The organism is Reinekea blandensis MED297 (assembly GCF_000153185.1).
GTDB lineage: Bacteria > Pseudomonadota > Gammaproteobacteria > Pseudomonadales > Natronospirillaceae > Reinekea > Reinekea blandensis.
Window position 1 is genome coordinate 37,714 of record NZ_CH724152.1, and the last position, 115,343, is coordinate 153,056.

A 115,343-nucleotide genomic window follows, 5' to 3' on the forward strand; every position below is an offset into this window, starting at 1 on the left:
ATGTTGGGTTAAGTCCCGTAACGAGCGCAACCCCTATCCTTAGTTGCCAGCGAGTAATGTCGGGGACTCTAAGGAGACTGCCGGTGACAAACCGGAGGAAGGCGGGGATGACGTCAAGTCATCATGGCCCTTACGAGTAGGGCTACACACGTGCTACAATGGCGTATACAGAGGGTTGCGAAGCCGCGAGGTGGAGCTAATCTCACAAAGTACGTCGTAGTCCGGATTGGAGTCTGCAACTCGACTCCATGAAGTCGGAATCGCTAGTAATCGTGAATCAGAATGTCACGGTGAATACGTTCCCGGGCCTTGTACACACCGCCCGTCACACCATGGGAGTTGATTGCACCAGAAGTGGGTAGCTTAAAATTGGGCGCTCACCACGGTGTGGTTAATGACTGGGGTGAAGTCGTAACAAGGTAACCCTAGGGGAACCTGGGGTTGGATCACCTCCTTAAGCAAGACTTGCAAGTGCTCACAACGAATTACTTGATTTGAATAAGATCGCTTTTATGGGGCTATAGCTCAGCTGGGAGAGCGCCTGCTTTGCACGCAGGAGGTCTGCGGTTCGATCCCGCATAGCTCCACCATGCTTTGGTGACTACCAAGAAATAGGACTATAGCTCAGCTGGTTAGAGCGCACCCCTGATAAGGGTGAGGTCGGCAGTTCAAGTCTGCCTAGTCCTACCAATCACGATCTTACGATTTTGCACAGCGAAGTGTTGCATTTGCATGAAATGTTTCGCTCTGCGAAAGCGCAGTTGTTCTTTAACAATCTAATGAAGTTCTCTCATTCTCTTAAGTGTAGCTTAAGAAGAATGAACTGTAGGTAACAAAGGCAGGTTTTAGCCGACCTTGCTGGAGTTACATACTGACTCAAGCGTATCTAATATTATCGTACGATCCTTGTTCATAGACGCCTTCGGGTTATATGGTCAAGTGATTAAGCGTACACGGTGGATGCCTTGGCAATCAGAGGCGATGAAGGACGTGGTAATCTGCGAAAAGTCTCGGGGAGCTGATAAACAAGCGTTAATCCGAGAATATCCGAATGGGGAAACCCACCTGTCATAAGGCAGGTATCCTGAGCTGAATACATAGGCTCATGGAGGCGAACCCGGGGAACTGAAACATCTAAGTACCCGGAGGAAAAGAAATCAACCGAGATTCCCTAAGTAGTGGCGAGCGAACGGGGAACAGCCCTTAAGTGTTGTGGACGTTAGTGGAAGGCTCTGGAAAGTGCCGCCATAGTGGGTGATAGCCCCGTACACGAAAACCAAACAGCATGAAATCGAGTAGGTCGGGACACGAGAAATCTTGACTGAATATGGGGGGACCATCCTCCAAGGCTAAATACTCCTGATTGACCGATAGTGAACCAGTACCGTGAGGGAAAGGCGAAAAGAACCCCTGTGAGGGGAGTGAAATAGAACCTGAAACCGTGTACGTACAAGCAGTGGGAGCCTCCTTGTGGGGTGACTGCGTACCTTTTGTATAATGGGTCAGCGACTTACATTTTGTGGCGAGGTTAACCGTATAGGGGAGCCGTAGGGAAACCGAGTCTTAACTGGGCGTCCAGTCGCAAGGTGTAGACCCGAAACCGAGTGATCTAGCCATGGGCAGGTTGAAGATTGAGTAACATCAATTGGAGGACCGAACCGACTAACGTTGAAAAGTTAGCGGATGACCTGTGGCTGGGGGTGAAAGGCCAATCAAACTCGGAGATAGCTGGTTCTCCTCGAAAGCTATTTAGGTAGCGCCTCGGACGAATACCACTGGGGGTAGAGCACTGTTAAGGCTAGGGGGTCATCCCGACTTACCAACCCTTTGCAAACTCCGAATACCAGTGAGTACTATCCGGGAGACACACGGCGGGTGCTAACGTCCGTCGTGGAAAGGGAAACAACCCAGACCGTCAGCTAAGGTCCCAAAATCTATGTTAAGTGGGAAACGATGTGGGAAGGCTCAGACAGCTAGGAGGTTGGCTTAGAAGCAGCCATCCTTTAAAGAAAGCGTAATAGCTCACTAGTCGAGTCGGCCTGCGCGGAAGATATAACGGGGCTCAAACATAGTACCGAAGCTACGGACTTGCCTTTGGCAAGTGGTAGAGGAGCGTTCTGTAAGCCGTTGAAGGTGTGTTGAGAAGCATGCTGGAGGTATCAGAAGTGCGAATGCTGACATGAGTAACGATAATGCGGGTGAAAAACCCGCACGCCGAAAGATCAAGGGTTCCTGTCCAACGTTAATCGGGGCAGGGTGAGTCGGCCCCTAAGGCGAGGCTGAGAAGCGTAGTCGATGGGAAACCGGTTAATATTCCGGTACTTCAATACAGTGCGAAGGGGGGACGGAGAAGGCTAGGTTAGCCACGCGTTGGTTGTCGTGGTTCAAGCTTGTAGGCTGAAGAATTAGGTAAATCCGGTTCTTCGTAAGGCTGAGAGGTGATGACGGTGGTTCTACGGAGCCCGAAGTAATTGATGCCCTGCTTCCAGGAAAAGCCTCTAAGCTCCAGCTGTATTGGAACCGTACTCTAAACCGACACAGGTGATCAGGTAGAGAATACCAAGGCGCTTGAGAGAACTCGGGTGAAGGAACTAGGCAAAATGGTGCCGTAACTTCGGGAGAAGGCACGCCGGCCTTGGTGATGGGACTTGCTCCTTAAGCTGAGGCTGGTCGAAGATACCAGGCCCCTGCGACTGTTTACTTAAAACACAGCACTCTGCTAACACGAAAGTGGACGTATAGGGTGTGACACCTGCCCGGTGCCGGAAGGTTAATTGATGGGGTTAGCGTAAGCGAAGCTCTTGATCGAAGCCCCGGTAAACGGCGGCCGTAACTATAACGGTCCTAAGGTAGCGAAATTCCTTGTCGGGTAAGTTCCGACCTGCACGAATGGTGTAACGATGGGGGCGCTGTCTCCACCCGAGACTCAGTGAAATTGAAATCGCTGTTAAGATGCAGTGTATCCGCGGCTAGACGGAAAGACCCCGTGAACCTTTACTATAGCTTCACACTGGACTTTGAATGTATTTGTGTAGGATAGGTGGGAGGCTTTGAAGCAGTGACGCCAGTTGCTGTGGAGCCAACCTTGAAATACCACCCTGATACCTTTGAGGTTCTAACGCGGGCCCCTATACGGGGTTGCGGACCGTGTGTGGTGGGTAGTTTGACTGGGGCGGTCTCCTCCCAAAGAGTAACGGAGGAGCACGAAGGTTGGCTAATCCTGGTCGGAAATCAGGAGGTTAGTGTAATGGCACAAGCCAGCTTGACTGCGAGACAGACAAGTCGAGCAGGTACGAAAGTAGGTCATAGTGATCCGGTGGTTCTGTATGGAAGGGCCATCGCTCAACGGATAAAAGGTACTCCGGGGATAACAGGCTGATACCGCCCAAGAGTTCACATCGACGGCGGTGTTTGGCACCTCGATGTCGGCTCATCACATCCTGGGGCTGAAGCCGGTCCCAAGGGTATGGCTGTTCGCCATTTAAAGTGGTACGCGAGCTGGGTTTAGAACGTCGTGAGACAGTTCGGTCCCTATCTGCCGTGGACGTTGGAAAATTGAGAAGAGCTGCTCCTAGTACGAGAGGACCGGAGTGGACGAACCTCTGGTGTTCGGGTTGTCATGCCAATGGCATTGCCCGGTAGCTACGTTCGGACGGGATAACCGCTGAAAGCATCTAAGCGGGAAGCCCCCTTCAAGATAAGTTTTCCCTGAGACTTCGAGTCTCCTAAAGGGCCCAGTAAGACTAACTGGTTGATAGGCAGGGTGTGTAAGCGTTGTGAGGCGTTGAGCTAACCTGTACTAATTGCCCGTGAGGCTTGGCCATATAACGCCCAAGGTGTTTATGTGCGCAAGGTTGTGCGAAGAAAGATATTGGATACGAGGCTGAGAAAGCCAAGAGTTGGTACCCGGAAGGGCTGCAGTGAAGAAGCGAAAGCAAAGAGAACTTTATTAGTAAACGAATTGGGGCATGAGCTAACACGTACCAGCTGATGCAATCCCAGCCAGTTTGCTTGACGACCATAGAGCGTTGGACCCACCTGATTCCATACCGAACTCAGCCGTGAAACGACGCATCGCCGATGGTAGTGTGGGGCTTCCCCATGTGAGAGTAGGTCATCGTCAGGCTCCCAAACCGAACCCCAGCAAGGCGACTTGCTGGGGTTTTTTATGGCCTGCGGGAAAGGTGAGCGGTCTGTAAGAGCCTGCCGGCAGGCGATCGCTTAGCAATCGCGCCTGAATAGGATCGCGAGCAGGCTCGCTCCTACAGATAGTCTTCATTGAAAAACGAACCTATTAATATCGCCTGATATCCCATTCGGGTTATGGTAAAAAGACACCGACGATAGACACAGGTAATTCCCCTCGTTTTGAAAAATACCATCCAGATAATTCATCAGCTTGCCAGCCAAAACTTTGTATCCGGGGAGGCGATGGCAAGTCATTTTCATGTCACCCGTGCGACCATTTCTACCTGGGTTCGTGAGTTACAGGGTTACGGCCTGGACATTCATAAAGTGCGTGGTAAGGGTTATCGCTTAGCCGAACCGATTGACTTATTGGATAAGAATCGAATTTTATCCGCAATGAATGCATCTACCCGGGCGGGTTTTGGCGTTGTGGATATTTCTCTGGAAACCGGATCCACCAATGAAACAGCGTTAACGGCTCACTATACAGATCAACGGTGGCATCTCTATTCAACGGAGTTTCAGAGTACTGGTCGCGGTCGTCGAGGGCGTCAATGGGTTAGCCCTCTGGCTTCCAGTTTGATGTTCACCTTGAGTAGCAAACGACAGTGGAGTCTTGATTTACTGTACCTGGCTTCTGTCCTGGTTGGCTTAAGCGTAGCTCAGTACCTTAACTATAAGTTGAATAAGAAGGTGCAACTAAAGTGGCCAAATGACCTCTATGTGGATGGGCAGAAACTGGGTGGTATTCTTTGCGAACTCAGGGGAAGCCCTCAGGACGAAGCCTTGCTGGTCATTGGTGTCGGTTTGAACGTTTATCGTGCGCCTCAGGGAACAGACCGAGAAGCTACCTGTTTGTTTGCCCAGGATGAGCCCTGCCTTGATCGCAGTTCGTTGCTTGCCGGGTTGTGTGAACGTATTACTCAGGATTTGTCCCATGCCACAGAGGTGGGAGTGTCGACTCAGCTTGAACGATGGGATGAACTCGACTTTTTAAAAAACAAAACGATTAACGTGCATCAGGGTGAGCAGATTATCAGCGGCATCGCGATGGGAATCGATGAAAAAGGTCAATTGAAATTGCGGGATACGAACGGGCAGGTTCGCACGTTTAACGGTGGAGAGGTGTCTGTGCGATGGTGAATGATGCCTTGTTAATTGACATCGGGAACACGAGGATCAAAGTTCGTTCTGGCCGTTCAGAGTTCGTCTTTAATGACTTCACTGTGTTTTTACAGTGGGTTTCGACCCAAGATCCTAAGCGAATTTTTTGTGCCGATGTCAGCGGTCAACTCGAAAGTCGAGGAACGGATGAATCAGTTTTGCAGGACGTACTACTCGCCAAGGTAGAACAAGGCTTTCAAGGTCTGTTACTGGCCTATAAAGACGTCGCCCGCCTGGGCGTAGATCGTTGGCTTGCCATGCTTGCATCGCTGCAATGGCAGGAGGGGCAGGGCGTTGTTGTGGTAGATGCAGGTACGGCACTAAAAATTGATGTAATCGATTCTGACAACCACCATCTGGGTGGTAGTATTGGTCCTGGTTTGGAGATGAGTAACCAATCACTGGGGAGTAAGGCTGCTCAGTTGAAGCGAGTTGAACTCCAGACAGATGGGGCTTTGGGGCGTGATACTGAATCCTGTATCAGTTACGGAGTCGTGATGAGTGCGGTCGCGTTAATCGAACAGACCGTGTTAAGGTTTTGCCCAAACGGTACTTTATTGGTTAGTGGTGGTGATCGGCATTACATTGCCCAGCACTTAAAGACCCCACATCGGGTAATCGACAATTTGGTTTTGGATGGACTGGCAGTCTATGCCAAACACTCTATTCCAGAAGGAATATAAATGAAGTGGATTCTCATGTCCCTACTGGCTGTAAACCTTGCTGTTGGCGGGTATCTTTACTGGGAAGGAACGCAGCCTGCACCGGTGGCGTCGTCAGGCGTTGGTGCACAGTTTAACAATCTGAACTTAACGTCATCCCAGCTGAGTCGACTCCAGGCTTCTGAAGCGAGTGCGCCATCTGTGCAACAGCGACCCTCGCAGCAGTGTATACGGATAAGCGGTTTAACCGAAACTGATGGACTCGGCGTTGTAGAGTCCCGTTTGCGCGCGCTGGAAGTGGTTCCATCTCGGACTCAGGTTGAAGTTGTACTGCGGACTGATTACCAGGTAATTGTCGGGCCTTTTGCCAGTAATGACGCAGCCCGCAACGAGCTACAGGCAATTGCAGCAAAAGGTCTTGATAGCTACGTAATCACATCTGGCCGGTATGAAAATGCACTGTCCTTAGGTGTGTTCAGTAATCAGCAAGGCGCGGAGCGAAAAGTCAGTGAGCTAGAAGGTTTGAGTATTAGCAGTGACATTGTCACTCGCGAGCATTCAGGTGAAGCTACTCAGCTGATAATCAGTCGAGAAGACGCAGGTTTGATCACCGATCAGACACTAGAGTCGGTGCTCGGTGCCTATCCTCGTGCGGAATTCTCACGCTACCGCTGCAATTAGGGTTGCATTTGTTTTTTTCACCCACTATTATGCGCCGCTCCTCGCATCGCGGGGGAGGCTGCAGAAATTTGAAGTTCGCTAAGTACTTGTAATTGCTTAAAAAAATTCATTTTTCTGGTTGACACAAGGTAAGCCTTAGGGCAAACTTTGCGCCCGTTTGGAGGGGTTCCCGAGTGGCCAAAGGGAGCAGACTGTAAATCTGCCGCGAAAGCTTCGATGGTTCGAATCCGTCCCCCTCCACCACTCCCTTTTTTGGGTTTTGCGCGGGTATAGTTCAATGGTAGAACCTCAGCCTTCCAAGCTGATGATGCGGGTTCGATTCCCGCTACCCGCTCCAGAAGTCTTGCTCGCGTAGCTCAGTGGTAGAGCACTCCATTGGTAATGGAGAGGTCACGAGTTCAAATCTCGTCGTGAGCACCATTTGAAATTTTTAAAGGCAGGCACTACAGTGGCTGCCTTTTTAGTATGTACTGACATTAACCTCTGGTAAGGCGATTCGTATGGCTAAGGCTACATTTGAGCGTAACAAGCCCCACGTAAACGTGGGCACAATCGGTCACGTTGACCATGGTAAAACGACACTGACAGCGGCCCTGACACGTGTATGTCACGAAGTATGGGGCAGCGGTGCTGCAATCGCGTTTGACGGTATCGACAACGCACCAGAAGAGCGTGAGCGTGGTATCACCATCGCAACGTCTCACGTTGAGTACGATTCACCAGTACGCCACTACGCGCACGTTGACTGTCCTGGACACGCCGACTACGTGAAGAACATGATCACCGGTGCCGCTCAGATGGACGGCGCGATCCTGGTATGTTCAGCTGCGGACGGCCCAATGCCACAGACGCGTGAGCACATCCTGCTGTCTCGTCAGGTAGGTGTCCCTTACATCGTTGTGTTCCTGAACAAAGCGGACATGGTTGACGATGAAGAGCTGCTGGAACTGGTTGAAATGGAAGTTCGTGACCTGCTGTCTCAGTACGAGTTCCCAGGAGACGACACGCCAATCATCATCGGTTCTGCACTGATGGCGCTGGAAGGTAAAGACGACAACGAAATGGGTACAACCGCGGTTAAGAAGCTGGTTGAGACTCTGGACGAGTACATTCCTGAGCCAGAGCGTGCGATCGACGGCGCGTTCATTCTGCCAATCGAAGACGTCTTCTCAATCTCCGGTCGTGGTACCGTTGTAACCGGTCGTGTTGAGCGCGGCGTGGTTAACACAGGTGACGAAGTTGAGATTGTTGGTATCAAAGACACCACCAAGACCACCGTTACTGGTGTTGAAATGTTCCGTAAGCTGCTCGACGAAGGTCGTGCGGGTGAGAACATTGGTGCGCTGCTGCGTGGTACCAAGCGTGACGAAGTTGAGCGTGGACAGGTTCTGGCGAAGCCAGGTTCCATCACGCCACACACCCGCTTCGAAGCGGAAGTATACGTTCTGTCTAAAGACGAAGGTGGCCGTCACACGCCATTCTTCAAAGGCTACCGTCCACAGTTCTACTTCCGTACAACGGACGTAACCGGTGCGTGTGAGCTGCCAGAAGGCGTAGAAATGGTCATGCCAGGCGACAACATCAAGATGGACGTGACACTGATTGCGCCAATCGCGATGGACGAAGGTCTGCGCTTTGCGATCCGTGAAGGCGGTCGTACAGTGGGTGCGGGCGTTGTAGCGAAGATCATCGAGTAATCGGATCTGAGCACACGCTGAAGAAAGGGCCGCGTAAGCGGCCTTTTTTATGGCCGCAGGTTTTGGGTCATCGTTGATAAGGCGCGACTTTGCTTTGTTGTCGCGTCGCAAATGACCGAGTGATGAGTGATTTGGCTGTTCAGTGAGAAGATAAGTTAAAGTATTTTATGAAAGGGCTGGAAAAACTCGCGCAAATTCAATAACATGCGCGCACTTCACATCTCTTACCAAAGCCTTTTCGAAGAAATATCGAAAAAGCTCTACTAAGTGCTTGAAAAGCACGGGGTGGTGGCTTAGAATCCGCCGCCCAATAAGTTATAGGCCAGTAGTTCAATTGGTAGAGCGTCGGTCTCCAAAACCGAAAGTTGGGGGTTCGAGTCCCTCCTGGCCTGCCATTTTCTAACAATCGACAGCATAGGTGACTTGCTGAATGAATGCTCAGGCGAAATCCTCAAACACCGCGTTTGACTACGTGAAATGGTTTGTCGTGATTGCCCTGGTTGCTGCGGCAATCGGCGGAAATTACTACTTTGCTGCAGAATCTCTGATTTTCCGAGTGATCGGTGTGTTGGTGGTCCTTCTGCTTGCTCTGGCCGTCGCAATAACGACTGAGAAAGGCAAGGCCGTTAATCGATTGCGCAAAGAAGCCTGGGTAGAAGTTCGCAAGGTTGTTTGGCCGACCCGTCAGGAAACTGTGCAGACGACGCTGGTTGTTATCGGGTTCGTTTTGGTGGTAGCTTTAATCCTTTGGGCTGTGGACTCGCTACTGGGGTGGTTGGTCTCATTGGTGATTGGATAAGGTTGTCGAATGTCTAAGCGTTGGTATGTCGTTCATGCCTATTCAGGTTATGAAAAACGGGTTGCAGGTTCCCTCAAAGAGCAGGTAGAGCTTCAATCCATGCAGGATCAGTTCGGCGAGATACTGGTGCCGACCGAGTCCGTGGTTGAGATGCGCGATGGTAAAAAGCGCAAGAGTGAGCGTAAATTTTATCCAGGTTACGTTCTGGTCGAAATGGAAATGAATGATGAGACCTGGCACCTGGTGAAAGATACGCCTCGGGTAATGGGTTTTATTGGCGGTACTGCAGAAAAGCCGGCCCCGTTAACGACGCGAGAAGCGGAAGCCATCTTGCAGCGGGTTAAAGACGGTGCGGATAAGCCAACTCAGAAGACGATCTACGAGCCAGGCGAAGTGGTTCGGGTCATTGATGGGCCGTTTGCTGACTTTAACGGTACCGTTGAAAAAGTGAATTACGAAAAGAGCCGGCTGCAAGTCTCGGTCTCTATCTTCGGGCGGGCAACGCCTGTTGAACTTGAATTTGTTCAGGTTGAAAAAACCTGATGATCGCAGCGCACCCTTGGGTGCGCTTTGGTTGTTTATGGGGAGCCGAAAGGCGTTAGAACCCACAATGAGGAAGCTATAATGGCTAAGAAAGTAGAAGCTTATATTAAGCTGCAGGTTAAGGCCGGTCAGGCCAACCCGAGTCCACCGGTCGGTCCAGCACTGGGTCAACATGGTGTGAATATCATGGAATTCTGTAAAGCGTTCAATGCTGAAACTCAGAGCCTCGAAGCCGGTCTGCCGGTTCCTGTGGTTATTACTGTGTATTCCGATCGAAGCTTTACTTTCATTACCAAAACTCCTCCAGCTGCCATTCTGTTGAAGAAAGCAGCCGGTATTCAGAGCGGTTCTGGTCGACCAAATACCGAAAAAGTCGGTACGGTCACCCGCGCTCAGCTTGAAGAGATTGCGACTGCTAAAGAGCCCGATCTGACTTCGGCAGATATGGATGCGGCTGTTCGTACTATCGCTGGTACTGCCCGTAGTATGGGTCTGAATGTAGAGGGTGTTGAGTAATGGCTAAGTTAACTAAGCGAGCTAAGCTGGCGAAAGAGAAAATCGATCCAACCAAGGCGTATGGTATCGATGAAGCTGTTGCTGTTCTGAAAGAGCTGTCTACGGTTAAGTTCCCTGAGTCTGTCGACCTTTCTGTCAATCTGGGTATTGATGCCCGGAAATCCGATCAGAACGTTCGTGGCTCTACCGTGCTGCCGCATGGTACTGGTAAAGATGTGCGTGTTGCTGTTTTTACGCAGGGCGATAATGCTGAAGCGGCCAAGGCTGCAGGTGCAGAAGCGGTAGGTATGGATGATCTGGCCGAGCAGATGAAAGGCGGTGATCTCGATTTTGGTGTTGTTATCGCTTCACCAGATGCCATGCGTGTTGTTGGTCAACTGGGTCAGTTGCTGGGTCCTCGTGGTCTGATGCCGAACCCGAAAGTTGGTACTGTGACTGCAGACGTAGCAACTGCCGTTAAGAATGCTAAAGCGGGTCAGGCGCGTTTCCGTACTGACAAGAATGGCATTATCCACGCTTGCATCGGTAAAATCGCGTTCGAACCAGCCGCGATTAAAGCGAATGCAGAAGCTTTGATTGCTGATCTTAAGAAGCTGAAGCCAGCTTCTGCCAAAGGCGTTTACCTGAAGAAAGTCAGCCTGTCGACCACAATGGGTCCAGGTGTGGTTGTCGATCAAGGTACTTTGGATATTTAAAGAACTTTGGGGTGTGCGCCTCGCTTGCGAGGTGACGCACTGTCAAAGACCGTAGGTGAGGTCACACTCTTAATTTCCTACGCAGACGGTAACCCAAGCCCATATTTATGAGCTGACTCTGTTGCCGTTAAAACAGGTCAACCCCCAGGGGTTGAAAAAGAGGTAGGTCTCTTCCGAGAGGCTATAAACAGGAGATTTTTCAGTGGCACTGAATCTCGAAGGCAAAAAAGCGATTGTTGCTGAGGTGGCCACCAAGGCTGCAGACGCTCAGTCATGCGTCATCGCCGACTCCCGTGGAGTCGATGTAAATGACATGACTGCGCTGCGCAAGCTGGCCCGCGACAACAACGTATGGCTGAAGGTTGTACGTAACACGCTTGCTCGCCGAGCAGTTGCAGGGACTTCTTATGAAGCTCTGGCGGACTCTTTTGTAGGTCCGACGCTGATCGCATTCTCTATGGATCACCCGGGTGCGGGTGCGCGAATTCTGCAGGATTTCGCAAAAGAGAACGATAAGCTGGAACTGAAAACGGCAATGTTCGAAGGTGAAGTTACACCTGTTGCAACATTGGCAAGCCTGCCGACTTACGACGAAGCAATTGCGAAACTGATGGCGACTATGAAAGAAGCCGCAGCTGGCAAGCTGGTTCGTACTTTGGCTGCATTGCGTGACCAGAAAGAACAGGAAGCTGCGTAAGTTTATCCCTTAAGTGGGAGCTGCGTAGTTTATTAACGGTTTAATGAGGCTAAGCCTCAACAGATTAGGAATTAAGTCATGTCTCTGACTAAAGACGATATCATCAATGCTGTTGCTGAGATGTCTGTAAAAGACGTTGTTGAACTGATTGAAGCAATGGAAGAAAAATTCGGCGTAACTGCAGCGGCTGCTGTTGTTGCCGGTGGCGCTGCTGGCGGCGAAGCTGCTGCTGAACAAACTGAGTTCGACGTTGTTCTGACTTCTGCTGGTGAGAAGAAAGTTAACGTCATTAAGGTTGTTCGTGAAATCACAGGCCAAGGCCTGAAAGAAGCGAAAGGCCTGGTTGACGGTGCCCCAGCGACTTTGAAAGAAGGTGTTGAAAAAGCAGAAGCTGAAGAAATCAAAGCGAAGCTGGAAGAAGCCGGCGCTAGCGTTGAGTTGAAGTAATCTGCGAGATTTGAATAGCCATCTCGCTATTCAGAGCTTACGGCTGGTAGCCTGAACGGTTACCGGCCTTTTCCTGTCTTACAGGATTAAGTTTTTCTGGGGGTGAGTTTTCACGCCCACAGGAACATCGCCGAAAGGCGACGGGGCTCTTAACAAGAGCGCACAGGAAGTGAAAGTCGGTGTTGCTAGACCTGTCTGCTGGCAACTGTTTTCCGATCAGCCGCGCGTGCGGTTTAACCACTCAGACACACCGTTGGTGAACAAGCTGGGGATTGCTGATGGCATACTCTTACACCGAGAAAAAGCGAATTCGTAAGGATTTCGGCAAACTTGAGCCGGTTATGGACGTTCCATACCTGCTCGCAATTCAATTGGACTCTTACCGGAGTTTTCTGCAAGCAGACGCTGACGCAGCCGATCGTCAGGATAGTGGTCTGCATGCTGCATTCAAGTCCGTGTTCCCAATTGTCAGTTATTCTGGCAATGCCGCATTAGAGTACGTGAGTTATAACTTAGGTAAGCCCGCTTTTGACGTGAAAGAGTGTCAGTTGCGTGGTGTTACTTATGCTGCACCGCTCCGCGTGAAGGTTCGCCTTATCATTTACGATAAGGATTCACCGAGTAAGGCCATCAAAGACATCAAAGAGCAAGAAGTCTATATGGGCGAAATCCCATTAATGACCGATAACGGTACCTTTATCGTCAATGGTACCGAGCGAGTCGTGGTGTCTCAGCTGCATCGTTCACCAGGTGTGTTTTACGATCACGATAAAGGTAAAACGCACAGCTCAGGTAAGTTACTGCATTCTGCCCGTGTGATCCCTTACCGTGGTTCCTGGTTGGATTTCGAATTCGATCCGAAAGATCAGGTTTTTGTCCGGATTGACCGACGCCGTAAGCTGCCAGCGACCATTTTACTGCGTGCGCTTGAGTATACGAATCAAGAAATTCTGGATATGTTCTTTGAACGTGTTTCGTTCAAGGTTAACGGTGCCGAAATCGAAATGGACCTTGTTGCCGACCGTCTTAAAGGCGAAACCGCAGCATTTGAGATCCGCGATGGTGAAGGTAACGTCCTGCTCGAAGAAGGGCGTCGTATTACCGCCCGTCATATTAAGCAGTTTGAAAGTGCCGGCCTGACCAGTGTCGTTGTTCCAGACACTTATGTACTGGGCAAGTCTTTGGCTACCGATCTCGTCAACGCATCAACCGGTGAAATTCTGGCGCAATGCAACGACGAAATCACCGTCGATCTGTTGGAACAGATTAAAGAAAACGGCATTGCCGCTTTTGAAACCCTGTATACCAATGACCTCGACTGCGGTCCGTTCGTTTCCGACACGCTTCGGAATGATCCGACAAGCACACCGTTGGAGGCGCTGGTCGAAATCTATCGCATGATGCGACCTGGTGAACCGCCAACAAAAGAAGCAGCCGAAACGCTTTTCCAGAACCTGTTCTTTACGTCGGATCGATACGATCTGTCCTCCGTTGGTCGAATGAAGTTCAACCGCCGTCTGGGTCGTGACTCTGACGAAGGCGAAGGTATTTTGTCCCGTGAAGACATCGTCGACGTTCTGCGTACCCTGATCGACATTCGTAATGGTAAGGGCGAAGTGGACGATATCGACCACTTGGGTAACCGTCGTGTTCGTTCCGTGGGTGAAATGGCTGAAAACCAGTTCCGCGTCGGCCTCGTCCGAGTTGAACGTGCGGTTCGTGAACGTCTGTCCATGGCTGAAAGTGAAGGCCTGATGCCACAGGATCTGGTGAACGCCAAGCCTGTTGCTGCCGCTATCAAAGAGTTCTTTGGTTCTTCTCAGCTGTCTCAGTTTATGGACCAGAATAACCCGCTGTCCGGTATTACCAATAAGCGTCGTGTATCTGCGTTAGGCCCAGGTGGTCTGACGCGTGAACGTGCGGGCTTTGAGGTCCGCGACGTACACCCAACGCACTACGGTCGGGTTTGTCCAATTGAGACGCCGGAAGGTCCAAACATTGGTTTGATCAATACCCTGTCGACCTATGCGCGTACCAATAGCTACGGCTTCCTCGAAACACCTTATCGTCGCGTTGAAAACGGTAAGGTGACGGATGACATCGTTTATCTGTCGGCCATTGATGAAGCGAAGCACACCATCGCACAGGCTAACGTGCCGGTCAGCGATGATGGCATGATCGAAGACGAGTTCGTTCAGGTACGTCACCAGAATGAGTTCACACTCGCGCCTATCGACAAAGTGGACATGATGGATGTATCGCCTCGTCAGGTGGTCTCTGTTGCAGCATCGTTGATTCCATTCCTGGAGCACGATGACGCCAACCGAGCCTTGATGGGATCGAACATGCAGCGTCAGGCCGTGCCTACTCTGAAATCAGATAAGCCACTGGTTGGTACGGGTATCGAACGAAATGTCGCCGTCGACTCAGGTGTCTGTGTGGTTGCGGATCGTGGCGGCGTTGTTGAGTACGTCGATGCGTCGCGAATTGTTGTTAAGGTTGCACACGATGAAATCGGCGATGACGATGCCGGTGTTGATATCTACAACCTGACCAAATATACCCGTTCTAACCAGAACACCTGTATTAACCAGCGCACGATCGTGCGTCAGGGTGACATGATCGCCCGCGGTGATGTACTGGCTGACGGTCCATCGGTCGACCTGGGCGAACTGGCACTGGGTCAGAACATGCGTATCGCGTTCATGCCTTGGAACGGATATAACTTCGAGGACTCCATCCTGGTGTCTGAGAAAGTCGTTCAGGAAGATCGATTCACGTCGATTCACATTCAGGAACTGACCTGTATCGCACGTGATACAAAACTCGGCCCTGAGGAGATCACCGCGGACATTCCGAACGTTGGTGAATCTGCACTGAGCAAACTGGATGAGTCCGGTATTGTTTATATTGGTGCTGAAGTTGGCGCGGGCGATATTCTGGTCGGTAAGGTGACACCGAAATCAGAAACGCAACTGACGCCTGAAGAGAAACTGCTGCGTGCCATCTTCGGTGAGAAAGCATCTGATGTTAAAGACACGTCTCTGCGCGTTAAAGGCGGCATGCGTGGTACGGTCATCGATGTTCAGACTTTCACCCGTGATGGTGTTGAACGCGATCAGCGATCCAAAGATATTGAACGTCAGGCGCTGGAAGAGTTCCGTAAGGATCTTAACGCCGAGTATCGCATTGTTGAAGACACGGTATTCGAACGTCTGCATAACGCGTTGGTCGGCCAGAAAGTTGCTGGCGGTCCGGACCTGAAGAAAGGTGATGAGCTGACCGCTGATTACCTGAATGGTTTACCACGTTCAGATTGGTTCAAACTGCGTCTGCAAGACGAAACCCTGGCCGCGCAGCTTGAAGCTGCGGAAGCTCAGTTGAAAGAGCGTAAACAAGATCAGGATGAGCGTTTCGACGACAAGAAGCGCAAGCTTCAGTCTGGTGATGATCTGCAACCGGGTGTTCTTAAGGTCGTTAAGGTTTACCTCGCGGTTAAGCGTCGTATTCAACCGGGTGACAAGATGGCCGGCCGACACGGTAACAAGGGTGTTATCTCCGTCATCATGCCAGTTGAAGACATGCCTTATGACGAGAAGGGTAATCCGGTTGACGTGGTGCTGAACCCGTTGGGTGTACCATCGCGTATGAACGTCGGTCAGATTCTCGAGACTCACCTGGGCGCGGCTGCAAAAGGCCTCGGCGATCGCATCAATGAAATGGTAGAAGAGCAGCGCAGCGCTGCCGAACTGCGCGATTTTATGGACCAGGTGTATAACCAGTCCGGCGATAGCAAGCGCAGCGAAGCGTTGGCTGAGTTCTCCGATGCAGAAATTCAGGAACTCGCCAGCAACCTGAAGAAAGGTGTTCCGATTGCGACGCCGGTCTTTGATGGTGCGAAAGAAACAGAAGTTAAAGAACTGCTTCGTTTGGCGGGCATGGACGATTCCGGTCAGATCCAATTGTGGGATGGCCGAACCGGTGATGCCTTCGAAAACAAAACGACAGTCGGTTACATGTACATGCTGAAGTTGAACCACTTGGTGGACGACAAGATGCATGCCCGTTCAACCGGCTCTTACAGTCTGGTAACGCAACAACCGTTGGGTGGTAAAGCTCAGTTCGGTGGTCAGCGATTCGGGGAGATGGAAGTGTGGGCGCTGGAAGCGTACGGCGCCGCTTACACTCTGCAGGAAATGTTGACAGTGAAATCGGACGACGTGAACGGCCGTACGAAGATGTATAAGAACATCGTCGATGGCGACCACCGTATGGAACCTGGCATGCCGGAGTCTTTCAACGTATTGGTGAAAGAAATCCGCTCACTGGGTATCGATATCGAGCTGGAAAACGAAGAGTGATTGAACGGTGGGCAGCCTGAGGGCTGCCCGGGTTGCCAACTCCCTTTGGAGCTGAAACATGAAAGATTTATTAAATCTGCTTAAATCTCAAGGCCAGGCTGAAGAATTCGACTCGATTCGAATTGGTCTTGCGTCACCGGACATGATTCGTTCATGGTCGTTCGGTGAAGTGAAGAAGCCAGAAACCATTAACTACCGTACGTTTAAACCCGAGCGTGACGGTCTGTTCTGTGCGCGGATTTTTGGTCCGATCAAGGACTATGAGTGCCTGTGCGGTAAGTACAAGCGCCTGAAACACCGTGGTGTGATTTGTGAGAAGTGTGGCGTTGAAGTGACACAAGCCAAAGTTCGTCGTGAGCGTATGGGCCACATTGAACTGGCGGCACCGGTTGCACACATCTGGTTCCTGAAATCACTGCCATCCCGTATTGGTCTGATGCTCGATATGACTCTGCGTGATATCGAACGCATCCTCTACTACGAGAGCTTCGTTGTCATCGATCCGGGTTTGACCAGTCTGGAAAAAGGCCAGTTGCTGACCGACGAAGAATACTACGAAGCGATTGAAGAATTCGGCGATGATTTCGATGCCCGTATGGGTGCAGAAGCGGTTCAGAAGCTGCTCGAGTTTATCGACCTGGAAGGCGAGATCTCTCAACTGCGTGAAGAGATTCCGGCGACCAATTCTGAAACCAAAATTAAGAAGCTGTCTAAGCGTCTGAAGTTGCTGGAAGCGTTCCACAAGTCAGGTAACAATCCTGAATGGATGGTCATGACCGTTCTGCCGGTTCTGCCGCCGGATCTGCGTCCTCTGGTGCCTCTGGATGGTGGTCGCTTTGCAACATCAGACCTGAACGATCTGTACCGTCGTGTTATTAACCGTAACAACCGACTGAAGCGTCTGTTGGAACTGGCTGCACCGGATATCATCGTTCGCAACGAAAAGCGTATGCTGCAAGAGTCTGTCGACGCTCTGCTGGATAACGGCCGTCGTGGTCGTGCCATTACCGGTTCGAACCGTCGTCCTCTGAAGTCTTTGGCTGACATGATCAAAGGTAAGCAGGGTCGTTTCCGTCAGAACCTACTGGGTAAGCGTGTTGACTATTCCGGTCGTTCGGTGATCGTGGTTGGTCCTACTTTGCGTCTGCACCAGTGTGGTCTGCCGAAGAAAATGGCTCTGGAACTGTTCAAGCCGTTTATTTTCAGCAAGCTCGAGCACCGTGGTCTGGCAACAACGATCAAAGCGGCTAAGAAAATGGTCGAGCGCGAAGAGCCCGTCGTCTGGGACATCCTGGATGAAGTGATTCGTGAACACCCTGTATTGTTGAACCGTGCACCAACACTGCACCGTTTGGGTATTCAGGCGTTTGAACCAGTGCTGATTGAAGGTAAAGCGATTAACCTGCACCCATTGGTGTGTGCGGCCTATAACGCTGACTTCGACGGTGACCAGATGGCTGTGCACATTCCGCTGACGCTGGAAGCTCAGCTGGAAGCACGTGCCCTGATGATGTCGACCAATAACATTCTGTCGCCAGCCTCAGGTGAGCCGATCATTGTACCTTCTCAGGACGTTGTACTCGGTCTGTATTACATGACGCGTGCCCGTATTAACGCTAAAGGCGAAGGCATGGTGTTTGCGAACACCGAAGAAGTGCTTCGCGCCTATGGTGCCGGTCAGGCTGCTTTGCAGGCTATGATCAAGGTCCGTATCACTGAAGTTGCCTTCAGTGAAGACGGCGTACGTACAGAAACCACATCGCTGAAAGAGACAACTGTGGGTCGAACCATTTTGTACTCTATCGCACCGGAAGGTATGCCATTTGAAATGGTCAACCAGCCGATGAAGAAGAAAGCGATCTCAGGTCTGCTGAACGAGTGTTACCGTTCAGTTGGTCTGAAAGAGACGGTGATCTTCGCCGACCAGGTGATGTACATGGGCTTCAGCTACGCCACCAAGTCCGGTTCTTCGATCGGTGTGAATGACTTTGTTATTCCACAGGCGAAGTACGACATTCTGGGCGCTGCGGAAGCGGAAGTTCAGGAAGTTGAAGAGCAGTTTGCTCAGGGTTTGATTACCCAGGGCGAGAAGTACAACAAGGTTGTCGACCTTTGGTCACGTGCCAACGACCAGATTGCGAAGTCAATGATGGAAGGGATCTCTAAAGAGATCACCACGGATAAAGACGGCAACGAAGTCGAGCAGGACTCCTTTAACGCCGTCTTTATGATGGCCGACTCCGGCGCTCGTGGTAGTGCCACTCAGATTCGTCAGTTGGCGGGTATGCGTGGTCTGATGGCGAAGCCGGACGGTTCCATTATTGAAAACCCGATTAAAGCAAACTTCCGTGAAGGCCTGTCGGTTGGTGAATACTTCATTTCAACCCACGGTGCGCGTAAAGGTCTGGCCGATACAGCATTGAAGACTGCATCTTCTGGTTATCTGACTCGTCGTTTGGTTGACGTAGCACAGGACGTTGTTGTTACAGAAGAAGATTGTGGTACCGAAGCAGGCATCATGCTTGAGCCAATCATCGATGGCGGCGACGTCGTTGTTGGTCTGGGTCAGCAGGTGCTGGGTCGGGTACCGGCGGAAGATGTGATTCACCCGGCGACAGACGATGTTGTTGTCCCTGCCGGTGTGATGATCGACGAAAAACTGGCTGAGCTTGTCGATGACAGTGGTGTGGACTCCGTTAAGGTCCGTTCATCCATCACTTGTGAAACACGCTTCGGTGTCTGTGCTCAGTGTTACGGTCGTGACCTGGCTCGTGGTCACCGCATCAACATTGGTGAAGCGGTTGGTATTATCGCAGCACAGTCTATTGGTGAACCGGGTACACAGTTGACGATGCGTACGTTCCACATTGGTGGTGCAGCATCGAGCTCTTCTGCGATCGATAATGTACAGGTGAAGCAAGGTGGTACGGTTCATCTGCATAACGTCAAGACGGTCACCCGTGAAGACGGTTCCCTGGTCGTGGTCAGCCGCTCTGGTTTGTTGGCCATGGCCGATGATCATGGGCGTGAGCGTGAGCGCTATAAGCTGCCTTACGGTTCCGTGATCAGCGTCAAAGACGGTGCTAAGGTTGAAGCCGGTGAAGTTGTTGTCCGTTGGGACCCACACACGCACCCAATCGTTGCCGAGAACGACGGTAAAGTTCAGTTCATCGGTATGGATGAAGGTATCACCATCAACCGTAAGATCGATGAATTGACTGGTGTGAGCACCACCGAGGTCATTCCTCAAGCTCAGCGTAACTCAGCGGGTAAAGAAATTCGCCCGATGATTAAACTGCTGGATGCGGATGGCAATGACGTGATGATTGGTAATACCAATCAGCCGGTGCAGTACTTCCTGACTGATGGCTCGTTGTTGAGTTTGTCAGATGGTGCGGAAGTCAAAGTGGGTGACATTCTGGCACGTATTCCTCAGGAATCGAGCGGTAACAAGGACATCACCGGTGGTCTGCCACGCGTTGCTGACCTGTTCGAAGCGCGTAAGCCAAAAGAGTCCGCCATTCTTGCAGAAATCAGCGGTACCTTCGGCTTTGGTAAAGAGACCAAGGGTAAGAAGCGTATCGTGATCACGCCGACTGACGGGTCTGAGCCTTATGAAGAGCTGATTCCGAAATGGCGTCAGATGAACGTCTTCGAAGGTGAAAACGTCGAGAAGGGTGAAGTACTTTCGGATGGTCCGATGAACCCGCATGACATTCTTCGCGTTCTGGGTGTTGAAGCCCTGGCCAAGTACGTTGTGAAAGAGATTCAGGAAGTCTACCGACTGCAGGGCGTTGTCATTAACGACAAACACATCGAAGTGATTTGCCGTCAGATGCTGCGTAAAGCGCTGATCACTGACAGTGGTGATACGGACTTCATTAAGGGCGATCAGGTGGAATACATGCATCTGGTTGAAGGCAATGAAGCCGCGGAAGCCGAGAATAAGCAAACGGCTAAGTTCGAGCGTGTTCTGTTGGGTATCACCAAGGCATCGCTGGCGACTGAGTCGTTCATTTCGGCGGCATCGTTCCAGGAAACCACCCGTGTACTGACCGAAGGGGCGGTAACCGGGAAGCGGGATTACCTGCGTGGCCTGAAAGAAAACGTCGTTGTGGGTCGTCTGATTCCGGCGGGTACCGGTCTGGCATACCATGCAGAGCGCAAGCGTAAGCGACTTGAGCGTACCGGTGAAAAACCGTCTATCAGTGCTCAGGAAGTGGAAGCGGCTCTGAGTCAGGCGTTAAACAAGTAGACAGTATCAGGGCTGAATCGGTGTTCAGAAGTCTTTACAGCCCTGCTATTGACTAAGAAATGTGCGATAACGTAAAATCGCGCACCTTTCAGTGCCCGGGGGCGACAGCCTTCGGGTGCTGTTAGTTCAAGAGAAGTGAAAACGAGAGAAAGAGGCTTAAATGGCTACAATTAACCAGCTGGTCCGTAAACCGCGTAAGCGTGTAACGGAAGCAAGCGCTGTACGTGCTCTGGAAGCATGTCCACAGCGTCGCGGTGTATGTACTCGTGTTTACACGACTACACCAAAGAAACCGAACTCTGCATTGCGTAAAGTTTGCCGTGTTCGTCTGACCAACGGTTACGAAGTATCTTCGTACATCGGTGGTGAGGGTCACAACCTGCAAGAACACTCCGTTGTTCTGATCCGAGGCGGTCGTGTTAAAGACTTGCCAGGTGTTCGTTACCACACAGTTCGTGGTGCGCTGGATACTTCCGGTGTTAACGAGCGTAAGAACGGCCGTTCTAAGTACGGTACAAAACGACCTAAGAAGTAATCGTTGATCTATTTTACAGTCTCAGAATAAGCAGTAAGGCTGAGTCGGATACAAAGAACCGAAAGGTCGCGTGTATCACTGATCTCAGATCTGCCTGAAGACCTACTAAAAGGGGCTTATCAATGCCAAGAAGACGCGTCGCTGCAAAGCGTGAAATCCTGCCTGATCCGAAATTCGGAAGTCAGACACTAGCGAAGTTCATGAACCACGTAATGGTTGATGGCAAAAAATCTGTCGCTGAAAAAATTGTTTACGGTGCCCTCGACATCGTGAAAGAAAAGGGTCACGAAGATCCTGTTGAACTGTTCGAGAAATCTCTTGAAAGCATCGCACCGCTGGTGGAAGTAAAATCCCGCCGAGTTGGTGGTGCAACCTATCAGGTTCCTGTCGAAGTACGTCCTGCACGTCGTGAAGCTCTGGCTATGCGCTGGTTGGTTGAGTATTCGCGTAAGCGTGGTGAAAAAAGCATGCGTCAGCGTTTGGCTGGTGAATTGCTGGATTCAGCAGAAGGCAAAGGTGCAGCGGTTAAGAAACGCGAAGACGTGCACAAAATGGCAGAAGCCAACAAAGCATTCTCTCACTATCGCTTCTAATTTTTTTGATACGGAGATTGAGTCGTGGCTCGTAAAACTCCACTGGCGCGGTACCGGAACATTGGTATCGTCGCTCACGTAGATGCAGGCAAAACGACGACAACTGAGCGTATTCTGTTCTACACCGGTCTTTCTCATAAGATCGGTGAAGTTCACGATGGCGCAGCGACCATGGACTGGATGGAGCAGGAACAGGAGCGGGGGATTACCATTACCTCCGCTGCGACCACTTGCTTCTGGCAGGGCATGAGTCAGCAGTTTGATCAGCACCGCATTAACATCATTGATACACCCGGACACGTAGACTTCACCATTGAAGTTGAACGGTCTCTGCGCGTGTTAGATGGCGCGGTGGTTGTGCTGTGTGCCTCATCCGGTGTTCAGCCGCAAACGGAAACCGTTTGGCGTCAAGCCGATCGTTATCAGGTTCCTCGCATGGTCTTCGTTAACAAGATGGACCGTGCCGGTGCCGACTTCCTGCGCGTCGTCGAGCAGATGAAACAACGGTTGGGTGCAAACCCGGTTCCGTTGCAGCTGCCAATCGGGGCTGAAGACGAATTCAAAGGCGTTATCGACCTGATTAAGATGAAGTCTATTCTGTGGTCGGAAGACGACATGGGTATGACTTTTACCTATGGCGATATTCCAGCCGATCTTCAGGATCTGGCCGAAGAATACCGCACGTATCTTGTCGAAACCGCTGCGGAAGCCAACGACGAGCTAATGGAAAAGTACATGGAGTCCGAGGAGCTCTCTGAAGAAGAGATCAAGTCCGGTCTTCGTGAACGCACATTGTCCGGTGAGATCGTTCTGACTCACTGCGGCTCTGCCTTTAAAAACAAAGGCGTACAGGCCGTACTGGACAGCGTCATCGAGTACATGCCGTCCCCGACGGAAGTTCACGCCATTGAGGGTGAGCTGGAAGACGGGACTCATCAGGCTGTCGAAGTTGATGACGATGCACCATTTGCTGGCCTGGCCTTTAAGATTGCGACAGACCCATTCGTGGGTACGTTGACATTCGTACGTGTTTACGGCGGTATCTTGAAGTCGGGTGACTCCGTATATAACTCAGTTTCAGGTAAAAAAGAGCGTGTCGGCCGAATGGTTCAGATGCACTCAAACAACCGTGAAGAAATTAAAGAGTTACTGGCGGGTGACATTGGTGCCCTTATCGGCATTAAAAATGTCACCACGGGTGATACGTTTTGTGATCCAAACCATGTGATCACGCTGGAGCGTATGGATTTCCCAGAACCGGTAATCTCTGTGGCTGTCGAACCAAGATCGAAAGCGGACCAGGAAAAGATGGGTATTGCACTGAGCAAGTTGGCTCAGGAAGATCCATCTTTTAAAGTTCATACGGATGAAGAGACGGGTCAGACAATTATCGGTGGCCAGGGTGAATTGCACCTGGACATCATTGTCGACCGTATGAAGCGAGAGTTCAAAGTTGAATGTAACGTCGGTGCGCCTCAGGTTGCATACCGTGAACGCATTCGTGCTGTTGCCAACGTGGACTCGAAGTTTGCCCGTCAGTCTGGTGGTCGTGGCCAGTATGGTCACGTGATTGTCAAATTTGAGCCTGCGGAGGATGAGAACGCCGAAGGTCTGGAATTTGTCAACGAAATCGTGGGTGGTGCTATTCCTAAGGAATACATTCCAGCTGTTCAGAAAGGTATTGAAGAACAGATGCAGAATGGTGTTCTGGCGGGGTACCCATTGTTGGGTCTCAAAGCGACCCTTTACGATGGTTCTTTCCACGATGTCGACTCGAACGAAATGGCGTTTAAAGTTGCCGCGTCCATGGCTGTTAAAAAATTGGCAGATCAGGGTAAGCCTGCTTTGCTGGAGCCAGTCATGAATGTTGAAGTCGTGACCCCTGAAGATTACATGGGTGACGTTATGGGTGACTTGAATCGCCGTCGCGGAACCGTCGCTGGTATGGATGACAGCCCGTCCGGCAAGGTAATTAATGCGGAAGTACCGCTCTCCGAGATGTTTGGTTATGCAACCGATTTGCGTTCCATGTCTCAGGGCCGTGCTTCGTATACGATGGAATTCAGTGCTTATAAAGAAGCACCGATGAACATTGTTGAATCGATTATTCAGAAGTCTTAATTAGTTAGCGCTAACACTAGAGGAAAGACCAAATGGGAAAGGCTACATTTGAGCGTAACAAGCCCCACGTAAACGTGGGCACAATCGGTCACGTTGACCATGGTAAAACGACACTGACAGCGGCCCTGACACGTGTATGTCACGAAGTATGGGGCAGCGGTGCTGCAATCGCGTTTGACGGTATCGACAACGCACCAGAAGAGCGTGAGCGTGGTATCACCATCGCAACGTCTCACGTTGAGTACGATTCACCAGTACGCCACTACGCGCACGTTGACTGTCCTGGACACGCCGACTACGTGAAGAACATGATCACCGGTGCCGCTCAGATGGACGGCGCGATCCTGGTATGTTCAGCTGCGGACGGCCCAATGCCACAGACGCGTGAGCACATCCTGCTGTCTCGTCAGGTAGGTGTCCCTTACATCGTTGTGTTCCTGACAAAGCGGACATGGTTGACGATGAGAGCTGCTGGACTGGTTGAAATGGAGTCGTGACTGCTGTCTCAGTACGAGTCCCAGGAGACGACACGCCAATCATCATCGGTTCTGCACTGATGGCGCTGGAAGGTAAAGACGACAACGAAATGGGTACAACCGCGGTTAAGAAGCTGGTTGAGACTCTGGACGAGTACATTCCTGAGCCAGAGCGTGCGATCGACGGCGCGTTCATTCTGCCAATCGAAGACGTCTTCTCAATCTCCGGTCGTGGTACCGTTGTAACCGGTCGTGTTGAGCGCGGTGTGGTTAACACAGGTGACGAAGTTGAGATTGTTGGTATCAAAGACACCACCAAGACCACCGTTACTGGTGTTGAAATGTTCCGTAAGCTGCTCGACGAAGGTCGTGCGGGTGAGAACATTGGTGCGCTGCTGCGTGGTACCAAGCGTGACGAAGTTGAGCGTGGACAGGTTCTGGCGAAGCCAGGTTCCATCACGCCACACACCCGCTTCGAAGCGGAAGTATACGTTCTGTCTAAAGACGAAGGTGGCCGTCACACGCCATTCTTCAAAGGCTACCGTCCACAGTTCTACTTCCGTACAACGGACGTAACCGGTGCGTGTGAGCTGCCAGAAGGCGTAGAAATGGTCATGCCAGGCGACAACATCAAGATGGACGTGACACTGATTGCGCCAATCGCGATGGACGAAGGTCTGCGCTTTGCGATCCGTGAAGGCGGTCGTACAGTGGGTGCGGGCGTTGTAGCGAAGATCATCGAGTAATCGGATCTGAGCACACGCTGAAGAAAGGGCCGCGTAAGCGGCCTTTTTTATGGCCGCAGGTTTTGGGTCATCGTTGAAATAAGGCACGGGATTTCCCGAGCCTTTTTTATTGGACTTAGATATAATGTTGACCATGTGGTTAGGATTTCTGCTTTTTAGAGTACGGACATCGCTACCGCACCAACACACGCTAAACTGAGCCCTGACCGGCTCTGGAATGTTTATAGCGGACAGTCGCGCCTTCACATTGATGGCGTTGGCTTGAAGCTGAAAGGAAAACTATGAAACTGCTGTTAGGTGATTTGCTCGATTTTACTGATGATCCCTCTAAAACCGGACTGGATGCTGTTCGTTATCTGCCAGATGGTGCTTTGTTGATTGATGATCAGGGGCGGATTGCTGACAGAGGTGCCGCCAGTGATCTGCAAAGTAAGGTCAGTTCTTCGGTTCCCGTGTACGACTATCGCGGGAAATTGATTATTCCCGGCATGATCGATACTCATGTGCATTATCCGCAGACCCCTATGATTGCTGCTTACGGAGAGCAACTGCTGACCTGGTTGACTGAACACGCTTTTCCGACGGAAGAGGCTTTTGCAGATTACGACCACGCGGCCGGTGTCGCTGAAACGTTTCTGAATGAGCTGGTCAGAAACGGTACGACAACTGCCCTGGTGTTTGGCACTGTGCATCCGCAATCGGTTGATGCTTTTTTTGATAAAGCCCAGGAACGCAACCTGCGCATGATTTGCGGTAAGGTGATGATGGATCGTAACTGTCCGGATGCACTGAAAGACACAGCAGAGACGAGCTATGCCGAATCAAAGGCACTGATCGACAAGTGGCACGGTAAAGACCGGCTTCAATACGCTGTTACACCGCGTTTTGCCCCGACATCCACTCCTGAGCAGCTGGATGCCTGTAAACGGCTGTTAGAGGAGTATCCGACGGTTTATATGCATACGCATACCTCGGAGAATAAAAAAGAATGTGAGTGGGTTGGCGAGCTGTTTCCTGAATCATCAGATTACATCGATGTCTATCAGCAGGCTGGATTGTTAAGACGACGCAGTGTTCTTGCACACGGTATCCATTTATGTGATCGCGAGCTTCACGCGTTGGCCGACCACAAGTGCGCTCTGGCCCATTGTCCAACCTCGAACCTGTTTATCGGCTCCGGGCTGTTCCCTCTCAAACGGATCCGGGAACATAATATTCATGTCGGTATGGGCACCGATGTTGGAGCCGGAACGTCATTCTCCATGCTGCAAACCTACAATGAAGCATACAAGGTACAACAGCTGCAAGGCGAAAAACTGTCCGCCTATGAAGGGCTGTACCTGGCTACGTTAGGCGGAGCTCGGGCGCTCGATTTGGAAGGCACCATCGGGCAGCTGGAGACTGGATGTGAGGCGGATCTGGTCGTGCTTGACCCGGAAGCGACGGATTTAATGCGCTTCCGTATGCAGCATCTGCGATCTGAAGATGTTCACGAAAAGCTGTTTGCGTTAATGATGCTCGGTGATGACCGTGCTATCCGAGCGACCTGGATTATGGGCGAAAACCAACACAATCGTTGAATCACATCGCAAAAGTCTGTCAGGTCATTGTCAAGTCATTCAGTCAGTTTGAAGACTTCCGTCGGATATTTTTGCTATCTGTCGAAAGTGAACCTACCAATAATGTCTCCTGTTGTTTAAATGTACCTCTGGAGACATCCCATGAAGAAACTGATTTTTACGGCGGCTGTCGCAGTCGCTTCGACCGCTGTACTTGCCGATGACTACAGCATTGATCTTGCACACTCATCCGTACACTTTACTGCCGGCCACCTGGGCTTTTCCAAAACCATTGGTCGGTTCAATGAGTTCGAAGGCCAGTTCAGCGATACGGCCGGTAGTGAAAGCGTTTCAATTACCATTCAGGCAGATTCAATCGACTCAAATCACACAGACCGCGATAAGCATCTGCGCTCCCCTGACTTTTTCGATGTAAAACAGTACCCAACCATTACTTTCACCAGCACCGAGTTTACCGGCGACACTCTGACCGGCGAACTGACCATGCATGGTCAAACGAATACGGTCACTCTGGACGTAAACGTGATTGGTGAAGGCGAAGACCCATGGGGTGGTTACCGTAAAGGCTACGAGGCAACCGGTACTCTGGTGCGCAGTGAATGGGGAATCGATTATTTCCTGCCAGGCGTTCCTGACGAAGTTGAGTTGGAAATCCAAATCGAAGGCATTCGCCAATAAGGCGGTAACAGACAATGACATTCACCATTGTTCTACAAGCGTTTATCGTTCCGTTGATCGCAGTCTTTTTGGCTGCGCTCGTCAGGCATTATTGGCCGCTGCTTATCGCTGCAGCATTCTGGGGCATTAGTCTGTGGGTTAAAGGTCCGACACTCGAAGCGATGGACAGTGTCGCCATGGCCTTTACCTTGTCATCAGTGCTGGCGTTGACTCAGTCTGTTGTTTCGCGTGAGCGACAGCGTTTGTTTGCCATTGGGCAACTGGTGTTGCTGGTCTTGCTGAGTGTATGGCAGGTGAAAAACTTTGCTGCGAGTTTGCCGGTCATCAGTTGGGTCATTCAATTTGCGTTTCTGCTGATTGTCTGGGCGCTGAGTACTTTCCGCCGGTGGGATGAAAGCCCGAAAGCAGGGTGGCAGCGCTATGAGCTGGGTGCATTGTTCTGGATTCTCCCTGCTGGGTACGTGGCGATATTGAGCCCCATTGCCGGATCGCTGTTGGTGGGTCAGATTTCTGGCCTGATTGCGGTCTTCGGATTACTGGTTTGGGGCCTTCAGGGGCGACAGCAGGTGAGTAGTGCTCAACTGGGATTGTTGGTCGCAACGCCAACATTGTTCATTGCACAAATGGCGTGGCACTACGTTGAAATCCCATGGACTTCCCTGAGCTTAGGCCTTTTAGGTTGGTTGCCATTGTTATGGCCTGGTTTACAGCGGGCGCCCTGGTGGCTGAAGCTGGTTCTCGCCGCAGTGTTGTTTGGTGCTGCTTTAGCGATTGGTTTGACGCTGGAATGGCCTGAGCAATCGTTGTATTGATCCCCTTCGAGATCCTCTCGAATTTTAAACCCGGCATCAGCCGGGTTTTTTTATGGTCAGGTGTTTCGATCTTCACTGGTCACCGCTTACCTTGCTGTTTATGATCGCAGAAAATATCTGACCAAAGAGCTACCATGACCCCGAAAAAGACCATGCTTTCCTGGAGCACAGGTAAGGACTCAGCCTGGGCGACCTGGCAACTTCAGCAACGCGATGACATTGAACTGGTCGGTGCGCTTTGCACCATAAATCAAACCCATCAACGAACCGCTATGCATGCGGTTCGTGTTGAGCTGTTAAAAGCGCAGGCTAACGCGTTGGATTTACCATTGACCATCATCGAGTTGCCTTACCCTTGCAGTAACGAGCAGTATCAGCAAATCATGGCGAAAGCCACATCCGAAATGAGAGCCTTGGGTGTCGAGCAGATGAGCTTTGGTGATCTGTTTCTTGAAGACATTCGACAATACCGAATCGACAACATGAAAGACAGCGGTATCGAGCCGATCTTTCCCTTGTGGAAAAAACCGACCGCAGCTTTAGCTCGAGAAATGATTGCCGGAGGACTAAAATCCGTTGTCACCTGTGTCGATCCGAAACAACTGGATGCCAGCTTTGCGGGTCGTGAGTTTAATGAATCGTTTCTAGCCGATTTGCCTGAAGGTGTCGATCCTTGTGGCGAGAATGGTGAGTTTCATTCCTTTGTTTACGATGGACCGATGTTTCGCCATCGGATTCCGATTGAAGTCGGAGAGGTCGTTGAGCGGGACGGGTTTGTATTTGCGGATGTTGTTAAATGCTAAAGAAAGCAGATGCCGTATGCGCTCGTTGATGTGTCGTCGAACTGATGACTGTTGGTGGATTTTGGGCTAATTGCGATCGTCGATCATTTGGTTGGATAGATGCGGATTCGAATCGCAAACAGCCGGCACCAACCGGCTGTTGCTGCTCAATGGTTTGATCGGGGAATCAAGTTGAGCTTCTTTGCATTCTGACGTTTATAACGCGTTGCTGTAGGTCGCTGCCAGTTGGTCTGCAGTTTCGTCGGTTGTCGTGACGAATGCCCATTCCTGCATAACATGGTAGTCATCGTCGGCCCAGTCAGGGTTACGCTTTAACGTGACCTCGAAGGTAGTTGGCAATACAGTGACCTTGCCCTCTTCAATCGTAAACTCAATGTTAACCGGGTTGGTCGCGCCCAGCTTGCCTTTGTCAATGTCCATCGCTTCGACAGAGTTAATGGTGTGGGTTCCTGGTTGCAGGCCTTTAACCAACAGTTTGTCTTGGTTTGCGCGAAGGTAAAAAACTTCCCCTTCACTGGTCACGACTCGATATTTTTCAATGTAGTCGGCGTGAATGTCTTTTTCACCAATCACCGGGACGACCAGTGCGCCGGTTGCGTCTTCTGCTTGTGCCTGTAAGGCGATACCACCCGCCATTAATGTTGTCATCAAAACCAAAGATACTTTTTTCATGATTAATCTCCATCAGGTTTCAGTTCTTTAATGTTATTGCCTCCTGATTTTTTAGGGTTCTCTATGAAAAGAAAATAGCTAAAAACAACAAGAAGCCGATGAACAGTTTAAGGATCTGAATGAGTTTGTATGTCCGGGGAATGACGGGGTTTTGTCGACGCAAAGTAAACGAATCAGAAGTTCTATAAATCGGGAATCAGTCGATTTTTTCGCAATAGGTCATAGGTAACTGAATAGAGTAATTAATCAAAATATTTGTACGAAATGATAAAAAACTTTGCGGTAGATTGTATGGCTGTTTTTTTTGATCCAAACCTCAGATGGTTTGATAGCACTTGAAAACGTACGATAAACATTTAACAGGAATTGCGAATGATGCTGTCAATAGGAATCAGGTCATTTCTTTAAGCTGCGTGGTTATATGATGAATTAGATGGTCGCGTACTGTTTGGTTACGCAAGGTCAGTTTTTTATCGCGTGGCCACATCAACCAAAAAAATGTCGGTTCGATACGCCATTGCGGCATGACGGATACCAGCTTGCCATTGTCCAGTTCCGGCTTGGCTATCAATGTTTGTAACCGTGATACTCCCAGCCCTTCGATCGTTGCAATGCGTTGTGCATTCGAGTTGCCCGAGCGCCAACTGGCATTCGGCGTGATGACTTGTCGTTCTCCGGTTGACAGATGTTCAAGCTCCCAGATCTTTGGCGTTCCGCAAATGGTGGGTAAGCGAACCAGATCGTCGGGGTGTTGAGGAAACCCATAGCGATTGATAAAGGCCGGGCTGGCGCAGAGGCTATGGTGGACTTCGCCTAAGTAAGCCGATTCGGTATTTTCTGCTGGTGCATGTCCAATCCGCAGGACCAGATCCACCGGGTCTCGATTCATATCCACCAGCATGCTGCTGTAGTCGACGGTCACGGACAATTCCGGGTGGTTCGACATCAGGTCGGTCAAGGCATGTGTCAGTATCTGTTCACCGAATATGCCACCGACGGAGTTGATCCGAATCGGACCGGTCAGTTGATGACTCATCATTTTCAGATCGGCTTCAGCGCTGCTGAGCTGGTTCATGCCCGTGCGGCATCGCTGCAGGAACTGTTCGCCTTGCGGGGTCAGGGTCAGGCTGCGGGTGGTGCGATGCATTAATCTCACGCCCAGTCGCTCTTCCAGGCGCAGGATCAATTGGCTAACCCGTGATCGGGAAACATCCAGGTGCGCCGCAGCCTGAGTGAAACTGCCTTGCTGCGCCACTTCAATAAAGGCTTCAATCTCGGTAAATCGACTCATTTGGTTACTATAGCTAACGAAATTCGTTAGTTTATCGGCAATTATCTTATGCAGGCAACCAATTATACTGTGCGCCAGACACAAATAATCATAGGCAGGAGAAGACAATGTCTGTTCAGAATCGAATGTTAGGGAGTACAGGTCTGCAGGTTTCAGAAATCGGCATGGGGGCTTGGCAACTAGGGGGTGACTGGGGGCCAATCACTCAGGCCGAGGCTGATGCTATCTTGCGGGCTGCGGATCACGCAGGAGTCAGCTTCTGGGATACGGCCGATGTCTATGGCGGCGGGCAGAGTGAATCGTTCATTGGGGCGTTTAATCGGGCGAACCCGAACGCTAACCGCGTTATTGTCACCAAAGCCGGTCGCGGTGCTGGCCTGTTTCCCGATGGTTATTCTGAAGCGGCGCTGCGCGACAGTATCGAAGCGTCTCGGGATCGATTGCAGGTCGATACTCTGGATCTTCTCCAGCTGCATTGCATTCCGTTTGATGTCATTCAGCGGGGCGAAGTGTTTGAATGGCTGCAGAAATTCAAGCAAGACGGGTTGATTGCTCACTTCGGCGCCAGTGTCGAAACCGTTGAAGAAGCGCAATACTGTATGAACCACACGGGCGTCGAAAGCCTGCAGATAATCCTCAACACGTTGCGCCAGGACATGGCCACAGAGGTGCTGCCTCAGGCGAAAGCGCAAAAGGTTGGCATCATCGTCCGCCTCGGGCTGGCCAGCGGTCTGTTGTCCGGGAAAATGAGTAAGACGCGCCAGTTTGCTGAGCAGGACCATCGCAGTTACAACCAGGATGGTGCGGCGTTTCACGTTGGGGAGACTTTTTCCGGGTTACCGTTTGAACTGGGAGTCGATCTTGCCGAGCAGATGAAAGCAGAACTGCCGCAAGGCTTGTCATTGGCGGAGGCGTCGCTTCGTTGGTTGCTCGACTTTGACGCAGTATCGACCATCATTACCGGCGCCAGTAAGCCAGAGCAAATAGAGCGCAATGCGGCCGTGAGTGCCTTGCCGCCGCTGTCGGAAGCGTTGCATGCACGCTTGGGTGAGTTTTACCGTAATCACGTTCGTCGGCATATTCGCGGGGTGATCTGAAAAGAGTGCACGGCTTGTTTCCCCACAGTGAAACATGAACATCAGAGTTGAGAGGTTCAGCAAATGAATAAACGACGATTAGGGCAAACCGGGCTTGAAGTCAGCGAAGTGGCTTTTGGTGCCTGGCAATTGGGTAACTACGATCAGTGGGGCGGCATGACCGATGCCGATGCCTTGAATCTGGTCGCGGCCGCTCGAGATCGCGGGTGCAATCTGTTCGATACCGCCCCTAACTATGCAAAAACCAACAGTGAGCGCTTACTCGGCCAGGCGTTAAAAGGTCAACGCGATCAGGTGGTTATTGTCAGTAAGTTTGGTCATCGACCGAAGGACGGCGCGCTTGATTTTTCAGCCGAGTGGTTCTGGGAGAGCCTGCATCAGTCGCTGGAACGTTTGCAGACCGATCATCTGGACGTGATGCTGGCGCATTCACCGCCATTGGAAGTGCTCAACGGCAATCATGAAATCTGGCCAGCCATGCGCGAAGCGCAGAAGCAGGGCAAAATCCGGTTTTACGGAGCGAGCACCGATTATTCACACGAAGTGAACGAAGTCCTGGATACGACAGATGCCCAGGTTCTGGAACTGCTGTTTAATGTGCTGCATCAGGATGTGCGTCGCAGTTTCGATAAGGTGCGTGAAAAAGATGTAGGCGTCATCACCAAAGTGCCGCTCGACAGCGGTTGGCTCAGTGGTAAATACACTGCAAGCAGTACCTTTGATGGGGTTCGCGCGCGCTGGTCGGCGGACGACATTGCCGCGCGGGCAAAGGCGGTAGAAACGGTAAAAACCATTGTGGGTGACAGCGCACCGTTGGCGCAACAGGCGTTGGCCTATCTGCTCAGTTACAACGAAGTCACGGCGGTGATACCGGGCATTCGCTCAATGGCGCAACTGGACAGCAACTTTGCCGCAGTCGGCACCCGGCTGTCCGATGACGTCAAGGCACAGCTGGAAGCCTTCTGGAACGAATTAACCGACAATGGGCAATCGTTATTGCCCTGGTAACAATTAAACAATCATAAGGAGTAATCATGGAATATCGCCGTTTAGGTAAAGCCGGTTTGAAAGTGTCGGCGCTGTCGCTCGGATCCTGGGTGACCTTTGGTAAGCAGGTGGATATGCGTGACGCCAAGACCTTGTTGAAAACCGCTTACGATGCCGGTGTGAACTTTTTCGATAACGCCGAAGGCTACGAGGCGGGTGAGTCCGAAAAAATCATGGGTGAAGCCATTGCGGCACTGGGACTGCCACGGGATACCTTTGCCGTGTCGTCGAAGGTGTTCTGGGGTGGTGACAAACAGATGCAATTGGGTGTGAATGCCAAGCACGTTCGTGACGCTTGCGATGCCGCACTGACGCGTTTGAAAGTCGATTATCTGGACTTATTCTTCTGCCATCGCCCGGACATCGATACGCCCATCGAAGAAACGGTTCGCGCCATGCACAACCTTATTCAACAGGGTAAGGTCATGTACTGGGGGACCAGTGAATGGTCTGCACAACAGATTACCGAAGCGCATATGGTGGCGCGTGCCTACGGCTTAACGCCACCCACTATGGAGCAGCCTCAATATAACTTGCTGCACCGTGACAAGGTCGAAAGTGAGTTTGCTCCGCTGTATGAAAACTTCGGCTTGGGCACCACGATCTGGTCGCCATTGGCCAGCGGTATGTTGACCGGTAAATACAACGACGGCATTCCGGACGACAGCCGATTAAACCTGCCTGGCTATGAGTGGCTGAAAGATCTGTGGACCAGCGATGACGGCAAAGCCAAGCTTGAAAAAATTCGTCAATTGACGGCGTTGGCGGATGAAATCGGCATCAGTGTGGCGCACTTGTCACTGGCCTGGTGTCTGAAGAACCCGAATGTGTCGACCGTCATCCTCGGCGCATCACGGTTGAGTCAGTTGGAGGACAACCTGGCATCATTGGATGCGGTTGAAAAGCTGACGCCAGACGTCATGGAAAAGATCGAAGCCATTGTCGCTAACAAGCCGGCCGCGCCTGAGCGATTCGGGCAGTAAAAAAGGACGCCCAACCCCGACCCGCGAGTCCTCGCGGGTCCCTTCCTGAATGTCCATACATCATCACTGTGAGTCGTGGCCCGGCACGATTATCGTTCCGGTGCCGCCTTGATCCGATCCCGCAACAGTCGAGCTTTGACCCCCCAGCGCAGAAACGGTTGTGGTGGTAACCAGTTGGGTTCCGGTCGTTGTTCAATGGCCCGCAGATGTTCGCTGTCGCCCCCGAGGGATTTTAACGCCAACTGTTCGCCGAACAGCGTCGCCAGACCGATGCCGCCCCCGTTGTAACATCCCGCTGCGAACTGACGATCCGAGAGTTGTCGAAAGACATTAGCGCTGTTACCGCTGATGCAGGTTACGCCCGACCAGGTCGATTGTATGAGCCCGTTCAATGGCAGTGTTGGAAACCGCCGTTGCAAGCCCGTTTCGTGTGTCGTCACTCGGCGATCCAGATCGGCGCGGCTCATGTTGACGGCATTATGCGCTTCTGCGGTGTTGCGAATCATGATTCGACGATCAGAGGTTAAGCGCACGGTCGCGCCCATAGCCTGAGCGGACAGGACGCCCCATTCTTCCGGTTTGCCGAGACCTGCAAATTCTGTATCCGTCAATGGCCTTGTCAGACTGGCCGTCAGGCTTAACGGGAAGGTGTTCAATCGAGCAAGGCCAAGCGCGGTTAAAAAACCGTTGGTGCAAAACAACACTTTAGCGGCGCGAATGTAACCCTGAGGGGTTTGGACGTTGATGCCCTGTGTCGTTTCCTGCCACGACACGACCGGTGTGTTTTCATGCAGCGCAACCGATGCTGGTAAATGATCGACCATGGCGCGCGCGAGCTTACCCGGATGCAGCATAATGCCGCCTCGGGTATGTACGGCCATGCGGTAAAAACCGGTCCCTAATCGCGATGACAGCGCGTCTGAACTGACGATTGAGTGTTCGATGTCGCATTGAGTGAGCGTGTCACTGAACTGAGTCAGTTTGGCTTCGTTGGCGGCCAAGCTGGTGGCATGAAATTTCCCGCACGGGTTCCAGTCACAGTTGACATTGTGTTGATCGACAAACGCCTTCACGGCGTCAACGCCAGCCAGATTGAGTCGGTATTTTTCCAGATAACGGCTGAGGCCATCATCGGACAGGTGACCGTCATTCAGCGTGGAATCAACCAGGTAGCCGGAGTTGCGACTGCTGGCGCCTTCGCCGGCGCGCTGTGCATCAAGGACAATGATGGATTGTTCCGGAGCATGCTCGGCAAGCGTTCGTGCGGCTGACAGGCCTGTATAGCCGGCGCCGATGATCAGCGTGTCGCAGCTGTGCTCACCGGTCAGTGTTGGTCGGGAATCGCGTTCAGGAAGATCCAAAACCCATCCGCATTGGGGGTCGTTAACCGGGTGCAGCATGGCTTTACTCTCAATGGTTTTTACCGGATTCTGGAGTAAAGTCGAACGGCTGTCTATGCATTAACGACGAGGGTAGAGTGGCGGTGCTGTTGGGGTTCGGGCACCCCTAAGGGTACCCGAACCGGGTGATGGATTATGGTTGAGGTTTTAGCGATTTTGGTCGCAGACGACTGAGCAGCCATTGTTTAAATTGGCGGATTTTATTCGCAGCGCTTTCGATGTACGTCAGCAAAGCAGGAATCACCAGCAACACCAACAACGTTCCGTACGAAATCCCAAAGGCCAGCGAAGCCGCCATGCTTTGCACGAGCTGCGCCTGAATGGAGTCCGACATCAGAATCGGGATCAAGCCGCCAACGGTGGTAATGGATGTTAGCAACACGGCACGCAGACGCTGGCAGCTGGCGTCAATGATCGCTGGCTTGACCTCCCAGCCTTCATTGCGCAGCTCCTGATAGCGATTAATCAGAATGATTGAATCGTTAATGATGATCCCTGACAGTCCGAACAGTCCGAAGATTGATAAAAAGGTCAGGTTCATGCCGAGTGCCCAGTGACCAAAAACAGCTCCAGTCAGAGCAAAGGGGATGGCTGACATGACCGCAAAAGGCCAAGCGTAGTTCGAGAAAACCCAAACCAGAATAAAGTAAATCAGAAGCAGTCCTGCTATGGCTGCGATGCCCAGGTTTCGGAACATTTCTTGAATATCTTGGGCGGTGCCCTGGATCTCGCCGGTTAAACCGAACTGTTGCAGCACCGGTTCAACATCGGCCTGGTAGATTTCACGTGACAGGGCATTGCTGTCGGCCTCTTCATCCAGAATCACCGCGTTAATTCTTACCCCTACTTGTCCGTTGTGATGGAAAACCGTCCCAAAAGCCTGTTGAGTGTGGAACTCCGCGATGTTGCCGAAGCGAACCCAACTGCCATCGGGTATCCGAATCGGCAAGTCCCGGATTTGAGCCGTGTTGCTGATGGCATCATTCGGCAAGCGGACATTGACCTCAAGTGACGCGTCGTACTCGGTAAAGCTCTGTGCTTGCGCCCCCATTAACGCCTGTCGCAGTTGCGCCGAAACCTGAGTATCGGTGAGCCCCACCTGTTCTGCTGCGGGTGTCAGCGTAAAGACAATTTCATCGCCGCCTTCGGGCAGGTCGTCGGTGATGTCGGACAAATAGGCGTATTGTTCCAGTCGAGTCTTTAGCGCATTGGCACCGGCGGTAAGGTCATCCAGGTTCCGACCGGCCAGGAAGAAACTTAGTGTGGGACCGCTAGAGGCAGATGCTGAATCCTGATTGGTGGAGATCCGATCCACATCCGGGCCGCCTGGGATTCGCTCGCCCCAGGCTTTCAGAAAGTCAGCGTTCGATAAGGGCCGATCGTCACGATCGACCAGCTTGGCCTGAACCTGAGCGAAGCCTTCGTCGGCACTGTAGATTTCATAGACCTGAGTGACGATGCCGTTGTCTGTTTCAAAACTGTCATCGGTTTCGGCCAATGTGCGTTTGAGAGCCTCTGTGTAGTATTCCACGACCGATTCATCGGTGCCGTCGCGGAATGATACCGAGGCTGTGACCATGTTGTCTTCGACTTCCAGTTCCGGAGAGAACGGCACCGTTCGGGACAACACCATCGCGCCGGCCAGAACGGCCATGACAATGGCCAGTAGCACCGTCACAAAACGGTTGTGAATGGCTGCTGTCACAAACGGTCGATACAGGTTGTCCCGGAAACGATTGAAGCCACTGTCCATAGCCTGGCGAAAACGACTGCGTTGGTGGCCGCGTTTGCTGAGACCATGATTCAGGTGGCCCGGCAAAATCAGGAAGCATTCAATCAATGAGGCGATGATGACCGAAATGATCACCACCGGCACCGGTCGGAGCATTTCTCCAAACGGACCCGGCAGCAAGAGTAACGGTAAAAATGCGGCAATTGTTGTCAGCGAACTGGCGATGATTGGCGCGAACATGCGTTTGGCCCCGAGCAGAGCGGCTTCGTGCGCGGGCTTACCTTTTTCCATCTGTGTCACGGTCTCTTCGCCGACCACAATGGCGTCATCGACGATGATGCCGAGGGCCATCAGAAACGCGAACACAGACAGAAAGTTAATCGTCCCTCCGGTGCCGTAGAGCAACATGAACGTGCCGGCAATCGAAATCGGAATGCCGATAGCGCTCCACCAGGCGACGTGTCGGTTGAGGAAAAAGAACAGGATGCAGATGACCAGCAGCAGACCGACCAGTCCATTGCTGATGAGCATGTCCAGGCTGCCTTCAACCACTTCAGACATATCCCACCAGACCACAATGTCGACTCCGCGAGGCAGTTCCGGGCGGACGTCATCCAACCATTGATAAACAATGTCGCTGGTCTCGAGGCTGTCAATTTGTGGTGAAGGAAAAATCAACAGTCGTACAACTTCCTTGCCTTCGAGGACGTAATGCCGCGCCCCTTCCCGGGTTTCTCGGCTAACCGAAGCCACTTCGCCCAGAGGGGTGTTTCCATTCAGCGTCAGTTGGCTGATGTGCTGCGCGCGTTCGTTTTTCTTATCCGTGGTGACGGAAACCTGAGCCGCATCGGTGGACAGCAAACCGCCGGGGCTGTTCTGGTTGGTGCCGGCAATGCGACCGGCAATCTGATCGATCCCGGTCTGCTGTTGAACGAGCGAGAGTAAGTCGGCTTCGACCCGGATTTCTTCATCGGGAAAGCCACGAACGTCCACTTCGGCAATACCGCGTCCGAGCAGGTCGTTTTTAAACTGCTGAACCAGCGGCCGCAGCTCAGTGACCGGTCCTTCGGTGCTGACCAACAGTGAGAACATCGCTTCACGGTCTTCCTCAAGCTCTGCTTCGGGCTGTTCGGCACCGTCAGGTAAATCCCGATAGGTGTTGAGGAAGCTGGTCAGTTCGGACATGGCATCGTCCATATCGGCATCCAGCGCATAGCGCAGGATGATCTGACTGTGTCCTTCGGACGACCAGGACCAGACTTCTTCGATGTCATCCAGGTTGCTCAAAGCACTTTCCAGCGGTGACGTCAGGCTTTTTTCGACGGTGGCAGCGTTTGCCTCCGTCCAGGTGGTATTGATGCTAATCACCGGAATGGTCACGTCTGGCATCAACTGCGTCTGAATTCGGTTCAACGCAACCAGGCCGGCCAGTACCACGATCACCATGATCAGGTTGGCGGCGACGCGGTGCCCGGTAAAGTACGCCAGGACGCCTCGATCATTCAGAGTCTTCATTCGTGACCTCACTGTCTTCGGTTGTGTCTTCCATGTCATCCTCAGGCACCGGTTCCGGGTCGACACCGGCCTCGTAGATCTTCATGCCGGTGGTTGGGTTGTTCAGTCGGGTCAGCAGAACACGAACCTGATCGGACAGCTCGGCTTGAGGTTCTACGACCAGCAGGTCTTTCTCGCCCTGAGTCAGGCCTCCCAGCACATTGACCTCTACAGCGGCCAGTCGCTGCTCTTCGTCGACCTGATAAATCCACTTGTCCTGGAACACGGCGGTTGCCGGCACGGCCAGCGTTTCTGCTTTTGGGGCGGTGTTTAAGGTCAGCCTAACCACATCGCCGGGCAGCCAGTTGCCGGGCTGCTCCAGGCGGAACCAGGCATTAAACCCGGACTGACCCGCTTCGAGCTGTGCTTCGGCGTGATCAAAGGTCACCGGACTGACGCGGTTGCCGGCCTCAATGGTGCCGTTGAGTTCGGTTTGCTGACCCAGCAAGGACGTAGGTAACTGGACCGAGACGGTCAGCGCATCTTGGGAGTAGAGTCGATAAAGCGTCTGTCCCGGGCTCACGCGTTGTCCGGCTTTGACATGAACCTTCGCCAGAATGCCATCAAACGGCGCGGCCAGTGTGGCCTGTTCGAGTTGGCGGCGAGCGGAAGACAGCGCCAGTTCCAGTTTGCGTTGCTGCACATCGAGTTGACGGTTGTTGACGTCATGGTTGGCAATGGCCGCTTCGCGTTGCAGAACCGCAAAGCGTTGGGCCTGTACCTGCTGTTCCAGTTCATCGATGGTCTGTTGAGTCCCGAGGGTACGTTGTTTATCAAGCTTGGTCGTCAGCAGGTTCAGATTGGCTTTTTCGACCACCAGTGCTTCGCGATCGAGCGCCTGTTGTGACTGTTGCAACTGTCGTCGGGTGTCCAGCTCTTCAAGATCCGCCAAGGTGGAGTTCAGTTGCAGACGCGCATCAAAGTCGTCCAGAGTCAGGATGGTCTGACCGGTTGACACAGGCTGCCCCTCTGTTGCTTCAATCGTGGTGACGTCGGTGTTCAGCAAGGCCACTTCGGTAATATCCCGAAGTGGTTCGACCCGGCCGATTAACGTCATTTGAGGGCGATGTGCGTCGGGTATCAGGGTATCGGTGCGGACATCCCAGACCGGTTCTTCCATGTCGGGAATCTGAGGGGCCTCATCGCTGCGGAACATCAAAGCCAGTGCACCGGCGGCGAGTGCCAGAATCACAATCGTGACCAGCAGGGTTTTCAGAATTCTCATGCGAAATCCTTTCGTTAAGGTGATCGGTAGCTGCGCAGTGTCGGATGCGCTTGCCGGCACTGTAAGTGCCGACAGTCACAAGTTGACGTCCGTTGGGTCTCAGTCATCACTGAGGACCGAACTGGCGCCGGAACCGCTCTGACTGACCCGCGGGCGGCCACGGTAGCGAACGTCACTGGCGCCGGCGGCGGACACGTCCAGAGTGTCGCTGGCGGTGACACGAATCGACGACGCACCGGCGGCATCAATTACGACGTGTTCGGCGGCGAGATCAAAGGCGTTGAGTTCCGCTGCGCCTGCAAAATCAAGCACCAGATCCCGGGTGCGACCGGCGAGCCGGCCTTCAAAGGCGCCAGCGCCGTCCAGTGAGAAGCGATGGGTATCAATCGTCATATCCAGCTCGACCGCACCGCTGGCGTCAATGTGCAACGAGTCGGTTTGGTAAACGTCGGAGGTCACCTCCATGGCACCGCTGACGTCCAGTGTATTCAGCCCGTTGGTCAGGATGACATAGCGCAGCGTGTCGTCCGGCCTGAACTGATATCCCTTTTCCGGACCAATGGTCAGGTGAGTACCCTGCTGGCGAATGGTCAGGTGTTGTTGGATGTTGTCCTGGGCGAACACAATCAGCTCATTGCGGTCGGCGTTCTGCAGGCGGACTTCGCCATTGCCGTAAACCTCCACCGAGGTGATCGGGTCGAGTGAATGTTGGGTGCGGTAAGAGTCGCCGCTGCCGTGAATGGTGTAGGGCACACAACCGACCAGCAGCAAAGTCGATAAGGTCGTTTTCAGTACGGAATGATTCATGGGGCTTCCCTGGCATGTGTTGATGCGAGTCGATTGCATTGACTGTGCCAGCTTGGCTCTGGCGTATTTGGTGGTTCTTAAGGGATGCTGGGTCTGTTTTGTTGGCTTTAGTGAGTAAATCCGCCAGATTTTTTGGCGTAATGTGCAAACAGGTTTGTTTAGGTGGCGTGGGCCTGCATGACCGGGCGTTATGAGAGCGCACAACCCGGACCCTTTCTGGCGATTATAACCGACACCATTCACCCGATTGGGTGAAGCGCGAAGACCTGCTGGGACAATAGACTGCTCATTCCATCCATCAGGAAGAGTATTTAGCGGTGAGAATCAAAAATCTGCCCTTTGTCATAGCAACGGCTGCCATCGTGCTGACAGGTTGTAACTCGGAGTCGGATGTAAACGACGACAGCGCCCCCATCTCCCCAACAGGGCCTTTAGAACTGACTGACGACACCTGGAGTGCCGGTCAGGATCGAATATTGGGGCTTAACTTCAGTGGGACGGCGACCACGCCTGTGCTGTCGATGATGAAAGGCGCCCCGGTCAGCGGGCAAGACGGCGACTTATTTACCCTTCGGACAGTGACGTATCCGGATACCACCTTTAGCGATCTTCGGGTCATCGATAACGCCAATGATCGTCAGGATTATCAGGATTTTGACATCATTACCGCCAACGCGAAGGACTATGTCATTGCCTGTCAGGATGGGAATAACACCGTCGGTTATGCCCAGCCGGTGAAGCTTCAAATCTGGCAGGCTGATGCACCGAGCGACATCAAAACGATCAAGCTTGAAGATGCTAACGGTGCTTTTACCCTGCGGGATTGTAATGCGCTCGACGCTCAGTTCACTCAGGGCACTTCAGAAGCGATGGCCGCTCAGGTTTTTGTCGTTGGTTACAGTGAACCGACTGGTGGCGGCTTTGGCGGCGATCGCCTGGTGCGGGTTGACCTGACGGTGGATACCACCAAAACCATCGCTGCTGGGGCTGTCACGGCCAGCACCGGTACCGATGACACCGCGGCAAACGGCCTCTATTTTGTCGATGACAATTTTGACCGGTTGGATGCCGTTGCTGTTCACCGAACGGCGATATACCTCACACAGTTTGATGACAGTACCGGGGCTAACCAGCTGTATTTTCTGAATCCGGCGGCCGCAAACCCAACGGCAACACTGGTGTCTGAGTCAACAACCGATGTTTTCGCTAACGCCGAACAAGCGCAGTGGGTAGAGGATATGGTGGTTGTGCCGGGGATCAGTGATCACGATAAGATCTATCTGGTGTCTTCCAGCTCAGCGCCGGGTGTGGCGATCGCCGGCTATCGCCCCTATGTCAATAACGTGCCCGCGCAGCCTCTGGCGCTCTCGACCGATACCTTGGCCGAGCGTTGCAGTGACGTCATTGCCGCGGTGGCAAACGCCGGCAGCGGACAGCTGATGTGGTGTTACGACTCGACCGATGCCGGTAAAATTATTCAGTTACAGGTACCGTTTGAGTAATTCAGCCACCTGGCTTTGGACAGTGATATCGTATGCATTAAGCGCCCCGTAGGTTTCGGCTTCCGGGGCGCTTTCTGTATGTAATGAGAAAATGACCTCCGGCTATCTTGAAGTCTGACCGAAAAGGACGCAAAAAGGGCGTTGAGCTGAAAGTTTATTCACGAAGGGTGATGTCTCATGAAACGTACGATGCTGTTCCTGGCGACCAATATAGCGATTGTCCTGGTTCTGGGTGTCTTTTTAAACATATTACTGCCGATCTTCGGGGTCAGCCTCGGTGATACCTCCGGGCTGCTGATTCTGGCGATGGTTTTCGGGTTTGGCGGCAGCTTTATTTCGCTCGCCATGTCCAAATGGATGGCGAAGCGGGCCACCGGCGCTAAGGTGATTGAACAGCCGTCCACTGCCATGGAGCAATGGCTGATGGAAACCGTCTCTCGGCTCTCCAAGAAAGCCGGAATCCCCATGCCTGAAGTGGCGATCTTCCCGAGTCAGTCGATTAACGCCTTTGCCACCGGAGCCAGCAAAAACAGTTCGCTGGTGGCGGTATCCTCCGGCATGTTGCAACAGATGTCGCAGGAAGAACAGGAAGCCGTTCTGGCGCATGAGATTGCTCACGTTGCCAACGGTGACATGGTGACAATGGCCTTGATCCAAGGGGTGTTGAACACCTTTGTGATCTTCCTGGCGCGCATCATTGCCAACGTGATCTCTAACGCGGTTTCACGCGGTGAAGAAGGGCAGGGTCTGGGCTTTTTCGCTTACATGGCCGTCGTGTTTGTGTTGGAAATGATTCTTGGTGTTCTGGCCAGCATCATTGCGATGTGGTTCTCGCGTCAGCGAGAGTACCGGGCGGATGCCGGCTCTGCGGAACTGGTCGGTGCGCCGAAAATGATCGCCGCACTGGAACGCTTGAAGCGATCGGCCGAGCCTGAGCTGGAAGGCCAGCTGGTGGCCTTCGGCATCAATGGTAAGCGCTCTGAGCTGTTTGCCTCTCACCCCAGTCTGGACAGCCGCATCGACGCTCTGCGTCATCGGTAATCGTCTGAACCGGTCCTCTGACCCGCCGAATCTTGAGCCGGGTCAGGGGGACCTGATATTTTCTCCTCAGTACTCCACCTTTTTTCATTTGCATCTCACAACTTTCGTTACGATCCGTTAGCATCGTGGCTATAGTGAACTTATCCGCGCAGAAACCTGCTGGTAATCTCACGTGATGACCAACGGGAATACTCAGTGCAAGCGCTGGTCTGCTTTTGACCGCGTCCGCTAAAAAAACTTAATGTGCAGGAATCTCCGTTCATACGACCGGCCAAGGTTTTGGTCAACATAACAACAATCTAAGGAGACAGGTCATTCAATGAATATCGCAGAGCAGTTAAACCGCGTTCTGGAAGCACGACCTTTTGAGCATCTCGGCGTCTTCGAACAGGCCAAGGGCTGGTTGGTTCGGGTTTTTATTCCGCAGGCCGACCAGGTTCAGCTGTTGAATCTGGCCGATGGGACTGAACTGACAACGCTGGCCAAGGTTGATGATTCGGGGTTGTTTGAAGGTGTGCTGTCGCAATCGTCGAGGCCGGTCTACCGGTTGAAGGTCGATGCCGGCGATCAGACATTCGAACTGACCGATGCCTATCAGTTCCCAGAGCGGGCGCTGCAGGACTTCTCCTGCGATTCAGATACCCTGTACCGTAACATGGGCGCCCAGCTGTGCAGTGTGGACACCGCGGCCGGCTCGGTCAGTGGCGTTCGCTTTGCGGTTTATGCGCCCAATGCCCGCTCGGTCAGTGTGATCGGCGCCTTCAACAATTGGGACGGTCGCCGTCATCCGATGCAAAGCAGCAGTGACGGCATCTGGCGATTGTTTATCCCGGATTTACAGCCTGGCGATGCCTACAAGTTTGAACTGAAAGACCCTCGTGAGCACCCTCTGCCTCACAAGTCCGACCCCTACAATTTTTACTGCACGCAATACCCGGATTTTAACTCGATTGTCTTCGATCACACCGCTTACCAATGGCAGGACGATGACTGGCAGAACCGACCTCAGCGAGCCCCGGCCAGCGCGCCAATGGCGGTCTATGAAATCCATGCAGGTTCCTGGCGGCATAAAGACGGCCGGGTGATGACCTATCGGGAACTGGCTGATGAACTGGTTCCCTACCTGGTGGACATGAACTTTACCCACGTTGAGTTCGTGCCGGTCAGCGAGCACCCGTTTGACGGCAGTTGGGGTTATCAACCGCTGGGCTTGTTTGCGCCGACCAGTCGTTTCGGGTCGCCTGACGAGTTTAAGTATCTGGTGGATCAGTGCCACCAGAATGGCATTGCGGTCATCGTCGATTGGGTACCGGCCCACTTCCCATCGGATGCTCATGGCTTGGCTTTGTTTGATGGCACGGCGCTCTACGAATATGAAGACCCGCGACGTGGCTGGCACCCGGACTGGAACTCCTACATCTACGATTTCGGTCGCTTTACCGTGCGGGATTTTCTGATTTCTTCCGCCGTTATCTGGCTCGATTATTTTCACGTAGACGGTATCCGGGTGGATGCGGTCGCTTCGATGCTGTATCTCGACTATTCCCGCGAAGAAGGCGAGTGGGTGCCGAATGTGGATGGTGGCAATCACAACTACGAAGCCATCGAGTTCATCAAGCGCTTTAACGAAACCGTTTATGGCAAGTTCCCCAAAGCCATCACCATTGCTGAAGAGTCCACGGCTTATGATGGGGTCACCCGTCCGGTGTTTGCCGGTGGCCTGGGGTTCGGCTTCAAATGGAACATGGGCTGGATGCACGATTCGCTGGAATACATGCAGCGTGACTCCATCTACCGACCCTATCATCACAATGAACTGACTTTTTCGATGGTCTATTCATTTAACGAAAATTTCGTTTTGCCGCTGTCACACGACGAAGTGGTCCATGGCAAAGGCTCCATTCTGGCCCGCATGCCCGGTGATGAATGGCAGCAAACGGCCAACCTGCGGGCGTACTATGGTTTCATGTACGGACATCCGGGTAAGAAACTGAACTTCATGGGCAATGAGTTTGCTCAGGGCATTGAATGGAACCATCAGGCGCAGCTTGACTGGTACCTGCTGCAGTTTGAGCGCCATCGGGGGCTGCAGAATCTGTTCCGGGATTTGAACCGGCTGCACCGGGATGAACCGGCGTTGCATGAGCGCGATTGTGAGCCGTCCGGGTTTCGCTGGATCAATCACGAAGATTCACAGAACTGTGTGTTCAGTTTTGTCCGCACTGCCGATAACGGTGATCAGCTTATCGTGATCACCAATATGACACCGAACCCGCAGGTGGGTTACCGCATCGGGGCACCAACGGCAGGGCGATATGACGTGCTGCTGAACACGGATTCGCATTTTTATGGCGGCAGTAACTATGATGTTGGCGACACTTTTTATACTATCAGTGAATCAGCCAATGGATTGCCGTTTGCTTTGGACATCCGGGTGCCACCCTTAGCCACCCTGTTTCTGAAACAATCACCGGTAACAATCGGCTAGTATCCTTTATTGTTGCATTCTTGACGCAATCAAGCGCCGTTCAGACATGAACTGAACGGCGCTTTCGCGTCTGACACCCTGATCATCGACTATGGTATCTTTACGGTTTCAGTCGTCGGTCAGTCAGTGTTTCGTTCTGTCTTAAGACTGCGCAACCATTGATGTGCCCAGAGGTCGTTATGATGACTCAAGTGAATCCCGTTCCCGGTGTGGATACGGGCAAGCCTTTTCCCCTCGGTCTGAATGTTCAGGATTCAGGGGTCAATTTTGCGGTCTACAGTCCGCATGCCCATCAGATAGACGTCTGTTTCTTTGATGAGCAGGACAACGAAACCGAGCGTTTCGCGCTGCCGGCGCGCACCGGTGATATATGGCACGGTTTCCGGGAGCAGGTTAGTCCAGGGCAGCGTTATGGGTTTCGCGTGCACGGTCCTTTCGAACCGCAGAACGGGTTTTGGTTTAACCCCAACAAAGTGATTCTCGACCCCTATACCCAAGAACTGTCAGGGCCCATTGAGCCGAACCTGAATGTCTTTGCCCACGACCTGAAAGTGCAGGGCGACATTATCATGGACACCCGGGATAACGCTGCGTTTATTCCGAAGGGGCGGGTTCCACAGCAGCGCTATTTTGAATGGACCGCCGACCGGCCACACATTTCCTGGCGGGAAACCATCATTTATGAAGTCCACCCAAAAGGGTTTACGCAGACGTTGCAAGACGTGCCGGAAGAACTGCGTGGCACTTATCTGGGTTTGGCGCATCCGGCCGCGATCAAACATCTGACCCGTCTCGGTGTCACCACCGTCGAACTGATGCCCTGCTTTGCTTTCATGCCAGAGCATCGCATTACTGAACTCGGGTTAACCAATTATTGGGGCTATAACCCTGCGTTATTTCTGGCGCCGGAGCCACGATATGCTCATAAAGATGCCGTACAGGAGTTTAAAATCCTGGTGAATGCCTTGCATGAGGCGGGCATCGAGATTGTCTTGGATGTGGTTTATAACCACACCGCTGAAAGCGGGATGCTGGGGCCGGTGCTGTCCAACAAAGGGCTGCACGCACGCGAGTTTTATCGTTACCACAACGGTGACTACACCCATCACATCGATAACTCCGGTTGCGGTAATTCGGTCAACAGTGACCACCCCTACACCCTGAAACTCATTCTGGATTCCATGCGCCATTGGATGACCGAGTTTCGGGTGGACGGTTTCCGGTTCGATCTCGCGGCCAGTTTGGGTCGTGAAAAATGGGATTTTTCACCGGACGCGGCATTCTTTAAATCGATCATGCAGGACCCGATTCTGTCCACCGGAAAGATGATTGCCGAACCCTGGGATATTGGCCGCCACGGTTACCAGTTGGGTAATTTTCCGGAAAACTGGTATGAGTGTAATGACAAGTTCCGCGATACGGTGCGACGTTTCTGGCGGGGCGATGAGGGGGTGACCGGTGATTTTGCCACCCGGCTGATGGGCTCGAACGATGTCTTTCACAAGGGTACCACCCGCTTCTCTTCCAGTGTGAACTATGTGGCTTATCACGACGGTTTCACCCTGCACGATCTGGTCTCCTATAACCACCGTCATAACGAAGCCAACAAAGAGCACAATCTGGATGGTCATGGTAATAACCTCAGTTACAACTATGGGGTTGAAGGCGAGACCGACGATCCGGTCATCAATAAACGCCGCCAACAGCAGAAGCGAAACTTTATCGCCACCTTGATGGTGTCACAGGGCGCGGTGCACTTTTTGGGAGGCGATGAGTTTGGCCGGACCCAGAAAGGCAACAACAATGCGTACTGTCAGGATAACGACATCAGCTGGGTGCATTGGCAAGGTCGGGATACGCAGTTGGAAACCTTTACTCAGCAGATGATTGCGCTGCGCAAAAGCAGCAGTCTGTTCAATGATCTGATTCTGCAGAACCAACAGGGGTTTCAGTCACCTTTCAGTTCCGATGAAGTGCATTGGTATCGACCGGATGGCAAACCCATGGAAATCCGGGACTGGCATAATCCGCAAACGCGAGCGTTCGGGATGTTGTTGTCGACCAATGTGGAAGACCCCATCAAAAACCTGCATCAATGTGATGAGTATTATCTTGTGTTGTTCAATGCCTCGACTCATGATCTTGACTGTACCCTGCCGTGCAATCCGATCAGTGGCTGGCATGTACTGTGTGACACCGCTCGTAACGATGGTCTTCTGCCGGAAGAGCCACAAATGGTGAAAGGTGAAGTCTCATTACTCGCGCAATCGGTTGTCGTCCTGGGACGGGCTCATCGGAACTGATGTGCCGTCTGTTCACAGGCTCTTGGAGTGATGTATGGAAATCAAACACGGCAACATTGACATCCGCGTTGAAGATCGGATCGTCATTGCCAAATACATCGGGTTGTTCAACCTCGAAGGTGTTCAGGCCGAACTTGAAAAGCTGAAGACCACCATTACCGAGTTACCTGAGGGGCCCTTTGTAATGCTGGTGGACGATCTGGACCTGGAAGGAGGGACGCCGGACGCTTATGAAGCGGTGGATCAGTTCAATATCTGGCTGCAGGACTTCCCGATGATCGCCAAAGCCACGGTCGTCGAATCGACCGTGAAACTGAAGATTCTGGAAGCCCGAATCCCTTCCCGGCAACGGCAAAACAGCCGCGCGTTCATGTCAATGGACGACGCCCGATCCTGGTTATTGGCGCAGCTGGCTGACGCCGAATCCTGACCGCAGCCTGGCCGAGCGTGCTCGGTTTGACCATTTCATCGTTAACGGTTGTTGTTAATACTAAAAGGCTGTATGTTTATACAGTATTTAGTCAACACTCAATGCCGAGGTAATGATGAACATGAACTATGAGGTGATAGCAACCATGGCTGCCGACCTGTCCAAGCAGATGCTGAAACTCAATAATCAGCTGGATAAGATCATCGACAAGCAGAATGAGCTGCGTGACCCAGATGAACAACAAGCCGCTGCCATAGCCCTGATTGAAGCGCAACAGTGGGAAGACGCGGCCAAACTCTGTGCTGAACAGGCAAAAGAGGCGGCAAAGCGCAGCAAGCTGGACGACGATGAGCGCAGCCTCCGGGAGCAGTTGGAGACGTTACGCGTTCAATTGGCTGAGGCGGCCGAAGGCAACACCGCATCAACCAGCGGATTGAAAGCGGTTGAATCGGCGTCGGATGATGCTTCGGATGAGGCAACCGACGCGGCCTGATTTGTCAGGAACGTCAAAAGAGCGAGTCAGTATCCGGTAGGATGTGAGTTTGAACACAGGGAATTCTGTGCAACCGGTTAGGATGCCGGCAACTCACTCATAAGGATGACGCAGATGACTCAACCAGTCCCGGTGCCGGCCTCCCGGTCGGCCGTGAATGAACAGCCATTTAGCATTACGGCTTTGTTTGCCAGCGCATTTACGCTGGTGTTTTTTGCGATGTCCGCAATCGTGTTGTGTTCGTCGGTCTATCGGGCCATCGTGTTTTTTATTCAAACGCAGGACTTTACGCAGTTTACCATTCAGATTGTGAACGGCGGGATCATCGCCATGGCGCTGTTTGAACTGGCGACCGTCATTGCAGCTGAATATGGTCGCGAACGATCTCACGATGTCATCACGATGATGAAACGGACATTACCACGGTTTATCGGCACCGTTGCCATTGCACTGGCACTCGAAGGTTTGATGATGGTGATCAAATACAGCCAACTTGATTTGGCCGGGAACCTTTATTATCCGGTGGCGATCATCGTCAGTGCCGCCATTCTGTTAATTGCGTTGGGCGTTTTTATTCGCTTTGCGGAAAGTTCGGACTCGACCGTTGCCGAATCCTGATCAGCGTTGAATCGGTCATAAGCATTCGGTCGTCGTCGAAGCTGAGGTATACTGATCGCTTCGGGCGTTCTTTCCACGCTTCGACGATGTTTTTCGACAAAGGCCGCTTTCCTGCATGATTCGCCCCCTCACCGTTCTCAGTTCCTGGCCCCGCTTAATTGTGCAGGTGGTTTGCCAGGCCGGTTTGGATGAACAGGCGTTCTTAAGTCAGACCGGGTTGGACCCGACACTGTTGACGGACCCCAATGCGCAGGTGTCGACACTCGAAGTAATTCGTCTGTGGCAGGCCGCTATCGATTTGCTGGGTGACGATTTGCCATTGCGGCTCGCACGGGCCGTGAACGCCGGAACCTTTCATGCACTCGGCTTCGCCATGGCGACCAGTGCAACCGGGTACGATGCGTTGGCTCGACTCGCTCAGTACTATCCCATGATCACTTCATCTATCCAGCTTAAGTTAATTGAGCAGGGTGATTTTGTTCGGATTCGATTGGAGTCTTCGGAACTGACCCAGACGCTGCGTAATCAGTTTGCCGTGGAAGCTCTGGCGCTGAGTGTGGCGCAACTGCGGGAAGCGGGTGCTCTGGCACTACTCAGTCTTTGTCGCAGTTTTTTCGGGGTCAGCTTTACCGCTGAACAAATTGTCTTGAACCGCCAATTGGGCGCGCTGTACCCGGCTTATCAGGAACACGTGCAATGTGAGTTGATCGATGGCGCTGATCGGGTTGAAGTGAGTTTCAGAAAAGAACAACTCGATCGGCCTTTGCCCTCAGCCAACCCGCACTTATCAGAGCTGCACGATCGGATCATCGAAAGTTATCTGGCCATGCTGAAAGACGACGTGAGCACCCGGGTTGTGTCGGCCATTATTCGTCAGTTACCTCGCGGTAACACCACTCAGGACACCGTGGCCAAAGCATTGAACCTGTCTTCGCGGACATTGCAGCGTAAACTGGCTGACCGAGGGCTCAGTTTCCGTGAGTTACTGGTCAGCACTCGTAAGGAACTCGCGCTGCAATACCTGCGACAGAACCACATTCCGGTATTGGAAGTCGGTTATCAGTTGGGCTTCTCAGAACCGGCGAACTTCTCCCGGGCGTTTAAGCAATGGACTGGAGAGCCTCCGGGTCAATATCGGGAACGATGGCAGCAAGCACACCCCAGCACGGAAGATTCTTCCAAGCAAGGCGACTGAACCGGCTCACCGGTCGTCGGTTACTGAATCGGAACCGATGGCGCCTCGGCTTCTGCCGTTTGGCTGAGTAGAATCCGGCAGGCCAATCCCAGACTTAACCACAACCCTGCCAGTCCCCAACCGGCTTGATAGTTTGGTGCCTGATCCATAAACGCAACGTCCAGCATGGCATTGATGCCCCAGGTGGTCGGGATCCAATGTGCCAGTGCTTGTGCCCAGTCGGCCATGGCAAAGGTCGGCCAGCTCGCACCGGCCAGTAGCAGAAATGGCACCGACAGCGGCAGGCACCAAAGAATGGCGGTTTCCTGTTCTTTAAACCCAATACTGATGACCATGGCAAAACCGATGACGGCCAGGATAAATGGCACCGCCACCGATAAAATAGTCAATCCGTTTCCGCTGGGGTATACGCCCTGCCATGGCAGAATGAGCCGATAGAAAAACAGAATCAGCGCAAGTCCATTGACCAGGTAAATCGCGACGTGTGCCAGCCAGGTTGAGAAGGGCGCGCCCATCGGTCGCTGCATTTCGAATCGATAGCCCCAGTGCATACCCAGTGCAATCAGAATGACCTGCTGTACGATCACCAGAAAAACTGCCGGCACCAGATACTGAAGATAGCTGGCGTTGTCGTTGAACAGCGTGTTGATCTGCAGGTGAATGGGTTGGGCCAGTGCCTGTGCATGAATGGCGTTGCCTTCAACCGCCTGAAAAGCATTCTGGGCGGACTCCAGATTGATTTCCTGTAACGTCTGCGCGATGGCTTTCATGGCTGTACTGTAAACCAGAAAATTGTCGGCACGGCCACCGTAGGGCACGACAACCGGTTGCTGATGCGCCAGCTTACGATCCGTTTCCGATGGAATATGCAGAAAAGCCTGGACTTCCGATCCATGTAACCAGATGCCTTCTTCAGGTTCGCCCGCCCGCACCTGAGTCACGTTGAGTTTCGGATGGGCATCCAGACGGGAAACCCAATCCCGGCTGGTGGCCGATTGTTGAGCATCCCAGACAATGATCGGAATGTGATTCACCACCGCATGTTGATACGGCAGCGGATAGAACACCGCGTAAAGCACCGGGGCGCCGATTAAGATTAACAGCGCACCGGGATGTCGATTCAGCCAGCGCAACTCACGCAAAAAGGTTTTCATATCTGCACCCCTAGTGTTGATGCCAGAGTTCGGGCCGTAACAGGTGGCCGCGCAGTCGCAGCATGCCGGCACTGCCAAAACAGAGCGCAAACACCGCGATGACAGCGAGGTCCGGCAGGACGTCAACGAGCCCTTGCTGCCAATGCAGTATGCGGTTCTGCACCTGCACAAAGATGCCGATGGGCAGTAAGGCCAGCCAGGTTTGCGAAATCCAGTTCATGTTGAATGTCGGAAAGGTAATGCCAATGAACGCAAACGCCGGGGTGGTATAAAAGGCCGCCACACTTAAAGCCCGGCGGTAGTTAGCCAGGACGGCAATGGTCAGCAGGCCGGCTGTTTGATAACAGAACTGGGTCAGCCAGCCGGCAATCAACAGACTGAACAGTGACGCGTGACCGCCGGCTTGGTTATCAGCAAAGATGAACACGGTAATGCCGGCCAGCCACAGACCCATGACCAGACCCGGCACCAACAGTTTCGTCGTCAGCGCTAAAGCCAGGCTGTGGTTATTGGCCGCCAGCCACGCTTTTGGCGTGCCGTCTTTAAACTCCGTACCAATCGCCATGACGGTGACGACCATGACCACCACATGCCAAAGATGCGGCAACAACGTTGCCAACAGAAAGGTACGATAATTCAGCCGGCTGTTTCCCAGCACACTGCGCGCGCCTTGTACCGGCTGAATGTTGGCCAGAGCCTGTTCTTTCATCTGGCCGCCGGCCATCAGTGCAGCGGTACTGTCGCGCACACTGCTTTCAATGATCTGTCGCAGCACATGGCTGGTCAGCGTATTACCCAGCATAAAATTCTGCTGATTGACAAACACATCCACGGTGACCGGTTGGCCGGCGATCAGGCTTCGCTGATAGCCCTCAGGTATGACCAGATAACCAAAGCTGTCTTTGTCTTTTGCCCGCTGCAACGCGTCGTGCACACTCGGCAACTGTTTCTGTACAGCCACGGAGGCGCTGGCATCGAGTCGGAACCTGAGATCGCGCGAAGCCTGACTTTGATCCTGATCCACCAGATCCAGTGTAACATCGTTGACGGCATGTGTGGCGATGACACCGCTGACCAGGATGAAGCTCAGTAATGGCAACAGAAACAACGTGGCCCAGTAACTCGGTTGCGTCAGTACGCGTTGCCATTCCCGTTGCAGGCCGGTGAAAAAGGCGTTCATACGGCTTCGTCGTCCAGGGTGATGATGGCTGACATACCGGCGCGCCAGTTCGCTAACGGCGCATCCGGCCGGGCATGCACCTCAAAGGTTTTCAGGTCGTACTCACCCGGTCTTGTGGCCTGCCAGTTGGCGTAGTCGCCCAGTGCGGAAACAAAATCGACGGTAAAGTCGGCCTCTGCATTCAGGCCGGGCAGGTAGGCCCGAAAGCGCTGACCTTTATTGAAGCGGGTGAGTTGGTCTTCACTGACATGGAATCGCAGATAGGCCTCATCAAGATTGACCAGTGTGACCACCGGAAAGCCGGCCGGAGAAATTTCGCCTTCATGGATTAACACCGACGTCACTTCGCCAGCGCGGTTGCTGGTGATTTCCGTCTCTGCCAAGGCGGCGTCTACTTCGGCCAGTGCACCCTGAGCGGCTTTGAGATCACTTTCGGCGGCACTGATCAGTTCATCTTCCGTCCCGTTCTCGGCCATCTGATAACGCTGTCTGGCCGCTTCCAATGCGAAGTGAGCTGCGTCGGCTTTGGCTTGGGCTTCGTCGAGTTGTTGCTCCGGGATCAGCCCGTCGTTGTAGAGATTGGTCAGCCGTGACAACGATTTATCGGCAAGCTCAGCGGACGTACGCGCTTGCAGCATCTGATCTTTTGCCATGGCCAGCTCTTCGTTGCGGGCACCTCGAATGGCGCGATCTTTCATCGCCGTTTTGGCCGCAATTAAGGCCAGCGCCTGATCTCGTTTCGCCTTCAGTTCCGGGCTGTCGAGCGTAAACATGACATCGCCGGGCTGAACGGAGTCTCCTTCACGGACGGCTATCCGATCGACCCGACCGGGTATTTTTGCGCTGACCCGGATCTGCGGCGCTTCAACGGTCGCCTGAATAATCGGCGCGGGCGTATGGTTTTGTAATCGATAGCCGTAACCGATAAAGCCAATCAGAACGGCGACATAAATCGCGGTGATGATACTGGTGGTTCGTTTCATCTGGTAGCACTTCCTTTGGTCGGTTGGTCAGATCAGAAAAGCTGGAAAAAAGAATCGACGTTTCCGGTCATGGCGGTCAGTTGAGCCACCGCGACGTAGTAGTCGTAAAGCGCACGTTGTTGTTCGAGCTGCAATCCGGTCAGCAACAGTTGCGCGTCAATTTTATCGAGCGACGTGGCAACGCCCTGGTTGAAAGCGGCACTTTGCAGACGCAGGTTTTCTTCGGCCAGTTTGACACTGGAGTCGAGCGCCTCGATTGCTTCGATCGCCTGGCTGATGGCGGTTAACTGTTTCTGGACTCCAACCGTCAGATCGCGCTCCAGTTGCTGGCCGGTCAGTTCCGCCGCTCGTTGATTGGCGTGTTGACTTTGAATGGCCTGCCAGCGATTGCCATTGCCGAACAGATGCCAACTTAAGCGAACGCCTGCCGTCCATTCCGGATCCAACTGGGTCAGGTCGTCAGTGGCCAGTTCCGTTTTGGCAAACAAGCCAACGGTGGGTAACAGATCGGCGCGGCTTGCTTTGACGGCGGCATCGGCCAGATCATGTTTTGCATTGACCTGCTGCAGGCCCGGGTGTGTTACCAGTGTCTGTTGGGTCAGATCCGCCGCATCGAGGGTCGTATAGGGTTGGAACCGCATCGGCTCAACCGGCAAGGCCGGTGCATTCGCGAACATGGACTGGTACGCCTGTGCAGCCAGTTCATAGTTGGATACCGCCGCACGCCACTCCCGCCGGGCTTTATCACGTTCGACCTCTGCTTGCAGGCGTTCGGTGTATGCGATGGTGCCTTCCTGCTGCATCCGAATGGCGCGAGCGAGTTGAGATTCCAAACTGTCCAGCGCCAGTTTACGGATGTCACGATTTTGTTTGGCCAGTGTGACCTGTAAGTAGCGTTCCACGTAGCGGACAAACAGCGACTGCTGACTCTGCGCCACTTTGGCTTGCTGTAAACGTATCTCGGCCTGCTTAGCATCAATGCCCGCACTGATCTTACCGCCGGTAAACAGAGGTAGGGTGGCGGTCAGTTCAGTGTCCCAGAAGCTTTCTTCCTGCACCGGGAAATACACCGGTCCGCCGCCAGGCATCAACGTACTGGTGTCAAACCACACGCCCAGTTCATCGTCCATCAGGTTCCATTGGCTGGTCAACGAGATGGACGGCAGGCGTCTGCCGCGTGCAACGGATAGATCGGCTTCTCTTGCTGTCAGTGTCTGTTGTTCGGCGGCAAGACCCGCGTGTTCGGTCAGCAGTTGCTGCCAGGTGTTTTCAATTTCGGAGTTGGCATACAAGGGACTGCTGAGGCCAACGGACAGCAGCAGTAGAGGCAATAAAGAGTGTTTCATGATATTCGGTGTTGTCGAATGATGGGGGCGACACAGTTTACGGAGCGTGGGAATCTGGGGCTTATCATGGAGCGCCAAAGACTTATCATTTGTCGCGTATTTACCCTTCGCCGACGGTTCAGGTGTCAGCGAGATCAGGAATGGCAAATTGACAGCGACCGAGGGAACGGGGACTATGATTGGCTTATCGCCATCACGACCAGAACAACATTGCCTGCACCGTTGGGTTCAAAATGGGCGTGGCAATCCAGGCCAATCACAGGAGCAAAAAAAGGATTATTATGAACGTTGTTGAACCTTCAATGGATATGGTTGACGCCTACAAAGATTATGTTCAGGACTGTTTTGATCAGGGCGTAAGCCATTACGAAGAGGCCACTGAAAATCCACAAGAAGCCTTACAAAGTATTATTGATGCCGCCACAGGTGAAAATCTTCCCGAGGGCTATTTGCCTTATAAAACCTACTTTGCGGTGGAAGATGGACAGATTTCGGGGGCAATACGTTATCGGCTCGGCACTAATGAGTTTTGCGAAAACGTTATCGGGCACATTGGTTATGAAACCCGTCCGTCGCGCCGAAAAGCAGGTGTTGCGACGTTTTTATATACTCATGTCGTTAAAAACTGTTTGCATGGCCGGGCTCTGGTGATGTGTACGATTGATAACCTTGGCTCAGTGAAGGTGATTGAGTCGCTCCCGCATAGGATTTTGGGTGAAGCGTATAATGACCATGAACAAGCCATCATCAGAACATACGAAGTTGAATCGCCGATCGTTTAATGAGGAGATTAGGGAAAACCATGGACGTTATGCAAAAAGAGTTAGCATTGATCAGTCAGTATCAATCATCAGATTTCAAAAAAGGATCGAGGACCTATCAGCTGGTCGTGGAACTTGCGCTTACTGTTCGGTTGCTGGTTGTCGGACTTTTTTTCATCTCGTCAGGCTTGGCTCAAGCCGATGCCATTGCTTATTCCAACGATATCGAAGAGCGCTTTGCCTACAAAGACTGGGTGTCCTATAAACAGACCGATCTGTGCCGGCCGATGTCTGAGTTTATAATCGGTGGCTCGGTCGCATCATTGGCGGTGTTCGATAAGGGCCCGTTGTGGGAACAATACGAATCGGAGCCCTATCGTGCTTTTGTCTATGGAGAATATGTTAAGTCCTATCGTTTGCGGTTTAACAACGAGCTCATTAATTCTGAACAGATTTCAGAGTCGCTGTTAAACCAACTCGCAAACGGCTCCTATGTGACGATAGAGGCTGAGATATACAGCGACTATGAAACTCACAGAACGGATAAAAGCAAAACATTTAACGCCACGGCAACGATCAGCTTAAGCGGCAGCTCTGCTGCGTTTCGCTATTGCGGGTTTATCGAGTAGCTTGGTCTTTGGCCACTTTCTTGATAACGCATCCGGCATATAGACGCCGGCTTTACCAATCGCTTTGTCACTCTCTAGCAAATGCTTTACCGACTCAATTTGGGCTATAAGTGGATCAACGGTCACATTTGGTAGAAAGGTACGGCGCGACTTATCGCCTTTAGCTTCTATTATGTAGAGACCATATTTGGCAAAATCGACGTCTTTAACTCTCAGTCGAATAGCTTCACTGACACGCAAACCACTGCCATACATCAACTGTGCGATGAGTTTATGCAGACCCTGAAGATTATCGATTACGTTCGACGCCTCAGTTTTACTTAGTACAACAGGAATTTTGGGTTTACGTCTTGCGTAGTTGAACGATAAGCCTTCGGTGTCAAATCCCAAAAACTCGCGATATAAAAACACGAGAGCATTGAGAACTGTTGCCTGGGTGTTTGGGGAGCAATATCGTTGTTGTGCAAGATGATTCAGGTATACCTCGACATCGGCTAATGTAAAGTCGTTAGGCGACTGGTATTTGCTGTATTTGATGAAGTTTCACACCGATAAAACGTAAGTTTTCTCTGTGGTATAAGCCAGGCCCCTGCTACGTATGAAAACTCGGAACTGATCTAAGAACCCAGCAGGTTTTGCGGGTAGGGCTACTCTCACATCCACTTTTTCAGATTGTCTCATCGTGTACATTCCGTCGTGCGTCTTAACTCTATGTATATACGGTAGGTGATAATTGAACAATGAGAAAAGTGAATGGAATCACAGTTTTTAAACGGATGGAGCGGGTATTTCGGAGAGCTTCCATATTTAGCTGCATGCGCGGCAAAAATCTGAAGAATGGATTCAACAGGTTCTAAATTGAAAACGAGAAACCTTATTAAAAAGGGGTTCCAAGCGCAGCAATAATACCAAAAAACTGCACGTGCGGTTTTTTTGGCTATTCAAATTGACACAATAGGATAAAGCTCCGATTATGACTGCGTCTCGCGGTAATATTGAAAAAGTCGTTAATCTGTGTATGCCGCCCCATCAAAAGCCGCGGTAGCGGTATAAGAAACTGTTAACTGTTTATGAAGAACTTAGACTGGATTAAATTTTTTGACCTTTGCAACGAAGTCTTAGGCGTTGGAAGCTATTCTATGTGGCGCAGTGAAAACTGGTGTTCATGGACTACTTTTGACCGAATAACTGATGATGCAAAATATTGGGCATCGGGTTTACCCGCTCTTGGCGAATACAATGAACATGGTGTTGGTGACGGTGGGAACTGGGGTCAACCATTTCAATTTGATTCAATTGCGCACTTAATCATTCCAAAGAAATTTGAATTTCGAGACATGATTGAGGGTGAGTTTATGCATAAGATAACGGAACAAAAAATAGATGAGCTCTCTGCGCTACTTAAAGGGCAAGAAATTCAACACTATTTGAGCGATTGGGCTTTAGAATTGAGACTAATTGATGCTCACAGTTAACAATTACAGGCAGTCGATGCGAAAAAAACGCGCAACTGCTGCAAGCGTTAATGTTTTAGGATCAGACTACACATGAAAGAATTACTAACAAATTGGGAATTCTGGACAGCATTTCTAGCAGCAATAGCGCTTATCCTATCTCAATTACCTCCAGTTGTGAGTTGGTTTAAGAAAGCTAAGCTTGATATTGATATTCATGCTAGAGCATTTTTAACCCATAAGATAGGAAATCCCAATCTGCAATTACATCTAATTGTTCGTAATATCGGCGGTCGTGAAACTAAAATTAATTCAATTGTTTGCAAAGTCATTCACAACAAGAAAATAATTGCAGAACTGCCCGCACAAAACTACCTATCAGAAGACTCCAAGAACAACGTCCTATTAACCAAGTTTTCTATTAAGCCGGGTCAAGAATGGAGTAAAACTTTAAATTTCTTAAACTACTTTGACCGCAAGGAAGGTCAAGTATTCCGTGATGCTAGTAAATCAATAGAAGACTATGTTTTTGAAAAAAGAAAAGAGGATGATAAATCAATCCATTATGCACCTGATGAACTGGTCGCACCTCTTTTAGATCAGTTTGATAGGCTCTTCATTTGGAATGATGGGGAGTATCTTTTACAAATTGAAGTAAATACAGATGCTCAAGAAGCTCCAATTCTTCGGGAATACAGATTTACGCTTTTTGAATCGCAATCGGCTGAAATGAAAGAGCATACAAAAGACTACAGTTCGGGTGCTGGAGTTTATTTTGACTACGCTAGGCACTCAGGAGTTTTGGTAGATTTACAAAACTAAATATTAACAAACTGTAACACGCAGTCCGTCCCGGGTTTTGGACTCAAAACTCACTGGCGTTCGTTTTTCGCCGGTGTACAAAGGCGTTCAGTGTATTAGGAAACTAAGTGCAGAAGATACTTTTTCTATGCAGTAAAAATAGACTTCGAAGTCCAACCGCAGAGGCAGTCTTTAGTGATGTTGAAGGTTGGGAGGTTTGTTCGGCGGGCATTAGTAATGAGGCCGAGGTACATGTAAGTAGCGAGGATATTGAATGGGCTGACTATGTTTTCGTAATGGAAAAATCCCATAAACGAAAGTTAGCGAACCAATTTCCTCGAGCTCTTAAAAGAAAAAACATCGTTTCGCTAGATATTCCGGATGAATTTGAATATATGGAAGAAAAGCTGGTAGAGATACTTAAGTCTAGGGTGCCAGGACATGTACGGTAGATCACTCAGAATAAATGCGGACTGTGGATTCTTACCTCGCTCCACCCACAAACGTTCAATGTCCGCTTTGGCCGTTCCAGGTTAAATCAGAATTGAACTTCCAATGTCCGCAATCGTGCAGAAACAGAACTGACGCTCTAGACCACTAACTGCATTTCATTATCGTTCTAAAAACTATCCACTACGTCTGCTTTGCCGAATGTCGTCAGAATCCTGTGTACTGCCAAAGATCAGTAAACACTGCACAGCAAACTTTTAACGTCTTCGATCAGAGTTCTTCATTCCAACAGAACCGGACAAACTATGCTTCCATATCGCGAATAATCTATGAACTCGTGTCCACAGCTCATCGAGCGTCAACGGGCACGCTTATTGTCAGGTAAATTCTAACGTCTGTGTTATCGATCGCAAAGTCGGCATCCTAACATCAGGATTGGTTGTGTTTTGGCCTTGTTCGTTCTACTCTGCCTATCTAGTGATAGGTTGGTTTAAGCTTTGGAGGGAACAATGGGAGTTCAGGAAACCGATGTATTGGTACTGGGCAGTGGGCCCGGCGGGTATGCGTCCGCCTTTCGTGCGGCCGATCTGGGGTTATCGGTGACGCTGGTGGAGCGCTACCCGACGCTGGGTGGCGTGTGTCTGAATGTCGGTTGTATCCCTTCGAAGGCGTTGTTGCATGTGGCGGAAGTGATTCACAGCGCACAGGATGCGTCCGATTTAGGTATCACGTTGAGTGCCCCAAAGATCGATCTGGACGGTGTGCGTGCCTACAAAGATCGGACGGTACAGCAGCTCACCGGTGGTGTCGGTGGTATGGCCAAGGGGCGTAAGGTTAACGTCATCACCGGGGAAGGGCGGTTTCGCGATGCACACACGTTGACGGTGTCTGACGGCAGCGAAGTCCGCTTTAAACACGCGATTGTCGCCGCCGGGTCATCACCGGTCACCCTGCCGTTTATTCCGCACGACGACCCACGTGTGTGGGATTCCACCGACGCGCTGGCCTTAAACGATGTACCGAACCATCTGGTGATCATGGGGGGTGGCATCATCGGGTTAGAAATGGCGACGATCTATCAGGCGCTTGGCAGTCAGGTCACAGTGGTCGAGTTTGCCGATCAACTGGTACCGGCCGCGGACACTGATCTGATGCGTGTGTATCAGCGCTACAACAAAGACCGCTTCACCGTGCATACCGGTACGAAAATTACCGGTGTTGATGCCAGCGGGAAGGCGCTCATCATCACGGCCGAACCGACGAAGGGTGACGCGATCACGCTCGAAGCCGATGCCTTGTTGGTCGCTGTCGGTCGCCGGCCCAATGGTCATCGGATTGAGGCCGATAAGGCCGGTATTACTGTCGACGAGCGCGGGTTTATTCCGGTTAATGCGCAAATGCAAACCAATCAGCCGCACATTTTTGCGGTCGGCGATATTGTCGGCAACCCGATGCTGGCCCATAAGGCGGCCCACGAAGGTCATGTCGCGGCAGAGGTGATCGCTGGTCACAAGGCCGCGTTTGAACCGTTGGCAATTCCATCCATTGCCTACACCAGTCCGGAAATTGCCTGGACCGGTCTGACCGAGCGGGAGGCGAAAGCCAAAGGGTTGAAGGTCGCGACAGCGACCTATCCCTGGAGTGCGGCGGGTCGGGCCATCGGTGCGAATCGCAGTGAGGGTAAAACCAAACTCATTTACGACCCGGACGATGGCACCCTGCTGGGCGCTGGCATCGTCGGCATTAACGCCGGTGAACTGCTAGGCGAGCTGACGTTGGCGATTGAGTTTCAGGCTTGTGTCGAAGACATTGCCCTGACCATTCATGCCCACCCGACCTTGCATGAAACGGTCGGGTTGGCCGGCGAGTTGGCCGCGGGCACGGTCACCGATATTCCTAATCCGAAAGCCGTCAAACGCTGACGTCTTCGGCCAGCAGCTCGGCGGCAATCTCCCGTCGGCCCAGAGCGGTTCGCGGAATGATTCGCTGGTTCCGGCTGCCTCGCCACGGCAGGTTCGGATCGCACAGGGCTTGCTCAAAGCGACCGTCGATCAGCACATCGATCTCATCGACGATGGTTTGCTGAGGCTGAGTCAGGGTTTCCAACTCGTAGCCGGTCCAGCACCAGATGCTCTTTCCCGGGCACTGTTTGCGGACCTGTCGAATCAGTTCAGCCACGGCTTCACAGTTGGCTGGCAGCAACGGGTCGCCACCGGAGAGCGACAACCCGGAGCGGGGTGGAGCCACGGCGTTCAGGTCGTCAATCACCTGCTGCAGATGAGCTTCGGTAAACACTACGCCATGATCGGCTCGCCAGGTCCGGGCGTTATAACAGCCTTTGCAATGATGTACGCAACCGGACACAAAGAGCGTGCAGCGTATGCCGGGACCGTTCACCATATCGGTGGGGTAATAAGCGCTGATGTGCATCACACCGGTTCCATGTGTTTGACGCGACGCTTCACTTCTTCCTGCTTGCCCTGGTTGAATGGTCGGCTGTTCGGCGCGCCGAGGTAACCACAGACGCGGCGGGTGACGGAGATACTCGCTTCATCGCGGTTGCCGCAGGACGGACAGCAGAAGCCCTGACTGGTGCAGTTGAACTCACCGCTGAAGCCACAGGCGTGACATTCATCAATGGGCGTATTGGTGCCGTAGTAAGGCACCCGGTCGTAGCTATAATCCCACACGGCTTCCAGCGCCGTCAGATTGTTCTGTAAGTTGGGAAACTCGCCATAGCAAATGAAACCGCCATTGGAGATCGCCGGGAACGCTTGTTCGAGCGCCAGCTTTTCAAACGGAGACACCGTGCGCTGCACATCCAGATGAAACGAGTTGGTGTAATAGCCTTTGTCGGTGACACCCGGCACCAATCCGAAGTCACTGCGATCCAATCGGCAGAAGCGGTCACACAGATTTTCCGACGGTGTCGCATACAGACTGAAGCCCAGGCCGGTTTCTTCGTACCATTGATCGACGGCATCGCGTAGCCGTTGGACAATCTGTTTAGCCAATGCCTGAGCGTCAGGGTTGGTTGCCAGATCGGTGCCATTGCCCAGCAGCGCCTGCAGGGTTTCATGGATGCCGAGATAGCCTAATGAAATGCTGGCGCGGCCATTTTCAAATAATTGAAACACCCGGTCGTCCGGTTTCAGGCGTACCCCACAGGCGCCTTCGGTGTAGAGAATCGGGGCGACTTTGGCGCGAACGTCCCGCAGCCGATCCACCCGGGTCATCAGAGCCTTCCGCGCGATGGGCAGTGCTCGTTCCAGTTGTTGCCAGAAACCGTCGATGGTCCGATCCGCGAGCAATGCCAGACGCGGCAGGTTCAGGCTGACCACGCCGAGGTTGTTGCGACCGGCGTGAACAATTTTGCCATCCTGCTCGTAAGGCGACAGAAAACTGCGGCAACCCATGGGCGTTTTGAACGAGCCGGTGACCGCCACGGTTTGCTCGTAATTGAGAATGTCGGGGTACATGCGGCGGCTGGCACAGTGCAACGCTTGTTGTTTAATGTCGTAGTTCGGATCTTCGGCGTTCAGGTTCAGGCCGCGTTTTAAGGCAAACACGAGTTTGGGAAATACGGCCGTTTTGCGCGAACGTCCCAGACCATCCAGACGCACCTGCAGAATGGACTGTTGTACCAAACGAGCGGACCAGCTTTCCCCAAGCCCGAACCCGAACGTCACAAACGGGGTCTGCCCGTTGGCGGTGTGCAGGGTGTTCACTTCATATTCCAGCGCCTGAAACGCATCGTAGGTTTCTTTGCGCGTCACCTGTTCGGCGTAAGCGTCGCCGTCCGGAATGCGCCAGAGTTCAGCCTGCTGGCAATGTTTCTGATAGGAAGCCTCAACATAGGGGGCCAGTACTTCATCCATGCGATCGATGGTGGTGCCGCCGTAAATGTGGCTCGCCACCTGAGCGATGATCTGCGCGGTGACACTGGTCGCCGTCTGGATCGATTTGGGCGTGTCGATATCGGCATTGCCCATGCGGAAGCCCTGACGGAGCATGCCGTCGAGGTCCACCAACATGCAATTAAACATTGGGAACAGCGGTGCGTAGTCCAAATCATGGTAATGCAGCAGGCCGCTGTCGTGAGCGCTCACGACATCCGCCGGCAAAGCGTGATGACGGGCATGATGACGGGCCACCAATCCGGCCAGCAGATCTCGTTGAGTCGGGATGACTTTCGCATCCTTGTTGGCGTTTTCGTGCAGCAGGGCGGTGTTCTGCTGAGCAAACAGTTCATCAATGTTGCGGGTTAATTGACTGCGACGGTCCCGCGCCAGGTCCCGTTGCTGCCGATAGCGAATGTAGGCCCGGGCGACCGGCACCAGAGCAGCCTGAATCAGTTCGGCCTCGACCTGTTGCTGGACCTGTTCGATATCAACGCGGGTCTGGTCTTTAAAAAATTGTTCTACGTTGCTGCTGAGCTGGTCCGCCAGTGGTGCGTCTACCTGGTTTTTCGCAATCATGGCATTGAGTATGGCCTGGGTGATGCGGGGACGATAAAACGGCACGACATGGCCGTCGCGCTTGGTTACTAAGGTTGCCATGGCATTCCTCCCGAATGGTGGCGTGATGTCAGGGGTGTTCAGCAGGTCTCCTGGCTCAGAACTCAAACGACCGAATCTCCTTCCCGGCGGTGCCAGTGGTTTTGATTCGGTCTCGTTCCATACAGTTGCGGGGGCAGCTCTTGCTTGGTCACAGATTCAGGACAAGATTCCCTTCAGGTCGTACGCATCGAACCTGAGCTCTTTTGGGCGCCGATCTATATATAGTGCTCAGATGAGGTTTTTTATTCAATATATTGTGGTATGTCTCTTGGCTTGGCTTGATCCGGGTCAGCCTTTCCGAGCGCGGGGGTTGGCTTACACTCGGAAAGCCGGTAAAGGCACAACAGTGGAGGGTTATTCGACAACGTAGGGCAGGGTCAGTGAAAACTCGACGCCGTGGCCGGGCTTACTCTGACAGGCAATGTGGCCTTTCAGGTCCTGTGAGACCAAATTGTAAATGATGTTAAGCCCCAATCCGGTAGAACCGGCATGGCGCCTCGTGGTGAAGAATGGGTTAAAAATTTTGGTCAGGTTTTCAGCCGGAATGCCTTTACCGGTATCGCGGTAAAAAACACGAACATAATACTCTTCATGGACAATATCGATGGTGATTTGCCCGGTGTCGCCCGGGTCAAAGCCATGATGCAGTGAGTTCATGATCAGGTTGGTAAACACCTGCCACAGAATGCCCGGATAACTGCGGATTTTAATGGTCTCGCTGCCGGAGATGATGACCGAAATATCATGCCCTTTGATGGCGGGCATCAGGCTGTTGACCACATCATCGATGTAGGGCTTTAACGCAAAGTCGGTCAGATTATCCTGATGCTGATTCGCGGCGGTTCGTTTGAAACTGTTGACCAGTTTAGCGGCCCGGTCCAGATTCACGCGCAACACTTCGGCGGCTTCGCCACTTTGATGCAAGAAATCGATCATTTCGGTGCGGGTGATGTTTCCAGACTCGAGTCGCTCGGTAATCTTCGGCAGGTTTTCCAGATAGATGGAGTTGGCCGTAATCGAAACGCCGATGGGGGTGTTTATCTCATGCGCCACGCCGGCGACGATGTTACCCAGCGCCGCCATCTTTTCGCTTTCAATCAGGTGCTCCTGAGTCTGTTTGAGCTCCTGATACGCAATGCGCAATTCTTCCTGTTGGACTTTTTCTTTATCGACAATGTCTTTGTATTGGTTGAACCAGTGAATCAGTTGCTGAATCTCATCGATCGACGTTTTTGAGCTGAGCGTGCCGCTGCTTTTGCCCTTAATGACGTTGGTGATGTGCGTGATGGGCGCAACGACCCGCTTGGACAGAAAGAACACGGCGATGATCATCAACATCAGCGCAAAGACAAAAAACAGCGACGCAATCCGGCTGATATCCAACCCGCGGTCGGTGATGGAGGCCAGCGGAATCACACCGATGACTTTCCAGTTCATAGTGGGAATTTCACTGATAAACAACCGTACCGCCTTGTCATCAACCTCGGCGTCGACCGGTTTGCTCAGAGCATCGTTCATGTCCATCGACGGAATGGAAAAGGTTTGTCGTAACCGGGACTTGTGCGGGTGATAAACCGTTCGGTTTTCGTTGTCGACAACCACCTGATACATAAACTCCGATTGTTCGCTGTGGACTTCTTCATACAGCCGTTCCACGTCGTACTTAAGAATCAGGTATCCGGTCGTCTGGTACTGCAGGTTGGCCTGATCGAACTCGGTGATTGGAACAACCGCAGGTATCACGAAGCCATACTGCGATGCCGGTTGTGAGTTGGTTTCAATTCCCGGCCAGCACATCGCCTGTTGCTGGCGTTCGCATTCGTCGATCCAGCTGAGCAGCCGGTCGCGGTTATAGAGGGTGCCGGCGGTCAGATCCCCCATGCTGAAGACCTGACCTTCGGTGAACACTTCAATGGCGATGAGCCCCTGAAGATTAATGGTCGACGCCAGTTGCGATTCAATGTTGGAGCGAATACGCAGTTGTTCAATGCCCGACAGCTGCTGTGAGGAACGAGCCATTTCCAGCGCGCTGCGAATGGGGGTAGAGCGGATCAGATCATTGGCCAGACGTCGGGCGTCGCGCGCAAAGCCTTCCAGATTTCGCACTTCCTGATGAATGATCGATTGGGTCAGATCGTTGGCCTGCTGGTTTAAGGCACTGACGGTGAGGCGATGAGACATGAAGCCGAGGACAGTCAGTGGCATAAGGGTGCTGATCGTGATGTAGAGGATCAGCCGATTCTGAAATGTGTTAAACCACTGCCAGGACATAGGGTATCCGGTTTAAAAAATGGGGTTGTCGTCTGCCGTAATTACCCGCGTCTTGACCAGCACAACGTCATCGACGGCTTTGTCGTTCAACAGATCAACGGCCGTTGCCACGCCCTGATACCCCTGACGGTCCGCTTGCTGATCGATGGTGACCGCTAAGCGTCCCTCCCGAACCGCAGCGCGGGCATCGGGGATGTTATCAAAACCAGCAATCAGCCAGTCATTCAGGCCGTGTTCCTGTGCGTACAACAAAGCGCCAAGCGCCATCATGTCATTCGCTGCAAAAATAACGTTGAGCTCCGGGTTCCGAGCGTGCACGTTCTGGGTCAGCGCATAGGCGGACTCCAGCTTCCAGCTTGCGACTTCGGACGCAACCACTTCAATATTGTTTTCCTGGAGCGCTCGACGGGCACCGTCGCGGCGTTCTCGGGCGTTAATGGCACTGCGCGGCCCTTCAATGATCAGCGCTTTCGCATCGGGCCCGGCCAGCTCGGCCAGTATTTTTCCTGCTTCATATCCACCAAATTCATTATCGACCGAGACAAAAGGAATCGCAGGCAACCCCGCTCGTTGAATGGCATTGGTATCGATACGATTGTCGATGTTAACGATTTTCACGCCCAACTCATTGGCACGGATCAATACCGGGAGGATGGCAATGGAATCGGCCGGTGCGATCACCAGTGCATCGATCCCGGCGGCCAGCTGCTCATCAATGAGGGAAATCTGTTGCTCAACCAGTGTTTCATTGGTGCCAGAGCGAACAATCAGCTCCACACCCAGTTCGTTTGCCGCCTGGCGAGCGCCCTGTTCCATCTGGATATAAAACGGGTTCACCAGTGATTTCATCACCAGCAGAACCTTGGGTTTATCCACCGGTGTCGCTTGTTCGATGGGTTCATTACCGGACTCACAACCACTCAGCAGTAGCGCAGTCAGGCTTAGTGACAAAACGATAATCAGTCTGGGCATGTGGGTGTCTCTGTGATTGGTGAACCGCAGTAACCGGTAAATACTCTAATTAAGAATTATAGCAGCGACGCTCAGAAAGCCAGGGCGTGCCGTCAATAGATGGTGTCTTTTTGCTCGAAGTCGGGACAAAAAAAAGCCGGTGACAAGGCACCGGCTGAGGCAAGGGTAAGGAGAGATCAGTTTTTCAGCTGACGTCGCAGATCACGAATGTTGGTGCTGTTGTCGATGGTAACCATCTCAACATCGACCAGATCGGCGTAAATATCGAGCACTTCCGTAGTCACCGACTGCGTGTAAGCGCTGTGGTGTGCGCCACCGGCCAGAATCCAGGCCGTAGCGGACGTGCGCAAGTCTGGTTGTGGTTCCCACAGAGCATGGGCCACAGGCAGATGCGGCAGTGTGTCAGTTGGGTCGACGGTATCCAGTTCGTTCAGGACGAAACGGAATCGGTCACCCATATCGATCTTGGTCAGGTTACGTGACGGACCGGCTTTGGCACTGAAAATCAGACGGGCAATGTCCGCCTTGCAGCCAATGGTGTGACGTTGAATGTCCAGCACTGGCTTCTGCGTGGTAATAGACGGACAGACTTCCAGCATGTGCGCACCCAGAACCTGCGCCTTTTCACCGAAGTGATAAGTGTAGTCTTCCATAAAGGAGGTGCCGCCTTCGAGGCCGACTGACATCGCTTTAAGGATGCGAACCATGGCTGAAGTTTTCCAGTCACCTTCACCACCGTAACCGTAGCCCTTCGCCATCAATCGCTGAGTGGCCAAACCGGGCAGGTTGGTCAGGCCGGTCAGATCTTCGAACGTGTTGGTGAATGCCTTGCAGTTGTGATCGGTCAGGAATCGCTCCATGGCAATTTCCAGACGGGCATCGTTTTGCAGTCGGGTCAGCTTGTCACTGTCATCGAGTGAGAAGGCAAACTCATAGTCGCTGCCGTATTCATCAATTTTACGGGCGATGTCTTCATCGCTGACGGCGTCACAGTAAGCCACCAGTTTACCCACACCATAGGCGTGGACTTCGTAGCCAAACTGCATCTGAGCGGCGACTTTATCGCCTTCGGTCACGGCTACCTGGCGCATGTTGTCGCCAAAACGAGCCACTTTCAGATTGCGGCCTTCGTTCCAGCCAATAACGGCGCGCATCCAGTCAGAAATGTCCTGGTGGACTGCAGGATCGGTCCAGTGACCGGCGGTGACAAAACGGCGCTCGCCCATGCGGGTGCCGATAAATCCGAACTCACGGCAACCGTGTGCACTTTGATTCAGGTTCATGAAGTCCATGTCGATGCTTTGCCACGGCAGTTCGGCATTGAACTGGGTGTGCAGGTGCATCCAGGGTTTTTGCAGTGCCTGCAGACCTTTGATCCACATTTTGGCCGGCGAGAAGGTGTGCATCCACAGTACGACACCCTGACAGTTTTCGTCTGCGGTGGCGGCGAGACACAGGCTGTAAATCTCTTCCGGAGTGGTGGCAATGGATTTGAATTCCAACGGCAACGGCAGGGAAGCGGTGTCGTTAAGACCGGCCACCAGCTGTTGGCTGTTTGCGGTGACCTGCTGCAGGACTTTTTCACCGTAAAGATGTTGAGATCCGGTAATGAACCAGATGTTTGCTGAAGTTGTCATGATGTTCTCCCAGCCAGTAATGAATGATGGCATTGATGACTGAAAGTGTCCGGCACCGCCACTCATCATTGAATAGACGATGCCATTAACAATATGGATAAAATGGTTTATGCCAGAACCGCGTCAGCGATCGGGGTTCTGGCTGAGCGCTGTTCAGCGTTGGCTTTGGCGGAACTCGCGTGGCGACTCGCCGAGATTCTTCTTAAACACGCGGGAGAAATACAGCGCATCCTGGTAGCCGAGATACTGCGCCACCTGATTGATCGCCAGATCGGTGGTGATCAGCAGCTGTCGCGCCAACGCGATGCGCTGGTCTTCAATCCACTGTCGCACGGAGACGTTTTTCTGCTGTTTAAACAGGTGAGAAAAGCGTGATTGTGACATACAGGCGACCTGCGCCAGCTCGTCAATGGTCAGTTCGCTGGCAATGTTGTCATGGATAAACTGGCAGGCGCGCAGAATCCGGGCGTCAATTGGTTCCATCGGTTTGCTGTGGTCCAGCTCCCGACAGCGAATCAGGATCTGTTCCAGCAGGTTCAGGCTCAGTTCTTCCGACAGGATCGACTGACGTTTGCTGTTCTGCTCAACGTTCTGAAACAGGCCGTCGATGACATTGGCTTCGACGTCACTGGGCTGCTTGGACAGTGACAGGAACCCGACATTCATGTGCTTGTCCGTCCAGTCCAGCCAATCGTGCCAGGTGGCGCGCGGTCGGAAGTAAATCCAGCGGTGGTACCAGTTGTGGTAATCCGGGTGACGTCCGTAATCATGCACGGCGGAGGCCGGCAGGATCATCATGTCACCTTTGGCGACGGTGCGTTCCTGGTCGGTACCCGGGAACACGAGGCCGGCGCCGGACACGGTCATGTTAATGATATAGCCCTTAAGGCCGTTGGGACGGTCAATCCAGAAATCGAGCTCGCCGCCTTTGACGATAGGGGTAATACCGGCCACCAAATGGGCATTGAAAGGATAGCCGGGCTTTAGAGGGTCTTGTGATTGCATGGCCTGGGTCATCGTTCTGCTCATTTCTTATTGTTTGCAGCAAATATATCCATAAAAGAGGGTCTTGTCTAAGTCCGACTTTGGTCCAATGGTATGGTAAAAAAAACGCTAACTTACTGTGTTTATAAGGGTTTTTCGCCATTTGTTGCGTTGGCGAGCCCTGCTGCACCCCGGAAATTGCCCGGAATCTGTATGTATGTAGCACGAATGTCTATAACGAATTTCTCCATGTCCTTGCACTCTATCTCTCAGTGAAACTCAAGAGGATTTTTCGATGACAGCTTACATAGCCGGTCTCGACTTTGGCAGCGATTCAGTCCGTTGGTTGATTGTGGATGCACAGACCGGCGCCGAGCTGGACTCTGAAGTCGCCGAGTACGAACAATGGGCCAACGGTGCCTATTGTGACCCCGCCCAACAACAGTATCGACAACACCCTCAGGACATCGTGAATGCCATGACGGCGGCCGGTGTGCGGCTGCGTGAACGCGTCGGTGCTGAGGTGTTCCAATCGATTCGCGCCATTGGCGTGGATACCACCGGGTCCACCCCGATCGCTATTGACCAGTACGGTACCGCCCTGAGTCTGCGTGAAGAATTCAAAGACGATCCGGACGCCATGTTCGTGCTCTGGAAAGACCATACGGCGATTGATGAAGCCGAAGAAATTACCCGCGTTGCCAAAAAAGGCGACGTCGATTACACCCGTTATGTCGGCGGCAGTTATTCGTCTGAATGGTATTGGGCGAAGTTGCTGCGCGTGCTGCGCAACAACACTAAAGTCTCCGGTGCAATGCACAGCTTTGTTGAAATGTGCGACTGGATCCCGGCGATTCTGACCAATACCACCGCACCGAAAAAACTGAAGCGTTCGCGTTGCGCCAGTGGTCATAAGATTTTGTGGAACGAAAGCTGGGGTGGTTTACCTCCGCGTAAGTTCTTCAGTCAGTTCCATCCGCAAATGTCCAAAGTTCGCGACAACGTCGGCGACCAGACGTATACCAGCGACACCGCGGTCGGTTACGTCAGTGACGAGTGGCAGACCACTCTGGGCCTGTCCGATGATTGTGTTGTTGCCGTCGGAGCATTCGACTGTCACATGGGCGCCATTGGCGCCGGTGCGAAACCGAATGAGTTGGTGAAAGTGGTTGGCACCAGTACCTGTGACATCGTGACAGCGGAGTACGATGCCATTGGCGATCGTTGCGTTGCGGGTATCTGTGGTCAGGTTGATGGCTCGGTGATTCCGGGCAAAGTCGGTCTGGAAGCAGGCCAGTCTGCGTTCGGCGATTATTACGCCTGGTTTAAAAACCTGCTGGGTTGGTCGCTGAGTCTGACCGGTGCGTCCGACAGCGACGTTGCCAAACAGAAAGATAAAATTCTGCCAGCATTGGGTGAAAAGCTGGCTCAGTATACGCCTCAGCCGGCCTCGCCTTTGGCGCTGGATTGGATTAACGGACGCCGTACACCGGACGCCAACCAGCGTCTGACAGCCGCCTTCTTCGGCATGAACCTCGGCACCGACGTGACCGATCTGTTCCATGCCGTGGTTGAATCTACCGCCTTCGGTGCACGCAAGATTAACGAATGTTTCGAACAGCAGGGCGTACCGATTAACCGCGTCATTGCCATTGGTGGCATTTCACGTAAGTCCGCCCCGATCATGCAGTTGTGTGCGGATGTCTTCGGCAAAGAAATTGAAACCAAGTCCACCGACCAGTGCTGCGCGCTGGGCGCAGCAATCTGCGGTGCGGTCGCGGCCGATGTCTATCCATCGATGGAAGCGGCCATGGAGGTTCTGGCGGCGAAAACCGAGAGCACTTACACCCCGCAACCGGAGTCTGTGAAGCGTTACGGTTTGCGTTATCAGCGTTACCTGCAACATGCGGCGTATGTTGAAAGCCGGGTGTTGAAATAAGGAGGGCGCATGTCATTAACTGAACTGAAAGAACAGGTTTTCCGCGCCAATCTCGACTTAGTGAAGCACGGGCTGGTGACCTTCACCTGGGGCAATGTCAGTGGCATTGATCGTGAGACCGGGCTGTGGGCGATCAAACCCAGCGGCGTACCGTACGACACGATGAAAGCCGAGGACATGGTGGTGTTGAATCTCAAAGGCGAGGTGGTCGAAGGCGACTACCGGCCGTCGTCCGATACGCCCACGCATCTGGCGTTGTACCAGGCGTTCGAAGACATCGGCGGCATCGTGCATACGCATTCGAACACTGCGACCTCATGGGCGCAGGCGGGTCGATCCATTCCGGCGTTGGGCACCACGCATGCCGACTATTTTAACGGACCGATTCCCTGTGCACGCGCTCTGACCGATGAAGAGATTGAAGGCGAGTACGAGTGGAACACCGGCAAGGTGATCATCGAAACCCTGGAAGGCATTCCACCGCTGTCGGTTCCCGGCATTCTGGTGAAAGAACACGCGCCCTTTGCCTGGGGTAAAGACGCCGACAACGCCGTCCACAATGCCGTGGTCATCGAAGAGGTTGCCAGCATGGCGCTGAAAACCCTGACCATTAATCCACAGGTTGAGTCGGTGAATCCGACTTTGCTGAAAAAACACTACGAACGGAAACATGGCAAAAATGCATACTACGGACAAAAAAAGTGATGTCGCGCAAACGCAACTGGCTCAGTTGCGTGCGCACTCAGTCGTCGTGGCCGACACTGGCGACGTCGACCAGATTCGTCGATACCAACCGACCGATGTGACCACGAACCCGTCACTGATTCTGAAAGCGGCCAACGGTGGCAACTCTGAAGCGATCCTGCGTGAGTGTGTTGCGGCGGCCAAAGCTCAGTCGCCAAACGATTGGCAGGACGACGCCATTGAACGTGTCTCCGTGGCCTTCGGTGTACAACTGTCAAAACTGGTACCTGGTTATGTCTCGACCGAAGTGAACGCTCGCTTCAGTTTCGATACCGAAGCAACGGTCGCCGCCGGTAAGCGGTTGATTCAGTACTACCGGGATGCCGGTGTCGATCCAGAGCGGATTCTGATCAAAGTCGCCGGTACCTGGGAAGGCATTGAAGCGGCCCGTCGACTCGAAGCCGATGGCATTCGCTGCAACGTGACGCTGATTTTCCATGCTGTTCAAGCGGCTGCGGCGGCCAAAGCCGGCGCGTTTCTGATTTCGCCGTTCGTCGGTCGTATTCAGGATTGGTACAAACAGAACGGGCAGTTGCCGGACGATCCGGCACTGGATCCCGGTGTGCAATCGGTTCGCGGTATCTGGCAGATGTATCGTGCGCTGGGCTACGACACCGTCGTGATGGCGGCCAGTTTCCGCAGTGTGGATCAGGTCTTGCGATTGGCCGGTTGTGATCGTCTGACCATCAGCCCGGCCCTGTTGGCCGAGTTGGATCAGAACTCGCAAGCGCTGACGCACCGAATCGATGATGGCATGAATGAGCAAGCGGCGCCGGCTGAACTGGCTGTCGATGAAGCGTCATTCCGCTGGCAGCTGAACGAAGATCCGATGGCAACAGAAAAACTGTCGGAAGGCATCCGTCTGTTTAATCGTGATCACGCTACGCTGGCTGAGTTGCTGACAAAGTATTGAGATTCTCTGGGGTCGAACGGTTTCACGCTGCCGCCAGGGCCTGAAGCCGAATCGATGTTTTTGCAGCGCTTCGGCGCTGTTTTTTTTGCCGGTTACGCACCGAGCCCGCCGTTCTTGAGCCGAGTCTGAATGCTCACTAAGGGATTTTCGACGGACCACCCTGAGTGCGAACACCGACATGGTGAGGGTGCTATGAAAACTGAACAGGAAAAAATGATCGCTGGTGAGCCATACGATGCTCACTGTCAGGAAATGATTCAAATCCGCACGCGGGTCAAGGGCATTCTGCACCGATTGAATGTCACCGAATACTATACCGAGCGTTTTCACGACACCATGCGCGAGCTGTGTCCGAACTCCGCATCGGACGTGCATCTGGAGCCACCATTTTATTGCGACTATGGCGAAAACATTGTTGCCGGTGAAGGCGTGTTTATTAATTTTGGCGCAGTGATTCTGGATGGCGCCCGGGTAACGATTGGCCGTAAAACGTTGATCGCTCCCGGCGTTCATATCTATACCGCCCGTCATCCGGTCGACGTCGTTGAACGTCGCGAATGGGAAGACTGCGCCCCGGTGACCATCGGTGAAGAATGCTGGATCGGTGGGCATGTAACCATTTGCCCGGGTGTCACCATTGGCGACCGGGCGGTCGTCGCGGCCGGTTCTGTCGTCATCCGGGATGTCCCGGCGGATACGCTGGTGGGTGGCAATCCGGCACGTTACATCAAATCACTTAACGGTACGGAGCAGACAAGCGTATGACCTCAATTACCCGTGAACTCTTTGGCACACTGAAGGACGGTCGCACCGTTCAACGCTATACCTTAACCAATCGTAAAGGCACCACGGCGAGCTTTGTCGATTATGGCGCGGCCTGGATGAGCTTCCAACGCCCTGGTGATACAGAAAGCCTGGTACTGGGTTGCGACACGATTGACGCCCTGACCACGCAAAGTGCGTTTCTCGGCTCAACGGTTGGCCGCTATGCCAATCGAATCGCTGGTGGGCAATGCACGTTGAACGGACAGCCGATTCAGTTGGATTGCAACGAAGGGAAAAACCATTTGCACGGTGGGCGTGATAACTTTACCCATAAAATCTGGACCGCCGAACTGTCTGAAACGAACGAAGGCTACCCGAAGCTGCGCTTTCGTGTGCGTTCAGACGATGGCGAAAACGGCTTCCCCGGGAATGTCGAGGCTCGGGTTAGCATTGTGCTCACCGACGATGATGAGGTGCAGTTTGAATACGAAGCCAATACCGATGCGCCGACCATTTTTGCCATGACCAATCACGTCTACTTCAACCTCGATGGTCGGTTGCAGGGGAATCTGGACAACCATGAGTTTCGCATCGGGGCCGATCAGTTTGTCGACGTCGATGATACGGCTATTCCGACCGGCGAACTCATCCCAGTGGCCGATACCGAGTTTAACCTGCAAGCGTGGACGGCCATTGACGAAACGCTGCGTACCTTGCCGACCGATCGGTTGAAGCGTGCGGGTGGTTACGACCATTGCTTCTGTTATCCCGACGATGGTGAGTTGCGCGAATTGGGCAGTGCCCTGTCGACGACGAATGGCGTGATGATGAGCTGCCTTTCTGATCAACCTGGCCTGCAGTTCTACTCCGGCAATTTCCTGGGTGGAACTCCGTACGCCGACGGGTTGAGCTATCAGCAGTTCGGCGCCTTCTGTATGGAGCCCGGCGCCTGGCCAGACTCACCGAACCAAGAGACCTTTCCATCGGTCTTGCTGAAGCCGGATGAGACCTATTACTCACGCATTGTGTACGCCTTTACTGCGCTTTAAACACACACCGATCAGCGCAATCTTTTGCTTAACGCTTCAATAGCTCGGCGACTGATCGGTGACTGTCTCCTCTCGTTTCAACATCTACATCCTGCAGCTGATTCTGATCACTGTTTGCTGACCGGTCCGCTTTAATGATGGCCCTGCAAAAGCTCTTATTTTCTGATCACCCGCGGCAAGCGCCTGCGTGACATTGACGAAAAATAATCGCTTAACTATGTTTATTCCTCAATAAAAACAAAAATCCTCTTTGTAGGAGTAAACATGCGTGAAGTCACAACAAGCCCCGATTAATGCCTTTGCTGGTGGCATAAAGCAGATTGCGTTGCGGTGGCTAACCCTCCTTTTCTTATTGTCGGCATTGAGTCACGCTCAGACTCGAATCAACTTAACAACCTATGAGTTCCCACCCTACATTGGTCAGGATTTAGCAGACAGCGGCGCCATTTATCAGGTGGTCCGTTCAGTGTTCGCTGACGCAGGTTTGGACGTAGAGGTGAGTTTTTTTCCGGCGGCCCGGGCGGTTAACAGTGTTTTGTCCGGCGGATATGCCGCGGTGTTTCCGGTCATTAAAGACGATGGTTTATCTGAGGATTTCTGGATCTCCGACGCCATTGCGGCCTTTCGGGTGGGGTTGCTGGGTAAAAAACATCTTCAGGATGACACTCAACCGCTCACCGAAGGAATCACCATTGCCACCGTAAGAGGTTCCATTCCTGAAGGCATCAAACGCGAGTATCGGCCGGCCAATTTTGTCTACGTTGTTCAAAACGAACAAGCATTACAAATGCTGCATTCTGGCCGCGTCGATTATGTGTTGATCGACCAATATAACGCTGCGGACCTCATGATAGATAAGTTCCCCTACATGATTGGGGAATATGTTTTTCCGCCGCAGTACACCCATAACATCGACATGCATGTGGCTTTTTCTAAAGCACCCGGGCGATCAAGACTGGACGTTATACAGTTTAATCATTCCCTGAAGTCGCTGCAGGACTCGGGTGTCATTGACGACATCATGTACGAACATGGCTTGTTGTTTTTTGACTCATCGCCGAACAAAAAAGTGTTGCGCATTGCGACGGTAGAGAATGCCGACATGATGATCATGGAACGGATGTCGAAAGAATATGAGCGGCTCAACCCGGATATCCAGTTGGACTGGCGAGTGTTGGACGAGTCGATTTTACGGCAACGCCTGTTGAGCGATCTGGCAATGAATGCGGGGCAATACGACGTCATGACGATCGGAGCCTACGAAGTGCCCCTCTGGTTTCAACGTGATTGGTTAACGCCACTGCTCGGACTGCCGGAAACGTATAACGAAGATGACCTAATTGATGTGATACGTGACAGTCTTTCCAACAAGGGTAACCTGTATGCACTGCCATTCTATGGCGAAAGTTCGATGACGTACTTCCGGACAGATTTGTTTGAGAAGGCCGGAATAGAGATGCCGGCATCACCAACCTGGGACGATATTCGTGGCTTTGCCGGAAAAATTCATAACCCGGATGAAGGCGTGTATGGCATTTGCCTGCGTGGGAAGGCGGGCTGGGGCGAGAGCCTGACCATAATCGGAACAATGGTGAACACCTTTGGAGGTCAATGGTTTGATGTGCAATGGACCCCGACCATCGATACGGCCTCATGGAAAAAAGCCATACAGTTTTATGTTGACTTGGTGGAGGCATATGGTCCTCCGGACACTTACAAAAACGGCTTTAAAGAAAACCTGGAGCTTTTTGCCAATGGGCAGTGTGGCATATGGGTGGATGCGACGGTCGCCGCGGGCCTGTTATTTGATGAGAACCGTTCGGAGGTGTCGGACCGGGTTTGGTTCGCCCCCGCCCCCGTTGCCGTTACGCCCAAAGGTTCGGCTTGGTTGTGGATGTGGTCCTTAGCGGTACCGTCGTCGTCAAAGCTGAAAACCGAAGCCATTGATTTTATTGCCTGGGCAACCTCGCAGGAGTACATACAGCAGGTCGCCGATCAGGAAGGGTGGGTTGCGGTGCCACCGGGGACTCGAACATCGACCTACCAAAACAAAGAATACCTGAAGGCCGCACCCTTTGCGGACTACGTGTTGAGCGCGATTGAACGCGCGGACCCCACCGATGCAACCTTGCTGCCCAGCCCGTATCTGGGCATTCAAATTGTGACGATTCCGGAGTTTACGGCCATTGGTAATTTCGTTTCGCAGCGCATCAGCCTGGTTCTGCAAGGGCAGCTGACCATCGATGATGCTCTGCAGCAATCGCAGGCTTTCACCGTTAACGTGATGAAGAATGCCGCTGCACAATAATCCTCTCACGCCCGGTAAACAGGCAGACGATGTATCCCGAGATAATCTACGAGCTTAGGGTTTACCCTGGGCACGAAACCATAAACGGTCCGAAATGGGCAAACTATGATTACCCGGTCTCTCTATATTGGCCGCTTCAAGCTCAAAGCGGTAGTTGGGGGATTTCATGATTTCGCCAGTTGTAATGAGGAAGCAGATATTGGAGTTAACCGAGATCGATTCGCAATAAGCGCTAAAGCGGACGTTTATGTTGACGATTCCAGAGTTTTCGAAAGTTGAACTTTTTGTCAGCCTTGCAATACATATAAAAATGCACAAAGAACCACTTGTCGATACCATCTCTCTGTTGATAGCAGTTCAGTCACAGTTCCTTAAGTTAGCGCGGTTATTCGTGGGGAATATCCATAAATAACCGCACGTGCCGTAAAACAAAGAATCCTATAGAGCTGTTCTCATTAAAAAATACGAGTAAGCACCGATAATAGGTACTCTCCGGCGCGGTAGTATTCAGAAGAAAAGCGCACACGCGGCGTTTTCAGGCCAATCAAATTGACAATAGCCTCTTGAAGGATGACTATGAAGGCTTTATGCGGTTTGGGCTAGAAATGGCGCTCTGTATATGCCGCTCCATAAAAAAAACCGCGGTAGCGGCATAAGAAACTGTTAGGCAAGGGACTGAATATGGATCTGACCAATACCGAACGAGAAGCCATAGGGCTGTGCGTTTGTTTAGAGGCGGTTAACGAGATAGTCAATCATGCATTGCTTGACGTCAGAAAAAGCTCGAGGTCCGCTGGCGAAGCCCTCGTTTATTTCAAGGATATGGTACATCGGTCACTGTTTATTATTCGATTTCTCGATTTCGCAAAAGAAGCTGGAGATAGTCAATTGACAGGTGTTTCTGGTTCTTGTGTTGATATTCTCGACACTGTCTGTGCCAATCAGTGCCTTGGTATTGATGGCAGTGCTTGCAAGCTCGAAGATGCGGCTCATGAGCTAAAAAATTGGTTAAATCAAAAGGCTTCCGTGAAACTTTGGTTGCCCACGCTGGATGTGAATGCAGAAATAGAAGTATCAAGGATCGAGTTCCTAAAAATATCCGGTAACAGTTCAAAGCACAATATTTCAAGGCTAACAGGTGTTTCCAAAGGCATTCATAGAATTCTTTCTGATCACGGCTACGATGTTCCTATTGAGCTAATCCCTCTCGCGTTAGAAGATTTTCAGGAGCATCTCGAACAAAACTACTTCATATATTATGCAACCTGGATGGCGGAGTTGTTAAACGAGGTGCGTTGGGGTATTCAGAGGTACTTGGAGCCCTTGTACGCAACGTCCTACAAGCCCGGAAATGACGGGTTATCGTATAGGTTCGACTATCCAGAAGGGGTGACTCAGGAGATTGCTAAACAATGGTTCTGGCGTTTAATGAATCATATCAGATCTGCTCCATATGTAGATCGTTTCCACACGCCAAATAGTCTTAAAGAGCAGAGTTCGATTGAGTGGGACTTATAAATACTGTGCCTAACAAGAACAGTCACGGCGACGTCTACTACATTACGGCTTCGCCTTCATTTCGTAGCCGCGCGTGCTGAGCAGCGTTAAGCGAAACCAGGACTGAAAGTTCATGCAGAATACAATTTACATTGCCGAGCCGATATTTTCGGAAAAACTGCAGAAGTTCGACGGGGAGGCGTCCTTCCCTCCGATCAAAAAAATTGGCGTTACTACTGATCTTCCCGATCGAAGAGAGCGTGAGCTGCTGGGCACAATAAGTCCTGTCAAAGTATCAATTGTAAAAGCATGGACGAGTCTGGACGCACGAAAAGTGGAATCTATGCTGCACACCATCCTCGACAACTCTCGCCTAGATGGTGAATATTTTTGGGATGGCAATGAGACTTTGGTGGATGCCGTTGCCGACTTTATAGAAGCGTATCACCCTGAAGCTCAGGAGGTTGGAGTTTCAGATGAAGCCGATGTTGCCGCGGCGTCTGAGGCAGTACAGAAAAAGAACTCACAACGGATATATACAGAGGTTATCCCGAAGCTCGACGAGCTATCAGTTAAGTACAATGTTGCGAAAAATGGTCGAGGTGTTAAATTCAAACTAGGAGAGTACACTCTGGCGCTTTGGGGAAGAACGGCTGGAAGATATACGCTTACAATTTGGTCGAGAACAAAGACAACCGAAAATGCTCTATCTGACTTCGAGCACTCACAGGAACTTTCTGCGAATGGTGCTGAGGATAGCAATCGTAGAGCAAGGATTCCAATGAGCAATTTGCAAACAATCTTTGAGTCACTTACAGGCTATGTGAGTCAGCATGGCGCTTAACAATGCCAGGCACAGCGGCGGCTCCGCCTTCACTACAAAGCCGCGCGTGTTGGCGGCGTTCAAATGTCCGTTTTCGAGCAATTTTTAACTAACGAAGTATTAGCGCTTACGACCGCTTTCACCACACAGCTGACATTGAGCGTCTTCGAACAGAGGTCTGCATTTCGGCAGATTCGAGCAAACTATGCTTCCTTATAGCGGACAACCTATGGTTACGTGACCACACCCTTAAGGGCGCTTTTACACTGAGCACTGTGTTGTTGTGCTCGCGTTGCCCTGTGTCCTGTTACCCCTTTGTGAGTACCGCTCAACTCTTCCAACTTGGTCTGCCGGGCTAAGTCATCATCAACGGTTTCGGCCAAAAACTGCACCATTTTGGCTAACTATATGGACATAGCCGCCCACCTCCGTGTTTTAACTTCCCATCCTGATTTACCCGGCTGTACATTAATTGAACTCGTTTATCCGGGCGATTAAGCCTGACTATGAGTTCAGAAAACAAATACAAAAAAAGAGGGATTTACCATGAAATCAGTAGTTGGAAAGCCAGTAATCAAGGCTGCATTAGGCCTTGCTGCCGCGACCCTTATGTCCGTGTCGGCCATGGCCGAGTTAACCGTTGGATTTGTACAGACCGGATCAGAATCAGGCTGGCGAACCGCCTTCACCAATGCCACCAAAGCGGAAGCCGAAGCACGCGGATACGACTTTAAGTTCGCGGACGCACAGGGCAAACAGGAAAACCAGATTAAAGCCATTCGCTCGTTTATCGTTCAGGGTGTCGATGGCATTGTTCTGGCACCTCTGGTCACCACTGGCTGGGACAAGGTGCTGAAAGAAGCCGATCGTGCCGGTATCCCGGTCGTATTGGTCGACCGTGGGCTGGATTCTGACCCGAGTCTTTATGTCACCAGCGTGGGTTCTGACTTCACTATGGAAGGCGCGATGATTGGCGCCTGGATGGCCGTTGAAACGGAAGGCACCTGTGACATCGTGGAGCTGCAAGGCGCTGTCGGTGCTGATGCTGCGATTAAACGTCAGGCCGGTTTTGCCAATGTCATCGAAAACTTCCCCGGCATGCAGATCATTGCCTCGCAAACCGGCAGCTGGAGTTCAACCGGCGGTAAAGAAGTGATGGAAAGCTTCCTCAAATCCATCGGTGGGGAAAACATCTGTGCGGTGTGGGCACACAATGACAACATGGCCATTGGTGCCGCTCAGGCCATTAAAGAAGCCGGTCTGCAACCGAGCGAAGACATCCTGATCGCCTCCGTTGATGCGATTACCGATATCTTTAAAACCATGGCCGATGGCGAAACCAATGTGACGCTGGAACTGAGCCCATATCAGGGCGCCGCGGCATTTGATGCACTGGAAGCACACCTGGCCGGTGAAGATGTACCGAAGCGCATTACGGTACCGGGTGGTCTGTTCTATCCGGAAACGGCGGCAGAAGAGTACGCGCGCCGTAAGTAAATCGTCCGAAGTTTGACAGAGCCGTGACGGACAAGGTCTTTAGCGCCTTGTCCGTCTTTTACCTTGAATCATCTTATAAGCTTCGGAGTGCTTCATGAACATGAACGTTGCCACCGCTGTCGACGAAGCGCCACCTCTGCTCAGCATTCAGAATCTGTCCAAAGGGTTTGCTGGGGTACGCGCGCTTGATGACGTGTCTTTTTCAATTCGTAAAGGTGAAATTCACGCCCTGTTGGGTGAAAACGGTGCAGGAAAATCCACCTTTATTAAAGTGCTGACCGGTGTTTATTCCCGCGATGCCGGCCAGATCTTATTTGAAGGCGAGGCCTTCCATGCGAATAATTCCGGACATGCGCAATCGCTCGGCGTCAGTACCGTGTATCAGGAAGTGAACCTGATCCCGACCATGACCGTGACTGAAAACCTGACGTTGCTGAATCAGCCCAGACGGTTTGGTCTGATCAGTCCGCGTAAAGCCGAGCAGCGTGCCCGGGAAATGCTTGAACGTGTCGGGTTGAACATTGACCCATCCGAACAGCTGGATCATTTTTCCATTGCCGTGCAGCAGCTCATTGCCATTGCCCGGGCCTTGGGCACTAAAGCAAAGTTACTGATTCTGGACGAGCCAACGGCCAGTTTGGACGCCGATGAAGTTTCTCGACTGTTTGAGCTGATGACCGAACTCAAAGCCCAGGGCATCAGCATCATTTTTGTCACGCATTTTCTTGATCAGGTTTATCGGATTTCAGATCGCATTACCGTCTTGCGCAATGGTCAGTATGTCGATACCTACAACACCGCTGAGTTACCGCAGTCCGAGTTGATTCGGGCCATGGTGGGTAAATCACTCGATGAGCTGTCGAAAGACACCGGAGCGGAAAGCCGAGCTGTTCAGGACACGCTGTTTGCGATTGACCAGTACGGCAAACAGCGTTGCCTGGAGCCGGTCGACCTGACCGTGGCCCGCGGCGAAATTGTCGGCCTTGCCGGCATGCTCGGGTCGGGTCGAACTGAACTGTGCAATCTGATTTTTGGGGTCGACTCGGTCGACTCTGGTGAGATGACGTTAGCCGGTCAGTCACAATCCATTCGCTCGCCGAAGCAGGCCATTGATGCGGGTATGGCCTATTGCCCTGAAGACCGGAAAGTCGACGGTATCGTGGCCGAACTCAGTGTTCGGGAAAACATGATCCTCGCTTTGCAGGCCAAACGCGGTTGGCTGCGGCCGATCCCGATGGCCGAACAGAAAGCCATGGTGGAGGAAATGATCGATCGACTGTCGATTAAAACCCCCAACATGAACAAACCGATTGGCGAACTGAGTGGTGGTAACCAGCAAAAGGTGATTCTCGCGCGTTGGCTGCTGACGCATCCGCAACTGCTGTTGCTCGATGAACCGACCCGGGGCATCGATGTTGGCGCTCACCACGACATCATCGAAATCATGAACGAGCTGTGCGAACAGGGCATGAGTTTGTTGGTGGCCTCGTCGGAGCTGGAAGAGCTGGTGGTGTTTGCGCACCGGGTAGCGATTATGAAAGACCGACGCAAGGTCAAAGAACTGACCGGGTCTGAGATCAGTCAGCAATCCATTGTCGCCGCCATCGCGCAGTAAACGGAGCAAGAGCAATGATGAATCTGAAAGGATTGTCCATCAATCCGAAAATATGGGGCCCCATTCTTTCGCTGGTCGCTATTATCGTGATCATGGGGATCATCGACCCTGGCTTTGTCCGAATCGAGTTCAAGGACGGCCGCTTTTACGGCAGTCTGATTGATGTTCTGGTGCGGGCGACGCCGACGGCGATTATCGCGCTGGGCATGGCGGTGGTCATTGGTACCCGCGGTATCGATCTGTCAGTCGGCTCGGTTGTGGCCATTTGCGGTGCAGTCGCGGCAATGCTGATTACTGAAACCGATCTGAGCTTTGCTTCGGTGATGGTTTTATCGCTGGCGGCCGGTGGCGTAATCGGGATGCTCAACGGCATCATGGTGTCGTATATCGGGATTCAGCCGATCATCGCGACGCTGATCCTCATGGTGTCCGGGCGCGGTATTGCGCAACTGATAACCGGCGGTCGTTCCGTCAGTTTCGACAGTGTGGCCATGGACATCATCGGCAGTGGCATGTTCCTGGCCATACCGGTGCGCATCTGGATTGCGGCCGGACTGTTGCTGCTTACTATTCTGGTGATGCGTAAAACCGCCATTGGTTTGTTCATTGAATCGGTGGGGGCGAATGCGCGGGCAAGTCGCTACGTCGGCATTGAAGCGCGCCTGTTTAAAATGTTTGCGTATGTCTTTTCAGGTATTTGTGCGGCACTGGCCGGCGTCATCCTGATTGCCGACGTCGGCATTGCAGAGATCAACCGTCTCGGGCTCTGGCTGGAACTGGACGCCATTTTGGCGGTGGTGCTGGCCGGTGGTTCGCTGAACGGTGGGCGTATCTATTTGGGGCTGACCATCATCGGCGCGCTCATCATTCAGACGCTGACGACCATCATCTTCAGCAGCGGGGTGCCGGTCGAATACAACCTGATTGTGAAAGCCAGCATCATTCTCGCCGTTTTATTGGTGCAGTCACCCACCACGCAAGCGGCGATTAAAGACCTGAACATGAAACGAAAAGGAGTACGAACATGATCAGCGAACGAACGTTACCGCTGCTGTCAGCCATTGCGGTGCTGTTGATCCTGTACGGCTATGGCAGCTTTGCTTACAACGGCTTTTTTGGCCTGCGCTTGGCGGGCTACCTGCTCACCGACAACGCGTTCATCATTGTCACCGCCGTCGGCATGGCCTTTGTGATTCTCTCCGGCGGTATTGATCTCTCCGTCGGATCCATGATCGCCTTCATCTGTGCCCTGATGGCGTTTCTGGTGGTGAAGCTGAATCTGCATCCGTTATGGGCGATCTTAATTTCTGTCTTGGTGGGCACCTGTTTCGGCACCATCATGGGGACGATCATTGCGGTGTTTAAGATACAGCCATTTATCGTCACGCTGGCGGGTATGTTCATGTTTCGTGGTTTGGGCTACGTCATTAACACCCAGCAGGTGAAGATCGACCATCCGTTTATGACCACATTGTCAGACTTTGGCGTCTACATCGGGCAGGGCGAGCTGAATTTCGTCGCCATGGTGATGCTGGTTCTGTTAGCGGTGGGTGTCATCGTTTCGAAGTACACCCGCTTTGGTCATAACGTCTATGCCATTGGCGGAGATTCCAATTCAGCCGCGCTTTTGGGTGTGAACATTACCGGAACCACCATCCGTGTTTACGCGCTGAGCGGTTTTTATGCATCGGTGGCCGGCATTCTGTTTGCCGTGGCCACTGGCTCGGCGTATCCGGAGGTTGGCATTGCTGTCGAGTTGGATGCGATTTCCGCGGTTGTCTTGGGTGGAACCTTGCTCACCGGCGGTGTGGGTTATGTCTTCGGAGCGTTTATTGGCGGCATGACCTTTGGTGTGATTCAGCAACTGATCAACTTCGATGGCTCCCTGAATGCGGCCTCGACCCGCATTGTGATTGGTGTGTTGTTGCTGGCGTTTATCCTGATGCAGAAAGTGATTCTGATCTGGGCACGTAAGGTGACGGCTAAGCCGGTGTGAACTTTCGAATATAAACATCACTTTTCCTGCGATAAGCCCTGATCATCAGGGCTTTTTTTCGTTAGACGGGCGGTTTTTAAATGGCTGACACGCAAGGGGTTACCACTTAACTCTGAGATTCGACGGGGCCGCGCATCAGCGCTTTGACTTATTGGTGCCAACTATCGAATACTATTGCGATGAGCCACGTACGGCGGGACGGTTAAGCAACTGTCTGAACACATTAACTCGCACGTATGATGGTTAATTCCAAAATGGATGAATCAAGGAGGACTCATGTCTGATTCAGCGCTTTTGTTTTTAGGGAAAATTGAGGTCGAGTACGGTCAGTTTTACTTTGACCACCCGGATGACGATGAGAGTCTGTTCGATGGTGTTGTAGAAGAGGCGTTCATCGATCAGAAAAATGGGCTGTGCGGCGCCGGGATCGACGGCATGGTGTACTTTGTTGCGGGGCTGAACAATGGTGCGATGTCAGTTTGTATCGAACAGCATGAGCAGGCCCCCGAGCTGGATTCGTCGTACGATGATATTGTTGAAGTGTCGTTTACCAATCAAATCGCATCGCTGGCGCTGTGCCAGTGGGCGCATGAAGCGACATTTCCTTTAAACCTGCCAGAGGGACAATATCGCTTAAGGTACTGTGTTCAAGGGATGGATAATGAATATGGCGACGAGGATGATTGGTCGCTACCGATGCCGGGGCAAAGGCACCTTGTGCAGCTTTGGCCTGCGTCGCCCGAAGCCGACTCGATCATAAGATCGAACAGCAAGATGGGGCGCTATTGGCACAAAAACTTTGGTCAAAAAGACGCCTCTCAAGAGCTTTAAGTCCTTAAAGCTAGCTCGTCACTCACCATTTTTCGCCAGGTTCGCCGCTGTCGCCTGCATGATAAACCGAGCCAACCCGGGCTGCAGATTGTCATAGCTGGCGGAAAAGCGCTCGTCCATCACGTACATCTCGCCGAGTTGCGCATGCATCGCCCGTGAGCAAGGGTAGAACCAAGTGTCGATGAGTTGTCGCATCTGTTCAACCACGGCAACTGCTTCATCGCTTGTGGCGGCATAACCGTTCTGTATCAATGTCGCCATGTTCTGGTTCAGTGCATCGGCGTCTCGTTGGTACCGCGCCCAGTCTTCTTTGTCGTAATGTTTAGTGCGCTGTGCGGACTCTTTGTAGGCGTCCGTTCCTCCCCATCGTTGTTGGACTTCCTCTTCGTATTGGTCGGGGTCAAACCCGTTTAAGGCGTTGAACATATCTTTGGTTTTCATAGTGTTTTCCTCTTGTTCTAGGTTGATCACGAGTTGCTCACGCATGGCCTGCAATCGTGCAATGTGTTCATCAATGCGCTGCTTCTGTTCCCGTAGTAAGGTAACGCGGTGATCCGTCTGGTCCTTCAGAACACGATCAATCTGTTTCAGCGAAAATCCCAAAGCCCGATAAAACAGAATGTCGGCCAATCGGTTCAGGTCGGCTTCGGTATAACGCCGGTACCCATTGTCACTGCGACGACTGGGCACCAGAAGCTGGATTGCGTCGTAATGATGCAGCGTCCGCACGCTGATACCGGAAGCCTGTGCGGCCTGACTGATGGTATAAGTAGTCATGGTTCATTCCTGATTGATGATGCGTAAAGCCTAAGCTCTGACCCAACGTCAGGGTCAAGAGGTTTTATGAAAACAGTGTAGGGTAGGATGCAGAGTCGTAGGCGTGTTGATCTTGTGTGCACTGAAAGAAGGGGTAAGCGTGTTTTACAAAGGCAGACCCAAAAGAAAGCCCTGCAGAGCAGGGCTAGTTCAAGCCGACTTCGGCGTGATTAGCAACCGAGATTTGACCCGGCCGAAACGCCCAGCAAGCGGGTGATGGCCAGGTAGTTATTGATTCGGCTTTGCACCTTGTTCGGGTAGCCGCCGTTACATTCCAACGCACCATTGATGCTGCGAATGGTTTCACCAAAGCCACGACCATTAACCATGGCATTGTGTGGCGTGTCGTTACCGGCACCACTCTGTGTCATCCAGAACCAGATCGCGGTTTCCCAGGCAACCGTTGAGTTTTGTTCAACGATGTCCGGGTTGCCAACCAGATCGAGACCCAGTGCTTTACCGGCGGCGCAGTAGTTTCCGTTCCAACTGAGCTGAATCGGGCCACGGCCATAGTACTTTTTACCGGGCCGGCAACCACAGTCGGCGCCACCCCAGTTGCCGCAGTACTCACCTTTGGCGATTTCAGTAATGTGTACAAAGTCGCCGGTTTCGTGTTTGAAGTTTGCCAGTGCGGCGGCCAGTTCACGCTTCTGCGTTTCGATGCTGCCGGTCTTGGCAAAGGCCGGGAAACTTTTCGTCGCGTCGACAAAGCCCTGATAGGTGTAGAACGGGTTTCGGTTCGGGAACAGTTGATTAAACTGCTGCTCGCTTATATGGAAGCCGGTGTTATTGTTGCCGCCATCATTGCCGCCGTTGTCACCGCCGCCGTTGCCATCGCAACTTTGCTGGGTGGGCTCCCAGAACCAGGTGCTGATGACCGGGTCATACCCGGGGTTTTCGTGCTCAGCCACATAACGGGTACCGTTGTAGGTTACGATATCGCCTTCGTTGTACCACTGGCCGGCGACCCAGGCGGCGCAGTTACCACCTCCATTGTTGCCGCCATCGTTACCCCCGCCGCAGTTTTGACTGGTGGGTTCCCAAAACCAGGTACTGATGACCGGGTCATAGCCTGGGTTTTCATGTTCAGCAACGTAGGTTGCCCCGTTGTAAGTGACTACATCGCCTTCGTTATACCATTGCCCGGCTACCCAGGGTGAACAGCTGCCAGAGCCGCCGCCTGAACCCGTGTCGCCGCCATTATTAGACCCGCCACCGTTGTTGTTACCACCGCCCGAGCCATTACATTGGCCCAGGTTGCTCCAGGCGTTTGCTGCCGCCCAACCAACACCCGGCTCGTAGGCTCCGCCAATTGAGCACCAGCCGCCAACAAGGCAGCGATAGGCCGAACCATGATTGGTGACCGTTGCGCCGTTGGTATAAGAAGCGCCGTTCGAATAGGCGTTGATGCCGTTACAGTCGTAAGCGGATGCGACACTGGCTAGCCCCAGTACCAGAAGACCGGTCGCCGCTCGGCTCAATGATCGTTTAAAAGATATGTACATACGTATCCTCGACAGTTGAATTTTTATCGGGATTGACCGGCGTCGAACAGAGGAGTCAAAAAGGCTTCACTGAGACCATCGCTTTGCTTAAACATGGCTTTTGATTTGCCTTTGTGCCTGTTTAAGAACGGATGCGATTAATCGTTTCAAAACGACGCCGGTTAATCCGTGGTTCGTTTGAACTGATACAACACCACCGCTGCTGTCGTTGAAACGCGGATGGAAAAAATTCAAGCATCGTAAATAGTAAGAGATCCGAAAAAGGCGATCTATTGCATTGCGTTGTTTTAACAAACGTCTGAAAACTTTTGTCATGAACTGTGAATGGATCGATATTTTATCAGGCGATAGGTTTGGTAGTGCCATACCAAGAACCAGCCTGTTGAGCGCCCAGTTTTAATGGTTTTGTTACTGCCTGGTGAGAACTCAGGAGCCGAACATAGCAATGAGTTTTTTAAAGAAGTTCGTTTGTTTAGACGCAATTCAAATCCCTGCGGGCCTCATGGTGACGTGTTTTTTAATGTGGATCGATGGTTGTTAAACATTGCGTTGGTTTGACTTCTTAAGGAGGTCTGATCAACATGACTCAATTGAACACATGCACTGCTAATACCAAGGACGCATCATTGAATGGATGAACACACGGACGCCTGGCGACAGTATTATGAAAAAGCCCTGAATCGGCCGCACCTGAAACGCACCGAGCTGGCAATTCAGTTAGATGAGTCGGACCATAAGGTGGCCATTGACTGCGGGTGTGGCACCGGCAGCGATCTGCAATATTTGAAACAGCAGGGTTACACCGCTTATGGGTTTGATGTGAATCCGGAAGCGGTAAAACTCTGCCAACAGCGATTTCAAGAAGACACCGATATTAAGGTGACCGAATCGTCCTTTGAACGATTCCACTACCCCGAAGCCGGTATCATCATGGCCAATTCCAGCCTGTTCTTTGCCGACCCCAGTCAGTTTGATACGGCATGGCGACACATCACCTCTTCGCTTCGAACGGGTGGCGTATTCGCCGGAGACTTTATGGGGCTCAAAGACAGCTGGGCGCAAAAAAAACCGCAGCCCGACGACGCCATTGTCGGAAGACACCGTACGAGCGCTCTTCGCAGACTTTAAAGTGGTGCGTTTTTTTGAACGCGACGAAACCGCCCAAACGGCCCTGGGCCGAATGAAGCATTGGCACACCTATTCGGTGGTGGCCATTAAACAATGAAGCACGGCTGGCTTTGCACTGGCGTTACTCAGTTACAGCATTTGCTCATACAAACTATTAGATAAAAAGAGAGAATCCGTTATGGGGTTTCCTGTCACTTTCAATTGGGTATTGCAAATCCCACTTGAAGAACCGCTGCTGAAAGGGCAGCGCTATCCGTTTGAAAAAGCTGGGAACCGGGTGTTTCCGCTACTGACCCCTATCGATCTGATCGACCCTCAGCGAACGGCCATCGCCAAGATACAGATCCTGTCATTTCAGAACATGCCAAGCCAAACGCGAGGCGAGTTTCAGGTACTGAAGCGATACGAGGGTGTTGAAAGAGACGTGCTCACCCAGTATTGGATTGAAAACCAAGCTTGACGAGTTTTTACAACAGATATCTGACGACGCTATAAAGGCAAGTGACTATCAAACAAGACAAAATCAGGCATTCTTTGAAACGGGTTTGGTCGTAAACCTCAATTTATACCTTGCTAACCTTTTTAACCCCGTGTATCCGCTCAGTATCGAACTAATACACACTGCGCTTATTTATCCGGATATTCCCGGATAATTAAGCGCAAGCACGAAAAGTCGGGCGGAAGCATTCCTTGTATTAAACTATTAATTACAACCCCCTTTGTTTAGGGGCTTTCAGACGCCGAAGTATCTAAAATTCATCGGCACCCGCTTAAATATCATGCTTATTAAATTGACAACTAGACTGAAAAGCCCCTAGATTAGCGTCTTGGAGCGTTTTGTGTGGAAAAGCCAGCAGTTACATACGCGGCGCTTGATAAATCGGCGGTAGCCGAGTAATAAACTGTTAACATTTTTTATGAGTAGAAAGGACCAGCTGTTAGAGCGTATAAGATTTGCATTCGGAGACGTTGCATTTCCATCACATTGTGGTTGGCAAGCTGCAATTGCAAAGGATGACTGGGTGAGCGACCCAAAGGTTCTTCTGAGAATCACTAATTCCAAGGATATAAAAGGGAAATGGTGGGAAATCCCTTTTGAAAAATTGGAAAATTGCTCATTAGCACAATGCTATTTGGATGCCCGAGGAGTAGAGTTCTATCTACCAGCATTTATGAGCGGTGTAGTAAGAGAACCTAAAAGGCCGTGCTATTGTCATCTTATCAGCTGGCTCACACCCGGCGTAAATACTTCCGAAGCAAAACTCTATGACTACTTTGTGAGAAACTTTAGTTTCATCACTGGACGCCGCAAAACAGTATGTAAGGAAGTGTTGGAATATTTGCTTGAAAACCTAGACCCTCTAGATAAGTATTCTGACAACGAGATTCGGGAATTACTAAGACATGAGTATTGGCAAGGTGCATGTTAACAAAGAGTTGTTGGAAATAGCCCGCTTGTTTCCGCTAAAGCGGCGGGCTATGGACTCACTACCGTTCGCCCCAAAACAAAAACGTTAAACGGTATCTATATGAGCAAGATTGTTGAATTCCCTAGTCGGGAAATACGGAATGACCTTGAAATAGAAAACGCGCTGCGGGAGTCCCTTACAGAAAGGGGTTTTTCAGAAGAAACAGTAGCGCAAACAGTCTCAGCTATAATGCCGCTCATCAAAGAGTCTAAAACAGTTGTGGCGCAGGGACTCGATGCGCCGATTCCTGCCAGCATAAGTGAAAGAGATGTTTCTGAGCTTAAAGCCAGTTTGTCTACTTCGCTTCAGGCTTACCAGAGACAGGTAGGCGATTTCGCGCTGAAGATTCTTATGCTTCTGGCTATTGAGTATGCCAGTAATGCCAAGGGCTAGGGCAACGTTTAACAAGGCCAGGCACGGCGACGGCTTTTCCGTTGCGGCTTCGCCTTCACTACAAAGCCGCGCGTGCTAGCGGCGTTAAGCATAAATATGAAGAAAATCCTCCTAGTATCGGCATGCATTCTTATTCAAGGGTGTATATCTGTTTCGGTTTCACCGGTGGTGAGTGGAACCATATTGAATGAACTGGGAGAACCTTTAGATGCGAATGTAACCATTACCAACATGCAGTTGCAGAAGTCGCAATCAGTGAGTACCGACAAAGAGGGAAACTATTCCTTTGGGAAAATGAGAATATGGATATTCCCAATATTCAGCGCAATCCTACTGAGAAGTGAAGTTGCAGCTGAAGCTGAAGGCTATATGCCGGAATCAAACATTATTGATAGCAGAAATCCGGCTACTGCTAATTTTAATTTGGTGGCAGAATAAATGCTTAATAACAAAGAGTTGTTGGAGTTAGCCCGCTTGTTTCCGCTAAAGCGGCGGGCTATGGACTCGCATTCGCTCGCCCCAAAACAATGACGTTAAAGTGTATGAATTCATCCATAGAGCTATTCCACGCAATTCGAGAAAAGTTTCCTGAGTTTTTAGAAGCTGCAGATAAAGAGCACGTTCGTATTTGGGATGAAGTAACACCTGAGACTCACTATAGTTGGTTTGAAAGCTTGGCTAATGCAATAAACGAGTTAATGTCTAGTGGCGAAATGCTTGATAGCATGGCTAGATTGTTTGAATATTTATCTGAAGTAGATCTGTCTAGTGGAATCGAGATAAAACAGCTTATAGATGTATCTTTTGTAGAAAACTTGTTTTGGGAAGTGAGTCCGGGCAATGCTGCCAAACCATGGTACTTGCTGCCTGAAAACCTTAAAAAATACTATGTGGAATTCCATCTGGGCACTCCACTTTAACAAGCGCAGGCAGTCGACGCGAAAAAGCCCGCGCAACAGCTACGAACGTTAGGCTTGATCATGAATAAGGTAATGCTTTTCGTTTTAATACTACTAAGCAGTGTATTTGCTAGTGGCAAATCTTGGGAGTCTATGTCATTCGAGTATGAAGGTTATCCACTGTACTTAAGAATCCCAATTGGTCAGGATTATGAGAATCTAAGTGAAAGCTACTCAAAACATATTTCCATTACGCATCATCTTGAAAAAGTACTAAGTAATGGTCTCCCTGAAAATGAATATAATGAGTCATTAATCGACTTTGATAGCCAAGTAACAAGTGTACTCGAGAACACCGAGCTTGGGGTAACTGTGTTAGTCGAGACATTTGGTGGTAGGCGAACCTATTACATGTATTCAGTTTCAAGCTTATCAGTTGAGCATTTTAAGAATGAACTTAGCAACAAGTTCCCTGAGTACAGTATTGACGTTCATTCATATTCAGATGAAGACTGGTCTTTCATTAAACAATACTCTGAAGAGTGGGGCTTTTAAGCCTAAAAAACCTGTGTTGTAGATTAGTGAACTTCACCCGGTTTAGATGAGTGGAAGAGCTTAAGATATGAGTTTTTTATTAGATTCTTATAAGTTGAAGTTTGACCGAAATTATAAGTTAATCGAGTCTATTGAACTCATTGATGAGCGTGGAACTCTTCATATTTTTAAAGGTATATCAGTTAGCGGTGAGTTAATTATTCCTGAACCCTATGGCTGCCCTTTTATAGTAAACGATATATCGGATAGGCAATTGGGTAGCCAAAAATATGAAGTTGAATTTGCTTCATCTTACTCTCGAGAAGGTGTGTTTACCGCAAATGAATACCAAGTAATAGAACTTGCTTAGAAACAATAAGAATTCGACTCGGAAGACCCGCGAAACTGCAGTAAGCATCAGGCAAATGAAATCTTTAAAAACTCCCGTGATAAAAAGTTGGGATTGTGCCGAGCATGACCCTATTGAGGCCTGGGTTCCAGAGGATCCCTCGGATGTTGAGTTTTGGTGCAATATCGCGATAGGCATTGAAGGAGAGGTCGGTGCAGATAACTTTCAAGTTCATATTGCGACCCAAAAAGCCGTTTCCCGAACTACCAGTAAAGAGTTCCTGGTCGTCATCCCATACTATGAAAATTGGCCCCAAGTGCTTGGCGTGTTGCAGAACATGGCAGCCCAGTGTAAGGGCCTTGATTGGACCAGTATGAGCGAACAACTGTCGGCGCGCTTTAAATGGGAATATGAGGGCATGGGTTAAATGAGTAACAATACCTGCCCGAGCGATTCCAGTATTGATGGTTCGCCTCAGTGCTTCGGCTTTTTCTATGGTCGATGCTGGGTGAAGGAGCAAAGATGACCGGCACTTACGATTGGAACCCTATGCCTCACCAAGTAGAAATTAACTGTCCTTCTTGCGGTAGCCCGTGTGTTTTTGAGTTTGCAGAAGTCGTTAAAATCAAACAGAAAAAAGATGTGCCATTTTTTGAGCAAAGTGACATCTTTGATTATTCAGTGTTTACCGATAGTTGTGGTCACAAATGGCACGGTGCTGTTTATTTCGCAAATTTACACGGTGGTTCCACTAAGGCAATAACTAACCTGCCTGACGGTTATTCACCTGAAAGCTGGTCTCACTCCAGATATTTAGTGCGAAACCATGGCCTTGATCTCGGGGCTTTTTCTTGTAACCACTGCCTAACAAGAAAACCCTACATCCTTCAATGGCCTCAAGATGCTTATTATTCCTTTAACTACAAAGGTGCAGTGCTCTGGGCTTTTCATCGTGAGTCCGCAATCGACCTTCGCGATTACATTGCATCCTATGAAAGAAAACCTGAAGAATTTAAGTGGTCGAGCTTTCTTTTGCATGTGCCAACCATATTTAAAAAGCAGAACGCCCGAGAACCAATCGTTAGACAAATAAATAAGCTGCTAGCCTGAAAGCCAATAGAACAAACGGGCTGGTCAGACAATCTTTGCAATCACCGTTTTCGCTCTGGTGGCAATAGAGCCGGCGTCTCTCTTTGCGCATTGACGTAGGCGTTCAAAAGCGAGCTGCCTATTAACTATATTAACCAAATATCCGCTAAGTCGTACCTCGGTTAGTTCGAACCCCTGAAAAGCTGTCATTACACAGTTCGCTGGCGTTTCGCAGCCTTGGCGCTTTTAAGCCTACAGGTCCTAAGCGACTAAGCAACAATCCCATCCGATCAGGTTTGACCCTGCTTGAGCCATTCACCCTTAAAATCCGCCTGTCCATAAGTGCCTGTTTTTACGGCATTTTCTCAGGCATGCTCTGAAAACTCAGGTACTGTCAGCCCCCGCTATGCCACGCCAGCCGGGCGTTTCGGGGTGATCCAGGCTACTTCTTTTAGATCACTGTTCCAGTCAATGTCCGAGGCATTTCGTCCATATTTTTGGCCGGTTATTCCTTGGTAACTAATATTATTAGTAATACTATTAACTCAACTTTAAAAACAATAAACGATGCAGCTCGGGGCCTCCGGTTGCATGGAGAACACACATGAGTACGGCGCAAATAAAAAGGACCGATTGGTCGGGTTTTTTATTCATCCTACCTTATCTGGTCATCTTCATTACCATGATTGTTATTCCTCTGTTCTGGGGGATTAATCTGAGTTTCCAGAAAGCCGACCTCTTTGGTCCGGGCGAGTTTGTCGGGTTCGAGAACTACGCTCGCTTGTTCAATAACAAGATCTTTCTGCAAACCGTTGGCAACACCTTTTACTTTGTTCTGTTAACCGTTCCGGTTTTAGTCGTTATCGGCCTTGGGCTGGCCTTGGCGCTGAACAAAGAAGCACCGCTGCAGAATGTGCTGCGCGGCATTTTCTTTTCGTCCACCATTCTGTCGGTGACGGTGGTCACACTGATTTGGCGGATCATCTTTATCCCCAATGACGGCCTGATGGCGAACATCTTTACTCAGTTTGGGTGGGAGCCGATTGCCTTTTTGTCCGATCCGGACTGGTCGCTGATCTCCGTTGCCATTGCCACCATCTGGTGGTGTCTGGGTCTGCCAATGATGTTGTTTGTCGCGGCCTTGCAGCAGATTCCGAAAGACCTTTATGAAGCCGCCTCGATCGACGGTGCCAACAAGATGCAGTCGTTCCTGTTCATTACGTTGCCATCGCTCTACAAAACCATTGTGCTGGTGACCATCATTCAGATTGTCATGCAGTTCCAGCTCTTTGGTCAGGCATTGCTGATGACCCAGGGTGGGCCGAATAACACGTCTCGTTCCATCGTGATGTTTATTTATGACGCGGGCTTCCGACGCTGGGACATTGGTTCCGCGGCAGCCGCCTCTCAAATTCTGTTCCTGTTGATTCTGATTGCTGCGATGGCGCAGTTCATTGTGACCCGTAAAAAAGGAGAGCAGATATGACCCTTTCAAAAGTCGATTCGCAGTTGTCTGCTTCTCCGATGGCACCGGAAACCACCTTTGGTCGCATTGTCCGCTTTGTCACGGGTAATGTCGGGCTGATGACCCTGATGATTCTTCTGTCGCTGCTGATGTTGGCACCGGCCCTGTGGACCATCGGCCTGAGCCTGAAGTCGAACGAAGAACTGATGATGGGAACCGATGCGGTCTTTTCGTTCCCGTACACGCTGAAGAACTATCTGGATATTTTTGAGAACTCCCATGTGTTCGGTTGGCTGGTTAACAGTCTGATTGTTTCCGGTGGGATGACCTTTGGTGTGTTGGCGATGTCGTCGCTGGCCGGTTATGCCTTTGCCCGTCTGGAGTTCCCATTCCGTCGCACCCTGTTTGTCATCATTCTGATGGGGCTGGCGGTACCGGAGCAGGCGGTGATTATTGCCCGCCATCAGATCTTCAGTGAGCTGGGGCTGCACAACACCCATCTGGGCTTGATGCTGCCGGGTATGTCAATGCCATTCGGCGTCTTCCTGATGACGCAGTTCTTTAAAGCGGTCCCGAAAGAAATTGATGAAGCGGCCATGCTCGATCATGCCAGCCGGTTGCAGATTTTCTGGAAAGTCCTGCTGCCGTTGACGCTGCCGGCACAGGCCACGCTGGGCATCCTGACGTTCCTGCAATCCTGGAACGACTATTTCTGGCCACTGATTTCTGCAACCGATCAGGACATGTTCACGCTGACGGTGGGGATTGCCTCGTCGCAGCAGAACTTTGCACAAAGTGAGGGGCTGGGCTTCCTGGCCTCACAGGCGATCTTCTCGGCGTTGCCGATCATCATCGTCTATGTGATTTTCCAGAAACACATCGTCACTGCCGTCGCCGGCGGTGCCGTGAAACAGTAACCAACCGGACCGCTGGCTGCTGTCAGTCGGCGGTTTGTGTTCGCCCGGTATCAAGGATTCGGTGTCGGGCAAAACGACTTCGGTCGTGACTCGCAAATTTGCAACGAAAACCCAGGTGGCCCGGAACGTCCGGAAACCTGAATCAAACAATTACAAGAGAAAGGGTTTAATGATGAAGACAACACAATGGCTTGTACCCGTCACGGTTGCTGCGCTGATGAGTGCCGGCGCCGCACAGGCAAAAACCGAACTGCATCTGCAGCGTTTCTTTGGAGCGTGTGAAGCTGAATACGGTACCAACACCGACGTCAGCGCGGCTGAAGGTGAGTGCGGAATCATGACGTCGCTGATCAATCAATTCGACGCTGAGCATCCGGACATTGAAGTCAAAGTCACCACCGTTGAATGGCCTGGATACGACCAGCTGACTGCACAGATGGCCAGCCGTACACCACCCGATCTGGTGACCATGCACAACTCAGTGATCTCCGATTACCAATCACGTCGTCTGATTCTGCCACTGGACGATCTGCTGGAAGATGCCGGTGTGTCGCCTGACGAGTTTACCTCCACAGCGCGTGCCGGTGTGACTCGTGATGGCGAAGTCTTCGGTCTGCCAATGGATACGTGGACCATGCTGTACCACATCAACCTCGATCTGATGGCCGAAGCGGATCTGTTGGATGCCGATGGCAACCCAATGCTGCCAGGTAGCCCAGAAGAAATGCTGGAGATGGCGCGTCAGTTTAAAGAAAAAACCGGTAAGCCATACCTGATTCAAATTCTGTCGAACGAAACGGCGGCCTATACCCGTCTGTTCTACACCTACATGTTCCAGCAGGAAGAAGACTTCTTCGGTAACGGCGAAGCGATCTCTCTGCAGAACGATGCCGCGCGTAACATCGTGCATCACTTTAAAACGATTTATGACGAAGGTCTGACCACGAAGAACATGGATTACCCAGCGACCGTGTCGGCTTTCTCCAGCGGTGAAGGTGGTATCCTGATGAACGGTAACTGGTTGCTCGGTGCGTACAACGTCGAATCTCAGAAGCCGGACAGCGAACTGTACAACGCTTACATCGCGTATCCGTACCCGCAGCTGTATGCCAACGATGATCTCTATGTTGACGGTCACTCTTGGGTAATGCCGAACAAGAAGCGCAACAAAGATGAACTGGCCGCTACCGCTGCGTTCTTCAAGTTCATGGCTGAAAATGACTACGAATGGTCTCGTACCGGTCACCTGCCAAGCGTGGAAGCGGTACTGGATAACCCAGACTTCCAGGCTCTGCCATACCGTTCTGACCTGGTGAGTGTGACCACTCGCGGTAAAGGTCTGCCAGCAGGCGTGAAGCGTCAGTTTGCGATTCAGGACATCATGGGTGAAGAACTGGCATCAGCCATCACCGGTGTGAAGTCTGTCGACGACGCTCTGGCGGATGCCGAAGCTCGGGTTAACGATCTGCTCTCTAATCTGTAAGACAACCGTCGCGGGAAGGGGGACGCCCCTTCCCTTGAGGACGCTACGATGCGAAAGAAAAAGGTAACCATGCTCGATATCGCGACCGCCGTTGGGGTGTCCCAGCCGACGGTTTCAGTGATATTAAATGGTTCAGACACGGTCCGGGTTTCGGAAGAAACCCGGCAACGTGTTTTACAGAAAGCTCAGGATTTGGGGTATCAGTTCCGGTCGGTTCAACATAGCTATCGACACCCGCGCATTGCGCTGGTCGTGAACAGTCTGAACATGCATGACCCCTTCATTAACGCGATCTCATCCGCCAAGGCTCGTGCCTGGGAGCGGGACGCGGTGTTGTCGGTATTTGATTATGAAGACAACGATGACCTGAAACGAGCGATATACGATGTCATTGAAGTGACGCGCTTCGATGGGGTGATCTATGCCCGCAACACACCCACTGAGTTAGCGATGGCGGAAGTTTGCCCAGCGGCCAATCGGGTGTTGCTGAACTGTTTTGATCCTACTGACAGCCAAGCACTGGCGTTACTGCCGGCCGATGGCATGGGCGGGTATCGGGCCTGTGAACATCTGATCAGTCACGGTCACCGGCGTATCGGCATGATTACCGGTGAGCCCTGGTCGCTGTCGTCTAAGTCGCGTGAACAGGGCTACCGACAGGCCATGACTCAGCATAACTTACCGGTGGATGACCGATGGGTGATTCCCGGAAACTGGTCGGTGAAGCAGGCGTATCTTGCTACCGAACAACTTTTGGATAGTGATCCGGACATGGATGCCATTTTCTGCGCCAGTGACCTGATGGCGCTGGGTGTCTATCAGGCCTTGCAAGGGCGAGGTTTGCGCATTCCACAAGACATTGCCTTAATCGGCTACGACAACCAATTGCTGGCGAATGAACTGACGCCGTCGTTGTCGAGTGTGGAACTGCCTTATGACGAAATGGGGCGTTTGGCGGTCGATGAGATCCTGGATCAATCGCCACCTGAACTGCCGATCATTCGGGTCGAAGGTGATGTGATTCACCGCGAGTCCAGCCGGGTTAAGACACTGGCCAACGCCTGATGAACTGAATTATTAACTTTTGAATGGTAACGACCATGACTCTTCAGAATCCGATCGTCGAGTGTCGGGCAGACCCGCACGTCACGCTGCACACCGACGGATATTATTATTTCACGGCCTCCGTGCCGGAGTACGACCGAATTGAAGTGCGCCGCGCGCGTACGTTGGATGCCCTCAGCAGCACCGATGAAATCGCAACGGTCTGGACCAAACCGGATCATGGCAAAACCAGTGATCTGATCTGGGCGCCGGAAATGCATTACTTCGATGATCACTGGGTGATCTACTTTGCTGCGGCGCCAAACCGCGAGATCAAAGACGGTGCGTTTCAGCACCGGATGTATGGACTGGTGTGTCGCGACGACAACCCGTTGACCGGGACCTGGGAGCCCGTGGTTCAGATTGATTCCGGGATCGACACGTTTTGCCTCGATGCTACTGTGTTCAAACATCAGGATCAGTGGTACTACCTGTGGGCACAGAAAGATCCGGTGATTCCGGGGAACTCCTGTTTGTACATTGCCACGATGTCGGACAGCACAACGTTGAGTTCAGACGCCGTCATGATCTCAAAGCCCGAGTTCGATTGGGAAATACGCGGCTTTTTGGTCAATGAAGGCCCGTCGGTCATTAAGCGCAATGGCAAGATTTTCATCAGCTATTCGGCCAGTGCCACCGATGAGCGTTACTGCATGGGCCTGCTCAGTGCTGATGACTCGGCGCCCCTGCTGGACCCGATGTCTTGGCAGAAAGCGACGTCACCGGTCTTTCAGAGCGTGCCGGAAAAATCCATATTCGGACCGGGGCATAACAGCTTTACCACGACGCCAGACGGCTCTGAAGATCTGATGATTTATCACGCCCGCAACTACACCAATATTGAAGGCGATCCGCTCTGGGATCCAAACCGGCACGCCTGTGTGCATCGCCTGAGCTGGGACGAAAACGGTTTTCCCGTCTTTGGCGAACCGCAAACTCAGGTCGCCCTCGGCTGATCTGACCAAAAGCCCGGTTGAATGCCATTATTGGCATTCAACCGGCCAGACCGTTCACTGTTCAATTGTCCATCCTTTTTCTGTCACCTCTCTCTTTGCAAAACCAATCTGGCGCCAGCCGCGCTGCCGAACCTTCCGAGTAACTGCTGATTATATGGAAGATTCCGCTACCTTCCCCCGATTCGATTGAAAAGGTTTTCTGCTTCCATAATCTGTCAGACAGCACTCAGTGACGTGACGACGCGTACCGATGCTGACGACTTCCAATGAATAAAAACAACAGAGGCAGGAATACCTGCCAGTGGAGTGACAAAATGAAAGCTTTAAAACTGCTCTTAACGGGTGCGTTGGTGGCTGGTCTGGCCGCCGTATCTGCTCCTACCTTTGCCAAAGATACCGTTGGCATCTCAATGCCCACCAAGTCTTCTTCTCGCTGGATTTCCGACGGCAACAGCATGGTCGAACAGTTCGAAGATGCCGGTTATAAAACGTACCTTCAGTACGCTGAAGACGACATTCCAACTCAGCTGTCACAAGTTGAAAACATGATTGTTCGCGGTGTGGACGTTCTAGTCATTGCAGCCATCGACGGTACAACCCTGTCCAGCGCTCTGCAGATGGCCGCCGATTCCGGCATCCAGGTGGTGGCGTATGACCGTCTGATTCGTGACTCCGGAAATGTGGACTATTATGCCACCTTCGATAACTTCCAAGTGGGTGTTCTGCAAGCGGAAGGCATCGTTCAGGGTCTGGATCTGCGATCCGGCAAAGGCCCGTTCAATGTTGAACTGTTTGGTGGTTCACCAGACGACAACAACGCCTACTTCTTCTACAACGGTGCGATGTCTGTACTGCAGCCCTACATCGACAACGGTCAGCTGGTGGTCGTCTCCGGTCAAACCGGTATGGATAAAGTGTCTACGCTGCGTTGGGACGGTGCTGTCGCCCAGGCGCGTATGGACAACCTGCTGAGTGCGCATTACACCGACAAGCGTGTTGATGCGGTTCTGTCGCCTTACGACGGTCTGAGCATCGGTATCATTTCTTCACTGAAAGGTGTCGGTTACGGATCTGCAGATATGCCAATGCCGGTCATTACCGGTCAGGACGCGGAACTGCCATCGGTTAAATCGATTCTGGCAGGCGAGCAGTCTTACACCATCTTCAAAGATACTCGTGAACTGGCCCGTGTCACCGTGGGTATGGTGGAAGCGATCATGAAAGGTACTGAGCCTGAGATCAATGACACCGAAACTTACGACAACGGCGTTAAAGTTGTGCCTTCTTACCTGCTCAAGCCGGTCCTGGTTGATGAAACCAACTGGGAACCCGTATTGATCGACAGCGGTTACTACGACGCGGATCAACTGTAAGTCTGTATTCCGGCCGTGTGTTGTACACGGCCGGTTTTAAGTGAGAGATGGCGTCAGCACGGCGCTCATCTCAGCGATACACAGTGAGTGAGGTCAGTCATGGCTGCCATCTTAGAAATGCGTCAGATCACCAAAACCTTTCCTGGGGTCAAGGCGCTGAACAATGTGAATCTGACCGTTGAAGAAGGTGAGATTCATGCGATTGTCGGCGAGAACGGCGCTGGCAAATCGACGCTGATGAAAGTGCTCAGCGGCGTCCACCCGGCCGACTCCTATGAAGGGGACATTGTTTACGACGGCCAGGTTCAATCCTTTAAAAATATTTCGGACAGTGAAGACAAGGGCATCATCATTATTCATCAGGAGCTGGCTCTGGTTCCTCAATTGTCCATTGCTGAAAACATCTTTCTGGGGAACGAGCAGGCCAAAGCCGGTTTGATCAACTGGGAAACCACTTTTAAGAAAACGCAGGAGCTGCTGCACAAAGTCGGCCTGACTGATTCTCCCGATTCGCTGATTTATGACATCGGTGTCGGTAAGCAGCAGTTGGTCGAGATTGCCAAGGCGCTGTCGAAAAACGTGCGGCTGCTGATTCTGGATGAGCCGACCGCCAGCTTGAATGAGAAAGACAGCGACGCACTGTTGGACTTGATGTTGGAGTTCAAACGTGCGGGCATGTCATCCATTCTGATTTCTCACAAACTCAACGAAGTGCGCAAGGTCGCCGATACCATTACCGTCATTCGCGACGGCGAATCGGTGAAAACGCTGGACTGCCGCGAAGACGGGATCGATGAAAAAGAGATCGTCAAACACATGGTGGGGCGTCCGCTCGAAGATCGATTCCCGGAAAAAACCGCCACTGTGGGTGAGGTGGTGTTTGAGGTCAATAACTGGAATGTCTATCACCATCTGAAACAGGACCGGCAGATTGTTAAAAATGCCAGCCTGAATGTTCGTCGTGGTGAAGTTGTCGGTATTGCCGGTTTGATGGGTGCCGGACGGACGGAACTGGCGATGAGCCTTTTTGGTCAATCCTATGGTAAGAACATCAGCGGTGAAGCGCTGCTGCATGGTAAGAAGCTCTCTTTGCGTACGGTCAGCGAAGCCGTGCAATCCGGTCTGGCCTACGTGACCGAAGACCGCAAAAACTATGGTTTGGTGTTAATTGAAGACATTGTCCGCAATATCTCACTGGCCAACCTCGATGGCATTTCTAAGCGGGGCATTATTGACGACACCGGTGAGTCGGGTGTTGCTGAACGCTATCGCAAAGACCTGAACATCAAATGCTCTAATGTCTATCAGAAGACCGTCAACCTGTCCGGTGGTAACCAACAGAAAGTTGTGTTGTCGAAATGGCTGTATTCGGACCCGGAAGTCCTGATTCTCGACGAACCGACACGCGGCATTGACGTCGGTGCAAAGTACGAGATTTACAGCATTATCGACAAGCTCGCAGCCGAAGGAAAATCGGTATTGATGATCTCATCCGAGATGCCGGAACTGTTGGGTATGTGCGACCGCATTTACGTAATGAACGAAGGTGAAATTATCGGCGAGCTGACGGCAAAAGAAGCCTCTCAGGAAGCCATTATGTCTATGATTATGAAGGCAGGAGACAAACAACATGTCGACGCAATCGTCTGAAGTATCGGTGGCGGCTTCCGAAAAGCCGAACGTTGTCACCAAATCCTGGAAAGGCAACATCCGTGAATACGGCATGCTGATTGCGCTTGTGGTCATCATGCTCTTTTTCCAGTTTCTGACCGACGGTGTCTTGCTGAAACCGTTGAACCTGACGAACCTGGTGTTGCAGAACAGTTACATCATTATTATGGCCATTGGTATGTTGCTGGTCATTGTGGCCGGTCACATTGACCTGTCGGTCGGCTCGGTGGTTGGCTTCATCGGTGCCTTAGCGGCGGTGTTGATGGTCAACTTCGACTGGGCGGTGGTGCCAACGGTGGTGGTTTGTCTGGCGACCGGTGGTTTGATTGGTGCTGCGCAGGGGTACTGGATTGCCTACTATCGGATTCCGGCCTTTATCGTGACGCTGGCGGGTATGTTGGTCTTTAAAGGGCTGACGTTGGCGCTGCTGAACGGACAGAGCGTGGGCCCGTTCCCGGAAACGTTCCAGCGACTGAGCTCGGGTTTCATCCCGGATCTGTTCGGCGAAGGCGGCTTCCACATGACGTCATTCCTGATTGGTTTGGCGCTGATCGCCTTCCTGTTCATCACCGGTTATAAAACCCGGCAGAAGCAAATCGCGCATCAGATTGCGGTAGAACCTTTCAAGTTTTTCCTGATCAAAAACGCGATTCTGTCGGTGGCGGCCGGTTACATTCTGTATCTGCTGTCGACTTATAAAGGTCTGCCGAATGTGCTGATCATCATGGCGCTGCTGGTTTCGGCCTACACCTTCTTCACCAACAAATCGACAACCGGTCGTCGCATCTATGCCATTGGCGGTAATGAGAAAGCGGCGATGCTGTCGGGTATCAACACCAAACGTCTGACGTTCCTGACCTTTGTGAATATGGGTGTGCTGGCCGCGTTGGCGGGTATGGTCTTCGCCGCGCGTCTGAACACAGCCACGCCGAAAGCCGGTCTGGCGTTTGAGCTGGACGTGATCGCGGCGGTCTTCATCGGTGGCGCATCGATGCAAGGCGGTGTCGGTAAAGTGACCGGCGCGGTGATTGGTGCCCTGGTCATGGGTGTGATGAATAACGGTATGTCGATCATGGGGATCGGTATTGATTGGCAGCAGGTTATTAAAGGTCTTGTGTTGCTCGCGGCGGTTATCTTCGACGTGTACAACAAAAACAAGGCATCTTGAGGTTCCTGGGAGGGTCACCCTCTGCACTGAGGACCGGGGTCGTGTCCACGGTCGTCTTTCAGCCCGCTTCGTGCGGGCTTTTTTTTATTGCATGGGTGGAAGAAACGTAGCGTGACGGGCCTGGGCATGCCTGCTGTTTTGTGTTGATTAACCGCAAGGAAGGATGGCCGATATTGGCCACGCGGCGGCGACATTTTCCTTTATTGCTTGAAATCGGCGTTTTCATCATCAGATTGACTGTCATCACGGTCTTTGTCTCTTCACTGTAGAGGCACAGGAACACACCTGAAGGAGTTCTTTATGTCCAGCATTCCGAATCTTGGTTTCGGTACTTTTCGATTAAAAGGTGATGCCGCGTATGAGGCGGTATCTTCGGCGCTGAAAGCCGGCTTTCGCCACATTGATACAGCGCAGGCTTACGATAATGAGGCGGAGGTTGGGCGCGCCATTGCAGACAGTGGCATCGCAAGAGAAGAACTGTTTGTCACCACGAAAGTCTGGATGAGCAATTATGACGACGCGCATTTTCTCGACAGTGTTCGTGACAGTCTGAAAAAACTGCAACTAGACGCCGTCGATTTATTGCTTTTGCACTGGCCGGATGAGTCCGGACGGGTTGAGATGGCGACCTACCTGACGTTGTTGAAAGAAGCAAAAGACCAGGGATTGACCCGAATGATTGGCGTCAGCAACTTTACCAATGCGCAGCTTGACCAGGCGGTTTCGATTCTTGGTGCCGGCGAGATCGCCACCAATCAGGTTGAAATTCATCCGTTTCTGCAAAACCGCAAGGTTATTGAAAAGGCTCGCCAGCATCGGATCAGGCTGACGGGTTATATGCCACTGGCCGTGGGTAAGGTGATGGAGGATGACACCCTGCGCTCGATTGCTGAAACGCATGGCGTCAGTCCGGCTGATATTGCTCTGGCCTGGCAGCTACAGCAGGGTTTCGTGACGATTCCGTCGTCAACCAATCCGGCGCATATTGAAAGCAACCTGAACGCGAGGGAACTGACCCTGAGCGACGAAGAGATGGCTGCCATTGCCAAGCTGGATCGCGGTGAGCGAATCGCCAATCCGGAGTTTGCGCCTGACTGGGACTGACCTCGCCACGCCATAAACTGTGCATGGCAGGCCACTTCGATAGGAGAGTAGGTCTGTGCCTCGTCGATTGTTTTTAGCCGTCGGGGCTGATCTTTGGTGCGCGGTTTAATGGCTCATACAAGCTCAACGTGTACATTGGCCGCGTGCAGTGCGGCCAGCACGTCCGGATCGGCCTGTTGACCGGTAATCACCATGTCCAGCTCTTCCAAACCAAACAGAGAGATGCCTCCGAAGACGCCGATGTTGGTGGAGTCGACCAGCGCGATGACTTTATCGGCGTAGTTCAGCATCTTTTTCTCTTCCATAAAGGCGAGCAGGGCTGACTTGGTCAACCCGCCTTCCGTCAGTCCATCGCCGCTGACGAACATGTAGCGCCCCTGATAACTGACATGAGTATCCGGCGAAACCAGCAGACTCTGGCTTTTCACGTATTGCCCGCCCAGTACGACCAGGTGTGGGTAGCCCTTGGAAATCAGATAGGTTACCAGTGGCAGATAATTGGAATACACATGCAGGTCGGTTTCCATCAGGTATTTGCCCATCAGAAAGGTGGTCTGACCCTCTCCGATAAAGATGTTGTCCTTGGCCTGGCAGATGTCGACCGCGCGTCGGGCGATACGATCGCATTCGTCGTAGTTCTTATAGTCCGAGATTTTCGGGTAAAAGTTGACCATGCCCGGTGAGTCGTTGCTGTTCGGAGACAGTATCTTCTCAGCGCCATTGCGGATCTTGCGCAGTTTGCCTTCTGCATCCAGATCAACAATGTCCCGTCGAACGGTGGCCGGCGAGCATTGCAATAAATCAACAAGCTGCTTAACTGTGGCGATCGAATGCTCGTTTAAATAGTCGAGGATCTGTCGGTGTCGGGCACGCATGGTCATGAGGTCAGTCACAGTGATTACTTGTGACGCATTATGATCATTTGTGATCTGATTGGCAAATAAAGTGGATCGTTGTCTGATTTTTTGATCAATTTTGAGTAAATTTGATTACTTGATCAGTACTTTTAAGCGGTTTTTTTCGATGTTAATTATATGACGTCAAAAGTGATCAGCATTTTTGACGACTTTTGATCCGGACGTATACTGGAAGCATGGAGTGAGAGGTAAAAATAATGAATAAATCGCTTATCACGAAAGAGACGATCTTGCTTGATTTCGAAGCAGATTCCAAGGCGGATGCAGTTCATCGAATTTGTGCCCACTTGTTTTTGTTGAAAAAGACACAGGATCCCTCAGGACTGTACCGCGATATCATTGCCCGTGAAGAAGTGGTCAGTACCTTTGCCGGTACACACACAGCCATTCCTCACACCATCAGTGATTACGTTGACGAGCCGGTTCTGGTGTTTGCGCGTCTGAAAGACGATGACTTCACCTGGAACGGGAACGATGAAGACGTTCGGTTCATTTTTTTACTTTCCGCCCCTAAAAAAGACGATCTGAAAAAGCTCCGGCAGAGTCAGTCGTATGTGTTCTCATCGATTGCCCAACTGCTCGGTCAACCCAAGGTCCTGGACCTGTGGCTGACCACGGAAGACAAACAGGTCGTGCTCGATAGTTTGCTTCAAGCAATTGAAACCAATCGAACAATAACAATCTAATTGGGGAGGCATGAAAATGTCTGGTAACAATCTGAAAGTTGGAGTCCAATCCGTTGGGCGTTTTCTAAGCGGCATGGTCATGCCGAACATCGGGGCGTTTATTGCCTGGGGTCTGATCACTGCGTTGTTCATTCCTACTGGCTGGCTGCCTAACGAATCGCTTTCCGCGATGGTTGGCCCGATGATTACCTACTTGCTGCCACTGCTGATCGGTTATACCGGCGGTAAGATGGTTGGTGGTGAACGTGGCGCGGTTGCCGGTGCTATTACGACCATGGGTGTCGTGGTTGGTGCTGACATTCCTATGTTCCTCGGCGCGATGCTGGTCGGTCCTCTGGGCGGTCTGGCTGTTAAGAAGTTTGACGAGCAGGTGCACGGTAAGATCAAGCCGGGCTTTGAAATGCTGGTCAACAACTTCTCACTGGGCATCATCGGCATGATCGTTGCGATCCTTGCCTACCTGGTCATCGGTCCTATCGTTGAAGCGCTGACCACGGCACTGGGTAACGGTGTTGGTGCGATCGTTGAAATGAAACTGCTGCCACTGGTGTCTATCCTGGTAGAACCTGCGAAGATTCTGTTCCTGAACAACGCCATCAACCACGGTGTCTTCACACCTCTGGGTGCGGCGGAGTCTGCTGAGTTCGGCGCGTCTATCTTCTATCTGATCGAAACCAACCCTGGTCCAGGTCTGGGTATCCTGCTGGCGTACATGTTCGTTGGTAAAGGTACTGCTCAGAAGTCTGCCTACGGTGCGAGCATCATTCACTTCTTCGGTGGTATTCATGAGATTTACTTCCCATATGTCCTGATGAAGCCAAAACTGATCCTCGCGGTTATCGCGGGTGGTATGTCTGGTGTTGCTTTCAACATGATCACTGGTAACGCACTGGTCGGTCCTCCGTCTCCGGGTTCTGTATTTGCTCTGGGTCTGATGTCTACTAAAGGTCTGGGCATTCTGCTGACGCTGGCATCCATTGCTGTCGCCGCGACTGTTTCATTCCTGATCGCTGCCGTCATGATCCGTAACGACGTTGAAGCGTCTGACGATCTGGAAGCTGCACAAGCCGCCGTCGCTGCGAGCAAAGCAGAATCTAAAGGTCAGGGCGCACCTGCTCTGTCTGCAGAATCTGTCCGCAAAATCGTTGTTGCCTGCGACGCGGGAATGGGATCCTCTGCCATGGGTGCTTCGGTACTGCGCGGCAAGGTTCAGGAAGCGGGTCTGGATATCGAAGTGACAAACGCTGCGATTAACGACCTGAGTGATGCTGACATCGTGATCACCCAAGGTGAACTCACGGCTCGTGCCAAGGCAAAACTGCCAGGCGCGCAACACTACAGCATTGAGAACTTCATGGACTCTGGTTTCTACGACAACCTCGTCTCCAAACTGGTCTGATGACCTCTCAAGGATTGTCATAATCTGACAAACGCACACGGATGTGCCGAATTTCTAAGACGGTTGGCAAGACCAGCCGTCCGGACGTAAAGCCCGATTGGCTTTACGCCAGATACTCAAATTATCAATGGTAAACGGGATCGCTATGTCCTTCTTCAAGAAATTAGTCCGCGGTTCAGGTGCTGATGAACAGAAAGCACCACAGAACCCACAGACCCAGCCGGTTAAGCCGACTCAAAACAAGCCGACTCAGCAGAAACCTGCCGCGGCTCCAGCGGCGAGCACGCTGTCTCTGGAACCCAAACAGATTCTGCTCAAGCAGTCGCTGGCCAGCAAAACTGAGGTGTTGACTCTGATTTCGGACACGATGCAGACACTGGGTTTTGTTACCGGAGATTACACCAAGGCCTTGGCGGATCGTGAAGCCAAAGTCAGTACCTATCTGGTTAACGGTGTTGCCATCCCGCACGGAACCAACGAAGCCAAGTCGCAGGTCAAGAAGACCGGACTGGTGATCGTTCAGGTGCCGGCCGGTGTCACCTGGAATGATCAGGGCGATCAAGCGCACTTTATCGTCGGTATTGCGGCTAATGGTGACGAACATTTGGGTGTACTGCAGCAGCTGACGCAAGTCGTGATGGATGAGGCAAAAGCCAAACATCTCGGATCGAACGCAAACGTGCAGGATATTGTGCAGGCACTCAACACGAATCTGGCCGCCGGGCAAACCGAGGAAGATTTCTCCAACGCTGCGGAGGCCCTCGTCATAGACGAAGCAGGGTTGCATGCCCGGCCGGCCAGTCTTATTTCTGAAAAAGCATCTGAGTTTAAAGATTGCCAGATTCGCATTCGCTGCAAAACCGTCAGTGCGAATGCTAAGTCCATGGCGTCGCTGTTGACTCTGGGTGCGCAAAAAGGTGACACGCTGGTGGTGTCCGCAGAAGGCAATCAGGCGGCGAAAGCCATTGAAGCTCTGGTCGCGATGATTAATGCGGGTCTGGACAGCGAAGACGACACCGAAAGCAACAACTACACGCCTCTGACGACCTTACCGGCACTGACGGGTGTCAAAGCCGCTCAGGCGCTGACCGGTAAAGCGGCGTCGCCGGGTATCGCTCTGGCACTGCAGTATCGCCTGACCGAAAAGCAGGTCGATGTCAGCCGAGAAGCTGGCAACATCGATGAAGAAAAGCAGCGCCTGACAGATGCGCTGGCTGAAGCGGCCACGCAGTTAGATGAACTGAAAGCACGGCTGCAGAACAAAGCACCGAAAGAAGCCGCCATTATTCAGGCTCAGAAACAACTGCTGCAGGATGAGATGATTCTGGAGCGTACTCAGGAGTTGATCGGCCATCGCAATTCGGCCGCCTGGTCATTCCGCGAAGCGATTCAGGATCAAATTGATTCGCTGTCGCAGGTTGAAGACGAGCGCCTGAAAGCGCGTATTGTTGACCTTCAGGATGCCTGCCAACGGGTTCTTGCCATCCTCAGCGGCGAGCAGACGCAACAAGGCTATCCAGAAAAACCTTTCATTCTTCTGGCTCGCGATCTGACTCCGTCACAAACGGCCGGCCTCGATAGTGTACCGATTAAAGCGATCTGTACCGAACTGGGTGGCCCGAACAGTCACATGGCCATTCTGGCACGCGCTCTGGGTATTCCAGCACTGGTTGGTTTGGGTGATGGTGCTCTGGCTGCCCTGGAAAACGGCACACCGGCCATTGTCGACGCGCAGGGCGCAACCCTGTACAGCGCTCCGGACGCGGCCGGTATTCAAGCAGCGAAGGCCGCGATCGGTCAGTGGCAGGAAATGCGTAAAGCCGAAGACGCTCAGAAGCACGAACCGGCACAGACCCGCGACGGTCATCATGTGGAAGTGGTCTGTAACATCGCCAATCCGGAAGACTCTGCCAAGATTCTTGGTCAGGGCGGTGAAGGTGTCGGCCTGTTGCGTACTGAGTTCCTGTTTGAAGCTGCACCGAAAGAGCCAAGTGTCGAAGAGCAGATGGCTTCACTGAAAGCCATTGTCAACGAACTGGGCGATCGTCAAATTGTGGTTCGCACCTCCGACATCGGCGGTGATAAGCCAGTGCAGTGGATGAACATGCCACACGAAGACAACCCGTTCCTGGGTATTCGAGGTCTGCGCCTGTCGATGCAGCACGAAGACGTCTTCCGTCGTCAGCTCGAAGCAATTTACCGGGTTGCGGCCTGGCAAGTTAAAGAGCAGGGCAGTACGGGATTGCACATCATGTTCCCGATGATTGCCAAGCTGTCAGAATGGCAGTGGGCACGTGATATTGCAGAGCTGGTTCGTAAAGGTCTGAATGCACCGGAACTGCCATTAGGCATCATGATCGAAGTGCCGTCGGCGGTATTGATTGCCGATCACTTTGCGCGTGAAGTTGACTTCTTCTCGGTCGGTTCTAACGATTTAACTCAGTACACACTGGCCATGGACCGTCTGCACCCGCAGTTGGGTAAAGAAGCGGACAACTACCATCCGGCGATTCTGAAAATGATCGAAGCCACCGTTAAAGCGGCTGACGCTCACGGTAAGTGGGTGGGTGTGTGCGGCAACATGGCCGCCGATCCAAACGTTGCTGCGCTGTTGGTTGGCCTGGGTGTGAAAGAGCTGTCTGTATCGCCATCCAATGTGGCCGCCGTGAAGAACATCATTCGCGCTGTCAGTTATGACAAGCTCAAGATCAAGGCTCAGAAAGCACTGGAAATGGGCAGCTCCGAAGCCGTGATGGCGCTGTATCGGAATCACGACGACCTGGTGTAATAACAGGTGGGCCGTCGCCTTCGAGGAAGGCGATGGCCGAACAGAATTGACCGTTAGTAATAGGAAATCGTATGAATGCTCTACATTTTGGTGCTGGCAACATTGGCCGCGGCTTTATTGGTAAGCTGCTGGCAGATGCCGGCTTCCACGTTACGTTTGCCGATGTAAATGATGAAGTGGTGAGCGCGCTGGCCGAGCGTCAGGCGTATCCGGTAAAGATTGTTGGTGAAACCGAAGTGACCGAAGCCGTGACGAATGTAACGGCGGTGCGTTCGGACAGTGAAGCGGTTCTGGAAGTGATTACCCAGGCCGATGTCATCACCACCGCGGTTGGTCCGAATGTTCTTAAGTTTATTGCTCCAACGCTCGCCAAAGGTCTGGCTCTGCGACAGGCGAGTGGTAATGAAAAACCGCTGAACATCATTGCCTGTGAAAACATGGTGCGCGGAACGTCTGCTCTGAAAGCCATGGTTCTTGAGGTGTTGCCGGAAGAATCCGCCGCCTTTGTTGCTGAGCACGTTGGCTTTGTGGATTCCGCCGTAGACCGCATTGTGCCGCCGGCCGATCCCGGTGAAACCGATGTACTGGCCGTGACGGTTGAGTCGTTCAGTGAATGGATCGTTGACCAGACTCAGTTTGCCGGTGAACTGCCGGTCATCGCTGGCATGGAACCGACTGACAACCTGATGGCGTTTGTTGAACGCAAGCTGTTTACCCTGAATACCGGTCACCTGATTACCGCCTACCTAGGCTATCTGTCCGGTAAGAAAACGATTAAAGAAGCCATCGAAGATGGCGTCATTGCGGCCAAAGTTCAGGCAGCGATGGAAGAAAGCGGCGCGGTTCTGATCAAACGTTATGGTTTCGATCCGCAAGCGCACGCGCAATATATTGAGAAGGTGCTGAAGCGTTTTGCCAACCCATATCTGGTGGATGAAGTTGATCGTGTGGGTCGTCAGCCGATTCGTAAGCTGGGTGCTGAAGATCGTTTGATCAAGCCGCTCAACGGCACACTGGAGTATGGCTTGCCGAATGCTCACCTGCTGTTGGGTATTGCCGGCGCTTTCCTGTACCAGAACGACGATGATCCGCAGGCGGTTGAGTTGCAGCAATACTTTGCGGAACACGGATTCAAGAAAACACTGGCGCATTACGCGGGATTGGACGAAGCGTCGGACATTGTTGCCGAAGCTGAAGCCACCTACCAGAAAACAGCGGCTGAACCTCAGGATGCTGCTGACTGAAAACCATGACGTGTGCTTCCCACCGCATGTTTTTAAGCGCCGCAAGGCGCTTTTTTTATGCCGTTTAAACGTCCGTTATTAATGCGGGCTTTCGTTTCCCGCAGCTAATCTTTAAGCGATATTCCGATGTGGTCTGCTGACAATACCTGTCATGGTTGAGTGGTTATACTGAGCAACTACATGAGACATTACAGGGAGATTGCATGAATACCCATGAAAAGCTGAACTATGTCGAATTTGGAGCCAGGGACCTGGCGGCGACGAAAGCCTTTTTCAGTCAGGCATTTGGATGGACGTTCATTGACTATGGGCCGGACTACACTGCTTTTGACAACGAAGGCTTGGACGGCGGGATCTACCGGTCTGAGCTTTGCAGCCGGAGTGAGCAGGGCAGCGCCTTGTTGATTTTTTACAGCGATAATCTTTTGGCGACACAGACCAAGGTTGAGCAGGCCGGCGGAGATCTCATCCGGCCGATTTTTGACTTCCCCGGCGGCTGCCGGTTCCATTTTACTGAACCCAGTGGCAATGAATTTGCCGTCTGGTCAGAAGATCGCGGTGCCGGCTGAGAAACTTAAAGCACTCTGCGGACACGCGACATAATCAGAAGCCTTCAAGGACCAGCTTGCCAATGGCGCTGCCAGCTTCCAGCTCGGCATGAGCCGCACGCAGGTTGGTCGCATTGATGGTGCCGAGATGTTTGCCCAGCGTAGTCTTCACGTAACCCTGGTCAATCAGCTCGGCGACATGGTTCAGCAAATGATGCTGTTCAATCATATCGACGGCCTGGAACATCGATCGGGCGTACATAAACTCAATGTGCAGTGACAGGCTCTTCGGTTTCATGGCCATGTAGTTCAGCGGCTGCTGAGGGTCATCGATCAGAGCAATGCGACCAAAGGGGGCCAGCATTTCGATGTAACTGTCAAAGTAGGCATCGGTCGCGTTCAATGAGGCGACATGGGTAAGCGAACCAAGGCCCTCTTTTTGGGTCAGCTCCGCCATTTGCTCAGCCAGTGGCTGGGTGTGGTCTAGCACATAGTCAGCGCCCAGTTGTCGAACCCAGTCCACCGATTCAGGGCGCGAGGCCGTCGCAATCACGGTGGCACCGGTCAGCGCTTTGGCCAGTTGCAGCAAGATGGAGCCGACTCCGCCGGCAGCACCGACCACCAACAGCACTTCCTGAGTGGTGGTTTTGGTTTCCGGGGTCTGCTTTTGCAACTGCAGGTGCTCGAACAACATTTCATAGGCGGTGATTGAGGTCAGCGGCAAGGCGGCCGCTTCGGCCGGGCTCAGTGTTTTGGGTTTATGACCGACGATGCGTTCATCAACCCGCTGAAACTCAGCATTGGTGCCTTGTCGGTTGAGGTCGCCAGCGTAGTAGACCTGGTCGCCGATTTCGAACAGGGTAACGTCTTCACCGACAGCAACCACTTCTCCGACGGCATCCCAACCGAGCACAACCGGCTCGTCCTCGGTGCCGGCTCGTCGGCGTCGGATTTTGGTATCGACAGGGTTCACGGCGATGGCTTTGACCTGGATGAGTAAGTCCCGACCCTGAGCAACGGGCTTGGGCAGATCAAGGTCCTGCAGGGCATTCGGATTCTGAATGTCCAATGACTCAGTGTAACCAATGGCTTTCATGGGTGCTTTCCTGTTCGTGAAATTACGAGCCTACAGGATAAAGTCAGTGAAGGGTCTTGACCACCATCCAATCGGTGGAGTGTCAACGGGTCTGCTGTTAAAAGCGAGTGAGGGCTTAAGAAAGGGGTGAAGACTCACCCCTCGTCTTTGTAGGCCTCAGAATAAGCAGAATGCTTTTCCATGCGGGTGTCTTGTCGGTCCAGCAAGCCAATATCGAGGACCGGAGAGGCGTCGATGTGCTGAGCGTCCATCATATGGGCAATACGCTGCAGTGAGGCAATGATCATGGTCTGTTCCCATTCCTGCAGATCACTGAACTGTCGGCTGAACTGGTCCTGTAACGGCGCAGGCGCCGCTTGCAGCATTTCAAAGCCGGTATCGGTGAGAACCGCGTGCACTTTTCGTTTATCGGTGGTCGAACGCTCTCGATACACCAGCCCGCGCTTTTCCAGTCGATCGATGATCGTGGTCACAGTGGCCTGACTGAGGTTCATGCTGCTGGCCAACTGGCCAATGGTTTTTTCACCTTGGTCGCGAATGGTCTGCAGAAGCAGAATCTGCGGCGCGGTCAGTCCGGTGGTTTTCGCCAGATACTTCGAATGCAGATCGGTTGCTCGAATCACGCGGCGTAACGCCACCAGTACTTCGTCTATTTTTTCCACGTCTAGGTCCGATACTTCTTTAGAGGTCAATGGAAAAGTATACATCAGGCCCTCCTCTTGGCGGTATAACTCTTTATCGTTGCTTATTTCTTTAGAATTCATCACAAAAACAAACGCATTTTGCTACTGGAAATTTAATTTATTTAGTGTACTATGCTTTTCTGAATTCATTGAAAGGTTAATTTTTAATCAATTATAGCCTTATATCGCCACATAAATGCAATATTTTTATGTTTCCGGCTTCATTTTGATTAGAGTTAAAAATATTAGATATGAATATGATGAGTGACGAAGGACTGCTGACATTGAGCGCCCCGGACTCCGCCGATGGGTTCGGTGTTCACCAGTTGATTGCGCGTTGCAAGCCCTTGGATGAGAACTCGGTCTACTGCAACCTTTTACAGTGCGATCATTTTTCGGCCACGTCGGTCATTGCCAAACGTGGCGACGACGTCGTTGGTTTTATCAGTGGTTACCTGATACCGGATCGTCCCG

Annotated in this window: 97 protein-coding genes, 6 tRNA genes, 3 rRNA genes, 1 pseudogene and 1 riboswitch (2 of these 108 only partly in view); of the genes and pseudogenes, 84 read left to right on the top strand and 23 right to left on the bottom strand. The window is 52.1% G+C overall.

Features of this window, described 5'->3' with window-relative positions; translation table 11 throughout:
• From MED297_RS11820 to MED297_RS11960, 29 genes and pseudogenes are all read left to right on the top strand, one after another.
• Positions 1-457, top strand: a 16S ribosomal RNA gene (locus MED297_RS11820) (it extends 1,073 nt beyond the left edge of the window).
• A gap of 57 nt (positions 458-514) precedes the next feature.
• Positions 515-590, top strand: a tRNA-Ala gene (locus MED297_RS11825).
• Positions 591-613: 23 nt separating this feature from the next.
• Positions 614-690 (top strand) — tRNA-Ile (locus MED297_RS11830).
• Positions 691-933: 243 nt separating this feature from the next.
• Positions 934-3,824, top strand: a 23S ribosomal RNA gene (locus tag MED297_RS11835).
• Between the two features lie 186 nt (positions 3,825-4,010).
• Positions 4,011-4,126, top strand: a 5S ribosomal RNA gene (rrf, locus tag MED297_RS11840).
• The 16S, 23S and 5S rRNA genes sit together here with 2 tRNA genes alongside, the layout of an rRNA operon.
• A 242-nt stretch (positions 4,127-4,368) precedes the next feature.
• Positions 4,369-5,331 carry a biotin--[acetyl-CoA-carboxylase] ligase gene (locus MED297_RS11845; protein ID WP_008045218.1) on the top strand — a complete coding sequence of 321 codons (963 nt, stop codon included), beginning with the start codon at positions 4,369-4,371 and terminating at the stop codon, positions 5,329-5,331.
• Positions 5,325-6,035, top strand: coding sequence for a type III pantothenate kinase (locus MED297_RS21335; RefSeq protein ID WP_008045219.1), 711 nt, complete (start codon positions 5,325-5,327; stop codon positions 6,033-6,035). Before MED297_RS11845 ends, MED297_RS21335 begins: the two co-directional genes overlap by 7 nt.
• The gene (locus MED297_RS11855) at positions 6,036-6,695 is read left to right on the top strand and encodes an SPOR domain-containing protein (RefSeq protein ID WP_008045220.1); all 660 of its coding nucleotides are present in this window, start codon (positions 6,036-6,038) and stop codon (positions 6,693-6,695) included.
• Positions 6,696-6,854: 159 nt separating this feature from the next.
• Positions 6,855-6,938: transfer RNA gene (locus MED297_RS11860), tRNA-Tyr, on the top strand.
• Between the two features lie 20 nt (positions 6,939-6,958).
• A tRNA-Gly gene (locus MED297_RS11865) sits at positions 6,959-7,032 on the top strand.
• A gap of 8 nt (positions 7,033-7,040) precedes the next feature.
• Positions 7,041-7,115: transfer RNA gene (locus tag MED297_RS11870), tRNA-Thr, on the top strand.
• Positions 7,116-7,195: 80 nt separating this feature from the next.
• Positions 7,196-8,392 carry an elongation factor Tu gene (gene tuf / locus MED297_RS11875; RefSeq protein WP_008045221.1) on the top strand — a complete coding sequence of 399 codons (1,197 nt, stop codon included), beginning with the start codon at positions 7,196-7,198 and terminating at the stop codon, positions 8,390-8,392.
• 319 nt (positions 8,393-8,711) lie between these two features.
• Positions 8,712-8,787: transfer RNA gene (locus MED297_RS11880), tRNA-Trp, on the top strand.
• Between the two features lie 35 nt (positions 8,788-8,822).
• On the top strand, positions 8,823-9,191 hold the full coding sequence (gene secE / locus MED297_RS11885) for a preprotein translocase subunit SecE (protein WP_008045223.1): 369 nt from the start codon (positions 8,823-8,825) through the stop codon (positions 9,189-9,191).
• A 9-nt stretch (positions 9,192-9,200) separates the two neighbouring features.
• Positions 9,201-9,734, top strand: a complete 534-nt coding sequence (gene nusG / locus MED297_RS11890) for a transcription termination/antitermination protein NusG (RefSeq protein WP_008045224.1) — start codon at positions 9,201-9,203, stop codon at positions 9,732-9,734.
• Positions 9,735-9,815: 81 nt separating this feature from the next.
• Entirely contained in the window at positions 9,816-10,250 is a 435-nt protein-coding gene (gene rplK, locus MED297_RS11895) for a 50S ribosomal protein L11 (protein WP_008045226.1), read from the top strand.
• The gene (gene rplA / locus MED297_RS11900; protein WP_008045234.1) at positions 10,250-10,945 is read left to right on the top strand and encodes a 50S ribosomal protein L1; all 696 of its coding nucleotides are present in this window, start codon (positions 10,250-10,252) and stop codon (positions 10,943-10,945) included. Before rplK ends, rplA begins: the two co-directional genes overlap by 1 nt.
• Positions 10,946-11,147: 202 nt before the next feature.
• On the top strand, positions 11,148-11,642 hold the full coding sequence (gene rplJ, locus MED297_RS11905) for a 50S ribosomal protein L10 (RefSeq protein WP_008045235.1): 495 nt from the start codon (positions 11,148-11,150) through the stop codon (positions 11,640-11,642).
• A 78-nt stretch (positions 11,643-11,720) separates the two neighbouring features.
• Entirely contained in the window at positions 11,721-12,089 is a 369-nt protein-coding gene (gene rplL, locus MED297_RS11910; RefSeq protein WP_008045236.1) for a 50S ribosomal protein L7/L12, read from the top strand.
• A gap of 278 nt (positions 12,090-12,367) precedes the next feature.
• Entirely contained in the window at positions 12,368-16,450 is a 4,083-nt protein-coding gene (gene rpoB / locus MED297_RS11915) for a DNA-directed RNA polymerase subunit beta (RefSeq protein ID WP_008045237.1), read from the top strand.
• 58 nt (positions 16,451-16,508) lie between these two features.
• Entirely contained in the window at positions 16,509-20,705 is a 4,197-nt protein-coding gene (rpoC, locus tag MED297_RS11920; protein WP_008045238.1) for a DNA-directed RNA polymerase subunit beta', read from the top strand.
• Between the two features lie 160 nt (positions 20,706-20,865).
• Positions 20,866-21,240, top strand: coding sequence for a 30S ribosomal protein S12 (gene rpsL, locus MED297_RS11925; protein ID WP_008045239.1), 375 nt, complete (start codon positions 20,866-20,868; stop codon positions 21,238-21,240).
• A gap of 122 nt (positions 21,241-21,362) precedes the next feature.
• A complete protein-coding gene (rpsG, locus tag MED297_RS11930; protein WP_008045240.1) occupies positions 21,363-21,833 on the top strand; it encodes a 30S ribosomal protein S7 in 471 nt (156 codons plus the stop codon).
• A 24-nt stretch (positions 21,834-21,857) separates the two neighbouring features.
• Positions 21,858-23,954: an elongation factor G gene (gene fusA / locus MED297_RS11935; RefSeq protein ID WP_008045241.1), complete on the top strand. Its 2,097-nt coding sequence runs from the start codon at positions 21,858-21,860 to the stop codon at positions 23,952-23,954.
• Positions 23,955-23,986: 32 nt separating this feature from the next.
• Positions 23,987-25,176: pseudogene (gene tuf, locus MED297_RS11940) on the top strand (elongation factor Tu).
• A gap of 281 nt (positions 25,177-25,457) precedes the next feature.
• Complete coding sequence (gene guaD / locus MED297_RS11945) at positions 25,458-26,756, top strand: guanine deaminase (protein ID WP_008045244.1); 1,299 nt, start codon at positions 25,458-25,460, stop codon at positions 26,754-26,756.
• A gap of 141 nt (positions 26,757-26,897) precedes the next feature.
• The gene (locus tag MED297_RS11950; protein ID WP_008045250.1) at positions 26,898-27,434 is read left to right on the top strand and encodes a YceI family protein; all 537 of its coding nucleotides are present in this window, start codon (positions 26,898-26,900) and stop codon (positions 27,432-27,434) included.
• Positions 27,435-27,448: 14 nt separating this feature from the next.
• Positions 27,449-28,246, top strand: a complete 798-nt coding sequence (locus tag MED297_RS11955; protein ID WP_008045252.1) for a hypothetical protein — start codon at positions 27,449-27,451, stop codon at positions 28,244-28,246.
• Between the two features lie 134 nt (positions 28,247-28,380).
• Positions 28,381-29,049 (top strand): Dph6-related ATP pyrophosphatase, encoded by a 669-nt coding sequence (locus tag MED297_RS11960; RefSeq protein WP_008045253.1) that lies wholly within the window; start codon positions 28,381-28,383, stop codon positions 29,047-29,049.
• A gap of 195 nt (positions 29,050-29,244) precedes the next feature.
• Here MED297_RS11960 and MED297_RS11965 read toward each other — a convergent pair whose 3' ends face one another.
• Together MED297_RS11965 and MED297_RS11970 are read right to left on the bottom strand one after the other, a co-directional pair.
• Complete coding sequence (locus MED297_RS11965; RefSeq protein ID WP_008045254.1) at positions 29,245-29,721, bottom strand: hypothetical protein; 477 nt, start codon at positions 29,719-29,721, stop codon at positions 29,245-29,247.
• A gap of 391 nt (positions 29,722-30,112) precedes the next feature.
• Complete coding sequence (locus MED297_RS11970; RefSeq protein ID WP_008045255.1) at positions 30,113-31,012, bottom strand: LysR family transcriptional regulator; 900 nt, start codon at positions 31,010-31,012, stop codon at positions 30,113-30,115.
• A gap of 107 nt (positions 31,013-31,119) precedes the next feature.
• Here MED297_RS11970 and MED297_RS11975 point away from each other — a divergent pair, with 107 nt between their 5' ends.
• The 3 genes from MED297_RS11975 to MED297_RS11985 all read left to right on the top strand — a co-directional run bounded on the left by MED297_RS11975 (position 31,120) and on the right by MED297_RS11985 (position 34,139).
• Positions 31,120-32,109, top strand: coding sequence for an aldo/keto reductase (locus MED297_RS11975; RefSeq protein ID WP_008045256.1), 990 nt, complete (start codon positions 31,120-31,122; stop codon positions 32,107-32,109).
• 63 nt (positions 32,110-32,172) lie between these two features.
• Positions 32,173-33,117 (top strand): aldo/keto reductase, encoded by a 945-nt coding sequence (locus tag MED297_RS11980; RefSeq protein WP_008045257.1) that lies wholly within the window; start codon positions 32,173-32,175, stop codon positions 33,115-33,117.
• Positions 33,118-33,143: 26 nt separating this feature from the next.
• Positions 33,144-34,139: a potassium channel beta subunit family protein gene (locus MED297_RS11985; RefSeq protein WP_008045258.1), complete on the top strand. Its 996-nt coding sequence runs from the start codon at positions 33,144-33,146 to the stop codon at positions 34,137-34,139.
• An 89-nt stretch (positions 34,140-34,228) separates the two neighbouring features.
• Here MED297_RS11985 and MED297_RS11990 read toward each other — a convergent pair whose 3' ends face one another.
• The 4 genes from MED297_RS11990 to MED297_RS21340 all read right to left on the bottom strand — a co-directional run bounded on the left by MED297_RS11990 (position 34,229) and on the right by MED297_RS21340 (position 40,857).
• Positions 34,229-35,539, bottom strand: coding sequence for an NAD(P)/FAD-dependent oxidoreductase (locus MED297_RS11990; RefSeq protein ID WP_008045260.1), 1,311 nt, complete (start codon positions 35,537-35,539; stop codon positions 34,229-34,231).
• Positions 35,540-35,672: 133 nt separating this feature from the next.
• Positions 35,673-38,786 carry an efflux RND transporter permease subunit gene (locus tag MED297_RS11995; RefSeq protein ID WP_008045261.1) on the bottom strand — a complete coding sequence of 1,038 codons (3,114 nt, stop codon included), beginning with the start codon at positions 38,784-38,786 and terminating at the stop codon, positions 35,673-35,675.
• On the bottom strand, positions 38,770-40,050 hold the full coding sequence (locus MED297_RS12000; protein WP_008045262.1) for an efflux RND transporter periplasmic adaptor subunit: 1,281 nt from the start codon (positions 40,048-40,050) through the stop codon (positions 38,770-38,772). Before MED297_RS12000 ends, MED297_RS11995 begins: the two co-directional genes overlap by 17 nt.
• A 99-nt stretch (positions 40,051-40,149) precedes the next feature.
• Positions 40,150-40,857 carry a head GIN domain-containing protein gene (locus tag MED297_RS21340; protein WP_008045263.1) on the bottom strand — a complete coding sequence of 236 codons (708 nt, stop codon included), beginning with the start codon at positions 40,855-40,857 and terminating at the stop codon, positions 40,150-40,152.
• A 317-nt stretch (positions 40,858-41,174) separates the two neighbouring features.
• Here MED297_RS21340 and MED297_RS12010 point away from each other — a divergent pair, with 317 nt between their 5' ends.
• The 8 genes from MED297_RS12010 (at position 41,175) to MED297_RS12045 (ending at position 50,927) form a co-directional block, all read left to right on the top strand.
• The gene (locus MED297_RS12010; RefSeq protein ID WP_008045268.1) at positions 41,175-42,359 is read left to right on the top strand and encodes a hypothetical protein; all 1,185 of its coding nucleotides are present in this window, start codon (positions 41,175-41,177) and stop codon (positions 42,357-42,359) included.
• Positions 42,360-42,536: 177 nt separating this feature from the next.
• On the top strand, positions 42,537-43,400 hold the full coding sequence (htpX, locus tag MED297_RS12015) for a protease HtpX (protein WP_008045270.1): 864 nt from the start codon (positions 42,537-42,539) through the stop codon (positions 43,398-43,400).
• A 319-nt stretch (positions 43,401-43,719) separates the two neighbouring features.
• On the top strand, positions 43,720-45,888 hold the full coding sequence (gene glgB / locus MED297_RS12020; RefSeq protein WP_008045272.1) for a 1,4-alpha-glucan branching protein GlgB: 2,169 nt from the start codon (positions 43,720-43,722) through the stop codon (positions 45,886-45,888).
• Between the two features lie 179 nt (positions 45,889-46,067).
• The gene (glgX, locus tag MED297_RS12025; protein WP_008045274.1) at positions 46,068-48,191 is read left to right on the top strand and encodes a glycogen debranching protein GlgX; all 2,124 of its coding nucleotides are present in this window, start codon (positions 46,068-46,070) and stop codon (positions 48,189-48,191) included.
• A gap of 34 nt (positions 48,192-48,225) precedes the next feature.
• On the top strand, positions 48,226-48,621 hold the full coding sequence (locus tag MED297_RS12030) for a hypothetical protein (RefSeq protein WP_008045276.1): 396 nt from the start codon (positions 48,226-48,228) through the stop codon (positions 48,619-48,621).
• 121 nt (positions 48,622-48,742) lie between these two features.
• On the top strand, positions 48,743-49,114 hold the full coding sequence (locus MED297_RS12035) for a hypothetical protein (protein ID WP_154650926.1): 372 nt from the start codon (positions 48,743-48,745) through the stop codon (positions 49,112-49,114).
• 114 nt (positions 49,115-49,228) lie between these two features.
• Entirely contained in the window at positions 49,229-49,732 is a 504-nt protein-coding gene (locus MED297_RS12040; RefSeq protein WP_202594547.1) for a hypothetical protein, read from the top strand.
• A 115-nt stretch (positions 49,733-49,847) separates the two neighbouring features.
• Complete coding sequence (locus MED297_RS12045) at positions 49,848-50,927, top strand: AraC family transcriptional regulator (protein WP_008045282.1); 1,080 nt, start codon at positions 49,848-49,850, stop codon at positions 50,925-50,927.
• 20 nt (positions 50,928-50,947) lie between these two features.
• Here MED297_RS12045 and MED297_RS12050 read toward each other — a convergent pair whose 3' ends face one another.
• The 4 genes from MED297_RS12050 to MED297_RS12065 are packed head-to-tail and all read right to left on the bottom strand — an operon-like array spanning position 50,948 to position 55,590.
• On the bottom strand, positions 50,948-52,081 hold the full coding sequence (locus tag MED297_RS12050) for an ABC transporter permease (protein ID WP_008045283.1): 1,134 nt from the start codon (positions 52,079-52,081) through the stop codon (positions 50,948-50,950).
• 10 nt (positions 52,082-52,091) lie between these two features.
• On the bottom strand, positions 52,092-53,261 hold the full coding sequence (locus MED297_RS12055) for an ABC transporter permease (RefSeq protein ID WP_008045284.1): 1,170 nt from the start codon (positions 53,259-53,261) through the stop codon (positions 52,092-52,094).
• Complete coding sequence (locus tag MED297_RS12060) at positions 53,258-54,244, bottom strand: HlyD family secretion protein (protein WP_008045285.1); 987 nt, start codon at positions 54,242-54,244, stop codon at positions 53,258-53,260. Before MED297_RS12060 ends, MED297_RS12055 begins: the two co-directional genes overlap by 4 nt.
• A 32-nt stretch (positions 54,245-54,276) precedes the next feature.
• Positions 54,277-55,590, bottom strand: coding sequence for a TolC family protein (locus MED297_RS12065; protein WP_008045286.1), 1,314 nt, complete (start codon positions 55,588-55,590; stop codon positions 54,277-54,279).
• Positions 55,591-55,769: 179 nt separating this feature from the next.
• On the opposite strand from MED297_RS12065, the gene MED297_RS12075 reads away from it, so the two are divergent.
• Together MED297_RS12075 and MED297_RS12080 are read left to right on the top strand one after the other, a co-directional pair.
• Positions 55,770-56,372 carry a GNAT family N-acetyltransferase gene (locus MED297_RS12075; RefSeq protein WP_154650927.1) on the top strand — a complete coding sequence of 201 codons (603 nt, stop codon included), beginning with the start codon at positions 55,770-55,772 and terminating at the stop codon, positions 56,370-56,372.
• A gap of 20 nt (positions 56,373-56,392) precedes the next feature.
• The gene (locus tag MED297_RS12080) at positions 56,393-56,980 is read left to right on the top strand and encodes a hypothetical protein (protein WP_040557191.1); all 588 of its coding nucleotides are present in this window, start codon (positions 56,393-56,395) and stop codon (positions 56,978-56,980) included.
• Here the strand turns inward: MED297_RS12080 and MED297_RS21880 are convergent.
• A complete protein-coding gene (locus MED297_RS21880; RefSeq protein WP_083779425.1) occupies positions 56,933-57,517 on the bottom strand; it encodes a phage integrase N-terminal SAM-like domain-containing protein in 585 nt (194 codons plus the stop codon). The two genes, MED297_RS12080 and MED297_RS21880, sit on opposite strands and share 48 nt — an antisense overlap.
• Positions 57,518-58,050: 533 nt before the next feature.
• On the opposite strand from MED297_RS21880, the gene MED297_RS12085 reads away from it, so the two are divergent.
• The 4 genes from MED297_RS12085 (at position 58,051) to lpdA (ending at position 61,607) form a co-directional block, all read left to right on the top strand.
• Entirely contained in the window at positions 58,051-58,455 is a 405-nt protein-coding gene (locus MED297_RS12085) for a hypothetical protein (protein ID WP_008045291.1), read from the top strand.
• Between the two features lie 72 nt (positions 58,456-58,527).
• A complete protein-coding gene (locus MED297_RS12090) occupies positions 58,528-59,256 on the top strand; it encodes a hypothetical protein (RefSeq protein ID WP_008045292.1) in 729 nt (242 codons plus the stop codon).
• 107 nt (positions 59,257-59,363) lie between these two features.
• Positions 59,364-59,687 (top strand): low molecular weight protein tyrosine phosphatase family protein, encoded by a 324-nt coding sequence (locus tag MED297_RS22710; RefSeq protein WP_008045293.1) that lies wholly within the window; start codon positions 59,364-59,366, stop codon positions 59,685-59,687.
• A gap of 507 nt (positions 59,688-60,194) precedes the next feature.
• Positions 60,195-61,607, top strand: a complete 1,413-nt coding sequence (gene lpdA, locus MED297_RS12100; protein ID WP_008045294.1) for a dihydrolipoyl dehydrogenase — start codon at positions 60,195-60,197, stop codon at positions 61,605-61,607.
• Here lpdA and nrdG read toward each other — a convergent pair.
• The 6 genes from nrdG to araC all read right to left on the bottom strand — a co-directional run bounded on the left by nrdG (position 61,597) and on the right by araC (position 70,141).
• Positions 61,597-62,115 carry an anaerobic ribonucleoside-triphosphate reductase-activating protein gene (nrdG, locus tag MED297_RS12105; protein WP_008045295.1) on the bottom strand — a complete coding sequence of 173 codons (519 nt, stop codon included), beginning with the start codon at positions 62,113-62,115 and terminating at the stop codon, positions 61,597-61,599. The two genes, lpdA and nrdG, sit on opposite strands and share 11 nt — an antisense overlap.
• Positions 62,115-64,244: an anaerobic ribonucleoside-triphosphate reductase gene (gene nrdD, locus MED297_RS12110; RefSeq protein ID WP_008045296.1), complete on the bottom strand. Its 2,130-nt coding sequence runs from the start codon at positions 64,242-64,244 to the stop codon at positions 62,115-62,117. The genes nrdG and nrdD overlap by 1 nt, the downstream gene beginning before the upstream one ends.
• A gap of 23 nt (positions 64,245-64,267) precedes the next feature.
• Positions 64,268-64,474, bottom strand: a riboswitch (cobalamin riboswitch).
• Positions 64,475-64,598: 124 nt separating this feature from the next.
• Positions 64,599-66,515, bottom strand: a complete 1,917-nt coding sequence (locus MED297_RS21345; RefSeq protein WP_008045298.1) for a sensor histidine kinase — start codon at positions 66,513-66,515, stop codon at positions 64,599-64,601.
• A gap of 12 nt (positions 66,516-66,527) precedes the next feature.
• Positions 66,528-67,487, bottom strand: a complete 960-nt coding sequence (locus MED297_RS12125) for a substrate-binding domain-containing protein (protein WP_008045299.1) — start codon at positions 67,485-67,487, stop codon at positions 66,528-66,530.
• Between the two features lie 176 nt (positions 67,488-67,663).
• On the bottom strand, positions 67,664-69,124 hold the full coding sequence (araA, locus tag MED297_RS12130) for an L-arabinose isomerase (RefSeq protein WP_040557298.1): 1,461 nt from the start codon (positions 69,122-69,124) through the stop codon (positions 67,664-67,666).
• Between the two features lie 153 nt (positions 69,125-69,277).
• Entirely contained in the window at positions 69,278-70,141 is an 864-nt protein-coding gene (gene araC / locus MED297_RS12135) for an arabinose operon transcriptional regulator AraC (RefSeq protein WP_008045301.1), read from the bottom strand.
• A 262-nt stretch (positions 70,142-70,403) separates the two neighbouring features.
• On the opposite strand from araC, the gene MED297_RS12140 reads away from it, so the two are divergent.
• The 13 genes from MED297_RS12140 (at position 70,404) to MED297_RS12200 (ending at position 86,085) form a co-directional block, all read left to right on the top strand.
• On the top strand, positions 70,404-72,047 hold the full coding sequence (locus MED297_RS12140; RefSeq protein WP_008045302.1) for a ribulokinase: 1,644 nt from the start codon (positions 70,404-70,406) through the stop codon (positions 72,045-72,047).
• Positions 72,048-72,056: 9 nt separating this feature from the next.
• Positions 72,057-72,752: an L-ribulose-5-phosphate 4-epimerase gene (locus MED297_RS12145; protein ID WP_008045303.1), complete on the top strand. Its 696-nt coding sequence runs from the start codon at positions 72,057-72,059 to the stop codon at positions 72,750-72,752.
• On the top strand, positions 72,727-73,704 hold the full coding sequence (locus MED297_RS12150; RefSeq protein ID WP_008045304.1) for a transaldolase: 978 nt from the start codon (positions 72,727-72,729) through the stop codon (positions 73,702-73,704). Before MED297_RS12145 ends, MED297_RS12150 begins: the two co-directional genes overlap by 26 nt.
• A gap of 192 nt (positions 73,705-73,896) precedes the next feature.
• On the top strand, positions 73,897-74,469 hold the full coding sequence (locus MED297_RS12155) for a sugar O-acetyltransferase (RefSeq protein WP_008045305.1): 573 nt from the start codon (positions 73,897-73,899) through the stop codon (positions 74,467-74,469).
• Positions 74,466-75,518, top strand: coding sequence for an aldose epimerase family protein (locus MED297_RS12160; RefSeq protein ID WP_008045306.1), 1,053 nt, complete (start codon positions 74,466-74,468; stop codon positions 75,516-75,518). Before MED297_RS12155 ends, MED297_RS12160 begins: the two co-directional genes overlap by 4 nt.
• 268 nt (positions 75,519-75,786) lie before the next feature.
• On the top strand, positions 75,787-77,826 hold the full coding sequence (locus MED297_RS21885) for an extracellular solute-binding protein (protein ID WP_008045307.1): 2,040 nt from the start codon (positions 75,787-75,789) through the stop codon (positions 77,824-77,826).
• A 681-nt stretch (positions 77,827-78,507) separates the two neighbouring features.
• Complete coding sequence (locus tag MED297_RS12170; protein WP_008045309.1) at positions 78,508-79,344, top strand: hypothetical protein; 837 nt, start codon at positions 78,508-78,510, stop codon at positions 79,342-79,344.
• 112 nt (positions 79,345-79,456) lie between these two features.
• On the top strand, positions 79,457-80,167 hold the full coding sequence (locus tag MED297_RS21355) for a GIY-YIG nuclease family protein (RefSeq protein ID WP_008045311.1): 711 nt from the start codon (positions 79,457-79,459) through the stop codon (positions 80,165-80,167).
• 525 nt (positions 80,168-80,692) lie between these two features.
• Positions 80,693-81,643, top strand: coding sequence for an ABC transporter substrate-binding protein (locus MED297_RS12180; protein ID WP_050762915.1), 951 nt, complete (start codon positions 80,693-80,695; stop codon positions 81,641-81,643).
• A 94-nt stretch (positions 81,644-81,737) separates the two neighbouring features.
• The gene (locus tag MED297_RS12185) at positions 81,738-83,258 is read left to right on the top strand and encodes a sugar ABC transporter ATP-binding protein (protein WP_008045315.1); all 1,521 of its coding nucleotides are present in this window, start codon (positions 81,738-81,740) and stop codon (positions 83,256-83,258) included.
• A gap of 14 nt (positions 83,259-83,272) precedes the next feature.
• Entirely contained in the window at positions 83,273-84,286 is a 1,014-nt protein-coding gene (locus MED297_RS12190; protein ID WP_008045316.1) for an ABC transporter permease, read from the top strand.
• Entirely contained in the window at positions 84,283-85,254 is a 972-nt protein-coding gene (locus MED297_RS12195) for an ABC transporter permease subunit (protein ID WP_008045319.1), read from the top strand. Before MED297_RS12190 ends, MED297_RS12195 begins: the two co-directional genes overlap by 4 nt.
• Positions 85,255-85,530: 276 nt before the next feature.
• Entirely contained in the window at positions 85,531-86,085 is a 555-nt protein-coding gene (locus tag MED297_RS12200; protein ID WP_050762916.1) for a hypothetical protein, read from the top strand.
• Between the two features lie 18 nt (positions 86,086-86,103).
• Here the strand turns inward: MED297_RS12200 and MED297_RS12205 are convergent, their stop codons facing one another.
• Together MED297_RS12205 and MED297_RS12210 are read right to left on the bottom strand one after the other, a co-directional pair.
• Positions 86,104-86,862: a MerR family transcriptional regulator gene (locus tag MED297_RS12205; protein ID WP_008045323.1), complete on the bottom strand. Its 759-nt coding sequence runs from the start codon at positions 86,860-86,862 to the stop codon at positions 86,104-86,106.
• 209 nt (positions 86,863-87,071) lie between these two features.
• Positions 87,072-88,406: a glycoside hydrolase family 19 protein gene (locus MED297_RS12210; protein WP_008045325.1), complete on the bottom strand. Its 1,335-nt coding sequence runs from the start codon at positions 88,404-88,406 to the stop codon at positions 87,072-87,074.
• Between the two features lie 630 nt (positions 88,407-89,036).
• On the opposite strand from MED297_RS12210, the gene MED297_RS12215 reads away from it, so the two are divergent.
• From MED297_RS12215 to mmsB, 18 genes are all read left to right on the top strand, one after another.
• Positions 89,037-89,534 carry a class I SAM-dependent methyltransferase gene (locus MED297_RS12215; protein WP_008045327.1) on the top strand — a complete coding sequence of 166 codons (498 nt, stop codon included), beginning with the start codon at positions 89,037-89,039 and terminating at the stop codon, positions 89,532-89,534.
• A 178-nt stretch (positions 89,535-89,712) separates the two neighbouring features.
• Complete coding sequence (locus tag MED297_RS12220; protein ID WP_008045330.1) at positions 89,713-89,994, top strand: DUF2584 family protein; 282 nt, start codon at positions 89,713-89,715, stop codon at positions 89,992-89,994.
• Positions 89,995-90,451: 457 nt separating this feature from the next.
• Positions 90,452-90,964, top strand: a complete 513-nt coding sequence (locus MED297_RS12230; RefSeq protein ID WP_008045333.1) for a DUF6714 family protein — start codon at positions 90,452-90,454, stop codon at positions 90,962-90,964.
• Between the two features lie 99 nt (positions 90,965-91,063).
• On the top strand, positions 91,064-91,396 hold the full coding sequence (locus MED297_RS12235; protein WP_008045334.1) for a hypothetical protein: 333 nt from the start codon (positions 91,064-91,066) through the stop codon (positions 91,394-91,396).
• Between the two features lie 96 nt (positions 91,397-91,492).
• Positions 91,493-91,834, top strand: a complete 342-nt coding sequence (locus MED297_RS12240; RefSeq protein WP_008045335.1) for a carboxypeptidase-like regulatory domain-containing protein — start codon at positions 91,493-91,495, stop codon at positions 91,832-91,834.
• A 104-nt stretch (positions 91,835-91,938) separates the two neighbouring features.
• Positions 91,939-92,316 (top strand): DUF7674 family protein, encoded by a 378-nt coding sequence (locus MED297_RS12245; RefSeq protein WP_008045337.1) that lies wholly within the window; start codon positions 91,939-91,941, stop codon positions 92,314-92,316.
• Positions 92,317-92,376: 60 nt separating this feature from the next.
• Positions 92,377-92,850, top strand: coding sequence for a DUF695 domain-containing protein (locus MED297_RS12250; RefSeq protein ID WP_008045339.1), 474 nt, complete (start codon positions 92,377-92,379; stop codon positions 92,848-92,850).
• A 67-nt stretch (positions 92,851-92,917) separates the two neighbouring features.
• Positions 92,918-93,199: a hypothetical protein gene (locus MED297_RS12255; RefSeq protein ID WP_040557197.1), complete on the top strand. Its 282-nt coding sequence runs from the start codon at positions 92,918-92,920 to the stop codon at positions 93,197-93,199.
• A 55-nt stretch (positions 93,200-93,254) separates the two neighbouring features.
• The gene (locus tag MED297_RS12260) at positions 93,255-93,605 is read left to right on the top strand and encodes an Imm8 family immunity protein (protein ID WP_008045341.1); all 351 of its coding nucleotides are present in this window, start codon (positions 93,255-93,257) and stop codon (positions 93,603-93,605) included.
• Positions 93,606-93,700: 95 nt separating this feature from the next.
• Positions 93,701-94,288, top strand: a complete 588-nt coding sequence (locus MED297_RS12265) for a hypothetical protein (protein WP_040557198.1) — start codon at positions 93,701-93,703, stop codon at positions 94,286-94,288.
• Between the two features lie 583 nt (positions 94,289-94,871).
• Positions 94,872-95,753, top strand: coding sequence for a carbohydrate ABC transporter permease (locus MED297_RS12270; protein ID WP_008045345.1), 882 nt, complete (start codon positions 94,872-94,874; stop codon positions 95,751-95,753).
• On the top strand, positions 95,750-96,649 hold the full coding sequence (locus MED297_RS12275; RefSeq protein ID WP_008045347.1) for a carbohydrate ABC transporter permease: 900 nt from the start codon (positions 95,750-95,752) through the stop codon (positions 96,647-96,649). The genes MED297_RS12270 and MED297_RS12275 overlap by 4 nt, the downstream gene beginning before the upstream one ends.
• A gap of 169 nt (positions 96,650-96,818) precedes the next feature.
• Positions 96,819-98,132, top strand: coding sequence for an ABC transporter substrate-binding protein (locus MED297_RS12280; RefSeq protein ID WP_008045349.1), 1,314 nt, complete (start codon positions 96,819-96,821; stop codon positions 98,130-98,132).
• A gap of 48 nt (positions 98,133-98,180) precedes the next feature.
• The gene (locus MED297_RS12285) at positions 98,181-99,197 is read left to right on the top strand and encodes a LacI family DNA-binding transcriptional regulator (RefSeq protein WP_040557200.1); all 1,017 of its coding nucleotides are present in this window, start codon (positions 98,181-98,183) and stop codon (positions 99,195-99,197) included.
• A gap of 35 nt (positions 99,198-99,232) precedes the next feature.
• Complete coding sequence (locus MED297_RS12290; protein ID WP_040557318.1) at positions 99,233-100,192, top strand: glycoside hydrolase family 43 protein; 960 nt, start codon at positions 99,233-99,235, stop codon at positions 100,190-100,192.
• Positions 100,193-100,506: 314 nt separating this feature from the next.
• Positions 100,507-101,565, top strand: a complete 1,059-nt coding sequence (gene chvE, locus MED297_RS12295; RefSeq protein ID WP_008045358.1) for a multiple monosaccharide ABC transporter substrate-binding protein — start codon at positions 100,507-100,509, stop codon at positions 101,563-101,565.
• Positions 101,566-101,664: 99 nt separating this feature from the next.
• Positions 101,665-103,215: a multiple monosaccharide ABC transporter ATP-binding protein gene (gene mmsA / locus MED297_RS12300; protein ID WP_008045360.1), complete on the top strand. Its 1,551-nt coding sequence runs from the start codon at positions 101,665-101,667 to the stop codon at positions 103,213-103,215.
• Complete coding sequence (gene mmsB / locus MED297_RS12305) at positions 103,196-104,404, top strand: multiple monosaccharide ABC transporter permease (RefSeq protein ID WP_008045362.1); 1,209 nt, start codon at positions 103,196-103,198, stop codon at positions 104,402-104,404. The genes mmsA and mmsB overlap by 20 nt, the downstream gene beginning before the upstream one ends.
• Before the next feature lie 58 nt (positions 104,405-104,462).
• Here mmsB and MED297_RS22090 read toward each other — a convergent pair whose 3' ends face one another.
• A complete protein-coding gene (locus tag MED297_RS22090) occupies positions 104,463-104,648 on the bottom strand; it encodes a hypothetical protein (protein WP_154650929.1) in 186 nt (61 codons plus the stop codon).
• A gap of 56 nt (positions 104,649-104,704) precedes the next feature.
• Between MED297_RS22090 and dkgB the strand changes: the two genes are divergently transcribed.
• Positions 104,705-105,508 carry a 2,5-didehydrogluconate reductase DkgB gene (gene dkgB / locus MED297_RS12310; RefSeq protein ID WP_008045364.1) on the top strand — a complete coding sequence of 268 codons (804 nt, stop codon included), beginning with the start codon at positions 104,705-104,707 and terminating at the stop codon, positions 105,506-105,508.
• Positions 105,509-105,621: 113 nt separating this feature from the next.
• Here dkgB and ulaR read toward each other — a convergent pair whose 3' ends face one another.
• Positions 105,622-106,401, bottom strand: coding sequence for an HTH-type transcriptional regulator UlaR (gene ulaR, locus MED297_RS12315; protein WP_202594548.1), 780 nt, complete (start codon positions 106,399-106,401; stop codon positions 105,622-105,624).
• 221 nt (positions 106,402-106,622) lie between these two features.
• On the opposite strand from ulaR, the gene MED297_RS12320 reads away from it, so the two are divergent.
• The 5 genes from MED297_RS12320 to MED297_RS12340 all read left to right on the top strand — a co-directional run bounded on the left by MED297_RS12320 (position 106,623) and on the right by MED297_RS12340 (position 113,111).
• The gene (locus MED297_RS12320) at positions 106,623-107,111 is read left to right on the top strand and encodes a PTS sugar transporter subunit IIA (protein WP_008045368.1); all 489 of its coding nucleotides are present in this window, start codon (positions 106,623-106,625) and stop codon (positions 107,109-107,111) included.
• A 16-nt stretch (positions 107,112-107,127) separates the two neighbouring features.
• Entirely contained in the window at positions 107,128-108,510 is a 1,383-nt protein-coding gene (locus tag MED297_RS12325; protein ID WP_040557320.1) for a PTS mannitol transporter subunit IIBC, read from the top strand.
• 145 nt (positions 108,511-108,655) lie between these two features.
• Positions 108,656-111,298: a phosphoenolpyruvate--protein phosphotransferase gene (gene ptsP / locus MED297_RS12330; RefSeq protein WP_008045372.1), complete on the top strand. Its 2,643-nt coding sequence runs from the start codon at positions 108,656-108,658 to the stop codon at positions 111,296-111,298.
• Between the two features lie 71 nt (positions 111,299-111,369).
• Positions 111,370-112,542 carry a mannitol-1-phosphate 5-dehydrogenase gene (locus tag MED297_RS12335; RefSeq protein ID WP_008045373.1) on the top strand — a complete coding sequence of 391 codons (1,173 nt, stop codon included), beginning with the start codon at positions 111,370-111,372 and terminating at the stop codon, positions 112,540-112,542.
• A 203-nt stretch (positions 112,543-112,745) separates the two neighbouring features.
• On the top strand, positions 112,746-113,111 hold the full coding sequence (locus tag MED297_RS12340) for a VOC family protein (protein ID WP_008045374.1): 366 nt from the start codon (positions 112,746-112,748) through the stop codon (positions 113,109-113,111).
• Positions 113,112-113,145: 34 nt separating this feature from the next.
• Here MED297_RS12340 and MED297_RS12345 read toward each other — a convergent pair whose 3' ends face one another.
• Positions 113,146-114,186: a zinc-binding alcohol dehydrogenase family protein gene (locus MED297_RS12345; protein ID WP_008045375.1), complete on the bottom strand. Its 1,041-nt coding sequence runs from the start codon at positions 114,184-114,186 to the stop codon at positions 113,146-113,148.
• 134 nt (positions 114,187-114,320) lie between these two features.
• The gene (locus MED297_RS12350) at positions 114,321-114,893 is read right to left on the bottom strand and encodes a MarR family winged helix-turn-helix transcriptional regulator (RefSeq protein ID WP_040557201.1); all 573 of its coding nucleotides are present in this window, start codon (positions 114,891-114,893) and stop codon (positions 114,321-114,323) included.
• Positions 114,894-115,120: 227 nt separating this feature from the next.
• On the opposite strand from MED297_RS12350, the gene ectA reads away from it, so the two are divergent.
• Positions 115,121-115,343: the beginning of a diaminobutyrate acetyltransferase gene (ectA, locus tag MED297_RS12355; RefSeq protein ID WP_008045378.1), read on the top strand. The gene runs 284 nt beyond the window's last position; 223 of the gene's 507 nt are visible here — the first part of the coding sequence; the start codon lies at positions 115,121-115,123; the stop codon falls past the right edge of the window.

What these genes read in the sequence shown, in the direction of transcription:
- MED297_RS12335 (WP_008045373.1), top strand. Translation starts at nt 111,370, where the DNA reads ATGAATGCTCTACATTTTGGTGCTGGCAACATTGGCCGCGGCTTTATT.
- MED297_RS12265 (WP_040557198.1), top strand. Translation starts at nt 93,701, where the DNA reads ATGACCGGCACTTACGATTGGAACCCTATGCCTCACCAAGTAGAAATT.
- MED297_RS12275 (WP_008045347.1), top strand. Translation starts at nt 95,750, where the DNA reads ATGACCCTTTCAAAAGTCGATTCGCAGTTGTCTGCTTCTCCGATGGCA.
- MED297_RS11975 (WP_008045256.1), top strand. Translation starts at nt 31,120, where the DNA reads ATGTCTGTTCAGAATCGAATGTTAGGGAGTACAGGTCTGCAGGTTTCA.
- MED297_RS12255 (WP_040557197.1), top strand. Translation starts at nt 92,918, where the DNA reads ATGAGTTTTTTATTAGATTCTTATAAGTTGAAGTTTGACCGAAATTAT.
- rpoB (WP_008045237.1), top strand. Translation starts at nt 12,368, where the DNA reads ATGGCATACTCTTACACCGAGAAAAAGCGAATTCGTAAGGATTTCGGC.
- chvE (WP_008045358.1), top strand. Translation starts at nt 100,507, where the DNA reads ATGAAAGCTTTAAAACTGCTCTTAACGGGTGCGTTGGTGGCTGGTCTG.
- secE (WP_008045223.1), top strand. Translation starts at nt 8,823, where the DNA reads ATGAATGCTCAGGCGAAATCCTCAAACACCGCGTTTGACTACGTGAAA.
- MED297_RS12045 (WP_008045282.1), top strand. Translation starts at nt 49,848, where the DNA reads ATGATTCGCCCCCTCACCGTTCTCAGTTCCTGGCCCCGCTTAATTGTG.
- MED297_RS11995 (WP_008045261.1), bottom strand. Translation starts at nt 38,786, where the DNA reads ATGAAGACTCTGAATGATCGAGGCGTCCTGGCGTACTTTACCGGGCAC.
- rplA (WP_008045234.1), top strand. Translation starts at nt 10,250, where the DNA reads ATGGCTAAGTTAACTAAGCGAGCTAAGCTGGCGAAAGAGAAAATCGAT.
- MED297_RS12285 (WP_040557200.1), top strand. Translation starts at nt 98,181, where the DNA reads ATGCGAAAGAAAAAGGTAACCATGCTCGATATCGCGACCGCCGTTGGG.
- MED297_RS12245 (WP_008045337.1), top strand. Translation starts at nt 91,939, where the DNA reads ATGAATTCATCCATAGAGCTATTCCACGCAATTCGAGAAAAGTTTCCT.
- rpsG (WP_008045240.1), top strand. Translation starts at nt 21,363, where the DNA reads ATGCCAAGAAGACGCGTCGCTGCAAAGCGTGAAATCCTGCCTGATCCG.
- MED297_RS12220 (WP_008045330.1), top strand. Translation starts at nt 89,713, where the DNA reads ATGGGGTTTCCTGTCACTTTCAATTGGGTATTGCAAATCCCACTTGAA.
- MED297_RS22090 (WP_154650929.1), bottom strand. Translation starts at nt 104,648, where the DNA reads ATGACAGTCAATCTGATGATGAAAACGCCGATTTCAAGCAATAAAGGA.
- mmsB (WP_008045362.1), top strand. Translation starts at nt 103,196, where the DNA reads ATGTCGACGCAATCGTCTGAAGTATCGGTGGCGGCTTCCGAAAAGCCG.
- MED297_RS21335 (WP_008045219.1), top strand. Translation starts at nt 5,325, where the DNA reads ATGGTGAATGATGCCTTGTTAATTGACATCGGGAACACGAGGATCAAA.
- MED297_RS12190 (WP_008045316.1), top strand. Translation starts at nt 83,273, where the DNA reads ATGATGAATCTGAAAGGATTGTCCATCAATCCGAAAATATGGGGCCCC.
- MED297_RS12280 (WP_008045349.1), top strand. Translation starts at nt 96,819, where the DNA reads ATGATGAAGACAACACAATGGCTTGTACCCGTCACGGTTGCTGCGCTG.
- MED297_RS12065 (WP_008045286.1), bottom strand. Translation starts at nt 55,590, where the DNA reads ATGAAACACTCTTTATTGCCTCTACTGCTGCTGTCCGTTGGCCTCAGC.
- MED297_RS12290 (WP_040557318.1), top strand. Translation starts at nt 99,233, where the DNA reads ATGACTCTTCAGAATCCGATCGTCGAGTGTCGGGCAGACCCGCACGTC.
- MED297_RS12170 (WP_008045309.1), top strand. Translation starts at nt 78,508, where the DNA reads ATGGATCTGACCAATACCGAACGAGAAGCCATAGGGCTGTGCGTTTGT.
- MED297_RS12195 (WP_008045319.1), top strand. Translation starts at nt 84,283, where the DNA reads ATGATCAGCGAACGAACGTTACCGCTGCTGTCAGCCATTGCGGTGCTG.
- MED297_RS12030 (WP_008045276.1), top strand. Translation starts at nt 48,226, where the DNA reads ATGGAAATCAAACACGGCAACATTGACATCCGCGTTGAAGATCGGATC.
- guaD (WP_008045244.1), top strand. Translation starts at nt 25,458, where the DNA reads ATGAAACTGCTGTTAGGTGATTTGCTCGATTTTACTGATGATCCCTCT.
- MED297_RS12160 (WP_008045306.1), top strand. Translation starts at nt 74,466, where the DNA reads ATGACCTCAATTACCCGTGAACTCTTTGGCACACTGAAGGACGGTCGC.
- MED297_RS11855 (WP_008045220.1), top strand. Translation starts at nt 6,036, where the DNA reads ATGAAGTGGATTCTCATGTCCCTACTGGCTGTAAACCTTGCTGTTGGC.
- htpX (WP_008045270.1), top strand. Translation starts at nt 42,537, where the DNA reads ATGAAACGTACGATGCTGTTCCTGGCGACCAATATAGCGATTGTCCTG.
- rplK (WP_008045226.1), top strand. Translation starts at nt 9,816, where the DNA reads ATGGCTAAGAAAGTAGAAGCTTATATTAAGCTGCAGGTTAAGGCCGGT.
- MED297_RS12230 (WP_008045333.1), top strand. Translation starts at nt 90,452, where the DNA reads ATGAGTAGAAAGGACCAGCTGTTAGAGCGTATAAGATTTGCATTCGGA.
- MED297_RS12180 (WP_050762915.1), top strand. Translation starts at nt 80,693, where the DNA reads ATGAAATCAGTAGTTGGAAAGCCAGTAATCAAGGCTGCATTAGGCCTT.
- MED297_RS12205 (WP_008045323.1), bottom strand. Translation starts at nt 86,862, where the DNA reads ATGACTACTTATACCATCAGTCAGGCCGCACAGGCTTCCGGTATCAGC.
- MED297_RS12200 (WP_050762916.1), top strand. Translation starts at nt 85,531, where the DNA reads ATGTCTGATTCAGCGCTTTTGTTTTTAGGGAAAATTGAGGTCGAGTAC.
- MED297_RS12145 (WP_008045303.1), top strand. Translation starts at nt 72,057, where the DNA reads ATGTCATTAACTGAACTGAAAGAACAGGTTTTCCGCGCCAATCTCGAC.
- glgB (WP_008045272.1), top strand. Translation starts at nt 43,720, where the DNA reads ATGAATATCGCAGAGCAGTTAAACCGCGTTCTGGAAGCACGACCTTTT.
- MED297_RS11990 (WP_008045260.1), bottom strand. Translation starts at nt 35,539, where the DNA reads ATGCTGCACCCGGTTAACGACCCCCAATGCGGATGGGTTTTGGATCTT.
- glgX (WP_008045274.1), top strand. Translation starts at nt 46,068, where the DNA reads ATGATGACTCAAGTGAATCCCGTTCCCGGTGTGGATACGGGCAAGCCT.
- MED297_RS12260 (WP_008045341.1), top strand. Translation starts at nt 93,255, where the DNA reads ATGAAATCTTTAAAAACTCCCGTGATAAAAAGTTGGGATTGTGCCGAG.
- MED297_RS12125 (WP_008045299.1), bottom strand. Translation starts at nt 67,487, where the DNA reads ATGCCCAGACTGATTATCGTTTTGTCACTAAGCCTGACTGCGCTACTG.
- nrdG (WP_008045295.1), bottom strand. Translation starts at nt 62,115, where the DNA reads ATGCACATCAGCGCTTATTACCCCACCGATATGGTGAACGGTCCCGGC.
- MED297_RS12325 (WP_040557320.1), top strand. Translation starts at nt 107,128, where the DNA reads ATGTCTGGTAACAATCTGAAAGTTGGAGTCCAATCCGTTGGGCGTTTT.
- MED297_RS12240 (WP_008045335.1), top strand. Translation starts at nt 91,493, where the DNA reads ATGAAGAAAATCCTCCTAGTATCGGCATGCATTCTTATTCAAGGGTGT.
- MED297_RS12235 (WP_008045334.1), top strand. Translation starts at nt 91,064, where the DNA reads ATGAGCAAGATTGTTGAATTCCCTAGTCGGGAAATACGGAATGACCTT.
- mmsA (WP_008045360.1), top strand. Translation starts at nt 101,665, where the DNA reads ATGGCTGCCATCTTAGAAATGCGTCAGATCACCAAAACCTTTCCTGGG.
- MED297_RS12000 (WP_008045262.1), bottom strand. Translation starts at nt 40,050, where the DNA reads ATGAGAATTCTGAAAACCCTGCTGGTCACGATTGTGATTCTGGCACTC.
- MED297_RS12090 (WP_008045292.1), top strand. Translation starts at nt 58,528, where the DNA reads ATGAAAGAATTACTAACAAATTGGGAATTCTGGACAGCATTTCTAGCA.
- MED297_RS11950 (WP_008045250.1), top strand. Translation starts at nt 26,898, where the DNA reads ATGAAGAAACTGATTTTTACGGCGGCTGTCGCAGTCGCTTCGACCGCT.
- MED297_RS12345 (WP_008045375.1), bottom strand. Translation starts at nt 114,186, where the DNA reads ATGAAAGCCATTGGTTACACTGAGTCATTGGACATTCAGAATCCGAAT.
- MED297_RS11985 (WP_008045258.1), top strand. Translation starts at nt 33,144, where the DNA reads ATGGAATATCGCCGTTTAGGTAAAGCCGGTTTGAAAGTGTCGGCGCTG.
- araA (WP_040557298.1), bottom strand. Translation starts at nt 69,124, where the DNA reads ATGACAACTTCAGCAAACATCTGGTTCATTACCGGATCTCAACATCTT.
- ptsP (WP_008045372.1), top strand. Translation starts at nt 108,656, where the DNA reads ATGTCCTTCTTCAAGAAATTAGTCCGCGGTTCAGGTGCTGATGAACAG.
- dkgB (WP_008045364.1), top strand. Translation starts at nt 104,705, where the DNA reads ATGTCCAGCATTCCGAATCTTGGTTTCGGTACTTTTCGATTAAAAGGT.
- tuf (WP_008045221.1), top strand. Translation starts at nt 7,196, where the DNA reads ATGGCTAAGGCTACATTTGAGCGTAACAAGCCCCACGTAAACGTGGGC.
- MED297_RS12185 (WP_008045315.1), top strand. Translation starts at nt 81,738, where the DNA reads ATGAACATGAACGTTGCCACCGCTGTCGACGAAGCGCCACCTCTGCTC.
- MED297_RS12215 (WP_008045327.1), top strand. Translation starts at nt 89,037, where the DNA reads ATGGATGAACACACGGACGCCTGGCGACAGTATTATGAAAAAGCCCTG.
- MED297_RS21340 (WP_008045263.1), bottom strand. Translation starts at nt 40,857, where the DNA reads ATGAATCATTCCGTACTGAAAACGACCTTATCGACTTTGCTGCTGGTC.
- MED297_RS12140 (WP_008045302.1), top strand. Translation starts at nt 70,404, where the DNA reads ATGACAGCTTACATAGCCGGTCTCGACTTTGGCAGCGATTCAGTCCGT.
- MED297_RS12055 (WP_008045284.1), bottom strand. Translation starts at nt 53,261, where the DNA reads ATGAACGCCTTTTTCACCGGCCTGCAACGGGAATGGCAACGCGTACTG.
- MED297_RS12060 (WP_008045285.1), bottom strand. Translation starts at nt 54,244, where the DNA reads ATGAAACGAACCACCAGTATCATCACCGCGATTTATGTCGCCGTTCTG.
- MED297_RS12085 (WP_008045291.1), top strand. Translation starts at nt 58,051, where the DNA reads ATGAAGAACTTAGACTGGATTAAATTTTTTGACCTTTGCAACGAAGTC.
- MED297_RS12080 (WP_040557191.1), top strand. Translation starts at nt 56,393, where the DNA reads ATGGACGTTATGCAAAAAGAGTTAGCATTGATCAGTCAGTATCAATCA.
- MED297_RS11955 (WP_008045252.1), top strand. Translation starts at nt 27,449, where the DNA reads ATGACATTCACCATTGTTCTACAAGCGTTTATCGTTCCGTTGATCGCA.
- MED297_RS12155 (WP_008045305.1), top strand. Translation starts at nt 73,897, where the DNA reads ATGAAAACTGAACAGGAAAAAATGATCGCTGGTGAGCCATACGATGCT.
- nrdD (WP_008045296.1), bottom strand. Translation starts at nt 64,244, where the DNA reads ATGGCAACCTTAGTAACCAAGCGCGACGGCCATGTCGTGCCGTTTTAT.
- MED297_RS11970 (WP_008045255.1), bottom strand. Translation starts at nt 31,012, where the DNA reads ATGAGTCGATTTACCGAGATTGAAGCCTTTATTGAAGTGGCGCAGCAA.
- MED297_RS12270 (WP_008045345.1), top strand. Translation starts at nt 94,872, where the DNA reads ATGAGTACGGCGCAAATAAAAAGGACCGATTGGTCGGGTTTTTTATTC.
- MED297_RS12210 (WP_008045325.1), bottom strand. Translation starts at nt 88,406, where the DNA reads ATGTACATATCTTTTAAACGATCATTGAGCCGAGCGGCGACCGGTCTT.
- MED297_RS12035 (WP_154650926.1), top strand. Translation starts at nt 48,743, where the DNA reads ATGAACTATGAGGTGATAGCAACCATGGCTGCCGACCTGTCCAAGCAG.
- MED297_RS11980 (WP_008045257.1), top strand. Translation starts at nt 32,173, where the DNA reads ATGAATAAACGACGATTAGGGCAAACCGGGCTTGAAGTCAGCGAAGTG.
- lpdA (WP_008045294.1), top strand. Translation starts at nt 60,195, where the DNA reads ATGGGAGTTCAGGAAACCGATGTATTGGTACTGGGCAGTGGGCCCGGC.
- MED297_RS21355 (WP_008045311.1), top strand. Translation starts at nt 79,457, where the DNA reads ATGCAGAATACAATTTACATTGCCGAGCCGATATTTTCGGAAAAACTG.
- rpoC (WP_008045238.1), top strand. Translation starts at nt 16,509, where the DNA reads ATGAAAGATTTATTAAATCTGCTTAAATCTCAAGGCCAGGCTGAAGAA.
- rpsL (WP_008045239.1), top strand. Translation starts at nt 20,866, where the DNA reads ATGGCTACAATTAACCAGCTGGTCCGTAAACCGCGTAAGCGTGTAACG.
- araC (WP_008045301.1), bottom strand. Translation starts at nt 70,141, where the DNA reads ATGACCCAGGCCATGCAATCACAAGACCCTCTAAAGCCCGGCTATCCT.
- MED297_RS12050 (WP_008045283.1), bottom strand. Translation starts at nt 52,081, where the DNA reads ATGAAAACCTTTTTGCGTGAGTTGCGCTGGCTGAATCGACATCCCGGT.
- MED297_RS12340 (WP_008045374.1), top strand. Translation starts at nt 112,746, where the DNA reads ATGAATACCCATGAAAAGCTGAACTATGTCGAATTTGGAGCCAGGGAC.
- MED297_RS11960 (WP_008045253.1), top strand. Translation starts at nt 28,381, where the DNA reads ATGACCCCGAAAAAGACCATGCTTTCCTGGAGCACAGGTAAGGACTCA.
- nusG (WP_008045224.1), top strand. Translation starts at nt 9,201, where the DNA reads ATGTCTAAGCGTTGGTATGTCGTTCATGCCTATTCAGGTTATGAAAAA.
- MED297_RS12250 (WP_008045339.1), top strand. Translation starts at nt 92,377, where the DNA reads ATGAATAAGGTAATGCTTTTCGTTTTAATACTACTAAGCAGTGTATTT.
- rplL (WP_008045236.1), top strand. Translation starts at nt 11,721, where the DNA reads ATGTCTCTGACTAAAGACGATATCATCAATGCTGTTGCTGAGATGTCT.
- MED297_RS12150 (WP_008045304.1), top strand. Translation starts at nt 72,727, where the DNA reads ATGCATACTACGGACAAAAAAAGTGATGTCGCGCAAACGCAACTGGCT.
- MED297_RS12320 (WP_008045368.1), top strand. Translation starts at nt 106,623, where the DNA reads ATGAATAAATCGCTTATCACGAAAGAGACGATCTTGCTTGATTTCGAA.
- MED297_RS21345 (WP_008045298.1), bottom strand. Translation starts at nt 66,515, where the DNA reads ATGTCCTGGCAGTGGTTTAACACATTTCAGAATCGGCTGATCCTCTAC.
- MED297_RS11965 (WP_008045254.1), bottom strand. Translation starts at nt 29,721, where the DNA reads ATGAAAAAAGTATCTTTGGTTTTGATGACAACATTAATGGCGGGTGGT.
- MED297_RS12350 (WP_040557201.1), bottom strand. Translation starts at nt 114,893, where the DNA reads ATGTATACTTTTCCATTGACCTCTAAAGAAGTATCGGACCTAGACGTG.
- MED297_RS12040 (WP_202594547.1), top strand. Translation starts at nt 49,229, where the DNA reads ATGACTCAACCAGTCCCGGTGCCGGCCTCCCGGTCGGCCGTGAATGAA.